This window comes from Bacillus tianshenii (assembly GCA_020524525.2).
Taxonomy (GTDB): domain Bacteria; phylum Bacillota; class Bacilli; order Bacillales; family Bacillaceae_N; genus Bacillus_AV.
Genome location: CP129018.1, coordinates 57,672 through 173,014 on the forward strand (window position 1 = coordinate 57,672; position 115,343 = coordinate 173,014).

At 38.0% G+C, this 115,343-nt stretch carries 111 protein-coding genes, 2 pseudogenes and 1 riboswitch (2 of these 114 cut by a window edge); of the genes and pseudogenes, 71 read left to right on the forward strand and 42 right to left on the reverse strand.

The features are described from left to right. Positions 1 to 611 carry the 5' portion of a dicarboxylate/amino acid:cation symporter gene (locus LC040_00250; protein WLR51370.1) on the reverse strand. 583 nt of this gene lie to the left of the window's left edge, so the window shows 611 of its 1,194 coding nt (coding positions 1-611); its start codon is at positions 609 to 611; its stop codon lies beyond the left edge, outside the window. A 270-nt stretch (positions 612 to 881) separates the two neighbouring features. Between LC040_00250 and LC040_00255 the strand changes: the two genes are divergently transcribed. The 4 genes from LC040_00255 to ptsP all read left to right on the forward strand — a co-directional run bounded on the left by LC040_00255 (position 882) and on the right by ptsP (position 5,966). Then, the gene (locus LC040_00255; protein ID WLR51371.1) at positions 882 to 1,721 is read left to right on the forward strand and encodes a PRD domain-containing protein; all 840 of its coding nucleotides are present in this window, start codon (positions 882 to 884) and stop codon (positions 1,719 to 1,721) included. 181 nt (positions 1,722 to 1,902) lie between these two features. Continuing rightward, positions 1,903 to 3,954, forward strand: a complete 2,052-nt coding sequence (gene ptsG, locus LC040_00260) for a glucose-specific PTS transporter subunit IIBC (GenBank protein WLR51372.1) — start codon at positions 1,903 to 1,905, stop codon at positions 3,952 to 3,954. A gap of 27 nt (positions 3,955 to 3,981) precedes the next feature. After that, positions 3,982 to 4,248: a phosphocarrier protein HPr gene (locus LC040_00265; protein ID WLR51373.1), complete on the forward strand. Its 267-nt coding sequence runs from the start codon at positions 3,982 to 3,984 to the stop codon at positions 4,246 to 4,248. Then, complete coding sequence (gene ptsP / locus LC040_00270) at positions 4,248 to 5,966, forward strand: phosphoenolpyruvate--protein phosphotransferase (GenBank protein WLR51374.1); 1,719 nt, start codon at positions 4,248 to 4,250, stop codon at positions 5,964 to 5,966. The genes LC040_00265 and ptsP overlap by 1 nt, the downstream gene beginning before the upstream one ends. Before the next feature lie 21 nt (positions 5,967 to 5,987). Here the strand turns inward: ptsP and LC040_00275 are convergent, their stop codons facing one another. Together LC040_00275 and LC040_00280 are read right to left on the reverse strand one after the other, a co-directional pair. Continuing rightward, on the reverse strand, positions 5,988 to 6,488 hold the full coding sequence (locus LC040_00275; GenBank protein ID WLR51375.1) for an RNA polymerase sigma factor: 501 nt from the start codon (positions 6,486 to 6,488) through the stop codon (positions 5,988 to 5,990). After that, complete coding sequence (locus LC040_00280; protein WLR51376.1) at positions 6,472 to 7,128, reverse strand: TetR family transcriptional regulator; 657 nt, start codon at positions 7,126 to 7,128, stop codon at positions 6,472 to 6,474. The genes LC040_00275 and LC040_00280 overlap by 17 nt, the downstream gene beginning before the upstream one ends. 171 nt (positions 7,129 to 7,299) lie before the next feature. On the opposite strand from LC040_00280, the gene LC040_00285 reads away from it, so the two are divergent. Then, entirely contained in the window at positions 7,300 to 8,001 is a 702-nt protein-coding gene (locus tag LC040_00285; protein WLR51377.1) for a response regulator transcription factor, read from the forward strand. A 51-nt stretch (positions 8,002 to 8,052) separates the two neighbouring features. On the opposite strand, the gene LC040_00290 is transcribed toward LC040_00285, so the two are convergent. From LC040_00290 to LC040_00305, 4 genes are all read right to left on the reverse strand, one after another. Further along, entirely contained in the window at positions 8,053 to 8,517 is a 465-nt protein-coding gene (locus tag LC040_00290) for an S-ribosylhomocysteine lyase (protein WLR51378.1), read from the reverse strand. Positions 8,518 to 8,551: 34 nt separating this feature from the next. Next, positions 8,552 to 9,190: a class I SAM-dependent methyltransferase gene (locus tag LC040_00295; protein WLR51379.1), complete on the reverse strand. Its 639-nt coding sequence runs from the start codon at positions 9,188 to 9,190 to the stop codon at positions 8,552 to 8,554. 118 nt (positions 9,191 to 9,308) lie between these two features. Further along, positions 9,309 to 10,235, reverse strand: coding sequence for a DMT family transporter (locus LC040_00300; GenBank protein WLR51380.1), 927 nt, complete (start codon positions 10,233 to 10,235; stop codon positions 9,309 to 9,311). Between the two features lie 6 nt (positions 10,236 to 10,241). Beyond that, positions 10,242 to 10,847: a TetR/AcrR family transcriptional regulator gene (locus LC040_00305; protein ID WLR51381.1), complete on the reverse strand. Its 606-nt coding sequence runs from the start codon at positions 10,845 to 10,847 to the stop codon at positions 10,242 to 10,244. Between the two features lie 189 nt (positions 10,848 to 11,036). Between LC040_00305 and LC040_00310 the strand changes: the two genes are divergently transcribed. Genes LC040_00310 through LC040_00320 form a run of 3 tightly spaced genes read left to right on the forward strand, consistent with a single transcriptional unit; the run spans position 11,037 to position 13,320 of the window. Continuing rightward, positions 11,037 to 11,891 (forward strand): ABC transporter ATP-binding protein, encoded by an 855-nt coding sequence (locus LC040_00310; GenBank protein ID WLR51382.1) that lies wholly within the window; start codon positions 11,037 to 11,039, stop codon positions 11,889 to 11,891. Continuing rightward, positions 11,888 to 12,580 (forward strand): hypothetical protein, encoded by a 693-nt coding sequence (locus LC040_00315; protein WLR51383.1) that lies wholly within the window; start codon positions 11,888 to 11,890, stop codon positions 12,578 to 12,580. Before LC040_00310 ends, LC040_00315 begins: the two co-directional genes overlap by 4 nt. An 11-nt stretch (positions 12,581 to 12,591) precedes the next feature. Then, on the forward strand, positions 12,592 to 13,320 hold the full coding sequence (locus LC040_00320; GenBank protein WLR51384.1) for a hypothetical protein: 729 nt from the start codon (positions 12,592 to 12,594) through the stop codon (positions 13,318 to 13,320). 40 nt (positions 13,321 to 13,360) lie between these two features. Here the strand turns inward: LC040_00320 and LC040_00325 are convergent, their stop codons facing one another. The 4 genes from LC040_00325 to LC040_00340 are packed head-to-tail and all read right to left on the reverse strand — an operon-like array spanning position 13,361 to position 16,099. Further along, positions 13,361 to 13,519, reverse strand: a complete 159-nt coding sequence (locus LC040_00325) for a hypothetical protein (protein ID WLR51385.1) — start codon at positions 13,517 to 13,519, stop codon at positions 13,361 to 13,363. 12 nt (positions 13,520 to 13,531) lie between these two features. Continuing rightward, complete coding sequence (locus tag LC040_00330) at positions 13,532 to 15,097, reverse strand: GMC family oxidoreductase (GenBank protein ID WLR51386.1); 1,566 nt, start codon at positions 15,095 to 15,097, stop codon at positions 13,532 to 13,534. Then, positions 15,075 to 15,686 (reverse strand): gluconate 2-dehydrogenase subunit 3 family protein, encoded by a 612-nt coding sequence (locus LC040_00335; protein WLR51387.1) that lies wholly within the window; start codon positions 15,684 to 15,686, stop codon positions 15,075 to 15,077. The genes LC040_00330 and LC040_00335 overlap by 23 nt, the downstream gene beginning before the upstream one ends. Positions 15,687 to 15,700: 14 nt before the next feature. Then, complete coding sequence (locus LC040_00340; protein WLR51388.1) at positions 15,701 to 16,099, reverse strand: hypothetical protein; 399 nt, start codon at positions 16,097 to 16,099, stop codon at positions 15,701 to 15,703. A 146-nt stretch (positions 16,100 to 16,245) separates the two neighbouring features. Between LC040_00340 and LC040_00345 the strand changes: the two genes are divergently transcribed. The 7 genes from LC040_00345 (at position 16,246) to LC040_00375 (ending at position 25,422) form a co-directional block, all read left to right on the forward strand. Continuing rightward, on the forward strand, positions 16,246 to 16,677 hold the full coding sequence (locus tag LC040_00345) for a CBS domain-containing protein (protein WLR51389.1): 432 nt from the start codon (positions 16,246 to 16,248) through the stop codon (positions 16,675 to 16,677). Positions 16,678 to 16,847: 170 nt separating this feature from the next. Then, a complete protein-coding gene (locus tag LC040_00350) occupies positions 16,848 to 18,389 on the forward strand; it encodes a GNAT family N-acetyltransferase (protein ID WLR51390.1) in 1,542 nt (513 codons plus the stop codon). 61 nt (positions 18,390 to 18,450) lie between these two features. After that, on the forward strand, positions 18,451 to 18,993 hold the full coding sequence (locus tag LC040_00355; protein WLR51391.1) for a glycerol-3-phosphate responsive antiterminator: 543 nt from the start codon (positions 18,451 to 18,453) through the stop codon (positions 18,991 to 18,993). A 223-nt stretch (positions 18,994 to 19,216) separates the two neighbouring features. Continuing rightward, complete coding sequence (locus tag LC040_00360) at positions 19,217 to 20,059, forward strand: MIP/aquaporin family protein (GenBank protein WLR51392.1); 843 nt, start codon at positions 19,217 to 19,219, stop codon at positions 20,057 to 20,059. Positions 20,060 to 20,109: 50 nt separating this feature from the next. Continuing rightward, complete coding sequence (gene glpK / locus LC040_00365; GenBank protein ID WLR51393.1) at positions 20,110 to 21,603, forward strand: glycerol kinase GlpK; 1,494 nt, start codon at positions 20,110 to 20,112, stop codon at positions 21,601 to 21,603. A 185-nt stretch (positions 21,604 to 21,788) separates the two neighbouring features. Next, positions 21,789 to 23,477, forward strand: a complete 1,689-nt coding sequence (locus LC040_00370; GenBank protein WLR51394.1) for a glycerol-3-phosphate dehydrogenase/oxidase — start codon at positions 21,789 to 21,791, stop codon at positions 23,475 to 23,477. 205 nt (positions 23,478 to 23,682) lie between these two features. Further along, positions 23,683 to 25,422, forward strand: coding sequence for a phospho-sugar mutase (locus tag LC040_00375; protein ID WLR51395.1), 1,740 nt, complete (start codon positions 23,683 to 23,685; stop codon positions 25,420 to 25,422). Positions 25,423 to 25,600: 178 nt separating this feature from the next. Here the strand turns inward: LC040_00375 and LC040_00380 are convergent, their stop codons facing one another. After that, complete coding sequence (locus LC040_00380) at positions 25,601 to 25,846, reverse strand: YhdB family protein (protein WLR51396.1); 246 nt, start codon at positions 25,844 to 25,846, stop codon at positions 25,601 to 25,603. A 140-nt stretch (positions 25,847 to 25,986) separates the two neighbouring features. On the opposite strand from LC040_00380, the gene LC040_00385 reads away from it, so the two are divergent. Further along, positions 25,987 to 26,178 (forward strand): DUF5370 family protein, encoded by a 192-nt coding sequence (locus LC040_00385; GenBank protein ID WLR51397.1) that lies wholly within the window; start codon positions 25,987 to 25,989, stop codon positions 26,176 to 26,178. Between the two features lie 71 nt (positions 26,179 to 26,249). Then, positions 26,250 to 26,780 (forward strand): type 1 glutamine amidotransferase domain-containing protein, encoded by a 531-nt coding sequence (locus LC040_00390; GenBank protein ID WLR51398.1) that lies wholly within the window; start codon positions 26,250 to 26,252, stop codon positions 26,778 to 26,780. 39 nt (positions 26,781 to 26,819) lie between these two features. Here LC040_00390 and LC040_00395 read toward each other — a convergent pair whose 3' ends face one another. Together LC040_00395 and LC040_00400 are read right to left on the reverse strand one after the other, a co-directional pair. Next, complete coding sequence (locus LC040_00395; GenBank protein ID WLR51399.1) at positions 26,820 to 27,560, reverse strand: YkgJ family cysteine cluster protein; 741 nt, start codon at positions 27,558 to 27,560, stop codon at positions 26,820 to 26,822. 171 nt (positions 27,561 to 27,731) lie between these two features. Then, positions 27,732 to 28,889 (reverse strand): HAMP domain-containing sensor histidine kinase, encoded by a 1,158-nt coding sequence (locus LC040_00400; protein ID WLR51400.1) that lies wholly within the window; start codon positions 28,887 to 28,889, stop codon positions 27,732 to 27,734. A gap of 196 nt (positions 28,890 to 29,085) precedes the next feature. Here LC040_00400 and LC040_00405 point away from each other — a divergent pair, with 196 nt between their 5' ends. The 3 genes from LC040_00405 to LC040_00415 all read left to right on the forward strand — a co-directional run bounded on the left by LC040_00405 (position 29,086) and on the right by LC040_00415 (position 31,415). Then, positions 29,086 to 29,220: a hypothetical protein gene (locus LC040_00405; GenBank protein WLR51401.1), complete on the forward strand. Its 135-nt coding sequence runs from the start codon at positions 29,086 to 29,088 to the stop codon at positions 29,218 to 29,220. A gap of 111 nt (positions 29,221 to 29,331) precedes the next feature. Then, positions 29,332 to 30,009, forward strand: coding sequence for a response regulator transcription factor (locus LC040_00410; protein ID WLR51402.1), 678 nt, complete (start codon positions 29,332 to 29,334; stop codon positions 30,007 to 30,009). Continuing rightward, complete coding sequence (locus tag LC040_00415; GenBank protein ID WLR51403.1) at positions 30,009 to 31,415, forward strand: HAMP domain-containing histidine kinase; 1,407 nt, start codon at positions 30,009 to 30,011, stop codon at positions 31,413 to 31,415. The genes LC040_00410 and LC040_00415 overlap by 1 nt, the downstream gene beginning before the upstream one ends. A gap of 750 nt (positions 31,416 to 32,165) precedes the next feature. Here the strand turns inward: LC040_00415 and LC040_00420 are convergent. Continuing rightward, positions 32,166 to 33,674 carry a nitrilase-related carbon-nitrogen hydrolase gene (locus LC040_00420; protein ID WLR51404.1) on the reverse strand — a complete coding sequence of 503 codons (1,509 nt, stop codon included), beginning with the start codon at positions 33,672 to 33,674 and terminating at the stop codon, positions 32,166 to 32,168. A 160-nt stretch (positions 33,675 to 33,834) separates the two neighbouring features. Between LC040_00420 and LC040_00425 the strand changes: the two genes are divergently transcribed. From LC040_00425 to LC040_00435, 3 genes and pseudogenes are all read left to right on the forward strand, one after another. After that, positions 33,835 to 35,244, forward strand: coding sequence for a SpoVR family protein (locus LC040_00425; GenBank protein ID WLR51405.1), 1,410 nt, complete (start codon positions 33,835 to 33,837; stop codon positions 35,242 to 35,244). A gap of 492 nt (positions 35,245 to 35,736) precedes the next feature. Then, positions 35,737 to 37,650, forward strand: coding sequence for a hypothetical protein (locus LC040_00430; protein WLR51406.1), 1,914 nt, complete (start codon positions 35,737 to 35,739; stop codon positions 37,648 to 37,650). 60 nt (positions 37,651 to 37,710) lie between these two features. Further along, a pseudogene (locus LC040_00435) lies at positions 37,711 to 38,346 on the forward strand (SpoVR family protein). A gap of 108 nt (positions 38,347 to 38,454) precedes the next feature. Here the strand turns inward: LC040_00435 and ugpC are convergent. After that, positions 38,455 to 39,552 (reverse strand): sn-glycerol-3-phosphate ABC transporter ATP-binding protein UgpC, encoded by a 1,098-nt coding sequence (gene ugpC / locus LC040_00440; protein WLR51407.1) that lies wholly within the window; start codon positions 39,550 to 39,552, stop codon positions 38,455 to 38,457. 130 nt (positions 39,553 to 39,682) lie between these two features. After that, a complete protein-coding gene (locus LC040_00445) occupies positions 39,683 to 40,570 on the reverse strand; it encodes a helix-turn-helix domain-containing protein (protein ID WLR51408.1) in 888 nt (295 codons plus the stop codon). Positions 40,571 to 40,814: 244 nt separating this feature from the next. On the opposite strand from LC040_00445, the gene LC040_00450 reads away from it, so the two are divergent. The 8 genes from LC040_00450 to LC040_00485 all read left to right on the forward strand — a co-directional run bounded on the left by LC040_00450 (position 40,815) and on the right by LC040_00485 (position 52,172). Then, positions 40,815 to 41,825, forward strand: coding sequence for a LacI family DNA-binding transcriptional regulator (locus tag LC040_00450; protein ID WLR51409.1), 1,011 nt, complete (start codon positions 40,815 to 40,817; stop codon positions 41,823 to 41,825). Positions 41,826 to 42,011: 186 nt separating this feature from the next. Further along, complete coding sequence (locus tag LC040_00455) at positions 42,012 to 43,346, forward strand: ABC transporter substrate-binding protein (GenBank protein WLR51410.1); 1,335 nt, start codon at positions 42,012 to 42,014, stop codon at positions 43,344 to 43,346. Between the two features lie 82 nt (positions 43,347 to 43,428). After that, the gene (locus LC040_00460; GenBank protein ID WLR51411.1) at positions 43,429 to 44,337 is read left to right on the forward strand and encodes a sugar ABC transporter permease; all 909 of its coding nucleotides are present in this window, start codon (positions 43,429 to 43,431) and stop codon (positions 44,335 to 44,337) included. After that, positions 44,334 to 45,164: a carbohydrate ABC transporter permease gene (locus LC040_00465; GenBank protein ID WLR51412.1), complete on the forward strand. Its 831-nt coding sequence runs from the start codon at positions 44,334 to 44,336 to the stop codon at positions 45,162 to 45,164. Before LC040_00460 ends, LC040_00465 begins: the two co-directional genes overlap by 4 nt. Positions 45,165 to 45,182: 18 nt before the next feature. Further along, entirely contained in the window at positions 45,183 to 46,517 is a 1,335-nt protein-coding gene (locus LC040_00470) for a GH1 family beta-glucosidase (protein ID WLR53355.1), read from the forward strand. 44 nt (positions 46,518 to 46,561) lie between these two features. Further along, positions 46,562 to 47,554, forward strand: a complete 993-nt coding sequence (gene mgrA, locus LC040_00475) for an L-glyceraldehyde 3-phosphate reductase (GenBank protein WLR51413.1) — start codon at positions 46,562 to 46,564, stop codon at positions 47,552 to 47,554. Positions 47,555 to 47,583: 29 nt separating this feature from the next. Beyond that, positions 47,584 to 48,921, forward strand: coding sequence for a glycoside hydrolase family 30 protein (locus LC040_00480; protein ID WLR51414.1), 1,338 nt, complete (start codon positions 47,584 to 47,586; stop codon positions 48,919 to 48,921). A gap of 35 nt (positions 48,922 to 48,956) precedes the next feature. After that, positions 48,957 to 52,172 (forward strand): cellobiose phosphorylase, encoded by a 3,216-nt coding sequence (locus tag LC040_00485; GenBank protein WLR51415.1) that lies wholly within the window; start codon positions 48,957 to 48,959, stop codon positions 52,170 to 52,172. A gap of 96 nt (positions 52,173 to 52,268) precedes the next feature. On the opposite strand, the gene LC040_00490 is transcribed toward LC040_00485, so the two are convergent. From LC040_00490 to LC040_00515, 6 genes are all read right to left on the reverse strand, one after another. After that, positions 52,269 to 53,297, reverse strand: coding sequence for a ThiF family adenylyltransferase (locus LC040_00490; protein ID WLR51416.1), 1,029 nt, complete (start codon positions 53,295 to 53,297; stop codon positions 52,269 to 52,271). Next, a complete protein-coding gene (locus tag LC040_00495) occupies positions 53,287 to 54,060 on the reverse strand; it encodes a thiazole synthase (GenBank protein WLR51417.1) in 774 nt (257 codons plus the stop codon). The genes LC040_00490 and LC040_00495 overlap by 11 nt, the downstream gene beginning before the upstream one ends. A 1-nt stretch (position 54,061) precedes the next feature. Then, positions 54,062 to 54,265: a sulfur carrier protein ThiS gene (gene thiS, locus LC040_00500; GenBank protein ID WLR51418.1), complete on the reverse strand. Its 204-nt coding sequence runs from the start codon at positions 54,263 to 54,265 to the stop codon at positions 54,062 to 54,064. A 5-nt stretch (positions 54,266 to 54,270) separates the two neighbouring features. Then, positions 54,271 to 55,389, reverse strand: coding sequence for a glycine oxidase ThiO (gene thiO / locus LC040_00505; protein WLR51419.1), 1,119 nt, complete (start codon positions 55,387 to 55,389; stop codon positions 54,271 to 54,273). Beyond that, entirely contained in the window at positions 55,390 to 55,986 is a 597-nt protein-coding gene (locus LC040_00510; protein WLR51420.1) for a thiamine phosphate synthase, read from the reverse strand. A 70-nt stretch (positions 55,987 to 56,056) separates the two neighbouring features. Next, positions 56,057 to 56,155, reverse strand: a riboswitch (TPP riboswitch). Positions 56,156 to 56,231: 76 nt separating this feature from the next. Next, positions 56,232 to 56,552 carry a hypothetical protein gene (locus LC040_00515; protein ID WLR51421.1) on the reverse strand — a complete coding sequence of 107 codons (321 nt, stop codon included), beginning with the start codon at positions 56,550 to 56,552 and terminating at the stop codon, positions 56,232 to 56,234. A 313-nt stretch (positions 56,553 to 56,865) separates the two neighbouring features. Between LC040_00515 and LC040_00520 the strand changes: the two genes are divergently transcribed. From LC040_00520 to LC040_00580, 13 genes are all read left to right on the forward strand, one after another. Next, positions 56,866 to 58,137, forward strand: a complete 1,272-nt coding sequence (locus LC040_00520; protein ID WLR51422.1) for a purine/pyrimidine permease — start codon at positions 56,866 to 56,868, stop codon at positions 58,135 to 58,137. Between the two features lie 140 nt (positions 58,138 to 58,277). Beyond that, on the forward strand, positions 58,278 to 60,458 hold the full coding sequence (locus LC040_00525; GenBank protein ID WLR51423.1) for an EAL domain-containing protein: 2,181 nt from the start codon (positions 58,278 to 58,280) through the stop codon (positions 60,456 to 60,458). 282 nt (positions 60,459 to 60,740) lie between these two features. Continuing rightward, entirely contained in the window at positions 60,741 to 62,330 is a 1,590-nt protein-coding gene (locus tag LC040_00530) for a methyl-accepting chemotaxis protein (GenBank protein ID WLR51424.1), read from the forward strand. Positions 62,331 to 62,402: 72 nt separating this feature from the next. Then, positions 62,403 to 62,840, forward strand: coding sequence for a chemotaxis protein CheW (locus LC040_00535; GenBank protein ID WLR51425.1), 438 nt, complete (start codon positions 62,403 to 62,405; stop codon positions 62,838 to 62,840). 18 nt (positions 62,841 to 62,858) lie between these two features. Then, positions 62,859 to 65,414 (forward strand): chemotaxis protein CheW, encoded by a 2,556-nt coding sequence (locus tag LC040_00540; GenBank protein WLR51426.1) that lies wholly within the window; start codon positions 62,859 to 62,861, stop codon positions 65,412 to 65,414. A 16-nt stretch (positions 65,415 to 65,430) separates the two neighbouring features. Beyond that, positions 65,431 to 65,850 (forward strand): ATP-binding protein, encoded by a 420-nt coding sequence (locus LC040_00545; protein WLR51427.1) that lies wholly within the window; start codon positions 65,431 to 65,433, stop codon positions 65,848 to 65,850. Then, the gene (locus tag LC040_00550) at positions 65,840 to 66,178 is read left to right on the forward strand and encodes an STAS domain-containing protein (GenBank protein WLR51428.1); all 339 of its coding nucleotides are present in this window, start codon (positions 65,840 to 65,842) and stop codon (positions 66,176 to 66,178) included. Before LC040_00545 ends, LC040_00550 begins: the two co-directional genes overlap by 11 nt. After that, a complete protein-coding gene (locus LC040_00555; GenBank protein ID WLR51429.1) occupies positions 66,175 to 67,287 on the forward strand; it encodes a SpoIIE family protein phosphatase in 1,113 nt (370 codons plus the stop codon). Before LC040_00550 ends, LC040_00555 begins: the two co-directional genes overlap by 4 nt. A gap of 30 nt (positions 67,288 to 67,317) precedes the next feature. Then, positions 67,318 to 67,704, forward strand: coding sequence for a response regulator (locus LC040_00560; GenBank protein ID WLR51430.1), 387 nt, complete (start codon positions 67,318 to 67,320; stop codon positions 67,702 to 67,704). A gap of 15 nt (positions 67,705 to 67,719) precedes the next feature. Continuing rightward, positions 67,720 to 68,808, forward strand: coding sequence for a response regulator (locus LC040_00565; GenBank protein WLR51431.1), 1,089 nt, complete (start codon positions 67,720 to 67,722; stop codon positions 68,806 to 68,808). A gap of 6 nt (positions 68,809 to 68,814) precedes the next feature. Continuing rightward, complete coding sequence (locus tag LC040_00570) at positions 68,815 to 69,207, forward strand: response regulator (protein ID WLR51432.1); 393 nt, start codon at positions 68,815 to 68,817, stop codon at positions 69,205 to 69,207. 33 nt (positions 69,208 to 69,240) lie between these two features. After that, positions 69,241 to 72,171, forward strand: a complete 2,931-nt coding sequence (locus tag LC040_00575) for an ATP-binding protein (GenBank protein WLR51433.1) — start codon at positions 69,241 to 69,243, stop codon at positions 72,169 to 72,171. 142 nt (positions 72,172 to 72,313) lie between these two features. After that, on the forward strand, positions 72,314 to 73,045 hold the full coding sequence (locus LC040_00580) for a LytTR family DNA-binding domain-containing protein (GenBank protein ID WLR51434.1): 732 nt from the start codon (positions 72,314 to 72,316) through the stop codon (positions 73,043 to 73,045). Between the two features lie 40 nt (positions 73,046 to 73,085). On the opposite strand, the gene LC040_00585 is transcribed toward LC040_00580, so the two are convergent. Both LC040_00585 and LC040_00590 read right to left on the reverse strand, forming a co-directional pair. Further along, the gene (locus LC040_00585; protein WLR51435.1) at positions 73,086 to 75,113 is read right to left on the reverse strand and encodes a sensor histidine kinase; all 2,028 of its coding nucleotides are present in this window, start codon (positions 75,111 to 75,113) and stop codon (positions 73,086 to 73,088) included. Between the two features lie 115 nt (positions 75,114 to 75,228). After that, positions 75,229 to 76,413: a class I SAM-dependent rRNA methyltransferase gene (locus LC040_00590; GenBank protein ID WLR51436.1), complete on the reverse strand. Its 1,185-nt coding sequence runs from the start codon at positions 76,411 to 76,413 to the stop codon at positions 75,229 to 75,231. Positions 76,414 to 76,621: 208 nt separating this feature from the next. Between LC040_00590 and LC040_00595 the strand changes: the two genes are divergently transcribed. From LC040_00595 to LC040_00620, 6 genes are all read left to right on the forward strand, one after another. Continuing rightward, a complete protein-coding gene (locus LC040_00595; protein ID WLR51437.1) occupies positions 76,622 to 78,394 on the forward strand; it encodes a 5'-nucleotidase C-terminal domain-containing protein in 1,773 nt (590 codons plus the stop codon). A 195-nt stretch (positions 78,395 to 78,589) separates the two neighbouring features. Next, positions 78,590 to 79,087 carry a PTS glucose transporter subunit IIA gene (locus LC040_00600; protein ID WLR51438.1) on the forward strand — a complete coding sequence of 166 codons (498 nt, stop codon included), beginning with the start codon at positions 78,590 to 78,592 and terminating at the stop codon, positions 79,085 to 79,087. A gap of 70 nt (positions 79,088 to 79,157) precedes the next feature. Beyond that, on the forward strand, positions 79,158 to 79,985 hold the full coding sequence (locus LC040_00605; protein WLR51439.1) for a PRD domain-containing protein: 828 nt from the start codon (positions 79,158 to 79,160) through the stop codon (positions 79,983 to 79,985). A 227-nt stretch (positions 79,986 to 80,212) separates the two neighbouring features. Continuing rightward, the gene (locus tag LC040_00610; protein WLR51440.1) at positions 80,213 to 81,592 is read left to right on the forward strand and encodes a sucrose-specific PTS transporter subunit IIBC; all 1,380 of its coding nucleotides are present in this window, start codon (positions 80,213 to 80,215) and stop codon (positions 81,590 to 81,592) included. 35 nt (positions 81,593 to 81,627) lie between these two features. Then, on the forward strand, positions 81,628 to 82,593 hold the full coding sequence (locus LC040_00615) for an aminoimidazole riboside kinase (GenBank protein ID WLR51441.1): 966 nt from the start codon (positions 81,628 to 81,630) through the stop codon (positions 82,591 to 82,593). Position 82,594: 1 nt separating this feature from the next. After that, positions 82,595 to 83,593, forward strand: coding sequence for a hypothetical protein (locus tag LC040_00620; GenBank protein WLR51442.1), 999 nt, complete (start codon positions 82,595 to 82,597; stop codon positions 83,591 to 83,593). Positions 83,594 to 83,660: 67 nt separating this feature from the next. Here the strand turns inward: LC040_00620 and hmpA are convergent, their stop codons facing one another. Further along, a complete protein-coding gene (hmpA, locus tag LC040_00625) occupies positions 83,661 to 84,896 on the reverse strand; it encodes an NO-inducible flavohemoprotein (protein WLR51443.1) in 1,236 nt (411 codons plus the stop codon). Positions 84,897 to 85,087: 191 nt separating this feature from the next. Between hmpA and LC040_00630 the strand changes: the two genes are divergently transcribed. Genes LC040_00630 through LC040_00640 form a run of 3 tightly spaced genes read left to right on the forward strand, consistent with a single transcriptional unit; the run spans position 85,088 to position 88,147 of the window. Beyond that, positions 85,088 to 85,684 (forward strand): TetR/AcrR family transcriptional regulator, encoded by a 597-nt coding sequence (locus LC040_00630; protein WLR51444.1) that lies wholly within the window; start codon positions 85,088 to 85,090, stop codon positions 85,682 to 85,684. Next, on the forward strand, positions 85,681 to 86,964 hold the full coding sequence (locus tag LC040_00635; protein ID WLR51445.1) for an efflux RND transporter periplasmic adaptor subunit: 1,284 nt from the start codon (positions 85,681 to 85,683) through the stop codon (positions 86,962 to 86,964). The genes LC040_00630 and LC040_00635 overlap by 4 nt, the downstream gene beginning before the upstream one ends. After that, a complete protein-coding gene (locus LC040_00640; GenBank protein ID WLR51446.1) occupies positions 86,954 to 88,147 on the forward strand; it encodes an ABC transporter permease in 1,194 nt (397 codons plus the stop codon). The genes LC040_00635 and LC040_00640 overlap by 11 nt, the downstream gene beginning before the upstream one ends. 33 nt (positions 88,148 to 88,180) lie before the next feature. Here the strand turns inward: LC040_00640 and LC040_00645 are convergent, their stop codons facing one another. Beyond that, complete coding sequence (locus LC040_00645) at positions 88,181 to 88,801, reverse strand: NAD(P)H-binding protein (GenBank protein WLR51447.1); 621 nt, start codon at positions 88,799 to 88,801, stop codon at positions 88,181 to 88,183. 228 nt (positions 88,802 to 89,029) lie between these two features. Here LC040_00645 and LC040_00650 point away from each other — a divergent pair, with 228 nt between their 5' ends. Then, a complete protein-coding gene (locus tag LC040_00650; protein ID WLR51448.1) occupies positions 89,030 to 89,560 on the forward strand; it encodes a hypothetical protein in 531 nt (176 codons plus the stop codon). Between the two features lie 118 nt (positions 89,561 to 89,678). Continuing rightward, positions 89,679 to 91,067 (forward strand): class II fumarate hydratase, encoded by a 1,389-nt coding sequence (fumC, locus tag LC040_00655; GenBank protein WLR53158.1) that lies wholly within the window; start codon positions 89,679 to 89,681, stop codon positions 91,065 to 91,067. A gap of 58 nt (positions 91,068 to 91,125) precedes the next feature. Here fumC and LC040_00660 read toward each other — a convergent pair whose 3' ends face one another. Further along, positions 91,126 to 91,341 (reverse strand): alpha/beta-type small acid-soluble spore protein, encoded by a 216-nt coding sequence (locus LC040_00660; GenBank protein WLR51449.1) that lies wholly within the window; start codon positions 91,339 to 91,341, stop codon positions 91,126 to 91,128. A 246-nt stretch (positions 91,342 to 91,587) separates the two neighbouring features. Between LC040_00660 and LC040_00665 the strand changes: the two genes are divergently transcribed. Both LC040_00665 and LC040_00670 read left to right on the forward strand, forming a co-directional pair. Beyond that, positions 91,588 to 91,836 (forward strand): hypothetical protein, encoded by a 249-nt coding sequence (locus tag LC040_00665; protein WLR51450.1) that lies wholly within the window; start codon positions 91,588 to 91,590, stop codon positions 91,834 to 91,836. Positions 91,837 to 92,156: 320 nt separating this feature from the next. Further along, positions 92,157 to 92,417 carry a metal-sensitive transcriptional regulator gene (locus tag LC040_00670; GenBank protein ID WLR51451.1) on the forward strand — a complete coding sequence of 87 codons (261 nt, stop codon included), beginning with the start codon at positions 92,157 to 92,159 and terminating at the stop codon, positions 92,415 to 92,417. Between the two features lie 144 nt (positions 92,418 to 92,561). Here LC040_00670 and LC040_00675 read toward each other — a convergent pair. From LC040_00675 to LC040_00685, 3 genes and pseudogenes are all read right to left on the reverse strand, one after another. Next, positions 92,562 to 93,882: pseudogene (locus tag LC040_00675) on the reverse strand (IS1182 family transposase). A 161-nt stretch (positions 93,883 to 94,043) separates the two neighbouring features. Then, positions 94,044 to 94,214 (reverse strand): hypothetical protein, encoded by a 171-nt coding sequence (locus LC040_00680; GenBank protein ID WLR51452.1) that lies wholly within the window; start codon positions 94,212 to 94,214, stop codon positions 94,044 to 94,046. Between the two features lie 59 nt (positions 94,215 to 94,273). Beyond that, positions 94,274 to 94,477: a DUF5342 family protein gene (locus LC040_00685; protein ID WLR51453.1), complete on the reverse strand. Its 204-nt coding sequence runs from the start codon at positions 94,475 to 94,477 to the stop codon at positions 94,274 to 94,276. A 154-nt stretch (positions 94,478 to 94,631) separates the two neighbouring features. Between LC040_00685 and LC040_00690 the strand changes: the two genes are divergently transcribed. The 5 genes from LC040_00690 to LC040_00710 all read left to right on the forward strand — a co-directional run bounded on the left by LC040_00690 (position 94,632) and on the right by LC040_00710 (position 99,398). Further along, positions 94,632 to 95,768 (forward strand): DUF445 family protein, encoded by a 1,137-nt coding sequence (locus LC040_00690; GenBank protein ID WLR51454.1) that lies wholly within the window; start codon positions 94,632 to 94,634, stop codon positions 95,766 to 95,768. Between the two features lie 112 nt (positions 95,769 to 95,880). Further along, complete coding sequence (locus tag LC040_00695; GenBank protein ID WLR51455.1) at positions 95,881 to 96,240, forward strand: YlbF family regulator; 360 nt, start codon at positions 95,881 to 95,883, stop codon at positions 96,238 to 96,240. Between the two features lie 136 nt (positions 96,241 to 96,376). Then, a complete protein-coding gene (locus LC040_00700; protein ID WLR51456.1) occupies positions 96,377 to 97,240 on the forward strand; it encodes a Cof-type HAD-IIB family hydrolase in 864 nt (287 codons plus the stop codon). Positions 97,241 to 97,384: 144 nt separating this feature from the next. Next, positions 97,385 to 98,875 carry a coproporphyrinogen III oxidase gene (locus LC040_00705; protein WLR51457.1) on the forward strand — a complete coding sequence of 497 codons (1,491 nt, stop codon included), beginning with the start codon at positions 97,385 to 97,387 and terminating at the stop codon, positions 98,873 to 98,875. A 97-nt stretch (positions 98,876 to 98,972) separates the two neighbouring features. Continuing rightward, complete coding sequence (locus LC040_00710) at positions 98,973 to 99,398, forward strand: hypothetical protein (GenBank protein WLR51458.1); 426 nt, start codon at positions 98,973 to 98,975, stop codon at positions 99,396 to 99,398. On the opposite strand, the gene LC040_00715 is transcribed toward LC040_00710, so the two are convergent. The 3 genes from LC040_00715 to LC040_00725 all read right to left on the reverse strand — a co-directional run bounded on the left by LC040_00715 (position 99,395) and on the right by LC040_00725 (position 102,046). Then, positions 99,395 to 100,510 (reverse strand): hypothetical protein, encoded by a 1,116-nt coding sequence (locus LC040_00715; GenBank protein WLR51459.1) that lies wholly within the window; start codon positions 100,508 to 100,510, stop codon positions 99,395 to 99,397. The genes LC040_00710 and LC040_00715 overlap by 4 nt on opposite strands. Before the next feature lie 17 nt (positions 100,511 to 100,527). After that, entirely contained in the window at positions 100,528 to 101,547 is a 1,020-nt protein-coding gene (locus tag LC040_00720) for a Nif3-like dinuclear metal center hexameric protein (protein ID WLR51460.1), read from the reverse strand. Between the two features lie 124 nt (positions 101,548 to 101,671). After that, the gene (locus tag LC040_00725) at positions 101,672 to 102,046 is read right to left on the reverse strand and encodes a Na-translocating system protein MpsC family protein (protein WLR51461.1); all 375 of its coding nucleotides are present in this window, start codon (positions 102,044 to 102,046) and stop codon (positions 101,672 to 101,674) included. Positions 102,047 to 102,383: 337 nt separating this feature from the next. On the opposite strand from LC040_00725, the gene brnQ reads away from it, so the two are divergent. From brnQ to purU, 4 genes are all read left to right on the forward strand, one after another. Next, positions 102,384 to 103,721, forward strand: coding sequence for a branched-chain amino acid transport system II carrier protein (gene brnQ / locus LC040_00730; GenBank protein WLR51462.1), 1,338 nt, complete (start codon positions 102,384 to 102,386; stop codon positions 103,719 to 103,721). A 138-nt stretch (positions 103,722 to 103,859) separates the two neighbouring features. Next, a complete protein-coding gene (locus tag LC040_00735; protein WLR51463.1) occupies positions 103,860 to 104,963 on the forward strand; it encodes a CoA transferase in 1,104 nt (367 codons plus the stop codon). Beyond that, positions 104,930 to 105,754: an enoyl-CoA hydratase gene (locus tag LC040_00740; GenBank protein ID WLR51464.1), complete on the forward strand. Its 825-nt coding sequence runs from the start codon at positions 104,930 to 104,932 to the stop codon at positions 105,752 to 105,754. Before LC040_00735 ends, LC040_00740 begins: the two co-directional genes overlap by 34 nt. 159 nt (positions 105,755 to 105,913) lie before the next feature. Then, positions 105,914 to 106,819 carry a formyltetrahydrofolate deformylase gene (gene purU / locus LC040_00745; protein WLR51465.1) on the forward strand — a complete coding sequence of 302 codons (906 nt, stop codon included), beginning with the start codon at positions 105,914 to 105,916 and terminating at the stop codon, positions 106,817 to 106,819. Between the two features lie 30 nt (positions 106,820 to 106,849). Here purU and LC040_00750 read toward each other — a convergent pair whose 3' ends face one another. Both LC040_00750 and LC040_00755 read right to left on the reverse strand, forming a co-directional pair. Beyond that, positions 106,850 to 107,035 carry a YhzD family protein gene (locus LC040_00750; GenBank protein ID WLR51466.1) on the reverse strand — a complete coding sequence of 62 codons (186 nt, stop codon included), beginning with the start codon at positions 107,033 to 107,035 and terminating at the stop codon, positions 106,850 to 106,852. Between the two features lie 136 nt (positions 107,036 to 107,171). Further along, positions 107,172 to 107,315: a YuzL family protein gene (locus LC040_00755; GenBank protein WLR51467.1), complete on the reverse strand. Its 144-nt coding sequence runs from the start codon at positions 107,313 to 107,315 to the stop codon at positions 107,172 to 107,174. 247 nt (positions 107,316 to 107,562) lie between these two features. Between LC040_00755 and LC040_00760 the strand changes: the two genes are divergently transcribed. From LC040_00760 to LC040_00770, 3 genes are all read left to right on the forward strand, one after another. Continuing rightward, on the forward strand, positions 107,563 to 108,762 hold the full coding sequence (locus tag LC040_00760) for an MFS transporter (protein ID WLR51468.1): 1,200 nt from the start codon (positions 107,563 to 107,565) through the stop codon (positions 108,760 to 108,762). Between the two features lie 128 nt (positions 108,763 to 108,890). Further along, a complete protein-coding gene (yhaM, locus tag LC040_00765) occupies positions 108,891 to 109,835 on the forward strand; it encodes a 3'-5' exoribonuclease YhaM (protein WLR51469.1) in 945 nt (314 codons plus the stop codon). A gap of 130 nt (positions 109,836 to 109,965) precedes the next feature. Further along, positions 109,966 to 110,154 (forward strand): sporulation YhaL family protein, encoded by a 189-nt coding sequence (locus LC040_00770; GenBank protein WLR51470.1) that lies wholly within the window; start codon positions 109,966 to 109,968, stop codon positions 110,152 to 110,154. A gap of 45 nt (positions 110,155 to 110,199) precedes the next feature. Here LC040_00770 and LC040_00775 read toward each other — a convergent pair whose 3' ends face one another. Beyond that, positions 110,200 to 111,162: a peptidylprolyl isomerase gene (locus LC040_00775; GenBank protein WLR51471.1), complete on the reverse strand. Its 963-nt coding sequence runs from the start codon at positions 111,160 to 111,162 to the stop codon at positions 110,200 to 110,202. 252 nt (positions 111,163 to 111,414) lie between these two features. Between LC040_00775 and LC040_00780 the strand changes: the two genes are divergently transcribed. Then, positions 111,415 to 111,501 (forward strand): YjcZ family sporulation protein, encoded by an 87-nt coding sequence (locus tag LC040_00780; GenBank protein ID WLR53159.1) that lies wholly within the window; start codon positions 111,415 to 111,417, stop codon positions 111,499 to 111,501. A 192-nt stretch (positions 111,502 to 111,693) separates the two neighbouring features. On the opposite strand, the gene LC040_00785 is transcribed toward LC040_00780, so the two are convergent. Both LC040_00785 and LC040_00790 read right to left on the reverse strand, forming a co-directional pair. Beyond that, positions 111,694 to 111,873, reverse strand: a complete 180-nt coding sequence (locus LC040_00785; GenBank protein ID WLR51472.1) for a hypothetical protein — start codon at positions 111,871 to 111,873, stop codon at positions 111,694 to 111,696. Between the two features lie 188 nt (positions 111,874 to 112,061). After that, the gene (locus LC040_00790) at positions 112,062 to 112,607 is read right to left on the reverse strand and encodes a DUF3267 domain-containing protein (protein ID WLR51473.1); all 546 of its coding nucleotides are present in this window, start codon (positions 112,605 to 112,607) and stop codon (positions 112,062 to 112,064) included. A 331-nt stretch (positions 112,608 to 112,938) separates the two neighbouring features. Here LC040_00790 and LC040_00795 point away from each other — a divergent pair, with 331 nt between their 5' ends. Beyond that, positions 112,939 to 113,286 (forward strand): DUF1878 family protein, encoded by a 348-nt coding sequence (locus tag LC040_00795; protein WLR51474.1) that lies wholly within the window; start codon positions 112,939 to 112,941, stop codon positions 113,284 to 113,286. Here LC040_00795 and LC040_00800 read toward each other — a convergent pair. From LC040_00800 to LC040_00810, 3 genes are all read right to left on the reverse strand, one after another. Beyond that, complete coding sequence (locus tag LC040_00800; protein ID WLR51475.1) at positions 113,283 to 113,870, reverse strand: HTH-type transcriptional regulator Hpr; 588 nt, start codon at positions 113,868 to 113,870, stop codon at positions 113,283 to 113,285. The two genes, LC040_00795 and LC040_00800, sit on opposite strands and share 4 nt — an antisense overlap. A 510-nt stretch (positions 113,871 to 114,380) precedes the next feature. Continuing rightward, complete coding sequence (locus tag LC040_00805; protein ID WLR51476.1) at positions 114,381 to 114,767, reverse strand: YtxH domain-containing protein; 387 nt, start codon at positions 114,765 to 114,767, stop codon at positions 114,381 to 114,383. Between the two features lie 171 nt (positions 114,768 to 114,938). Continuing rightward, on the reverse strand, positions 114,939 to 115,343 hold the 3' portion of the coding sequence (locus tag LC040_00810; GenBank protein ID WLR51477.1) for a tryptophan transporter. It continues 111 nt past the right edge of the window; only the last 405 of its 516 coding nucleotides appear in the window; the start codon falls outside the window, past its right edge; its stop codon occupies positions 114,939 to 114,941.

Genomic DNA, 115,343 nt, shown 5'->3' on the forward strand with positions numbered 1-115,343 from the left:
AACACTTTCGCAAATGTTGACATAATAGCAGCAACTTGTCCGCCGTGTGTCATGTTTGCGAAGATACCGAAAATATGAAACGGCAATAGCGGAATAATAATTACTGAAATTAATTTCTCGATAATACTACGAAAGTCAATCATCACATTTTGAAGTGCGTCGCTCTTAAGGGCTGCAATACCTAGGCCAAGTGTGAATGATAAAAGCAATGCTGTCATCACATCCATAATTGGCTGCATTTCGACTTCAAAGAAAGGAGATAAAAGAACTTCTTCAGGGTTCTCTATATTTTCTAGAAACGCTCCTGTTTGAAGGAACTTTGGAAAAAGAAAAGAACCTGTACCAAATGCAAGTGTTCCTGCAATAACTGTTGAAAGATAAGCAATTCCAGCTGTTAATGATAGCAGTTTGCCGGCGCCTCGTCCCATTTGTCCAATTCCAGGCGCAATAAAACCAATAATAATAAGTGGAATCGCAAATCCAAGGAAATTTCCAAAAATACCGTTAAAGGTGGAAAATAATTGAATCGTCCATTCTGGAACGAAAGAACCGATTAAAATACCGAGGCCAATCGCCAAAATAATCCTGGGTAGTAATCCAAAGTTTCGCATCTCGTTGTCCTCCCTGAAAGTACAGTTGTCTTTATGGAGTGAATTATACAGACATCCACTTATTATGTGAATAGATATAGAATTATTTGTTATATTAAGAAAATTTAAATAAAAATATATTGCAAAAACTATTTAGGTTTACATAAATTACATAGTTCGAAATATTTGTCGAGAATTGACGAATAAGTGGTTTTTCTGTACTATGTAAACGTTCTATAAATGTGATGAAAGCGTTTCATTGTTGGAAAATGAAAGGAGGGAATGGGATCGATGAAGGACACATTATCTATAAAAAAAGTGCTGAATAACAATGTGTTAATTACCGACCATCCTTCTCATAATGAAGTGGTATTGATTGGAAAAGGGATCGGTTTTGGTAAAAAGTCTGGAGATACCATTACACCTGAATCGGCTGAAAAAATATATGTACTCGAAAATGAGCAAGAACAAGAGCAATATAAGCAGCTTCTTCCATTAATTGATGAACAATTAATTATTGTCATGAATGAAATTATTCATTATATAGAAGAACAAGTACAAGGAAGTTTGAATGAGCATATTCATGTTGCGTTAACCGACCACATATCATTTGCAATCAAACGTCATGAGCAGGGGTTGGATTTGCACAATCCATTCCTAATTGAGACGGAGACACTATATCCGAAAGAGTATCATATTGCTGAGCAAGTTATTAAGATTGTAAACGAACGAATTGGTGTTGATCTTCCTGAAGGTGAAATTGGATTCGTTGCTCTTCACATCTATAGTGCAAGGACAAATACTGATTTATCAGAGGTTAATCAATATTCTCAGTTAATAAGCAAGCTAATTAACATTATTGAAAGTAGCTTGAAAATTAAAATTGATAATGAGAGTGTAAGTTATCTACGGCTTGTACGTCATCTCCGTTCTACGATAGAAAGGGTGAAGAATGGAGAAAAAATTGAAGAGCCAGAAAAATTCACTTTATTATTGAAAGAAGAATACCCAATCTGTTATAATTTATCGTGGAAAGTGATAAAAGTGATGCAGCAATTTTTAAATGAAAAGGTTTACGAAGCTGAAGCCGTGTATTTAACAATGCACTTGCAAAGGCTTACGAAAAAATAATAAACGTTACGGCTTTCTTTACGTGTAACTGATTCGATCAGGCATGAGTGAAGAGAGACGCAGGTTAAAGTATGGGGATACGTATATCTTCATATCGACCTGTTGTCTTTTTTCATTCATGCCTTTTTTATTTGCTGCAAACACTTAATAAGTACCATCATGAATTAAGGAGGGAAGGCACATGTTTAAAAATGCTTTCGGTAGACTGCAAAAAATCGGGAAAGCGCTTATGCTTCCGGTTGCCCTCTTACCTGCAGCAGGTCTGTTGCTTGCTTTCGGTAGTGCGATGCAAACTGAGCAAACGATGCAACAGCTTCCATTTCTGCAACTAGAATGGGTACAATTAGTTGCTTCCATTATGGAAAATGCAGGTGGAATTGTCTTCGCTAACTTATCCTTACTATTTGCCGTAGGGGTTGCAGTAGGGTTAGCCGGAGGTGACGGTGTTGCAGGCTTAGCAGCAATTATCGGTTATCTTGTTATGAATGTAACGATGAGTGTCGTGTTAGAGATTACACCTGAAATGGTTGAAGGCAGTCAAGCTTATGCAAACGTTTTAGGGATTCCAACCCTTCAAACAGGCGTATTCGGCGGTATCATAGTTGGTATGCTAGGGGCTTATTGTTACAATAAATACTATACAATCGAACTTCCATCATACTTAGGATTCTTTGCTGGGAAACGATTTGTTCCAATTATTACATCTGTCTTTTCATTGTTTCTTGGTCTTATTATGATTTTCATTTGGCCTCCTGTGCAGGATGCGCTGAATGCCTTTTCACATAATATGATTGATGCAAACAAAACATTGGCAGCATTCGTTTTCGGTGTTATTGAGCGTTCCTTGATTCCATTTGGCTTGCATCATATTTTCTATGCACCATTTTGGTTTGAGTTTGGTCAATATGTTAATGATGCAGGTGAAATCGTTCGCGGTGATCAAAAGATTTTCTTTGCTCAAATGAAAGACGGTGTAGAACAATTTACAGCAGGTACATTTATGACTGGTAAATTCCCATTCATGATGTTTGGATTACCTGCAGCAGCACTTGCGATGTATCATGAAGCTCGTCCAGAAAAGAAAAAGCTTGCAGCAGGTATTCTTGGTTCAGCTGCATTAACTTCTTTCTTAACAGGTATTACTGAGCCGCTTGAATTTTCATTCTTATTCGTAGCTCCACTTCTATTCGCTATTCATGCAGTGTTTGCAGGTTTGTCTTTTATGCTTATGGAAATCTTAAATGTAAAGATTGGGATGTCCTTCTCTGGCGGTGCTATTGACTACTTAATCTTTGGTGTGTTGCAAAATCGGACAGACTGGTGGCTTGTTATTCCTGTAGGACTTGTACTTGCTGTCATTTATTATTTTGGCTTCCGATTTGCAATTCGAAAATTCGATTTGAAAACACCTGGTCGTGAAACAGATGATGATGCATCTGAAAGCGGCGGTAAAGTAGAAGAACTTCCGTATAATGTTCTTGAAGCACTTGGTGGTAAAGAGAACTTAACTCACTTAGATGCATGTATTACGCGTTTACGTGTTTCGGTTAAGGAAGTTGGCAAAGTTGATAAAAATCGCTTGAAAAGTCTTGGAGCGTCTGGCGTTCTTGAAGTGGGAGATAACATTCAAGCAATCTTCGGTCCTCGTTCTGACACCATTAAGAGTCAGATTCAAGATATTATCTCAGGTAAGACACCACCTCCAGCAGGTGAAATAGAAAAAGAAAAGAAAGACCCGATTGGTGAAGATTGTGAAATCCCACCAACAACTTCAACAGAAGAAGAAAGCTTTGCAAGCCCAATTCAAGGTGAAATTTTACCAATTAGTGAAGTGCCAGACCAAGTATTTTCTCAAAAAATGATGGGAGATGGATTTGCAATCCGTCCATCAGATGGCTTAGTTACCGCACCTGCTGACGGTAAAATCGTAAATGTCTTTCCGACAAAGCATGCCATTGGGTTTGAAACGACAAACGGACGTGAAGTCCTAATCCATTTTGGTATTGATACTGTTGAACTAAAAGGTGAAGGCTTTGAAATCTTTGTCGAGCAAGGTGACGAAGTGAAACAAGGCGATAAATTAATGAAAGTAGATTTAGAATATATTCGTGAACACGCAACTTCTACAATTACGCCAATTGTGTTTACAAACCTTAAAGATGGTGAATATATAAATGTTAACCAAAGTAACGTTTCACAGGGCGAAATTGAAGTTGCTTCAATAAAAAAATAACCAATTAAATAAAGGAGTTTGATTACGATGGCTGAAAAAACATTTACAGTAACGAGTGAAACAGGTATTCATGCACGTCCAGCAACTACTTTAGTTAATACAGCAGGTAAATATGAATCAGATATTAACCTTGAATATAATGGAAAGAAAGTAAACTTAAAATCAATCATGGGTGTAATGTCTCTTGGTATCGGTAAAGGGGCAGAAGTGAAAGTCGTCGCTACTGGAGACGACGAAAATGAAGCACTTAGTGCAATTGAAGATATTATGAAAAATGAAGGGCTTGGAGAGTAATGTCACAAAGCATTCAAGGTATTGCAGCATCAAGAGGCATTGCAATTGCAAAGGCATATCGTCTTGAAAACCCTGAGCTAACGATTGAAAAGAAAAACGTTGAAAATGTCGATGAAGAAATTGGTCGCCTTGATCAAGCGCTTCAAACTTCTCAAGGGGAGCTTGAAAAAATTAAAACACGGGCATTTGAAGAACTAGGAGCTGACAAAGCGGAAATCTTTTCCGCTCATCTCCTCGTTCTTAATGACCCTGAGTTAATTAATCCTGTAAAAGAGAAGATCCAAAACGAAAATGTTAATGCTGAATTTGCTTTAAATGAAACAGCAGATATGTTTATTAATATGTTTGAACAAATGGACAATGAATATATGAAAGAGCGTGCAGCGGATATTCGCGATGTAACAAAACGTGTTCTTTCTCATTTACTTGGTGTGAATTTTTCAAACCCAAGCATGATTTCTGAACAAGTGATTATTATCGCTGAAGATTTAACTCCATCAGATACAGCACAGTTAAACAAGAAATTTGTACAAGCGTTTACGACTGATATTGGTGGACGTACATCACACTCTGCAATTATGGCTCGTTCAATGGAAATCCCAGCTGTTGTCGGTACAAAGAGTGTCATGGCCGATATTAAAAATGATGATATCGTAATCGTGGATGGGCTAGACGGTCATGTAATCGTTAATCCATCTGAAGAAGAAATCGCTCAGTATGAGAAGAAGCGTGAAGAGCATGAAGCGAAAAAAGCTGAATGGGCTAAGCTTGTTAATGAACCGACAGTTACAAGTGATGATCATCATGTTGAACTAGCTGCTAATATTGGAACGCCAGAAGATGTAGAAGGTGTATTGAACAATGGTGGCGAAGGAATTGGGCTTTATCGTACAGAGTTTCTGTATATGGGCCGCGACAATCTTCCAACAGAGGAAGAACAGTTCACAGCATACAAAGCTGTACTCGAAAAAATGGGTGATAAGCCAGTCGTTGTTCGTACGCTTGACATTGGAGGAGACAAAGAGCTTCCATACCTTGACTTACCAAAAGAATTAAATCCATTCTTAGGCTTTCGGGCCATTCGCCTTTGCTTAGAGGAACAAGAAATCTTCCGAACGCAACTTCGTGCACTTCTTCGCGCAAGTGTACATGGTAATTTGAAAATTATGTTCCCGATGATTGCAACACTACAAGAGTTTCGTGATGCCAAAGCCATTCTAGAAGATGAAAGAGCGAAGCTACAGAAAGAGAATGTACAAGTTGCAGACCACATCGAAATCGGAATGATGGTGGAAATTCCATCAGTTGCAGTAATGGCTGTTCAATTTGCGAAGGAAGTTGATTTCTTTAGCATCGGTACAAATGATTTAATTCAATATACAATGGCTGCTGACCGTATGAATGAGAAGGTTTCATATTTGTATCAACCATACAACCCAGCGATTTTGCGCCTTGTGAAGAATGTTATTGATGCAGCGCATGAAGAAGGAAAGTGGGCAGGTATGTGTGGTGAAATGGCCGGCGATTCAATTGCTATTCCACTACTACTTGGTCTTGGCCTTGATGAGTTCAGTATGAGTGCTACATCAATTCTTCGAGCAAGAAGTCAAATGCTACATCTATCGAAAGCAGAGACAGAAGCAGCAATGGAGACCATTCTTTCAATGGGAACAACTGAAGAAGTTATGACATATGTTCAAGAAAAATTTAATGCATAATTTAACGAAAGCAGTGTGGAATTACCCACACTGCTTTAATTGTTTTCGGGCTCGATAGATTGTTGATTTAACTTTTGATAAATTCCAGTTAAGCTTCATGGCAATTTCCTTGTAGGATAAGTCCTCGTGCTCTTTCAAATAGAGTACTTCTCGATAGTTTTTGTTTAATTGTTTGAATTTTATTTGAATTTCTTCTTCATCGGTGAGGAGGTTGATGTAATCTTCTGGCGTAAGGAATGAGGACTGTGGCTCGTATATTAACAAATCTTCCTTCACGTTATTTTCAAAAAATTTATTCTCCTTCCGGTACCATGAAATAAAGGTATTATAGGCGATGCGATATAACCATGTTTTGAAAGAGGCTCGTTTTTCAAAAGTATCAATCGCCTTGTAGGCCTTCAAAAAAGTTTCTTGGCAAAGGTCTTCAGCTGATTCTTTCTGGTGTGTTCGTTTATATAAAAAGTGGTAAATGCTATGATAATAAAGGTTATACATTTCAGTAAAGTCAATGTTCTCCCTCATATTTTTTCCCCTCTGTATTAATTTGCAATAAATGTACAAGTGAGCGTTGAAGCGCTTCGTATTGCTCAAGAAGCCGTGTGTCTTCTTCGGAAAAGTGATGGTGTGTCAAAAGTAAGCCTTCGTTAAAGGAAAGCGTAAAATGTGCTAAGTCAGTGGCTGACATAAGTGGGTTTAGCTCTTTCTCGCGTATGATTCGTTCGAAAAATTGCTCAAAGAATTGTAATGCCCCTTCGTAACGTGACTTCATATACTGTCTTCGTTCATTGTTTCTCCAGCTGGTTGATAGGTATTCCAAAATAACAGGAGCAAAAGCCTTTATTTCATCATCTGTTGTTTGAATATCCTGTAATAGCATTTCAATAAATATTACGAGAATTTGTTCGGCACTTTTCTCATTTATTTCTTTCCAATGTTCATGAATGTTTGAGCGTTCCTTATCAAGTAATGCAAATACCCCTTTAAATAATTCTTCTGTACTTCCGAAATACATATAGACTCCGCCTCGACTCATACCTGATTCTTCTACGACATCTTTCATAGTTGTCGGTTCGAAGCCTTTTCTTTCGAATACACGCTTTGCAGCATATAGAATTTGTTTCTCTCGTTCTTTTCTTTGATGTTCTGAAATTTTGGGAGTCATATTACCATCCATTCTTTTGAAAATAAAAACGACATGTATGTCATTATAATAAACGACACACGTGTCGTTGTCAAAGTGCTCTTCTGAAAAATAAATCAATTTATTCTATATAAAGATTTTTTTGCTAAAATGTAAGTAGATAGACTTGGGTGAAACGGAGGTGTATGATGAGTGAAAGAAAAGATTATGATCGTAGAAGATGAAGCAGAGATTAGGGAGTTAATTGAGCTATACTTGCATAATCACGGGTACGAAACCGTAACAACAGATAATGGGTTGGAAGCTGTCGAAATGTTTTATACGGAATCACCAGACCTTGTCGTCCTAGATATTTTATTGCCGGGAGCGGACGGGATTACAGTATGTAAAAAGATTCGTGAAACGTCTCTCATACCGATTCTTTTCTTAAGCTGCAAGCGGGAGGCTGAAGATATTATTACTGGTCTTGAACTTGGGGCTGATGACTATATAACCAAACCATTTGACCCTAGTATTCTTGTAGCAAGGATTAAAGCGAATCTTCGCCGTCTTCCGTTTAGACAGCAGGATAGTGAAAATCTCTTAAAATACGGGAACCTTGAAATTGATTTAAATGCTTACTTGGTGAAAGTAAATGGGGAAGGGATTAATTTATTTGCAAAGGAACTACAGTTATTAATATTACTAGCAAGAAACCCTGATAAAGTGTTCAGTGTTGATCAACTTTATTCAAGCATTTGGGGAGTCGATAGTTTTGGCGACACACGTACTGTTATGGTGCATATAAGTAATCTTCGTAAAAAAATTGAAGTAGATCCTGCCAATCCAATCTTTATTCAAACAGTGAGGGGATTTGGGTATAAGTTTAGTACGAAACTTCCAAATTATGAATAAAAACAAGCCTGTGGGCAAAAGATGCCACAGGCTTGTTTCATGTTCTTCTATTTATGCGAAAACTTCTGTCCATTCATCTTTTTTAGCAAGCATTTTTTGTGCGATTTCTTGTGCTCCTTCAAGGCTGTGGCTTGCTGCCCAACCGCATTGAACTTCGTTGCACGCAGGTACTTCTGTGGCAAGAAGTACGTCATTTAATGTTTTATCAAGTGCATCTAAAATGTCTTCGTAGCTGTCATTATTGACAACTGCAAGGTAGAAGCCTGTTTGGCAACCCATTGGTCCTACATCAAGAACATTATCAAGGTGGTTACGAACAAACTCTGCCATCATATGTTCAAGGGAGTGAAGGGCAGGCATCTTCATATGATCCTTGTTTGGTTGGCAGATACGAATATCATATTTATAGATTTTATCGCCTTTCGTACCTTCTGTTACTCCTACAAGACGTACGTATGGTGCTTTTACTTTCGTGTGGTCAAGGTTAAAGCTTTCAACATTCATTTTTTCAGCCATTTTATTCAACTCCTTCGACAATTTGTGCGCGTTCTTACCGTTTAACAGCTGTCATTAAGAAGACAAAATCATTTATACGCTTGAAAGATACTGAAAAGTCATGCTTCTCAAATGTTTGCTCAAAAAATTCGATTGTCGTGTAATACTCTGTTCTTAAATCTTGAGCAAGGTTCAGGAAGCCTTGTTGCTCGGATTTTGAAATCATCGCTTGCTTTGCTTCTTCGTCTTGAAAAATTGTATCTGCAAATGCAATGACTCCACCTGTAGGAAGCATATGACTATAAGTTTGAATCGCTCGATCTTTCTCTTCATCTGTTAAATGATGAAAAGCATACGTACTGGTGATGCTGTCAACCGGTTCTTTCGGCGCGGGAAAATTCAGAAAATCTCCATCTACTATTGTAACATCATTTAGTTTCTTCGTTGCAATTGTCCGCATTTCTGCAGAAGGTTCAACCCCATAAACGCTTCGTCCTTTTGTTATTAGTTTTTCTGTTAAGTTTCCTGTTCCAAGGCCGAATTCAATTACATGGCCAAAAGTAGCTTCGGCCGTTTCTTCTAGGATTTTGTCATAATTGATAAATACATCTTTATACTCAAGGTCGTGTCCTACAACCGCTTCATCATAAGACTTAGCCCACTCATCAAATAAACCGATAAATTCACGGCCCATTTGCTTTTCATCTCCTTTTAGTTAAATTCATATAAATATGATATGAATAATAAGGATTGATGTTACTATAGCACGAAAAAAGGGCATTGACAACGCTTCGTCTGTCAATGCCCAGTGCTTAAGATAGGTAGCTTTCTTGTTTCATTGTTGATTTCGTTCGGAACTTAAGAACACCGGTTGTGATAAGAACACCGATGATGACGATGCTTCCGCCAGCAAGCTGTGACCATTGCAAGGATTCCCCAAGAAAAGTGACTGCAAAAAAGGAAGCAAACATAGGAATGAGATTGAGAAATGGAGATGCTTTGCCTGGTCCCACAAGCGCAACCGCACTATTCCATGATAGAAAAGCGGCTACCGAAGCGAAAACTCCAAGGTAGAGAATACCGAAAATAGAATTCATACCAAAAGTCATCGGCACCCCGCTAAGCCATTCATACGCTGAAAAAGGTGCAAGTATCATGGCCCCGACTGCCATTGTTACTAGGAATAAGCCTTTTGCTGGGTAGAGCGGCGCATATTTTTTCACTAATACTGAATAAATTGCCCAATCGATCACGGCTGCGACCATCCATAACTCCCCTTTGTTAATCGAGAAGTTAAGGAGCACCTCAAGAGAACCTCGGCTAATAATAAAAAGGACGCCAATGAGTGAAAAGATAAAGCCAACAATATGCTGCCACGCAAGCCGTTCTTTCAAAAATAAAAAAGATAAAAGCATAATGAAAACAGGAGCTGGCGCATTAATAAGTGCTGCGTTAATGGATGTTGTAAAGTGCACCGCAATGTAGACAAACGAATTGAAAATAACAATCCCTGTTAGTGATAACCAAAAAACTGGCTGCCAATGCCTCTTAAACAAGGGCATTGAAGTCTTCATATCATGCCAGCCAAAAGGTAGAAAAAATAAAAAAGCCGTACACCACCGTAAAAAGGCTAGGGTGAACGGCGGCATTGTTTCAGAAAAGCCCCGACCAATTACAAAGTTGCCTCCCCAAAACAATGCTGCCAAGACAGGAAGCAAATAGACATATTTTTTGTTCAAGCTTGTTTATTCCTCCTTATGAGTGCTGCCAATTAATCCGTAGAAAAATAAATGAAGCATCTCTTCTGTAAATTGTTTTAGTTCATTTTGTGTTTGAAAAGCCTGTGGATAGTTGCGCATTTCGTTGGCAAACATATTCATATAGAACATAATTGCTTGTTCTGAAATGGATGGATGGATATCACCAGATCCTTTGCCTTGTTGAATTAATTGAATGAACAAAGGCATTGTCTTTTCCTCTGTATACGTTTGCACCAAGGATTGAATATCAGGTCGTTCTGATATAAGCGTAAAAATAAAATCTGGATTGTAGGAGGAAGCAAATTCCACTTTATGTTTCATTAACCCTTGGATCTTCTCTCTAAAGGATTCATTTTCCTCCATAATTTGTTTGTAACACTTATATTCTTGTTCAAAAAGCGTTTGAACAACTTCGTAGACAAGACCATCCTTGCTTCCGAAATAGTTATAGATGGTTACTTGTGAGACATTTGCTTTCTCAGCAATCTGTTGAATATTTACTTTTTGTACGCCATCTTCTGCAAATAAGTCTAGGGCAGCTTGACGGATATCATTCTTTTTTTTTTCTCTTCGTTTTTCAAAGCCATTCATTGTATACACCTCTTCACTATCTTAACAAAGCATCATTTCATTTATCTATATTATAGCCTCGGATGAAAGTTTTGAAATAAAATTCATTATTCATTTCAAAATATATTGCTTTTTAAAAAGTTGAGCGTTAAAATATGAAATATAAACAACTTATTATTTCAAAATTTAAATTAAAAGTTGGTGATAGAAATGATTGATGTCCGCAATCTTGTATTTCGCTACCCAGGGAATGAACAACCGACTTTACAAGGATTAGATTTTCATATTGATAAAGGTGAGATCTTCGGTTTTCTTGGTCCGAGTGGTTCGGGAAAGAGTACTACGCAAAACTTACTAATCGGACTTCATAAGCAATACGAAGGAGAAGCGAAGGTCTTTGGAAAAGAAGTTAGAGATTTAAAAAATGATTATTATGAAAAAGTTGGTGTCAGCTTTGAACTGCCAAATCATTATCAAAAAATGACGGCGCTAGAAAACCTGAACTTCTTTCGCTCGCTTTATAAAGGGAAAACAAATGAACCAGAAAAGCTTCTAGAAATACTTGATTTATTAAAGGATAAAGATAAGCGTGTTTCAGACTTCTCAAAAGGGATGCAAATGCGCTTAAATATTGCTCGTTCACTCGTGAATGCACCAGATTTACTTTTCATGGATGAACCGACATCTGGTCTTGATCCGGTGAATGCTCGGCGGGTGAAGGATTTAATTATTGACTTGAAAGAGAAGGGTCATACGATTTTTTTAACGACTCATAACATGAATGTCGCTGAAGAATTATGTGACAGAGTTGCATTCATTGTTGATGGTCACATTAAGTTAATTGAGTCACCAAGAAAGCTGAAGATGCAATATGGAGAACGGTTAGTTTCTGTTACACACCGTGTAGAACAATCCTCTCAAATAGAAGATTTTCAGCTTGAAGGTCTTGGAGATAATGAGCGTTTCTTAGAATTACTACGTGGGAATGCGATTGAAACGATTCATACGAAAGAAGCAACATTAGAAGATATCTTTATCCAAGTGACAGGGCGTGAGTTAGTATGACAAGACTTACCTCTGCTTTAACAATGGACTTTCGTATGCAGTGGCGTTATAAATTTGTTCATGCAGCTGCTTTCATTTCAATTGTCTGGCTGGTTATCCTGACGCTCTTGCCGACTGAATATATGAACTTAGCAATTCCATTCGTTATTTTTGGAGATTTAGGGATTGTAGGCTTTTATTTGTTAGCAGGGATGATCCTTTTCGAAAAAGGTGAATCGACATTGCAGGCAATTGTTGTGTCACCGCTGTCGTTCTTTGAGTATTTAACAGCAAAGGTCATCGCCTTTACTGTAATGGCGGTTGTCATCTCTTTGGTCATTGTTTTTTCGTTTGCAGGCTTTGGGGTGAATTATTTTTATATCATTACAGGAACAGCTCTAACGTCTGTAGTATCACTTTTAATCGCGTTTATAGCTGTAGCGCCGTACAAATCAATTAGTTCTTTTTTGATGCCCTCTCAGCTATATATGCTTGTAATGAATTTGCCCCTGTTAGATTATTTCGGATGGCTTGAAGCGAAGTGGTTGTACGTGATTCCTTTGCAAGCCTCACTTCTTTTACTTGAAGGTGGGTTTCGTGAACTGTCTTCCTTTGAAGTGCTTTATGGGTTTCTGTATCAAGGGCTTTGGATTGTATTGTTGTATTTGTTAGCAAAACGTTCGTATGAAAAGTATCTAGTAAAGGAATAGGAGGGGGTATAATGCATATTTTAAGGGCGCTTGGCATAAATGATTTGCGGAGTATCCGGCGCGATTCATTATTGTTATATGTGTTGTTCATCCCTATTTTAATGGTCGTGCTCATTCGTATTTTCATGCCGCTTGCGGGTGATTATTTTAGTGCAAAATTTCAAATTGATATTATGGAACATGTTCCATTAATCTTAAGCTTCTTTTTTATCTTGCAAATTCCTGTTATTTTTGGTTTGGTATTTGGTTTTTTGATTCTAGATGAGCGGGATGAACGGACATTAACGGTTTTGAAAGTGACGCCAATGTCGATGAATACGTATGTTGGGTACAGGTTGATGTCTGTGTTCATTTGCACCGTCATCTATATTACGGTGCTTATTCCGACAACAGGAATTTTCGATATGCAATTTTTCATTGGAACGATCCTTATTTCACTTCTATCTGGTTTATTTTCGGTATTTGTCCTGCTTGTATTGCCTACATTTGCTAATAACAAGGTTGAAGGCTTGGCATTGATGAAAGGGCTAGGGATCTTGTTTCTTGGTCCGCTTGCAGCTTATTTCCTTTCCTCTAACTGGCAATATGTATTTGGGTTATTACCAACATTTTGGCCCGCAAAAGCTTTTTGGTTGTTATGGGAAGGAGAAGCCTTTCTTCTGCCATTGTTGATTGGGCTAGGTTATTTTCTAGTACTTAACGTCTGGATGTTTAAGAAGTTTATACAAAAAACGACATAAGAAAATGAGCTTCAGGAGGGTAATTCCTCCTGAAGCTCATTTATTTGTCAGGTCCTTTTTCACGTGTGTGATGCTCACGTTGCGGATGCATATCATATAAGGCTTTTTTTAGTTCTTTCTTTGCCTTTTGTGCATCTCTTTCGTCTTTCTTTGCTTGCTCTTCAATTCGCTCCACATCTTTTTTGGAATGATCTTTCATGGTGTTCTCCTTTCATCTAAAGTTTCCTTTTTTAAATCGTTCGATCATGTATTCCGCACTCCGTAGGGCGAGGGCATAAACTGTGAACGTAGGATTGGCACTTGGTGCTGTTACGAAGGTAGGGGTTCCGAGTATAAAAAGGTTCTTTACGTCGTGTGTTTGCCCGTAGCTATTTACAACTGAGTCTTCCGGATTTTCGCCCATACGGCAACCACCTATAAGATGTGCTGTCGATTGAAGATGATAAAGTGGTTTGCCTCCTGCTGCATGCCCAAGTTCGGTTAGTTTTTGTTTAGCAGCTCTGCGTATTGCAATATCGTTAGATGAGAGAGACATCGAGACGATTGGAATAGGTACGTCATATTCATCCTTTTCACTGCCTAGTGTAACGCTATTTGTTGCTTGTGGAAGCATTTCACCAAGCATTGCAAAGGCTGCGTAATGATTGTAATCGAGCATTCTTCGTCTTAATGTTTCTCCCCAAGCTTCTCTGTCGTTTTCCGAAAATAACTTTGCCAGCCTTATAGGTCGTGAACCATAGGAATTCATGATGAACCCTCTTGCGTAGTCACCGCTTCTTGCACCTTCTTCATATGTGTCTAACGTTAGTGCTTGGACGGGGTTTCCGCGATACATACGAATTTCCTCATCAAATCGAACGAGCAGTTGGTCATTCATATTGGTCATTAAGAATTTCCCAACCGTTCCAGATGAATTAGCTAATCCATTTGGGAACAGAGCACTTTTTGAATGAAGAAGAAGCCGCGGTGTTTCAATTGCATAGGCCGTTAAAAGGATAAGGCTTGCCGTTTGCAAATACTCTTTCCCGTTTGTAATGTATTTTACACCTTTTGCAGTTCCATCTTTGTTTAGAAGAATTTCAACTACCCTGGCATTTGCTTGAATGGAGACACCGTTTTTTATCGCTAATGGGATAAAGGAATTCAGTGGAGTTGTCTTGGCATTCGGCATACAGCCTTCCTCACAAAAGCCTCTATTTGTACATGGGTGTCTTTCACCATATGGTGCAGATAGTATGGCTAGCGGGGAAACAGAATGGCGCAGACCAAGTGCCTCACAGCCAGCTCGAAATTTTAATGTATTATTTGATAAATCATGATGCTGTGGGTAAGAAAACGTTCCTCCATATGGTTTCCATGGAAAAGAATTGGGTCCCGAGAAACGTAATAATTTTTGAATACGTTCATAATAGGGCTTAACCTCGTCGTAAGTAATCGGCCAGTCTTCGCCTACACCTTGTAATGTTTTCGTTTGAAAATCAGAATGATGAAAGCGAAGCATCTGGGCGGTGTAATGGACAGCACTTCCGCCAACACCTTTTCCAGAATTGTTGCGGGATAAATTAATTGGGTCATTTCCTGTGCTAATCCTAGGCTCATTCCAGAACAGCTTTTCCATTTCCAATTCATCACTTACAAAGTCACGGAGTGGTTCATGAAAAGGCCCTGCTTCAAGGCATGTTACAGATAAGCCGGCATTACTTAACACGTATGCAGCAGTACTTCCAGCTGCTCCAGTCCCGACTATGCATACATCAACGTGAGGAGGGTTTGTCATGCACTGGCGCCTCCCATTTGTCAAATTGCTTTGGACCGAACGCATAATACCCATGTGGATAAGCAGGTCCGCCATAGCCGATTGCTGACCAAACAGAAGGGTCAGAGTAAACAATTGAAATTAGTTCATCCATTAATGTTTGCATAAATGTATATGGAGCAACATTCTGCCAAATATTTTTTAATCCTTTGTTATTCATCCACTCTTCAATAAGGTGCTGTTGTTCCGCCTTTTTTAAGGATAGGAAAGGTTGGAAATATGCTTCAAGACTATGTGATTGGATACTTTTTAATCCAAGATGGATGATGGTAAGTTTTGTATGTCTGCAGCCTTTTCGATATCCCCGTAAGTACCCTTTTGCACAATGTTCATCAAATAGACTTACAACATCAATCGATTTTTCGCCTAAGTGAGAGGGAAACAAGTGATGTACAAGATCAGCCAACAATTCTCGCTCTTCTGCTGTAAAAAAAGTTGAATCCTTCGTTTGAGCCCTACTCTCAATGACACGACGTGTATGCTCGTCCCATTCATCTTTATGCTTCATCACGTGATAATTTGGATAATACGTTTTTTTAGGATGTTCCACCTCTTTCACTCCCTTTATAAAAGAATCGCCAACAAATTAAGTGTCCCGAATAATGAAATTAGGAGTGGCAACACAAATGGTGGGCCAGTCATGAAATTTTCAATGGTATAACCGCCTGTTCGTTTTCCAATTGATTTCAAATGAAAAGAAGTGCCGATAATGCCCAGCCATATAGCAGAAGTTGAAACAATGAGTTGAACCCAGCTGAACCAAGAGTCTTGAACAAATAGAGTAACAATGCCAATTAGAGCTGCAACAGGGAGTACAATAACAGGAGCCCACATTAGCTTTAAATGAAATTTACCGCGCTTATGCCAGAGGGTAACTTGGATCCATAATAAGAAATAACCAATACTTGAAAGCAGTGTTATTGTCCATGGGGCCGTCCAACTGCTCCAGTCATCGACGATCATTCTCACAACTCCTTCTTTAAAAAAGGTTGTCTTATTTCTATTGTGGGATATTATTCCTTAACTATGTATAAAATCATTAGCAGATTTTGTTTTTTATAATTCGGCAAGGATAAGCCAAACTAATTTTCGAAAGGGAGGTAATGATCATGAACCAATCAATTCGTAACCTTATGCAGTCTAATGTCATTTCTGTCGATTCGAATCAATCTGTGAAAGATGCTGCGGAATTAATGAGCAAGCATAATATCGGTGTGTTGCCTGTTACTGAAAGTGGGCAAGTTGTCGGTATGGTAACAGACCGAGACATTACACTTCGTAATACAGCTCAAGGACAACAGGGAGATGAGCCTGTTTCTCAAATTATGTCAAACAATGTTATTCAAGCAACACCTGAGATGGATGTTCAAGAAGCGGCGCAAATAATGTCTCAAAACCAAATTCGTCGCTTACCAGTCGTTGAAAACGGCCGCATTATTGGTATGCTTTCACTAGGTGACTTAGCGACGAATGAACAGTTTGACCACCAAGCTGAAGAAACGTTAACAAATATTTCAACTCCATCTAAGCCTCAGCTGTAAACATGAGAAAACACCTGCTTTCGTGGCAGGTGTTTTGATGTTTTGAAGGGAAATAGTTGTGGAATAATACATATGTTAGGTACTTCTTAATCATTTGACCAATTGCGCTTTTTTTGGCAATATAACAGCATCCACCCAACATTTATAATGAAATGGAAAGGACGAATTCCATGTCGAAGCTTGATTTATCCAGATTTGAGAAAAAAATGATTATTCGTAATATAAAGGAAAGCGATATAGATGCACTATTAAATTTGCAAAAGGTTTGCTTTCCAAACATGGAACCATGGGAACGAGCGCATTTACATAGCCACCTTAACCAATTTCCAGAAGGGCAGTTTTGTGCTGAATATGATGGGCAAATTATCGGTTCTTGTTCTAGCTTGATTGTAAACTTTGATGAGTATGATGATAAGCATACATGGGATGACATAACTGATGAAGGCTACATTACAAATCATGATCCAGAAGGGTATAATCTGTATGGAATTGAAGTGATGGTTCATCCTGAATTTCGCGGTATGAAAATCGGTCGGCGCTTATATGAAGCTCGAAAGGAATTAGCGCAACGTCTAAATTTGAAAAGTATTATCATCGGAGGCCGTATTCCGAATTATCATAAGCATGCACATGAAATGACACCGAGGGAATATGTAGAAGAAGTCTCACGCTCAAACATTTATGATCCTGTTTTGACATTCCAGTTGATGAATGGCTTCACGTTAATGCGTATTAACCCTGGTTATTTACCGGATGATCGCCAGTCTCAACGCTATGCTACATTAATGGAATGGAATAACATTGATTATCGTCCAACGACAAAGCGTCATTTCAAAACGGCTTTCCCAGTTCGTATTACAGCGATTCAATATATGATGAAGAAGATCAATTCATTCGATGAGTTTGCGCAACAAGTTGAATACTATACAGATGTGGCAGCGGATTTTGGGTCAGACTTTGCTGTTTTCCCAGAAATTTTTACAACGCAGCTTATGTCGTTCTTAGATGAAAAGTCACCGAGTCAGGCGATACGCAAATTGACCGAGTTCACAGAGGAATACATTGAGCTATTTAATGAACTTGCAATTAAATACAACATCAACATTGTCGGCGGTTCTCATTTTGTTGAAGAAAATGAGAAGATCTACAATATTGCTTATCTATTCCGCCGGGATGGAACGATTGAAAAGCAATACAAGCTTCACGTAACACCGAACGAAAATAAATGGTGGGGAATTGCCGGCGGTGACAAAGTGAAAGTGTTTGACACTGATTGCGGTAAAATTGCCATTGTGATTTGTTATGATATTGAGTTTCCTGAAGTAGCAAGGATCGCGACAGAACAAGGCGCAAAAATTATTTTCGTTCCATTCTGTACAGACGACCGTCAAGGCTACCTGCGTGTAAGATATTGCGCTCAAGCTCGCGCGATTGAAAATCAAGTATATACGGTCATCGCTGGTACAGTCGGAAACTTGTCTCAAGTGGAGAATATGGACGTGCAATATGCACAATCAGGTATCTTCACGCCATCTGATTTCGAGTTTGCTCGTGATGGTATTGCTGGAGAGTGCCACCCGAATATTGAAACAGTTGTTGTCGGAGATGTAGACTTGGAGATTCTACGACGCAAACGAAAAACAGGTTCTGTCACACAACTTAAGGATCGCCGCTTAGACATTTATGGTACAGTATATAAGCAAAAAGATTAATAAATAATAGCCGTGTATCCCGTTGGGTAGACGGCTTCTTCCATGACAAGGAGGAATGTCTATGTCGTTTAAGAATCAAACCATCCTACCTGCTGTCCGTCATATGAAAGATTTCGATAAGCTGCTAGGCAGTTCATATGAATACTTAGTTTTGTTAGACAGTCATATTAGTCAGGTGAAGAGTATTGTTCAAACAGCAAAACGACATGATAAGAAAATGTTTCTGCATGTCGATTTAATTCAAGGATTGAAAAACGATGAATTTGCTACAGAATACCTTTGCCAAGAGATCCGGCCTGCAGGGTTGATTTCTACAAGGGCGAATGTGATTGTCACAGCAAAGAAGAAAGGGATTTATGCCATTCAACGGCTATTTTTGCTCGATTCCCATGCTTTAGAAAAGAGCTACCGCCTGCTTGAAAAAACAGATCCTGATTTCATAGAAGTGTTGCCAGGCGTAATGCCAAATATGATTCATGAAGTGAAAGAACGGACCCAAATTCCAATTTTTGCAGGAGGGTTAATCCGAACTGCTGATGAGGTACAGGCTGCATTAGAAGCAGGGGCAAGCGCTATAACAACTTCAAGAAGTGGTTTGTGGTAAAAAATGTAATGTGAATGATTTATTAACAATTTTTCATCCATTGCATTGACAACGCTTTCAAAATCTATTAGACTAACAACCAAGTTAATAACTGTGACGGAGACGAGGAGATCCACAACAAACCCTGCACTTAGCTTCTAAGTGTTGGATGGTTTGTTGTGGATTTTTTTGTTTTTTGGGGAAATAACTTCATGTACATTACGTAAACAGGAGGTAAAAGAATATGACGCCTTTTATTGGTGAACTAGTTGGTACGATGATTTTAATTATTCTTGGTGGCGGTGTCGTCGGCGGGGTAGTATTGAAAGGCTCAAAGGCTGAAAATTCTGGATGGATTGTAATCACATTTGGATGGGGACTAGCAGTGGCTATGGCAGTCTATGCTGTTGGTGGTATAAGCGGGGCACACATTAACCCTGCAGTGACACTTGGACTTGCGGCTGTTGGAGATTTTGCTTGGTCAAAAGTTCCTTTGTACATTACAGCCCAAATGATTGGAGCGTTTCTCGGTGCAGTCGTTGTATTTTTTCATTACCTACCACACTGGAAAGTTACCGAAGATAAAGGGGCAAAGCTGGCTGTATTCTCAACTGACCCTGCGATTAGAAGCTTGCCTGCGAACTTAGTAAGTGAAGTGATTGGTACATTTGTGCTTGTGTTAGGAATTCTTGCAATTGGGGCAAATAAATTTACAGAAGGGTTAAACCCCTTAATTGTAGGCTTTCTAATTGTTTCAATTGGTATGTCTCTTGGCGGAACAACAGGGTATGCGATTAATCCAGCTCGTGATTTAGGTCCGCGCATTGCTCATTATTTACTACCTATAATCGGAAAAGGTAGTTCAGATTGGAGCTATGCATGGGTTCCTATTGTTGGTCCGATCATTGGTGGTATTTATGGCGGCTTGTTCTATCAAGCAGTTTTCAAAGGTGAAATTACGACAATGTTTTATGTCTTTTCAATTATTGTTGTAGCCCTATTTGCAGTTGCAATTTTAGGAGAAAAAAGTGATGCTAAAACGAAGAGGGTAGCGAAAGAAGAAGCGGCAGAAATTCATCAAAATTAGATTTCACCTATAAAATATAATCATGGACTAAAAGAAAGGGGAACGAAAACATGGAAAAGAAGTATATTCTTGCACTTGATCAAGGTACAACAAGCTCACGCGCCATTTTATTTAATAAAGATGGTGAGATTGTTCATAGCGCTCAGAAAGAGTTTCAGCAATATTTCCCACATCCAGGGTGGGTGGAGCATAATGCAAATGAAATCTGGAGTTCTATTCTTTCTGTTATCGCAAGTGTTCTATCAGAATCTGGAGCCTCAGCTACAGAAATCGCAGGTATCGGTATTACAAATCAGCGTGAAACGACAGTTGTATGGGACAAGAAAACAGGCAAACCAATTTATAACGCTATCGTATGGCAGTCTCGACAAACAGCTGACATTTGTGAAGAACTGAAAGCGAAAGAACATAATAAATTATTCCGTAATAAGACAGGGTTACTTATAGATGCGTACTTCTCTGGAACGAAAGTAAAGTGGATATTGGATAATGTAGAAGGTGCACGGGAAAAAGCTGAAAATGGCGAGCTTCTATTCGGTACCATTGATACTTGGCTTATTTGGAAGCTTTCTGGCGGTAAGGCGCATGTAACGGATTATTCAAATGCATCACGGACATTGATGTACAATATTTATGAACAGAAGTGGGACGATGAACTTCTTGACATCCTTGATGTTCCGAAATCAATGCTTCCAGAGGTACGTTCTTCTTCTGAGGTGTATGGAGAAACAATTGATTACCATTTTTTCGGTTATAACGTGCCGATTTCAGGGGCAGCTGGTGATCAACAGTCTGCACTTTTCGGACAAGCTTGCTTTGAAGAAGGAATGGCGAAGAATACGTACGGAACTGGATGCTTTATGCTGATGAATACAGGTGATAAGGCTGTAACCTCTGAAAATGGCCTGCTGACAACAATCGCCTGGGGACTTGACGGAAAAGTTGAATATGCCCTTGAAGGAAGTATTTTTGTAGCAGGCTCTGCTATTCAATGGCTTCGCGATGGTCTGCGTATGTTCAATGATGCAGCAGACAGTGAGAAGTACGCCACACGTGTAGAGTCAACAGACGGTGTCTATGTCGTACCAGCCTTCGTAGGACTCGGAACGCCTTATTGGGATAGTGATGTGCGTGGAGCGGTATTTGGAATTACACGCGGCACGGAAAAGGAGCACTTTGTCCGAGCAACACTTGAATCACTTGCATACCAAACGAAAGATGTGTTAGGTGCAATGGAAGCTGATTCAGGTATTTCATTGAAAACTTTACGAGTAGATGGCGGTGCAGTAAAAAACAATTTCTTAAGCCAATTCCAATCTGATATTTTAAATGTACCAGTGGAACGCCCTGTTATTAATGAAACAACTGCCTTAGGAGCGGCTTATTTAGCTGGGTTAGCAGTTGGTTTCTGGAAAGATAAGAGTGAAATTGCGTCACAATGGCATTTAGAGAAACAGTTTGAGCCGAAGATGCAAGAGCACCAACGAGAAGAGCTGTATAAGGGCTGGAAGAAAGCTGTTAAGGCAACAATGGCATTTAAATAAAAAAGCATTGTAGATTATTCAGGTAGCGTGTGCTACAATGGAATCAAGTTAATAGTCGGTTGGAGAAACGGAGAGACCACAACTTCCTTGGGGATTGTATGCCCTAAGGTCTAGTTGTGGTCTTTTTGTATAGCTTGGTATCGGGTAAACATATACTGACATCAGGAAACGAGGAGGCAATGAAAATGAAACGAACATTTTCTAGTATAGAGCGAAATAAAGTGAAAACTGAGTTAAAAGATAACGAATATGATGTACTTGTCATTGGAGGCGGGATTACTGGCGCAGGTATTGCCCTTGATGCAGCAAGTCGGGGAATGAAGACGGCACTAGTTGAAATGCAGGACTTTGCAGCCGGAACATCCAGCCGTTCAACAAAATTAGTTCACGGTGGTCTGCGCTACTTAAAACAATTTGAAGTGAAGATGGTTGCAGAAGTTGGGAAAGAGCGTGCAATTGTGTATGAAAATGGTCCACATGTAACAACACCAGAGTGGATGATGCTTCCGATTTATGAAGGTGGTACATTCGGGAAATTCAGTACATCTGTTGGCTTACGTGTGTATGATTATCTTGCAGGTGTTAAGCGAAGTGAGCGTCGTTCTATGTTGTCACGTGAAGAAACATTGCGTCGTGAACCGAACTTGAAGAAAAACGGTTTAAAAGGAAGCGGGTATTATGTTGAATATCGGACAGATGATGCTCGCTTAACGATAGAAGTAATGAAAAAAGCTGTTGAATATGGTGCTCTGCCTTTGAATTATGCAAAGGTTGAAGGCTTCGAATATGAAAACGGAAAAGTCGTCGGCGTTCATGTAGCCGATCAACTTCGCGAAGAACCATTTACAATTCGTGCAAAGAAGGTTATTAATGCAGCAGGTCCATGGGTAGATTTGCTTCGTGATAAGGATAACTCTAAGAAAGGAAAGACACTACATCATACAAAAGGCGTTCATCTTGTCTTTGATCATTCTGTATTTCCTCTACAGCAAGCTGTCTATTTTGATACACCAGATGGGCGCATGGTCTTTGCGATTCCGCGTGATGGAAAGACGTATGTGGGCACAACTGATACAGAATACAAAGGAGATCTCGCTCATCCACGTATGACTAAAGAAGACAGGGATTATATTTTAGATGCGATTCAATTTATGTTTCCAGATATCCATGTAACTGAGGATGATGTTGAATCAAGCTGGACAGGGCTTCGTCCACTTATCCATGAGGAAGGAAAAGATCCGTCTGAAATCTCTCGTAAGGATGAGATCTTCTTCTCAGATTCAGGCCTCATTACAATTGCAGGCGGAAAACTGACAGGTTATCGAAAAATGGCTGAGCATGTTGTCAATGTGGTTGCAAAGCAGTTTAAGGAAGAAGGTTATAAAGCATTTAATACGTGTCAGACGAAGAACATGCCAATTTCAGGCGGAGAAATCGGTGGTTCAGATAAGCTGGATGCATTTGTAGAAACGAAAGTAGCAGAAGGCATGAAGTTAGGGTTAGATCTTCAGGAGGCTGAATTACTTGCACGCCGTTACGGTTCAAATATTGATACTATTTACGACTATATGAAGTCTTTTGATACGGAGGCCTATCCAAAACTTAATTCATCAATCTTTGCACAGTTAAAATATGCGATAGAGCAAGAGGCGGCAGCAACGCTTGGGGACTTCTTTATCCGCCGTTCTGGTGCATTATTCTTCGACATTAATTGGGTCAAACAGTGGGAAGAAGCTGTATCCGATTATATGAAAGATAAGCTTGGCTGGACTGAAGAGGAGACGGAACGATATAAGGAAGAATTGCATACAGAGTTGAATGATGCACTTGTTTCTCCAGAAGAAGAAAACAATTCCACAAGAAAAGCGATATAATTGAGTAAGGGGCTAACCATCCCCTTGCTCTTTTTTTGAAAAAGGCAGAGCTCCACAATGAATGGTCCATTATTATCAATTGTATTTCTAGGTTTTAGGGTAAGGGCATAACTTTTCTCAATGTAAATGTTTTGCAAATAAGCAGGAATGAGGTACTCGCTATCGAACTAGAAATACTAAATTGTTTTTATTCAGGAGGTCTTTAATGAGCTGGAGAGAAAAATATGAACGCTGGCAGAATGCTTCGTTAGAAGAAGAATGGAAAGCTCTTTTAACAGAGTATGCGGGTGATGAAAAAAAACTTGAGGATTGCTTTTATAAGGAACTAGAGTTTGGAACAGGTGGTATGCGTGGGGAGATTGGTCCTGGGACGAACCGTATGAATACATATACGATTCGAAAAGCCTCAGAAGGGCTCGCGCGTTATATTGAGGAGCATGGTGAGGAAGCAAAAAAACGTGGTGTAGCAATTGCATATGATTCACGTCGTAAATCACCAGAATTTGCACTTGAAGCTGCCAAAACACTCGGCAAGCACGGTATTCAAACATATGTTTTTGACTCCTTGCGTCCGACTCCGGAGCTCTCATTTGCTGTCCGCTATTTAAATGCTTTTTCTGGTATTGTCATTACAGCTAGTCATAATCCGCCTGAATACAATGGATATAAAGTATATGGGGAAGATGGGGGACAGCTGCCACCTGAACCTGCCAACGCAGTAATTAGAAAAGTAAACGAAGTTGATAATGAATTAGAAGTTGAAGTTGCCGATGAAGAAGCTTTAAAAAATGAAGGGCTTTTAAAAATGATCGGTGCTCAAATTGATAAAGCATATACAGAACAATTAAAAACGATTTCACTTCAACCAGAACTATTTGCTAAGAACAAAGTTAAAACGGTGTTTACGCCGCTTCATGGTACGGCAAACCTTCCAGTTCGCGCTGGATTTGAAGCGCTTGGTTATACAAATTATACAGTGGTTGCTGAACAAGAGAAGCCTGATAGTGAATTTTCAACGGTTGCTTCTCCAAATCCTGAAGAGCATGCCGCATTTAAATTAGCCATCCGAGATGGGGAAGCAGAAGGAGCAGATCTTTTAATTGCTACTGATCCCGATGCTGATCGACTTGGAATTGCGGTAAAGGACCCAGATGGCGATTATATCGTGTTAACTGGAAATCAAACAGGTGGACTCCTTTTGGAATATTTATTATCCCAAAAACAAACGAAAGGTATTTTACCTGAAAATGGCGTCGTTATGAAAACAATTGTAACTTCTGAATTGGGTAGACATATTGCTCATCAATATCAATTAGAGGCAATTGATACACTGACTGGATTTAAATTTATTGGCGAGAAGATTAAAGAGTATGAGCAGTCTAAACAATACACATTCCAGTTTGGTTACGAAGAGAGTTACGGATATCTTATTGGTGACTTTGCACGTGACAAAGATGCTGTCCAAGCCGCGCTTCTTGCAGTTGAAGTATGTGCGCATTATAAAGAAAAGGGTATGACGCTTTATCAAGCATTGATGCAGCTTTTTGAAAAGTATGGTTATTTCAAGGAAGACCTCGTTTCCATGACATTGAAAGGAAAAGAAGGCGCTGAACAAATCGACCATATTCTTACTTCTTTCCGTAATGAACCACCAAAGGAAATAGCAGAACAGGCGATTCTTATTCAAGAAGATTACCGTTCCCAACAGCGCTTACTAATGAAAGAAAACGTAACAGAAACGCTCACCCTTCCAAAAGCTAATGTCTTAAAATACTTCCTTGAAGATGGTTCCTGGTTCTGCTTACGACCTTCAGGAACAGAACCGAAAGTGAAGTTTTACTTTGGAGTGAAAGGCGATTCACTTCAAGATAGCTATGACAAGCTTGATAAACTGAAAACAGCTGTGATGAGCAGAATCGATGAAATTTTAACAATAACGAAATAAACTTGTACCCGTGCGTTCATCGTACGGGTTTTTTTATGTAAAATGAAAAAAGATTTGCAAGGAAAACGAAGCATTTAGTAAGATGAAAATCCATCAATGATTTGCATACGGAAGGATTCAGGAATGTCCACGTATATAAACAAAGGAAGAAGTTCCTTCTCCTTCCTTTGTTCTTTTTTTAATAATCGGCAATTGTTGAAACATCAATTGGTGCAATATCTAACGCGTGATCAAGGTACTCAAATAGTGAATCTGTTGTATGTTGAAGTTCCTTTGCTTCATGTTCGAAGTGAAAGGCATGTAAGAAATGTTCAATCTTTTTTGAAAGAAAATCGTCTTTTGTACGGACCATTAACAACATTAAGTTATCCCATTCATTTCGATACATATAGTACAATGCACGGTCGTAATCGACTGAGTTCATTATTACATTTCCCCTTTTCTTGGAGGGTCAAGCTTAGTGTATGTTGATGATCGAGAAGCTAACGTTGTAAATGATGGACAGCTCACACGTACATACCATTTTTGTCTTTGCAAATAATAAGTTGCAAAGGAGTTGAGAAAATGGGGGCATACGAACGAGAAGGCTACCAGTTTGAGGTGGAATTCAGTCAGGTCCAACAAAAAGGTGCTATGCATGTATACAAAAACGGTGAGTATAAGCAGGAGCTACCATTTTATTTCCAAGGACACTTTCCAAATAATGACCAAATGGAAGAGCTAATCGAACAATACTTGTCATCAAATCGTCAATAAGTTTTTGTTTAGAGAGGCGTACAAGCGGTAATAGCATATATGTACACCTTCTAAAAGGAGCGGATACACTGATGAGTAAAGTAGCAAAAATCGCAGTTCTGATGACAAGCATGTTTGAAGATGTTGAATATACAGATCCAGTACAAGCATTAAAAGACGATGGTCACGAACTTAAAGTGATCAGTGATGAAAAAGGTAAAACAATAAAAGGTAAGCAAGGTGAAGAAGAAGTAACAGTTGATGAAGGCATTGATAACATTTCTCCAGAAGTATTTGATGCATTGTTGCTTCCTGGCGGCTTTTCACCTGATATTCTTCGCGGAGACGAACGGTTCGTAGAATTTGTCAAACATTTCATGTATGCAAATAAACCAGTGTTTGCGATTTGTCATGGCCCGCAGCTACTTATTACAGCAGGTACACTTTCAGGTCGAAGTGTAACAGGATTTAAATCCATTCATGTTGACTTAAAAAATGCTGGTGCCAATGTCTTTGACGAAGAAGTCGTCGTTTGCGGTAAATTAGTTACAAGTCGTGAACCGAAAGATATTCCGGCGTTCAATAAAACGATCGGTGAAGTGTTACGAAAAGAATACTCCTAAGGAAAAACCTCCTTGCCACAATGGCGAGGAGGTTTTTGGTTACAGATTTAATTCACGCTTTAAATGATTTGGTAAGTAGTCATATTCAAAAAGGTCATCTGGGTAATTCAATGTTTTCATTTCTTCTCCACCGTAAAGGAGGGCTTGAATTAATTCATTTAAAGCTTGGAAATAATATTCATGAAGAAATTCATAGCTGAAAGGCTCTTTCGGTACCAGGTTGTCTGCACATACTTTTGGGCTGGCATAGTTCAAATAGGTACGGCACGGTGTTGGCCGTGCTTCATATGCTACACAAGTGTTTGTTTTTGTATCTAACATTGGACAAGGTAATTGCTTAGCAATATATTGATGTTTGAAGTCAGGATTTTCTTGAAAATCTAGCTGACATGCTGATTCAATTTCAGGCTGTTGTTCCTCAAAATAGCGTTTTAAATGATTTAAAATCCCCTGTCTTTCATCCTCAGGCAAATGTTTGATATGCTGAAGAATAATTTTAGCTTCAAGCTTCGTAACAATAATTGGAAAGTAACAGCAATGGGCACAGCCGATAAAACAAGTCGGCTTAATATCAGCTTTTGCCTCAATCTTTTCAATTTCATTATCCAATGTTTTCAATAGCTGAAGATAAGCTTGAAGCACAAGCTCATCCGCAGAAGATTCTTCATCCTGCAAAAGCTCATCGATTTTATCATAAAATGACGAATCATCCGGCATATATTTTTCATTTATATCACGACATACTGTAAGAATTTCTTCGTATGTTAGAGGCTGCTTCATATGACTCACTCCTTAAAAAGCGTACAATACGAAAATACGCAACCTCTATCATACAGGAAAAACGAAAAAAACAATAGAGGTCTACTTTTTGCAAGCTGATACAGAACTTTGAGCGAGAAATAAAAAGTCCACCTAAGCCTACGGGGCTCCGTTTACTTAGATGGAAGATGATTAAGTGTGTAATACTTTTTTTGTTTCATTAGAGGGTTTGTAGGTTTGCTTTTCTAATTCAATCGAAAAGGTTGTGTAAGAAGGATTGGAATCTAAGCAAATACAGCCGCCGTGCTTTTCAATAATTTGCTTGCAAACAAACAGGCCAATTCCAGTACCGAGCTCTTTTGTTGTGAAAAAAGGTTCGAAAATGGTTTTTTTAGCGGTTCCTTCAATTTCCGGACCATTATTAGTAATGGAAATGATGAATCGTTCAATTGTTTCATTTAGCGATACAGTTATTATTTTATCATTCTCATTGTTATGAAGTGCATCAATCGCATTAAATAAAATATTAATGAGTACTTGTCTAATTTCATCCCGATAGCCAATAAAGGAAAAATTAGAATTGATTTCTGTCGTTAAGTTTATTCTGCTATTCAGTAGACTTGGGTATATAAAATCTAAGATCTCATGGATTAATTCTTCAACATTGAATTCTGTTTTTGTTGGGCCGATCGTTTCTTTTTTCGATAACATTAAGAATTGTGATACTCGGAAGTTTAGTTGTTCCAATTCAGCAGAAATAATATCTAAATACTTAAGGTCAGGATATTCATGCCTTAATAATTGGTTAAACCCTTTAATAGAAGTAAGAGGATTGCGAAATTCATGCACAAAGCTTGAAGTCATTTGACCGAGAATAGAGAGACGGTCTTTATGGGTAGCGTTAATAAAGTTTATTTTATCTTGAAGCATTTCATTTTTTAAGTCAGTATAATGGGAAACAGCATAATAAATAAATCGGTCAAAGCGCAAGTTCACTTCATTAATTAGCGGCTGAACGGAAGCAACATCTAAGTCAAGCTTATCTAGAAATTTAAACAGCTGACTCCTGCCAAGGTTTACATTGTATACAAATTCGCCAATGTTAATATTAGCTTCAAGTCTCTCTTCAGCGACTTTGTGAGCAAGCCTTCTTAAAGTATCTTCATTAATATCTTCTTCAAGGTTATCTAATATTAGATTAATCATGGCTAACCCATTATCAACGATTGTATTTTGATACGGATCTGTGCTTGAGACAATGAGTTCTTTCTTCCATTCGTGTATGATATTATCCATATTGCTTATAATGAAGTCTTTAAAAACATTAATAACCATTTCAGGATTATGCATAATTTCACCATCTTAATAAGATTTGTATATAATTATAATCGATTAAATAAAGGTAATGAAGTTAAAAAATCTAAAATTTTCTAACACTTTCAAGTTAAGACTGACTCTAATTGAATTCTAATAATCCTCTCATCTTATTTTCGTTTTTATTGTGTAAAATAATGGACATTATATAAAGAGAGGAGAAAAGTAGCCGTTGAATTTCAAAAGTTGGGTCATTATTATTGTCCTGCTGCTTTCTATTTTGGGTAGAGTATTCATCCCAATTATGCAAGCGGAGCAGCACCAAGTTGTTCACCCGTCACAAAATCACACATCAGTACAGCAATAAATATCTTTTTCCTATACATAGAACTTGGACAATAGGTAAAATAAAAAAAGAACGCAACCCGGACAAAATAAAATGGGTTGCGTTTTCAGTATTCAGGCGAGGATGATGGTTATGCACAAAATACTGGTAATTGAAGATGAAAAGAATATAGCACGATTTGTAGAGCTGGAGCTTAAGTATGAAGGCTTTGAAGTGGAATGTTCTTATGACGGACGTGAAGGGTTAAATAGTGCCCTGAATACAGAATATGATGTTATCTTATTAGATTTAATGCTTCCGAGCCTTCACGGAATTGAAGTATGCAGGCGAATTCGCAGTGTGAAAGATACTCCCATTATCATGCTCACTGCGCGGGATAGTGTAATGGACAAAGTAACCGGCCTGGACAGCGGGGCAGATGATTATATTGCCAAGCCATTTGCAATTGAAGAACTGCTTGCACGGATACGCGTGATTTTAAGGCGCGAGGAGAAAGGACAGCAGGCAGATATGCACGAAATTTTACGATTCAAGGATCTGGAAGTCGATAAAGATTCTCTTATTGTAAAAAGAGGTGAAGAAACGATTGATTTAACGAAACGCGAGTATGATTTATTAGTCATTTTAATGGAAAATGTAAACCGTGTCTTAACACGTGAAATCTTGCTTGAACGAGTTTGGGGTTATGGTTCATATGCAGAAACAAATGTTGTGGATGTGTATGTTCGATATTTGCGCAATAAGATTGATCGAAAAGGTGAAGTAAGCTATATCCAAACAGTTCGTGGCACAGGGTATGTGATGCGCTGATGGAACGACTCTACCGGCGATTTTCACGTCTTCCAATTAAATTAAAGTTAACCCTTTGGTCGTCTTTATTATTATCATTATTGTTTATCTTCTTTAATGGGATTGAATATAATATTTTGCGAAACTGGATGACAGATTTAGAAGAGCAGCAAGTGAAAGATAAAATGTCTGAAATTCAGGCGTACTTTTCTGGAAAAGAAAATCCAACTCTAACATTAGATGATATTCAAAAAAGCCGTTATTTTATTGAGCAAACGAACGAAAAGAATGAATTAATTCGTATTTTAGATAGAAAAGGAAACGTTCTTCTTTCTGTTTCCGACCAGATCCCAGAGAATTTCAGTTTACCAATGATAGATACGCAGAAGATTCAGCATATTGAAGTTGCTAATGAAAGCTATCTTGTTTTTCAGTCGCCGATTCAAATCAAAGGCTTTGAAGGAACAATCGAAATTATTCAAAGTCTAGAAAGGTTTGAGCAGCTGTTACGATTAGTGTTCATCATTATGGTAACGGCGACTGCTGGAGCTGTGTTGCTTAGTATCTTCGGTGGAATGTGGATAACACGACAAATGCTTTCACCAGTTAAGAATTTGTCGGAAACAATGAACAAAATAAAACGTGAAGGCATGCACGAGCGAGTGGAAACAAGGGATCATAGTCATGATGAACTAACAGAGCTGTCACAAATTTTTAATGAAATGATGGATGAATTGGAAAAGTCGTTCAAACAACAAAAGCAGTTTGTAGAAGATGCTTCTCATGAATTGAGAACCCCAATTTCCGTGCTGGAGGGTCACCTTTCGATGTTGAATCGTTGGGGAAAGAAAGACCCTGCCATATTAGAAGAATCGATTTCAGCTTCTATCCAAGAGACGCAGCGCTTGAAGCACCTTGTGATGGAGTTATTAGAATTGACACGTGTTGATTCGGAGCGGTTCTATCAGGACACAGAGGCTCTTGAACCAGAGCCAATTATTGCCCATCTGGTAAAGAATTTCAAAATTCTCTATCCGCAATTTCACTTTTTTCAAGATCTTTCATCGATCAAAGGCAAGAAAATTCGGATTAAGCCGCAGCATTTCGAGCAAGTGCTGACAATCCTGTTGGATAATGCAGTGAAATATTCAGGCGGAAACAACTATGTAAATATCCAAACAGAAGTTAAAAATGACCGAGTGCTTGTGACAATTGTGGATGAAGGGATTGGAATTCCGAAAGAGGATTTACAGCATATTTTTGAACGCTTTTACCGAGTTGATAAAGCAAGAAGCCGTGAATTAGGCGGAAATGGATTAGGGTTGGCGATTGCTAAACAATTAGTTGAGCGCTATCAAGGTATGATTCAAGTGGAAAGTACAGAAGGGGAGGGAACAAGTGTCACGCTCCAATTCCAAGCTGTATAAGTAAGAGTTTACGATTTCTCATCAAAATCTCATTTTCTTTTAAGATGGTTATCATCTCAATGTTGTTTAATAAGAATATGCAAGACCTAAGCAAGAAAAGTCCTATTCCATTGGAGGGGTTTATGATGTTGTTTGTTCGTTTAATAATGATTGGGTTCTTCTCATTTACCGCATTGTCTTTAATGGGTTTCCAATCGGTCGAGATTGTCCAGTCATTCTTTGACATGTTCAACCATAAGTAAAGAAGCCTAGTGACAAAGAGTGTACGGATGATGGCAAACATACACAAAACCTACAGGGCTATATAGGTTTTGCGCCGATCAACATGACCTCATAAAGCAGAAGCGATTATTTTCTCTCATACTCCTTCTTGAAATAAAATAGGGGCAACCCCAAGCTGCTAAAAGTAAATCGCACTGCTTTGGTCATCTCTTAAAAGTAGGGAAATGTTGATTGTATTTAATGCTGACACTTCCATGTCTTCTTCAGAACATTACGCAAGACAAAGAGTGAATAGGGTGTCATTGTTGTCTGTTATCGAATGGCTGAAGGGCATGAATGATGTTATGCATTACACAGAATTTATTTGTTCGTATCCTTGCTTAAATTCGACCCACATTTGCAAAATGAATTTAAGCTGCAACAAGCTTGACAGTCCATAATATTTACACCCCAAAACCAATAAAGTCCGAAAGCCCATAGCGATAATGCTGTGGGTTATTTTTCTACAACACAAATAAACAGATCCCACTAGGAGATCTGTTTATTTGTGTTGTGAGGCTTGGGTGCAGACATCGAACGCTTGGGGAAGCCAAGAATAAGTGAGATAACTGAAAGAGCAGTCACGAATATGCCAAACCAATCACCAAAAGGAGTATATAACGTGCTCTTCTTATTAATCATCACTTCGCCTACTGCAGCCTCTTGTTGATTAACTGTTGTCATTGCCGCGATTTTACCACTTGGCTGAATGACCATTGAGTTTCCTGATACGCTTGCAGAGCTTAGGGCTGTGCCGTTTTCAACTGCTCGAAAAATACTATCTGTGGAAGCATAGAGTGGAAAGCGCTCATTTCCTTCAAAGTCATTGTCATCAGGGATAAGCAGAAGATCGGCTCCATTGCGCACAAGCTTTCTTATGATATCGTTTCGGTGCTTATCCCAGCAAATTGCTAGACCGACATTTCCATACTTCGTTTCAAATATTTCGAAGGTTTCAGGACCAGCTGTGAATCCGTAATCTAATTCGCCGCTTGTCATTTGGAGCTTTGCTCGTCTGCCAACTTCCTCGCCGTCAGGGCCAATCAGCATTGCTGTATCGTGCATCCCTGTATCGCTATTCCATACGAAATCAACGACAAGGTAGATATTCAGTTCCTTTGCTAAGTCTTTTGCTTGTTGAAGCATCGCTGGGTGGTCGGAATTTGTGAACTCATTTTCGCTCCATACGACAAATTGTGGCTTGTGTTCTTTCACCACTTCTCGTGTTAATGTTTCATTTACCTCAAAGATTGCTTGCATCATTTCTTCTGAATCAGCTACATAACCATCACCAGCTTTTTCACTACTTGCAAGCTTTGTAATCTCTTCATTTTGCGAAATCATATCACTGATGGCAGCTACCTTTACGACTTCATTAGATGAGGCTTGATTGAAGAAACTGATTCCAATCATCACAATTGGCAGGAAAAGCCCAATTAAGTAAGGAGGTTGAAGCTTTCTTGTCTTCAAGTAATGGCTGACTAACAATGCAAAAGAGCTGTTAACAAGCAGGATTAAGAACGTTAATAAGGCAAAACCGCCAAGCGCAAGTGGCTGCAATGTAACAGGATTATTCCATTGAGACTTACTAACAAGCACAAACCACCAATCTTTTGTAATGGGTGCTACAAATCGTAACCATTCAAAAGCTGTCCAAATGATTGGAATCATAAAGATTTTATAGCGTAGTGGTACTCTGTCTTCCAAGCTCTTTCCTAAAGAAAGAATCTCCGCAAATAGAAAGGCAACTAACAGGATTAAAAATAATCCTAACCACATTCCCATATATACGGGGTACCAATTGTGTACACCGATGGACCAAATAAGCGTCGTAATGAGAGCCAACCATTTCCTTTCTTTATATTCCAACCCTTCAAAAGCGACAAACAGAGGAACAAGTGCAATCCATGCCAAATACCACTGATTATAATTCGGCATACTAAGGACGATTAGTAAGCCTGACAGAATAGATAAGCTGATTCGTACGGTTCGATTCATCCTAGCCTCCAAATAAAATTTTTAGGTAAATTATACCATATAAAATAGTGGGATAACTCTGGAAATTTGTCTATAGATAATAAAGTTGTCTTCCTTTTTCATGAATTCCTTATCTCTTTCATAAATTGGTGTAAAGGTACATGCAAAGGGGAGATAAAATATGGCGCGCTCGACTCATAAGGAGCTTGAATATGCGATTGATGAAATAACGGAAATTGCGAAAGGGTTTGGGTTAGATTATTTTGATATGCGTTATGAAATCTGTCCGGCAGAAATCATTTATACGTTTGGTTCTTACGGAATGCCGACGCGTTTTTCTCATTGGAGCTTTGGCAAGCAGTTTCATAAGATGAAGCTTCAATATGACCTTGGCTTAAGCAAGATTTATGAGTTAGTCATTAACTCAGATCCATGTTATGCGTTTCTACTTGATACGAACAGCTTGATTCAAAACAAGCTTATTGTAGCCCACGTATTGGCGCATTGTGATTTCTTTAAGAATAATATTCGCTTTGTAAATACAAAGCGGGATATGGTCGAAAGTATGGCTGCTACTGCACAACGTGTTTCGAATTATGAGCATGAATACGGGAAGGAAGAAGTAGAGAAGTTCTTAGATGCGGTTCTAGCAATCCAAGAACATATTGACCCTTCGATTCTTCGCCCGCAGCTGGCTTGGTCGATGGAGGATGAAGAAGAGGAAGTTGAAGAGGTTCAAAAAACGCCATATGATGACTTATGGAAAATGGACCAGCGCAACAAACAAACAGAACAACCGAAGAAGAAAAAGAAGTTCCCACCAAACCCGGAAAAGGATATCCTTCTTTTCATTGAGGAGTACAGCCGTGAATTAGAAGACTGGCAACGTGACATTCTCACAATGATGCGTCAAGAAATGCTCTACTTCTGGCCGCAGCTCGAAACGAAGATCATGAACGAAGGCTGGGCTTCGTACTGGCATGCGCGGATTCTGCGTGAAATGGACCTTACAAGCGATGAATCGATTGAATTTGCAAAGTTGAACGCAGGGGTTGTGCAGCCATCTCGAACTTCAATCAACCCATATTATCTCGGCTTAAAGATCTTTGAAGATATTGAGGAACGATACAACAATCCAACAGAGGAAATGAAAAAGCGCGGCGTCGAACCAGATTCTGGACGCGAGAAGATGTTTGAAGTGCGTGAAGTTGAATCAGATATCTCCTTTATCCGCAACTATTTAACGAAGGACCTTGTGCTACGCGAGGATATGTATTTATTCCAAAAGCAAGGTAAGGATTATAAGATTGTTGATAAAGAGTGGAAAGGTGTCCGTGACCAGCTTGTCAATATGCGCGTGAATGGCGGCTTTCCATACATCACAGTAAATGATGGAGATTATTTAAAGAACGGCGAGCTTTACTTGAAGCATTGGTATGAAGATATTGAGCTTGATTTGAAATATTTAGAGAAAGTGCTTCCGTACGTACACCAGCTGTGGGGAAGAGCTGTTCATATGGAGACAGTGGTAGAGAAGAAGAATGTGTTGTTTACGTATGATGGGAAGAATATGCATCGGAAGTATTTGTAGGTTAAACAAACGTTGGATTAAGGGAGAGCTGCTGAGTATTCAGTGGCTTTTTTATTTATTTTTTTAAAGGAATGTGAAAATATACAAACTGAATCTTTATTCGACAAATCTCGAGTGGTGCGAGGCACTTAAACCAATTTATTGAACAACAGATCGAAAACATGAAAAATAAAATTGATAACATTAAGGAAGTATTGTCTAAACAACAATATTGGCTTCCAGTTTTACAAACATTGAAAAAAAGGAGAGAGACTATCTCAAACACTGAATGGCGTTTACTAATCACTGAAATCGTTGATTCACTTCTTATTTCAAAGCAGTCAAAATCCAAAACCAAATGCAAAATAGAATTGAAATTAAATTACGACTTATCTTCAATAAAATTTACATATTATGAATATTAAAATTGTCATAATTCCATGAAAATAATTGGAGGAATATGTAATTATTTGTAGAAATTACTCTATTAAATAAATTATTGGGGTGTTCTAATTGGAAAAAGCGAGTGAAAAAATAATAATCAAAAGTATAGTTGGTCCACTTCAAGCTGATGAGTTTTTTTATGATTCAGAAATAATCACCAACTATATATCATTAAAAGGGGAATCTTTAGTTGAAAGAGACCCTCTGATTGCAGCAATTTTGGATGGAGAAAAGCTAATTCTTACAGGTGTAAGAGGAACCGGGAAGACAATGGCTTTAAAAACATCTGAAGCTTTATTAAAACAAAACATAAAGAATAGATTTACAGGAGAGATTGAAAACCTCCCTGTTTCAATTTCTTTTGCAGGCTTCAAGAAAGAAGTTTCATTACAAGAAGAAACTGACATGAATGATGAAGAGTTAAAAATAGCTAAAGAAGTTTTTAGAGGTTATTTCTTTATGACCTTATTAGATGCTGTCTTAGGAACAATTGAAGAGTTGGAATTAGATAATAATGTGGCTTTTAATCTGTTTGGCATTAGGACTAAGCTAGGTATAAAAAAGGAAATAAATAAAGCAGTACAAACCTTTAGAACAATAGGTTTTAAGGAGTTAATTAGGTCTAAAACAAGTGGTGCTAATGTTGAAGCGGGTATCAATATAAAAGCAATAGAACTCAAATTTACTCCAGAGATGATTAATGGGGAAACAACACAGGAAGTAACTTTAAATGATATGCAAAAAACAGCACTATTTAAGAAAACTATAGAATCAATTTGCTCTGTCTATAGTATACAGAGAATTCAGTTGTTATTTGATGAAGTTTATTATTTGAAATTTTTACAACCAGAGTTTTTTGATATATTATTCGGATTTAGGAATTACAAAAAGGTAACTTTTGCTATTAGTGCATATCCCACATATATGGACTTAGGGGAAGATTTTGATATTCCAGATGATGCTAAGGAAGTAAATGTATCTTCAATTCTTTATAAACCCACTAAAATAGAGTTTGAACGACCTTTAATTAGATTAGTTGAATCAAGATTAAGTAATTTTGGAAATATGGATATCAAAGAAGCAATTACACTTGATGCACTAGAATATTTAATCTTATTAACAAATGGAAATCCAAGAATGTTATTACAAGCAATAGATTATATTTGGCAAAAGAATGCAAAGAAAATTCGAATTTCGAATATTACAAATGATATTCTTATATATATGGTTAATTCCTGGTATATAGATTTTATGAAGAAGCAAGCCAAAAGATATAAAACAAATATAAATAAAGTCGAAGACTTTTTGAAGGTTGTTATAAAACGCTTAAAAGAAAGAAATGAAAGAAGTGAAGTGGCAAGTACGTTTTTCCTAATATCTGATGATATAAAGCGATACTTTAATGATACAATTGATGTTCTCCATTACTCAAGAATAATAGATACATACAAAATTGGAGATTTTGGTGGAGGAACTTTTAATAAAGGTCAAACTTATTTTTTAAACCCTATGGTAGCTATATCATTTGGTGTTTTTTCTAAAAATCAAATATCCAACTTAGTAAGTCATATAAAAAATAGTATAGAAAAAGATCGAAAAATTCAGTTTGAGAATCTTGAAAAATTCTTAGTTGAATTTGAAGCTGGAAGAACATTATCATGCCCTAGATTTTTGGATGGTAATTGTGTTGATGCAAAATGTAAAGGGACTTACAGTGAAGAGTGGACTATATGCCCTTTCCATCCGGGATTAAGTCTTGAAGTAAGTGAAGATGATACAGGGGATGAACTGGAATTATTCGACACTAGTGTTTTAAATATCTCTAGCTTAATTCTAGAAAGATTGAAAGAAGCCGGAGTTTCTAAGTTACAGCATATTTTAGATCTTGGTTATGATGGACTAGTACAAATTAGTTACATAGGTGATGTTAGGGCAAGGAACATCCTTTACTTAACTAACGAATTTATTAATGACAATATTTAGTAAGTTATAATAAATCACTAAGCAAAATAAATCCTATAGATTTTTAAAACACCTTAACAAAACGAAGGCTGGGCTTCCTACTGGCATGCGCGGATTCTGCGTGAAATGGATCTTACAAGCGATGAATCGATTGAATTTGCAAAGTTGAACGCTGGGGTTGTTCAGCCATCTCGAACTTCAATCAACCCATATTATCTCGGCTTAAAGATCTTTGAAGATATTGAAGAACGATACAACAATCCAACAGAGGAAATGAAAAAGCGCGGCGTCGAACCAGATTCTGGACGAGAGAAGATGTTCGAAGTGCGTGAAGTTGAATCAGATATCTCCTTTATCCGCAACTATTTAACGAAGGACCTTGTGCTGCGCGAGGATATGTATTTATTCCAAAAGCAAGGTAAGGATTATAAGATTGTTGATAAAGAATGGAAAGGTGTCCGTGACCAGCTTGTTAATATGCGTGTGAATGGTGGTTTTCCTTATATAACGGTTAATGATGGAGATTATTTAAAGAACGGCGAGCTATATTTAAAGCATTGGTATGAAGATATTGAGCTTGATTTGAAATATTTAGAGAAAGTGCTTCCGTATGTTCATCAGCTGTGGGGAAGAGCTGTTCATATGGAGACAGTGGTAGAGAAGAAGAATGTGTTGTTTACGTATGATGGGAAGAATATGCATCGGAAGTATTTGTAGCGATAAGTCAATTATCAATTGAAAAGTGTCTTTTCTTTGTTATGGTGAGAGCCCACTGAAAAACATAAGTTTTTCAGTGGGCTCAAATAGTTAGGCTTTCTTTTCTTCTTATCGAATGCGCTGTTCTGAATCAATATCGAAAAAGTGTGCTTTGTTCATATTTAATGCTAAATCAATGCTATCTCCATTTTGGATATTAGTACGGGCATCTATACGAGCAACAAAGCTTTGGTCATTCACCTTTGTATATAAAATAGTTTCTGCTCCCATTAATTCTGCTACATCAATTGTACTTACGATCTTTGTAGCAGGACTTGATTCAATGAATACAGGTTCATCATGGATATCTTCAGGTCGAATACCCATTACAATTTCCTTGTTCTCATAACCTTGTTCGCGTAAAGCTTTCATTTTTCCCTCAGGAATTTCTATCTTTACATTGTCCATAACAAAGTGATTGTCCTGTAATGAACCTTTGAAAAAGTTCATCGCAGGAGAGCCAATGAAACCGCCAACAAAAACGTTTTCAGGGTTATCATATATTTCTTTTGGAGCTCCAACTTGTTGAATGACTCCGTCTTTCATTACAACAATACGAGTGGCCATCGTCATAGCTTCTGTTTGGTCATGTGTTACGTAAATCGTAGTTGTATTTAAACGTTGGTGTAGATTTGAAATCTCAGTCCGCATTTGAACACGTAGCTTAGCATCTAAATTTGATAAAGGCTCGTCCATTAAGAAGACCTTGGCATCACGAACAATCGCACGACCTAATGCAACACGTTGGCGTTGTCCACCAGAAAGTGCCTTAGGTTTTCTGTCTAATAATTTATCCAGACCTAAAATACGAGCAGCTTCTTGAACACGCTTGTCAATCTCAGATTTACTAAATTTTCGCAATTTAAGACCAAATGCCATATTGTCATATACATTCATATGTGGGTAAAGTGCATAGTTTTGGAAGACCATTGCTATATCGCGGTCTTTTGGATCGACATCATTTACGCGGCGGTCATCAATATAAAAGTCACCTTTTGATATTTCTTCTAAACCAGCAATCATTCGAAGTGTTGTTGACTTACCACAACCAGATGGTCCAACAAATACGATAAATTCTTTGTCTTGAATATGAAGGTTAAAATCCTCCACTGCCGTTACTTTATTATCATATATTTTATAAATATGCTCGAGTTTTAACTCTGCCATGTCATTACCCCCTAAAATGTTATCGCTTTCTTGGTATTCAGTTTAAAGAAAAGCGATAACAATTATAATGTGTAGGGTGCATGAAAAAGAAAATTTACTTTTGTGCAGGTTTGACAAAAAAGCAGCTGCTTCAAGTTGTCATTTTGCCTAAAATCGCTAAATAAACAGCAAATGCTCCTTTCATTTGTTTCACATCAATACCAGTTTTGTTAATAAATTTATCTATACGATATTGTAAGCTGTTGCGGTGGATATAAAGCTTTTGTGCCGCTTTTGTATTGTTTAAATTGCACTCGATATACACTTTTATGGTTTCAATTAAATCAGGATCAATGTCTTCAAGAATGTTTTGTGAGATTTCATTTGTTAATTGATAAGAGTCATGAAAATAAAGAAAAGGTATGGCATCTTCCAAGTAAATGACATCATCTTTTTTTAAATAAGGATATGCAGCGTGGAAACAATTTTTTTCCCATACATAGGCGTCTTTAATGGTTACTAATGAATCTCTTCTCTTTCCAACAAAAAGTGTAATTCTGCTATAGAAGTCAGCCATCAATGTTTGAATCATTTGTTGAATTGCAAAGTTATCAAGTCTTTCTTCACTATTTTGAATAATAATAATTCCTTCATATGGTGAAGTCCATAGGATTGTTAGCTGAGACGGTATAAGTCCCGAAATCGCTTCCTTAAAGTCAGTAGGATCAATAGAGGGCTGTGTTATATGAAAATAAAGGAATTGCACATGTTTTACATCAGATAATATGGAGGAAGGAGGAGAAGCATTAAACAAAATGTCGTCCCATATCTGTTCTGAATGAGACAATCGTGATTGGACATACGTAATCGGTGTTAAAAAAAGTGCCAATAAACTTTTATCATGCTCTGACAACGCCGTTCTTTTAATCCCTACCATCGTGCCATTGTCAAATGAGTACCAGTAATATTCCTCAGGCACATCACTTTTTCCTATAATTAAATTATCTTTATAATAACGTTGAAGATTTTCGAGAACCAAATTTATCCTCACCTTAAATTTAATATAAAAATTTATTTTATTATAACAATGTTTATAAATATCCTAAATGAATGGGGAGGTATTTTTTTAATACATTCTAAGAATAGTCTTTAAACAAAGGAAGAAAACAAGAATTTCTAAATATAAAAGTTATTTCTAATAAAACCACTATTGACTTGGTGTTATATCAACTATATAATCAAGTTACGAAAGCGCTTTCGTAATAGAAAAGGTGTTGAAGTTTATGGTTACTATATACGATATTGCTAAGAAAACTGGAGTTTCTGTCACAACAGTTTCTAAAGTACTAAATGATTATGATGATGTTAGTCAAAAAACAAAAAAGAAAATCTTAGAGGCTGTAGAGGAACTGGGATATCTACCTAATTCTCATGCTAGAACCTTAACAACGAAAAAATCATGGACTATAGGTGTGGTTTTTGTTGAATCGTTAGGGATTGGAATGAAACATCCATTTTTTAGCGCAGTGATAGAGAGCTTTAGAAAGAATGTAGAGACAGAAGGATATGACTTATTATTTGCATCTAGGAATATTGGTAACAAGAAGAAAAGTTATCTGAAACATTTTCAATATCGAGGTGTAGATGGAGTTGTTATCGTTTGTTCTACCTATAATGATGAGCAGGTACAAGAATTAATTGATAATCCACTTCCAACAGTGGTTATTGATTTGCAAAGTGACAAATCTAGTGTTGTTTACTCCGACAATATTAGTGGAAGTCAGCTGGCGGTTGAATATTTATATTCATTAGGCCATCGGAAAATTGCTCATATTGCTGGACACCCTTCTACTTACGCAGGAGAACAAAGACAAATAGGTTTTATCCAAGCTATGAAAGATTTAAATTTGTCTGTTCCAGAAGAATACATTGTAGATGGTAAGTATTTTTCAAGAGATAGTGGTTATGAGGCGATGAAAAAACTCTTACAGTTAAATTCTCCGCCTACAGCTATTTTCGCAGCAGGCGATAATTTAGCAATTGGAGCGATAGAGTCAATTAGAGATAGTGGTTATGAGGTACCAAGAGATTTCTCGATAGTTGGATTTGATGATATCGAACTTTCACAATATGTGAACCCACCATTAACTACTATTAAACAAAATACCGATATAATTGGAAAAGAAGCAGCAAAACTCTTGATCAAACAAATTATCAATAATGGAAAAAATGTTGAAAGTATAAGTGTTCCAGTGCATTTAGTGACTAGGAAATCGTGTAGCGAAATAGGATGATTTTTTGAATTTTTCGAAACCGATTTCATTTTTTTAAATCGAAAACGAAAGCGGTTTCGAAAAATAAAAATAAAATTAAATAAGTGTAAAATCGTGTTAAATTATTTTTTCGAGAGTTTCGAAACCGGTTTAGTAATCTTTTGGTTTATTGTATTTTGATGGCTTTAATAAATGGAGGGACTAAGAATGAAGAAGTTATTAAGTGTTATTTTAACTCTTTCTTTAATGGTTGGTATTTTCGCTGGTTGTTCATCAGATAAGTCACCAAGTTCTAGTGAAGGCTCTGACAAATCAGATAAAGTATTGAAAGTTTGGTCTTTCACAGATGAATTGAAGAAGCCAATCACAACATTTGAAGAAAAGCATGGTGTGAAAGTTGAGTTAACAATAGTTCCGATTGCTGATTACCCAACGAAACTTAAGCCAGTGCTTGAAAGTGGTGTTGGTGCCCCAGATGTATTTACAGGAGAAATTGCATTCTTAAAACAATGGACAGACCGTAACTATTGGGAGAATTTATCTGAGGAGCCTTATAACGTAGATGAGTGGGAAGAGGAATACATTGATTATGTGTTTGACTTAGGAAAAGATTCTGAAGGTAATGTAAAAGCACTATCTTGGCAAACGACTCCAGGTGGTATTTATTACCGTCGAAGTATTGCAAATGAGGTTTTAGGTACAGAAGATCCTGATGAAGTAGGGAAGATGATGTCTTCTTGGGATGGGTTGTTTGAAGTAGGAGAAAAATTAAAAGAAAAAGGTTATCGTTTATTCCCTGATGAAGGAGCGATTCGTTGGTTTTCAAAAAGTGAAGACCCGCAGCCTTGGGTGAATGAAAACAATGAATTAGTGATGACACAAGCAAAATTAGATTATTTCGATCATGCAAAGAAATTGCGTGAGAAGGATTATACAGCATTTGCACCTGAATGGTCACCATCATGGTTTGCGGCTATGAATGGCCCAATTGCCTACAATGGTGGATGGGACGAGGTAGATGAAAGTGCTAGTGACAAAACAGAAGTTTTCTCTTATGCATTACCAACATGGGGATTACACAGTGTACTTAAGGTGAACGCGGAAGATACTGCTGGTGACTGGGCTGTCACAACAGGTCCTGCACCATATTTCTGGGGTGGTACTTGGTTAGGGATTTATAGTGGTTCTGAGAAGAAGGAATTAGCTTGGGAATTTGTGAAAATGATGACGCATGATAAAGAGTTCTTAAAAGAGTGGTCATTAGAAACTGGAGATGTTTTAGCATATCTTCCTGTAACGAATGAAATTAAAGATGATTTTAGCGAGCCTTTCTTAGGTGGGCAAAATAATTATACATTCTTCTTAGAACAAGCAAAAAAAATCGAATCAGGGATTGTAACAAAGTATGACCAGCAAATTGATACGTTACTTGGAGCAAAAGTTCTTGAATATGTAGATGGAAAAATGACGAAAAAAGAAGCAATTGAAGCCTTTTATAAAGAAGTAGAAAATGCATATCCAAATATAAAAACACCAAAGTAAGAAAGTTGAAAACAAAGAAAGGGATAGAAGGGTGGAGTGTCTATCCCTTTTTCTTGCATCATGAGGAAAGAAGGAGTGCTTTATGAAGAAACTAGACTATAAAGGTTATTATTTTGTAGCTCCATTTTTTATAATCTTTCTCGTGTTTAATGTCTATCCAATACTATTAACATTTTATTACACATTCACCCATTATGAAGGATATGGAAAACCTGAATTTATTGGGTTAGCAAACTATATCCGCATCTTTTCAGATAGTTATTTCTTAGAGGCATTCATCAATACGTGGAAAATTTGGGGCTTGAATTTTGCATTGCAATTAGGAATAGCTTTACTATTGGCTGCGTTATTTTCTGATCTTCGGTTTAAAATTAAGGGGCTTGGCTTTTTTAGAGCGATATTTTACTTGCCTAACTTAATTACGATAAGTTCGGTTGCCATTCTTTTTAACATTATGTTGGATTGGCATTATGGAACAATTAACCAATTTTTGATAAAGATCGGTCTTATATCTTCACCTATTAATTGGTTAAATCAACCGTTTACGGCTCAAGTTTCAGTTTCATTAATTTTAACTTGGATGTGGTTTGGCTACACCTTTATTGTCTTAATGGCTGGGGTATCAGGTATATCAAAAGAATACTATGAAGCAGCACTTATTGATGGTGCAAATAGGTGGCAAACGTTTATTTATATTACGTTACCTTTACTCAAACCAATTATGCTATATGTGATGATCACCTCTCTAATCGGTGGCCTTCAATTATTTGATTTACCAATGCTTCTAACAGATGGTCTAGGAAAACCAGATGGCGCTTTAAATACAATGGTTCTATACCTTTATAATCAAGCATTTAGGTACAATAACTATGGATACGCTGCAACAATCGCTTATATGTTATTTTTAATCACTGTTATTTTCTCAGCTATTACATTTAGATCTATGTATCGCGATGTAAAAGTTACAAAAAAGAGAGGTAAAATAAAATGAATGCAAAAAAAAGCTTCGTTAAGCTGATTATATATGTTCTCTTAACATTATTAGCGATTATTAGCTTTATTCCATTTTATATGATGATTATTAATGCTACTCGTGAAAATAAAGACATTTTAATGGGCTTTTCTTTTTTACCAGGTAGTAATTTGGTTGAAAACTACAAAACAATGATAGATTATGTAAATATTTGGGCTGGTTTTAAGAATAGTTTAATTGTATCTGTATCAGTAACTGTTTTAAGTGGTTATTTTTCCGCTCTAACCGCTTTTGGTTTTACTGTATATAATTTTAAGGGTAAAAATCTATTATTCACCTTGACGCTAGTAATGATGATGGTACCTGGGCAATTGGGGTTAATCGGATTTTATGAATTGAATAAAACAATTGGAACACTTGATACGTTTATTCCATTAATTGTTCCTGCAATTGCAAGTCCATTTGTCGTGTTCTTTCTAAGACAATACCTTGCTTCTACTTTGCACCCTTCATTAATTGAAGCAGCTCGCATGGATGGAGCTAGTGAATTAAAAATCTTTCATTCCATTGCGCTTCCAATGATGATGCCAGGTGTAGCAACGATGTCGATTTTTACATTCATCGGTTCATGGAACAACTATATTTTACCATTAGTCGTAATTTTTTCACCGGAAAAATACACGTTACCAGTATTAATGGGATTCTTAAAAGGTTCTCAAGTAGCCCAAAATCTAGGTTCCTTGTATCTTGGAATTGCTATTTCTGTCGTTCCAATTATGATCGCGTTCCTATTCTTATCAAAATACATTATTAGCAGTATTTCAGCAGGATCAGTTAAAGGATAAACATAGTGGGGGGAAACAATAGTGAATTTTTCAAAAGATTTTATTTTTGGTACGGCAACTTCTTCATATCAAATTGAAGGGGCAGTTAGAGACGGCGGAAGAACTCCTTCTATCTGGGATACGTTCTCTGAAATTCCTGGGAAAGTATTGAATGGAGATACTGGAGAAATCGCTTGTGACCATTATCACCGACTTGAAGAAGATGTTGAGCTTATAAAAAGCTTAGGAGTAGACTCTTATCGCTTTTCCATTGCTTGGCCAAGAATTTTTCCGAAAGAGGGTGAATATAACCCTGAAGGAATGGAGTTTTATCGGGAATTATCTATTAAATTGCGAGAAGCAGGTATTAAGCCTTTCGTTACAATATACCATTGGGACATGCCACAGTGGGCTTATGAGCAAGGTGGATGGGTGAGCAGAAACTCTGTTCAGTGGTTCAAAGAGTTTGCCGAAAAATGCTTTATAGAATTAAATGATTATGTCGAAATGTGGATTACGCATAATGAACCTTGGTGTGCAGCATTATTAGGATATCACCAAGGCGTGCATGCACCTGGTCATAAAAATATGGATGAAGCTGTAAGAGCGGCTCATCATATTATGTTATCACACGGTGAAGTGGTGAAACTGTATAAAGAAGAGTTAAAGCTTCATAAGGCAATTGGAATCACGCTAAATCTTTCACCAGTGTATGCGGCAAGTGAAAGTCAAAACGACCAATTAGCTGCTAATAATTTTGATGGGTATCTTAATCGCTGGTTTTTAGACCCGATTTTCAAAGGGAAATACCCAACAGATATGATGAATTTATTTTCAAAATATGTCCATTCATATGACTTTATCCAACCAGGAGATATGGAATTAATATCTTATCCCTGTGATTTCTTAGGTATTAATTTTTATAATCGACAATTAATAGAGTTTAGCTCGGCTGCTGATTTCTTATTCACACCAGCTTATTCTGATTATCCTAAATCAGGTATGGGGTGGGATATTTCACCGAAAGAGTTTAAAGAATTAATTTATAGGTTGCGAAAAGAATATACAGAACTTCCGATTTTCATTACAGAAAACGGTGCAGCTTTTGATGATGTGTTAGAAGAGGATGGTAGTGTGCATGACCACGAACGTGTAGGCTACATGGAACAACACATTAAAGCGGTTGGCGAACTAAACCAAGAAGGGTTCAATATTGCTGGTTATTATTTATGGTCATTATTGGATAATTTTGAATGGGCTTTTGGATATGAAAAGCGTTTTGGTATTACGTTCGTTGATTTTAAAACGCAAAAAAGGTACTTAAAAGATAGTGCAAAACGTTATGCTGAAATTGTGAAGAATAGAAAAGTTTAAATTTTTTTGAAGAGAAACGAAACCGGTTTCAGGAGTTGATATAAATGGGTTATACCCCGAAAAAAGATCGTTATGAAAAGATGAAATATAACTATTGTGGTAAAAATGGGTTGAAACTGCCTGCTATATCATTAGGTTTATGGCACAACTTCGGAGCGCATGATGATTTTGAAAATGCTAGAGAGATGATCCATACTGCCTTTGATTTAGGAATTACACATTTTGATCTTGCAAATAATTATGGGCCTCCTGCTGGAAGTGCTGAAAAAACGTTTGGTCAAATTTTAAATAATGACTTAAAAGGGTATAGGGATGAGTTGTTAATATCTACTAAAGCTGGTTATGGCATGTGGGAAGGTCCTTACGGAGACTGGGGCTCGAGAAAGTACCTTATATCTAGCCTTGATCAAAGTTTGAATCGATTAGGGTTAGACTATGTAGATATTTACTATTCTCATCGACTTGACCCAAACACTCCCCTTGAAGAAACAATGGCAGCACTTGATCATGTAGTGAGGCAAGGGAAGGCACTGTATGTTGGAATATCAAACTACCCTGCTGAAGAGACGAAGCGTGCTTCTAAAATTCTAAAGGAACTAAAGACACCTTTTATTATTCATCAGCCTGCCTATTCAATGTTCAACCGCTGGGTAGAAAATGGATTAACAAATGTTCTAGAAGAAGAAGGCCTTGGAGCGATTGCCTTTCAGCCACTAGCACAAGGGCTTTTAACAAATAAGTATCTACAAGAGGTACCCAAAGACTCAAGAGCTGCGAGTGACAGTGTTTTTCTAAACAGAAATGATTTATCTGAAGACAAGTTGTTAAAGGTTAGAAAGTTAAATGACCTTGCACATAAAAGAGGGCAAAGTCTTGCACAAATGGCAATCGCTTGGGTGTTAAATAAAAAGTCGATTGCTTCAGCCTTAATTGGAGCAAGTCGAGCAAGCCAAATTGTTGAGAATGTGGAGGCTTTAAATCATCTAGAATTTAGCAAAGAGGAATTAGAGCAAATCGATGCGCTCACAAATAGTTAATTGTTTTAAAGCTTAGGAGTGTTGAACTTATGACAGAGGTACGTGTGATACTAACGACTAAAGATTCAGATAATCGTTTGACAGAACAACAAAGTCTACAGCTTAAATCAAATCCATCAGGGCATGTTGATATCAATATTGATCGTTTAGAAACCTATCAAACGATTTTAGGTTTCGGTGGGGCATTTACAGAAGCAAGTGCCTATACATTATCGCAAATGTCTAGTGATAAGAGACAAGAAGTATTAGATAGCTATTTTGATCAAAAGAATGGTTTAGGATATACGATTGGACGCGTACACATTCATAGCTGTGATTTTGCACTAGAAAATTATACGTATGTGGAAGACAATGATATCGAGCTTAAAACGTTTAATATAGAAAGAGATCATAAGTGGGTGCTTCCTATGATTAAGGATGCGATGAAAGTAAAGGGAAGTAGGATTCCATTACTTGCGTCGCCTTGGAGTCCGCCAGCTTGGATGAAAACAAACCAGGAAATGAATAATGGTGGGAAGCTTTTACCAGAGTATATGAATACTTGGGCATTATACTATACAAAATTTATTGAAGCATATCGAAATGAAGGTATGGATATTTGGGGAATTACTGTACAAAATGAGCCTGCTGCAACGCAAGTATGGGACTCATGTATTTATACAGCTGAGGAAGAGCGTGACTTTGTGAAAAATCACCTTGGTCCAATCATGCATGAAAATGGGTATGATGATGTGAACATTATCATCTGGGACCACAATCGAGATATTATTGTCGAACGTGCTTCAACAGTATTAGAAGACCCTGAAGCGGCAAAGTATGTATGGGGCACGGGGTTACATTGGTATGTGAGTGAAGAATTCCATAAAGTTGGCGAAGTTCATGAAAGATTCCCTGACAAACATTTATTATTTACAGAAGGCTGCCAAGAAGGTGGCGTAAAGCTTGGGGAATGGTTTACTGGTGAGAGGTATGGTCGCAATATGATTGGCGATTTAAATAACTGGGTCGAAGGATACTTAGACTGGAACATGGTGTTAAATGAAGAAGGCGGTCCAAATCATGTCCAAAACCTTTGTGATGCGCCGATTATTGCAGATACAAAAACAAACGAGCTGCACTATAATAGTTCGTTTTACTATATTGGCCATTTTAGTAAATACATTCGACCTGGAGCTGTAAGAATAAAAGTCAATAATGAAAATCTTCATCTACAAACAACTGCCTTCTTAAATGAAGATGGCACCATAGCAATGGTGGTTATGAATGAAACGGATGAACATAGAAGCTTCTCGGTTGGCTATAACAAAGATAGCTTTCAAACGAATCTACCTCCACATTCTATAGCAACCTATCTATTTGAAAAATAATGTGGTTATGATCCTGAAAAGAGGGGGAACAACTTGTGGCAAACAATAGATATTCATTCGATCTACAGAAAAGATTTGTAATCGAGGACTATGATAAAGCCAAAACGTTTTCGAGCTTTTTACCAGGCATAGCAGGTGTTAAAGGTATACCGATGTGGACATTTTATGTAAACCGAGGACAAGGGATCTGTAGTTTTGGTGTGAAGGATAAACATTCACCAATTATGGAATTTTCACCTGCAAATATTGCGTATAAAAATGTGGCAGCTAGTGGATTTCGAACTTTCATTAAATTAAAAAATGAAAACAGAGTCATTGAGCCTTTTTCACCAGCGCCAAACAATCCGAAGATTAAAAGAACAATGTATGTTCAAGCGAATCAGTTAACGATTGAAGAAGTAAATGAAATAGAGGCTCTTAAAGTAACGGTTCACTATTTTCACATACCTGAAGCGAATTTTGCCGGATTAGTTCGTAAAGTGGAAGTAACAAACCTTAAGGGTGAAGAAATTCAGGTAGAAATACTCGATGGTATGCCAGAACTTCTGCCTTATGGTGTGGAGAATGCAGCGTACAAAGAAGTTGGTAACCTCTTAAGAAGTTGGATGGAAGTGTATAACCTTGAAAATCAAATTCCATACTTTCGTGTTCGAGCAAGTATAGGAGATGAGGCTGAGGTTAGTGAAGTAACGAGCGGGCATTTCTACTTAACGTTTACTGATGAAGAAAAGCTCATAACACCGATTGTAGATGCAGAGATTATTTTTGGAGAGGACCAATCTCTTCAAAATGCAGAGTATTTCATGAGTCATTCTTTAGAAGAAATAACTTCCTCCCCTCAAGTGACAGCGAATAAAGTACCGTGTGGCTTCACACCGGTTAGTCGTACGATAGGATCTAATGAAATGATTACAGTTTGTAGTATCATTGGTCATGTTTCGGATATAGAAATGATCCATAGTCAAGTCGATGAGATTATAAAAATGACATACATTAATGAAAAGCAACAGCGAGCAAATGAGCTAATTCGAACATTAACAGATTCAATAAAAGCATCTACTTCATCGGATATATTTGATGAATATACGCGGCAAAGCTACCTTGATAATGTGCTGCGTGGTGGTTATCCATTCCTTTTGGAGAATGGAAAAGACGGTTTTGTATATCACCTGTTTTCAAGGAAGCATGGTGATTTAGAACGTGACTATAACTTCTTCTCGATTGCTCCTGAATATTATTCACAAGGTAACGGTAATTTTCGTGATGCCAATCAAAATAGAAGAAATGATATTTACTTCAACCCTAAAGTAGGAAGCTTTAATGTCAAAATGTTCATGAGCTTAATTCAAGCTGACGGTTATAATCCATTATCTGTTGAAGGTTGTTCTTTTACAATTAAGAAGGAGTATGAAACTCACCTATCTGGTTTATTCGCGCGATATGTGCACAGCCATAAGGCAGAACTTGCAAAACTATTAGCGAAGAATTTTACACCTGGAAAGGTTGTCAACTTTTTATATAACGAAAAGGTTCAATTAGCCGTATGTGAAGAAGACTTTCTCACCGAAGTATTAAAACTCTCAGAGCAGCATATCGAAGCAAGCTTCGGAGAAGGGTTTTGGATAGACCATTGGACGTATAACTTAGATTTAGTTGAAAGCTATTTGGATATTTACCCTGACCAGCTTGAAGATTTTATGTTTAATGATAACAGTTATACGTTTTTTGATAGTCCTGCTTATGTTCTTCCAAGAAATGAGAAGTATGTCTTATCGAAAGGTAAGGTAAGGCAATATGGAGCTATTCTTGAAGATGAACAAAAGATGGAGAAGCTGGGTATATCACTAAACGATACGAATTGGTTGCGCACGAATAATGGGTTAGGTGACATATATGAAACTAACTTATTTGTGAAATTGCTTTCCTTAGCCTTAAATAAATTTGCTACATTAGATCCTTATGGAATGGGTATTGAAATGGAAGCAAACAAACCGGGTTGGAATGACGCAATGAATGGCCTCCCTGGAATATTTGGCTCAGGGATGAGTGAGACGTTTGAATTGAAGCGAGTTGTTCAATTTATTGCTTCAACCATTGAACAAGTGGAGGATCGTGCTGTTAACATCCCTATGGAAATCAATACGTTTATGAATGATGTGTACAAAAATCTAGTTGAATCCCGTGTACGTAAGATGAGCGATTTCGAATATTGGGACGCTATTTCAAAAGCAAGAGAAACTTATCGTAAGTCGATTCGATTTGGTATTGATGGGCAAGAAGAACAAGTTACGCTTCATGAAATAAAAACAATTTGTGAAACGTTTCTATGGAAGTTGAACGTAGGAATAGAGAAGGCGAAAGAGCTTGGAAAGGGACTTTATCCAACTTATTTTTCTTTTGAAGCTGTTGATTATGAAGTAATGGAAGGTGAAGTTAGTCATTACGGATTACCGAAAGTAACAGTAAAGGAATTCAAAGTATCGGTACTTCCATCTTTTCTAGAGGGGCCGGCACGTTCATTTAAAACCCTCCAAAATATCGACAGTGCGAAAGAGCAATATGAAAAAATCAAAGCGTCGGACTTATATGATAAGCATATTAAGATGTATAAGACATCAGTGAGCTTAGACAGCCAATCACATGAAATAGGCAGGATTAAGGCGTTCACCCCTGGATGGTTAGAACGGGAATCAGTTTTCTTACACATGTCTTATAAATATTTGCTCAGCTTATTAAAGACAGGGCTGTACGAAGAGTTCTTTAATGAAATGAAAACATCACTCATTCCATTTATTGACCCAGCGATGTACGGAAGAAGTATACTTGAGAATTCATCCTTTATTGCCACCTCTGTCAACCCTGATCCATCCGTTCATGGGAGAGGGTTTGTCGCACGACTAAGTGGCTCAACAGCTGAATTCTTAAGCATGTGGACGTACATGATGATTGGAAAGCAGCCTTTCAAAGTCGAAGAAGATACTCTCACCTTATCTTTCTCACCGGCTTTACCAGGATGGCTCTTTAAAGAGGATGGTGTTTTATCTTTCAGATTCCTTGGACAAACAGAGGTAGTCTATCATAATGAAAGAAGAATGAACACATACGGCGCGAATAAGCCACAAATCAAATCATTCATTTTACATGATAAAAATGGAAATAAGAAAGAAGTGGATAATTTCTGTATTCGTGGTGAAGACGCTTTTGCGATTAGAGAAGGAATGTATGAAAAGATCGAAGTATTTATGGGGTAAGTCAAAACACTTACATTAAAAATTGAACGAAATATAACAAACAACAGTCTTCCTATACAAGAAATAAGGAAGGCTGTTGTTTATTTTACAAGGTTTTTAAATGTGTACAAGTTGCTCGTACAATTTCTCAGCTTCTGCTACATCCTTTGTACCATGCAGAAGAATTCTCCCATCGGAAAAAACAACGATGCGCTTACTTTCTGACAGCTTTGCATGAATGATATGTTCATTTGCTTTAATATGTGTAGTCATTGAAGCAAGGTTCTTTTCAATGAGTGAGCGGTTTAGCTGTTGACTTTGGCTTGGGCGAATTTGGATCGTATCTCGACCGCAAAGGATAGCTAAGTCTGTTTGTTTTTGTGTATTTAAAAATGGATAGGTGGGCTGACTACCACACGAAGAACAGTCAGCTTTTTTTAGACCTTCCATCTGAAGTGATGATGTATGGTTTTTCCACAAGTCTGTATACAATAAGGTTTTGCGGATTTTGTCTTCATTTCCAGTTAATAGTTTCATTGCCTCGTTTACTTGATGAGCAGTTACCCATTGAATAGTTGGTGAAATAATGCCGACATTATCACATGTTTCAGCTTGATTAGGCAGGGTTTCAGCCATGCAAGAAAGGCATGGAGTGACTTTGGGAATAATCGTGTAGGTTAACCCTGTACTTCCTGTGGCTCCGCCATAAATCCATGGAATTTGTTGTTTTTGCGATATGTCGTTAATAAGAAAACGTGTTTCAAAGTTATCTGTAGCATCCATGATAAGATCGACAGTTGTTATGGAAGAGGACTTCACATAGTCAAAAAAGTCCGTAACAATTGGCACGATCTCAACTTCACGATTAATCTCTTGCAGACGGTGCGATGCGGCGATTGCTTTTGGGGCCCCTGCCGCTGCATCAGCTTCGGTGTATAGTTGCTGGCGTTGGAGGTTGCTCCATTCAACATAATCGCGGTCGATGATTGTTAGCTTGCCAACACCAGAACGTGTTAGCATTTCAGCAATACTCGTACCAAGTGCACCTGCACCAACCATCAGTACATGACTGCTTGCAAGCTTTGTCTGTCCAGTTTCACCAATTTGTTTGAAAAGAATTTGTCTTGAATACCGGTTATGATCCAATCGTGCTCATTCCTTCTTGTGGACTGCTTGCGACAGCATATTCTTTCATTGGAATTCTTCCAGATTCATAGCCAAGGCGGCCTGCTTCAACAGCAAGCTTCATTGCTTTTGCCATGCCGATTGGGTCTTTCGCTCCTGATACAGCTGTGTTCAGCAGGACACCATCAGCGCCAAGCTCCATCGCTTGGGCGGCATCAGATGGAGTGCCGATACCGGCATCGATAATAACAGGGACATCAACCGATTCAATAATATATTTCAAGTACGTATCATTTACAATTCCTTTTCCTGTTCCGATTGGCGAAGCACCAGGCATAACTGCATGAACGCCTAATTGAGCAAGCCGTTTTGCAAGAACGAGATCGTCTGAAATATAAGGAAGAACGATAAAGCCCTCATCTAACAGTGTTTCACATGCTTTGTAGGTTTCGAGCGGGTCAGGAAGAAGTGTGCGGTCATCACCAATTACTTCCACTTTGACCATGTCGCATAACCCTGAAGCCTTCGCCAGCTTAGCAATTCTGACGGCTTCTTCAGCGGTTGCGGCGCCTGCTGTGTTTGGTAGAAGTGCAAAGCGGTGTAAGTCAAGTTGTTCTAAGAAGTTTGGCTGGTCTGGTTGTGAAATATTTAACCGCCTTACTGCGAATGTGAGAAGCTCTGTTCCTGAAGCATCAATTGCTTGCTTTTGCGTTTCTAAATCTGGGAATTTACCTGTTCCTAATAACAAACGTGAATTTAACTCATATGAACCGATTTTTAACATCTCATCCACCTCCGACAAAATTAACGATTTCAATTGAATCGTTTTCCTTTATAACTTGTTTGGTATAACTTTCTTTTTCAATAATTTGTTTGTTGTGTTCGACGACAATGATTTTCTGACCGAGCTTATAATGCTGAACTAGGTCATCAATTGTTTGGACAGTAGCGGGTACTTCCACATTTTCTCCATTTACGATGATTGTCACGTTGTTCACCTCCTAACGAGTGCTTGAGACGGGGAGAAGGCAGATAAGTCAATGTCTACATCCCTCCCATTAATGAGAGCGGCAATCACTGACCCTGTCGCAGCACTTAATAAAATGCCATTGCGGTGGTGGCCGAATGCATACCATAACCCCTCTACATGTGCGGACTGGCCGATGTATGGTAAATGTGTTGGCGTCGTTGGGCGAAGTCCAGCCCAAACTCGTTCAAGCTGTGCTTCTCCTAAAGCCGGAAGTAGCGAACGTGCTGCACCAAGTAGTTGATAGATTCCATTAACAGTAGGAGTCGTATCGTAGGAATATGGTCTTTCAGTTGCACCGACAAAAATGGTATCCGCTGTCTTCGGTGTTAAATAACATGCCTCTGAGAAAAGGGTTGTCGACAGAATAGGCTGAGAAACCTTTAATGACAATGCTTCACCTTTAAGCGGGTATAGTTCAACGTCATCTCGAATAAGTGAAGGGTTTTTACTCCAAACGCCGCTTGCAATGACAACATGGTCTGCTGTGTATGTCCCTTTAAGTGTTTTTACCCCTTGAGCTTGGTGATCTGTTTCGACTAACTCAAGCACCTCTTGAAATTCTTCAATCGTAGCGCCGTATTTTGTTGCTCCTGCTGCTAGCGCTCTTACTAGTTGAGTTGCTGTTACTTGTGACTCGTTAGGGAAATACAGTCCTCCTAAGATAGAATCTGAAAGACACGGTTCTAACTCTAAAAGTTGCTCATTTGTTAATAGTTCAGCATGCTCGCCTTGCGAAGTTTGCCACGCTTTGATTTTGGAATATTGCGTCAACTCATCTTCTGAAAATGCTGGTTTTATGGCCCCGGTTCTTCGATAACCGACATCAATTCCTGTAAGTTCTTTTAATTCAGAAACAAGTTCTGGGAACAGCTGCATGCTTTGCTTTGCTAAGGGATAGAGTGGATTGAACTCGGTCAATTCAGCTTGAATGCCTAACATTCCCGCTGCTGCTGAAGAAGATTTAAGCCCAACTTGGTCTTTTTCCAATAACAAAACTTTATGACCTTCCTTTGCTAAGTAAAAGGCAGTGACACAGCCAATCACACCGCCGCCGACAATTATGACATCGAATTTTTTTAACATTTAACTCCAACCTTTTATCATAGTATGTATTTGCTTAGCTATTTTTTGTGGTTCTGGGTGTTCCATTATTCCGTTCATCATTGCAAAGCCAGATGCTCCAGAAGCTTTTACTTGATGTAGGTTTTTAATGCTGATTCCACCTATCGCAATAATTGGTTTTGTAGTCGCAGAACAGAGTTGATGAAGGGCTTGGACACCTCTAGGCGTCATATTTTCTTTACTAGCCGTTTCAAAGATATGACCAAACATGAAGTAATCTGCTTGTTGCTTCGCTCTAGCACTTGAGAGTGAATGAATGGAAGCACCGACTGTTAGTTTTGGAAAGTGCTTTTTAATCGCTGAAAGATTCTCGATTCTTTCAGGGAGATGGACACCACCAAGTGAATAAGTTGCTGCTATTTCAGCATGCGTATTGAGAATGACTTTTGATAAAGGGAAATTCACCTGTTTTAGGTGTTCAATCCAAGTTTCGATTGTATGCTGGTCTAGGTGTTTTTCACGAATGTGAATATAATCAATGAAGGGTTCAATTTGTTGCAGGATACATCTTGCTTTGGAAAATGGTTGCTTTCCATTTGTAATGACATGAAACTCCATTAATGTCCTCCTTGTACGCAAAAAAGCCGCTTTCCAAAGGGAAGCGGCTGTCATATACGCAAATTAAGCATACAAAATCGTTCAACTTCCCTCCGCTGGTCTAAACCAGATCAGGTTCAAAGAGTTCGGAATCATCCGTCTCAGCCCGAAGGCACCCCTAGTGAAATACTATTATTTAATTTTGATATTATAATAGCATTAAACGTTTTCAAGTACAACCCTTTTTGTCTTAACAGCTGTAAAGTCTAGGTGTTTTTCAGGGGAGTTTGTTTACATAACTGTTCAATTAACGTTTTGATATAAGGGTGCTCAAATTCAGCTGAGTGCTCTAAGCGATAGAGTTGACTCCATAGAGAATTGTAGGTGCTTTTGAATTTATGATCGATTTTGTTGTTAAAATATCGCTCTACTGCCGAAAGACGCCATTTAGCAAACTTTCGGTATTCTTCTTTGTTTGGCAATTCTCCCATATCGACCTTTAAAATAATTTCGTTGACTTCGTGTAGCCATGTTTCTACATCTGTTTCTGTAGGGTTCGCTACATTTTGATGGATATTAACCAACATAGTAACTCCTTTCCTTCAGTAATCCAGTTCTTTTTTATTAATAATATGTTAATTATATATATTACAGTAAAAAACATTTAAATTTTACTATTTTTATAATATTTCTGTTTTTTTCTTAATGAAATACGCTATATTTTATGAATGTACAAAAACGAAGCTATTTTTGATAAGATAAATAAGGAAAAGAATTGTTTCATAAACTCCATCTGCGGATGGAGAAGCGGAATTTTTGAGGGATTTTATTCTCTTTTTCGTTCGCTCCTTGTTTCTTAGACAAGGGGCTTTTTCTGTTTATAGAAAGGTGTGAAGAGGTTTGCAGAAGTATCTATTACCTTCATTGCAATGGTTTTTATTTATTATTTCTGGAAATATCGTCGCTCCAATTGCGATTGCATCAAGTTACGGGATGTCGCCAGAGCTAACCATTGAATTTATATCGAGGACGTTTATTGTGTTAGCAGTATCAGGGCTCTTGCAAGTAATGTTTGGCCATCGTTTACCAATTAATGAAGGACCTGCTGGGCTATGGTGGGGGATTTTCACCTTATACTCCAACCTAGGGTTAGTGTTATTCGGCTCAACTGAACAGACATTGCAAGTTTTAGAGTTCTCTTTACTAATTAGCGGCGTTATCTCGATCGGGCTCAGTATGTTTGGGTTGATTGATAAGCTTTCAAACTATTTTTCTCCTGCTGTAACAGGGACTTATTTGTTATTACTAGTCGCTCAGTTAAGTGGTTCATTTTTGAATGGAGTGTTAGGAGTTGAAGGGAAAGAAGGGCAAATATCGCCAACCTTCGCAGTTGTTTCTCTCGTATTGGTTGCGGTTGCATTTGTCTTTTCTACACACCATAAACTAAAGAAAATAGGTATTATCGGAAGTCTATCAGTTGGATGGCTTATGTTTATCGTATTTGGGTTAGCGGAGAAGGTGAAATTACCTGATTCGATTGTTAGTATTCCGAAAGTATTTGCATTTGGCATACCTCACGTAGATTGGAGTGTGGTGCCTACTGTTGCTGTCATCACGCTTTTGTTAATCACAAACATGCTTGCAAGTGTCAAAATTGTAGAAAGCGTGTTGAAGATGGAAAAAGTGAAAGTAGAAGATGTTTCTCTTAAGAAGACCGGCGTTTTCATGGGTGTTGGGCAAATACTTGCTGGGTTGTTTTCTGCAATTGGACCTGTTCCGATCTCTGGGTCTGGAGGATTTATTGCTTCAAGCAGAATAACAAGTAAAATCCCATTTATAATTGCATCTGCCCTGATCATTGTTGGAAGCTTGTTTACTCCTTTTATTGCCTTTATTTCAGCGCTTCCACCAGCAGTTGGATACGCAGCTATCTTTCCGGTATTTGCAGGTATGACATCGTTAGGGATTAAAGAATTGCTTCAAGCTGCCGATGTAGAGAGTACGATAAAGAAAGTTGGCTTCCCACTCTTTGTAGGGATCGGGGTTATGTTTGTCCCGTCTGAAGCTTTTTCTTCATTACCAGCTATCATTGGTTCCGTCCTTAGCAATGGATTGGTCCTTGGTACGTTAATAGCCTTAATAATTGAAGTAGTAAGTTCAAATGATAATTAATAGATAGGCTGCTAGGTAAACTAGCAGCTTTTTCATATATTTGTCGAATGATGTAAATAGTTGAAAATTGTTTGTACAATTTTCCTGGTTAAAAAGTTATAATAGTAATAACTATGAATTTGAGAGATTGGAGTTACAACATGGGTGGACTAATACAGAACCAAAGTGCAAATGCTTTAGGGAAAATGGATAGCAAAGATTTGACATCTTGGTTAGAGATTCTACGTACATTTCAAAACGTTGCTAATATTCCTGAATCTTCCTTCAATGATATTAAAGCTGAACTAACGCATTTATTCTATTTGAAGCATGCATTTGATGAATCGATTATTATTGGTATGACTGACATAAAAGGACGTATCATGTACGTAAACGATCTTTTCATGAAAATTTCTGGATATAGTAAAGAAGAATTGATCGGCCAAAACCATAGTATTTTAAATTCAGGCTATCATTCAAAAGGTTTCTTCAGAGAGATGTGGAGAACGATTTCTTCCGGACAGAAATGGGAAGGCGAAATAAAAAACCGAGCAAAAGATGGGTCATTTTATTGGGTTAAAACATCAATTATCCCCGTTGTTGATGATAGTGGAAAGCCGACCTGTTATATTTCTGCACGAACTGATATTACAGAAGGAAAAATAGCACAGGAAAGCTTATATGTAGCGTTACAAGAAGAATATCGAAAAGTCGTTCAAGCACTGGAAAATATGGTATTCAAAATTAAAAAAGATGACGCTGGGAAAATGCAATTTAGTCTATTTGCTGGAAAGCTTGCGAAGCGATTGGGTTTATCAAATGAAAGCTTTTTAAATAAAACACCTGAAGAAATTTTCACCGAAGAACAAGCGAAAATTTTTAATAAACAGTTCACCAAAGCATTTGAAGGTGAATCGCTTTTTTATAAACAAAGGTTAGGGACTGAATTTACATTATTTATCTCGCTATCTCCACTTATAGAAGACGGTGAGGTTGTGGAGCTTGTAGGGACATGCTCCGACATCTCTGATTTAGAAAAAGCTAACGAAAAAATTAACTTTCTTGCCTATCATGATCCGGTCACAAGGCTTCCAAACAAGAAACGATTTGATGATGATTTATCTCTAGCACTTAATGTAGCAAAGACTACAAATCAGAAGCTTGCCGTTCTATGTGTGAGAGTCAATGGTATCAATAAGGTGAATGAACTTTTCGGCCCGTCTATGAGTGAAGTATTGTTAAAAAAAGTAGTCGGTCTTCTTAATGAACATGCAAACGATGCCGGAAGGATTTACAGGATAGAAGGAAATCGCTTTTTAATTATTGTTTCGGGATATCTCAAAGAGCAGGAACTAGAACAGATTGCATATGCAATTTGCCAAGCAATTGAAAAAGTTCATCGGATACATGAACATGAGTTTCGGCTTACCTGTCATATTGGAGCAAGTACATTTCCAGAATATGAGGAAGTAGACGAGCTTCTAAATTCAACATTTAAAGCTCTTCATTATTGCCGTTTAAAGAAAAATAATGTTTATCAAATGTATACAAAGGAAGTTCATGATTATTTCTTAGAATCTCTTTCTTTAGAACGAGCATTAAAACAAGCCATTCAAAATGATGAATTGACTCTTTATTATCAGCCAAAGATTGATATTCAAACAAATAAGCTAGTTGGAATGGAAGTGCTTCTAAGGTGGTTTTCAAAGGAATTAGGCTTTATCAGTCCTGCGACATTTATTCCATTAGCAGAAGAGACTGGATTGATTTTCTCCTTAGGCGATTGGGTACTCTCGCGTGCATGTGCGCAACAAAAAAAATGGATGGATAAAGGTTTTCCAAATTATAAAGTAGCGGTTAACTTATCACCATTAGAATTGCAACACTCTCAATTTACTTCTCGCCTTCAAGGGATTCTAGAAAGAACAGGCTTGCCTCCTGAGAACTTAGAAATTGAAATCACAGAAAATAGTATTATGGAAGACACCGATGCAAGTGTGACCTTAATTCAAGAATTGAGAGAAATGGGCCTTTCGATTGCAATTGATGATTTCGGCACTGGCTATTCTTCACTAGGGTATTTAAAGAAATTCCCAGTCAATACATTGAAAATTGACCAAAGCTTTGTAAAAGATATTTTATGCAGTACAAGTGATGCGCAATTGGTGAAAGCGATGCTTGGGATTGCTCGTGCTTTCCACTTAACCGTTGTAGCAGAAGGAGTAGAAACAGAAGAAGTAGCTAATTTCCTTAAGGAGATTGGCTGTGAGCAAGTACAAGGTTATTATTTCAGCAGGCCGCTTCCTGCAGAGGAATTTGAACAATTGTATTTAAATGAATAGAACGTATGAAGAGCTGCCGTATGGCGGCTCTTTTTTGATCGCAGGAAGGGGAAGCTGTCTAAATGGTTAGCTTTATGTTTGAAATGAACGAAAAAAATAACTGAAAAAGTTGTAATCTGCTTTAAAAAGTACCTTTTCTTGTATGTAAGAGGGAGGTGGGTGTCTGAAAAGGTGTTTATTAGGTTCAAAATACCTATAATTCGTTTGCTTGAAAGGGTACTTAATTGGTAAAAAAGATTTATAGGAAATATAAAAGGAACAATCATGTTGGAGGTAATGACAATGAAGTGGTTTCAAAATTTAAAGATTTTTAACAAACTACTTGCACTTATTTTGATTAATGTTGTTTTTTTCACTGGGTTAGGATTATCAAGCTATTATTTTATGCAAGGTATGATTTCGAATTCTGATGATATGTACGAAAATAAACTTTTGCCAATTCAATGGCTGAATGAGGCACGTGCACATAACCGTGCTGGTGAAGCGTTAATGCTAAAGCTACTGCATGAAAAAGACCCAGCAGTACAACAGCAATTGATTGACCAAATCGATCAGAGAGCTGGAAAAGTTGATGAGTTGTTAACGAAGTATGAGCAAACAAAATTGTTAGATATTGAAAAGCAAAAACTAGCTTTGCTTAAAGATACACTAACGAACTTTCGAGCAGATAAATCCCAAGCAATCCAGCTTGCAACAAGTGCTCAATTTGAAAAAGGTTTAAAGCTTTATAACGCCTCAGCTGAAAAGCTGTTAAACGAAAGTAATCAAATTTTAGATGAATTAGCGAATTTAAATTCAGATAATGCATCTAAGCTTCAGAAGCAAACAAGCTCAGCTGCAGTAAAAGCTGTTACGACAATGATTGCGATTGTCTTTGGAGCTATCGCCTTATCTATTGTGATTGGCATCTATATTTCTCGTTTGTTAAATCGCCCAATACTTAACTTATTAGATAATATGCAGAAAGCGGCTGATGGAGATTTAACCGTCCATTCTACGTATACTTCTAAAGACGAGTTAGGGAGCTTGACTCATTCATTTAATGAAATGATCAGTAGTTTAAAAGAGTTAATTACACAAATCAATCACAATGCTGTAGATTTGGCTGCGAATTCAGAACAAATCTCTGCTAGTTCTGAAGAGATTGCCGCAGGTAGTCAGGAACAAGCTGCCTCAGCAAACAGTGTTTCTGAAATGATGAACGAGGTTTCCAATGCCGTTAATGAAGTCGCAAGCAATGCAACAGGCGTGACAGAGGAATCAGATAAAGCAGTTCAGGTCGCTGAGCAAGGTGAAACAGTTATAAATGTAACATTAGCGGGGATGTCAGAAATTAGTCATAAGATCAGCAGTTTATCAAAACAGTCGGATACAATCGGTGAAATTATTGTGATGATTGATGATATCGCTGAACAAACGAACTTGCTTGCTGTTAATGCAGCAATTGAAGCGGCCCGAGCTGGAGATGCTGGCAAAGGATTTGCGGTAGTAGCAGATGAGGTTCGCAAGCTGGCTGAAAGAAGCAGTGTAGCAACAAAAGAAATATCTGAGCTGATTCGTGATATTCAAGTGAATGTGAAAGAAACGGTTGAGGCTGTTGCAGTAGGTAATGAGAATACAAATAGTGCTGGTGAGCAATTTCAAGAGATTAAAGTGCTCATTAAGAATGCAGCAGTCGGAATTAATGAAATTGCTGCGGCAAGTGAACAGTTGGCAAGTCAATCAACTGAAGTGCTTACGGCTGTTGAGAATATTGCTTCGGTAACAGAAGAAACATCTTCTGGTATTCAGCAAACGGCTGATTCGGCAACAAACCTATCCCGTATGGCTGAAGAATTAAATCAACTTGCTGCGAAATTCACACTTAATTAAACAGTGTTTTTCAAAAGGATAACAGTCTATTATTTGTCGGTTATCCTTTTTTAAAGAACGGGGGCTTTACCAATGGACTTGACCCAAAATAAATTTGTTTTATTCCATTTAGGAGACTTAACGTTAGCGCTCAATGTTAGTGAGATTCGAGAGATCATTAATATACAGCCAATTGATGAAGTGCCGAATGTCAATTCGATGATAGCTGGTGTTATTAATTTACGAGGAAGAATTATTCCTGTTGTGAAATTAAGGGACCGCTTTGGGCTTGAACAGAAAGCGTTTGATAAGTATACACGGATAATTATTGTTCGGGAAAATGATGAAACGATCGGAATAGTGATTGATCAACTGTTAAAAGTCATTCAAATTCATGACAAGCATTTTGAGAAGTCACCAAACATGGTCGTTTCATTTGACCAAAATTGTCTAGAAGGATTTGTGCGAGTAGAAAGTCAGTTAATCGGTATATTGAAGCTTAACACTGTGCTCTACCCAGAAGGTGTGTGATAAGGAGGTTTTTTTAAAATGGCAAGTTATGATGTAAGTGCCTTTTTAGGCGTGTTCTTAGATGAGGCAACAGAACAATTGCAAATATTAGATGAAAAAATACTTGAACTTGAACAAGACAGCTCGAATCCAGAAACAATTGAGGTGATATTTCGGGCTGCCCACACACTGAAGGGCTCGTCAGGCGCAATGGAGTTTCGAAAGATGAATCGTTTAACACATGTAGTAGAGAATGTATTTGATCTAATTCGTTCCAATCACATGACTGTTGATACAAACGTAATTAACTTGATTTTTGAAGCGATTGATCAGTTGAAAATTATTGTGAATGTGATTACAGAAAGCCATCATGATGATGTTGATTGTGAGGAAATCATCCAAAAGCTCGATTCGTTAGTTGCTTCCTACAGCGGGGGGGACAGAGGAAACAGCTCACAGCCTGTTCACAAACATAATGCCGATGAATTTGTATTGGTATATGAAGAGTATCAAAAGAATGTCATTCTACAGTCATTGCATGGGGACACGAAAGTATTTGCAGTTTTCGTTGAGCTTGTAGATGACTCACAGATGAAGTCAATTCGAGCGTTGTTAATTTATAACAACTTAGAGGAGGTTGGAGATGTTATTGCATCTACTCCTTCAACGGAACAACTTGAAAATGATGATAAGCTTGCTAGTCGTTTTGTTTATACAGTAGCGACTAGCTATTCAGAGCAAGATATTTTTCAAGTGATTAACAGTTTGGCAGAAATCAAGACAATCAGTATTACTGAAATTACGACAGACAATCTGCCTCACTATACAAATGGTGAAGGGGTGCAAACTGCTAAAGCTCCTCGGAAAGCAGTTGATGTTGTTAAGAATACAAGTATACCACGTGTAAACTCGCAAACTATTCGTGTTGATGTTGGCAAGCTCGAACAGCTTATGAACCTTGTCGGTGAGTTAATTATTGACCGTTCCCGTTTGAACGAGGCACATCTTCATTTAGCTAATCAATTTAAGTCTAATCATTATGTTGAAATGCTAGGAAGTGTCAATGATCATCTTCATCGTGTCGTCAGTGAACTACAAGACGGAATGATGAAGGTTAGAATGCTTCCGATTGAGCAATTGTTTAGTCGATTCCCACGCATGGTTCGTGATCTTTCACAAAAAGCAGGAAAAGAAATCAATCTCGTCATGGAAGGAAAAGAAACTGAGCTTGACCGTACCGTTATTGAAGAAATTGGCGATCCAATCATTCATTTGCTTCGTAATGCTTTAGATCATGGAATTGAAAGTGCTGAAGATAGAAAGTCTGCGAATAAGCCTGAAACAGGAACAATTACACTCCGAGCTTCTCAAAAAGACGGGCATATTCAAATCGAACTGATAGATGATGGGGCAGGAATCAATGCTGAAAAATTAGCTCTTAAAGCAATTGAAAAAGGCATTTTAACGAAAGAGGAAGCCGATTCACTATCAGAAAAAGAAAAATGCCAATTAATTTTTCATTCTGGCTTTTCTACAGCGAAAGCAGTGACAGATATTTCGGGTCGGGGAGTTGGCATGGATATTGTCCGCAATTCTGTTGAAAAGTTAAACGGTGTGATTGATTTACAAACTAGGCTTGGTGAAGGAACAGTCTTTACAATTAAGCTCCCTTTAACATTAGCAATCCTTCCAGCACTGCTTGTTCAAATTGGAGCAAAACCGTTTGCTTTACCATTAGTAAATGTTGTAGAAATCATTCGTATGGAGAGTGACACGGTAAGAACAATTAATGGTCAAATGATCGGCTTAATTCGAGGAGAAATGATACCGTTGCTGAAGTTACATGCCAAATTAAATGTAAAAGAAGATGTCAGCAAGAAAAAGGTTCAAGTCGTAGTTGTAGGCTTAGCAGAAAAACGTGTTGGTATTATGATTGACCAAGTAATAGGCAATCAAGAGATTGTTATGAAGTCACTTGGAGGCTATCTAGGAAAGCCAGAATATATAACAGGTGCTACGATTCTCGGCAACGGCCGTGTTGCAATGATTCTTGATATAGCAACCATTGTTCAAGAAGAAGGTACAGACATAGCACAGTTGGATGCTCACGCTGCCCAATTTGAAAAACAAAAGGCTGAAGCGAAAAAATGGCTAACTTTCCAAGTAGGTAATGAAACGTTCGGATTAGAAGCACAGGAAATTCATGAAGTATTAAACATCACCACTATTTCTCCTGTATTAAATGCACCAGATACAGTCGAAGGACTAATTCATTTGAGAGATAGGATGCTGCCAGTCATTAATTTACAAAAACGATTGAATATGAGTGTTGAAAACAATAAACAAAAACGGTCAAAGGTTATTATCTTTGAGACAGGTGAAACGTTGTTTGGAATGCTTGTAGGTCAAATTAAGTCAGTATTAGCGATTAATGAAGAGGAAATGGAAGAAGTTCCGAAAAATATCAATCCATCGTATAAACGATTTATGAAAGGTATTTATCGTGACGGGACCTCTTTTATCACTTTGTTAGACGCTCAAAGTATTTTAAAAGAAGAGGAAGCTCCACTTCTTGATAACTTGGTAGATGTGTAAAACTGGGGGTGCTGTTTTGTGTAATTTATATGAACGAGAACTAGTTGTGAAGAATGAGGATGATATTTATAAGGCCATTGTAATGACCCAAGACCTCTTGCGACACACATCATTCAATGAAGAGGACCAAACTCTAATTCAGCTTGCTGCAGAAGAAGCATCAACAAATGCTTTTAAATATTGTTCCCAAGATAAAATTATTGTTAAGTGGAAAATCTCCTTAGAATATTTAATTGTTGAAGTTTGGCAAAAAGGTCAAATATTTTCTATTAGCGCCTCACAAAACGTGAATACTACGTCTTCTGGAAGGGGCCTTCCGTTAATTATTGGGATAATGGATGAAGTTCATTTAGCTCAGAGAGAGGGTTGGGTGGGGCTTGTATTGACAAAGAATATGGATGCTACGAAGAAAGAGGTTGTTGAGTATGTCAATTAAGATTGAGACGTTTGCTCCAGAAATTAATATCACAATTAAAGAAGTGACGGAGTTCAAGAAAGATATGGAGGAATTTGTAAGTAGACGATCGGATTATTATATCCTTCACTTAAAAGATGTCACCTATATGAACAGCGCTGCCTTAGGGATTATTGCAAACTCTGTATTGCAAGTTAAAAATAATCATGGGAAATTAGTTATTTCTGGATTGCAGCCGCCGATTAAGAAAATCTTTAATTTAGTTCATTTTGAAAGCTTTATTGATTTGTTTGATGAATATGAAGAAGCATTAGCCTACCTTAACGGAGTTTCTGAGACGAGCAAATGAATACGTTTAACAAGTCTTCTTCGCTGATTGAACATGCCATTGATTCTACAAATGTAGGAATGATAATATTTGATGAAAATTTTGTGATTCATTATGTCAATAAAGCTTTTTGTAATATTACAGGCTATAACAAAGATGAAGTGATCAATCAATCTATCAATTTCTTTAAATCTGAGCAACATCCAGAAATTTTCTATGAAAAGCTATGGTCAAGTGTCCAAAGAATTGGCAAATGGGAAGGCGAAATGTGGAATTCAAAGAAAAACGGTGAAATGTATGCAGAATGGTTGAATATTTCCAAGATTGAGAGCTTTAGCGAGGGAAATGTACCTCATTATATTGCAACGGTCATTGACTTAACTGAGCAAAAGTTAAATGAACAGCTATTATTTGAAGATTTTCAACTATCACAACAACTTCATCAGATAATTACTCCGCAGCCGATATCGAATGAACGTATTGAGATGAGCGGGGTATATGTACCAGCGACGCTGTTTGGTGGCGATATGTATGCGTGGTTTCAGATTGATGAACATCGCTATAGCGCCATCATCATAGACGTAATGGGAAAAGGAGTAGCAGCCTCATTTATTTGCATGTCGATTCGTTCTGTCCTGGAAGAATTAGTGAAAAGGCTAGTAGACCCTGAAAAAGTGCTAGCGGAGTTAAATGCACATATGTGGAAGCTTTTTCGTCAGAAAGAAGATGGAATGCCGTACTTTTTCACCTCGATCTACTTTGTAATTGACACGAAAAAGAGACAGATTGAATATGTGAATGCTGGACATCCTCCTGGGTTATTTTATCAAGACAAGGAAACAGTCATTCATCTAAATAAAGGGGGCGTAGCAGTCGGTATGCTTCCAGAAGTGCAATATAAGAAAAGTGTCCTCCCCTATCAAAAAACATCGAATCTACTTTTGTTTACAGATGGATTCATAGAGTCTGCAAATATGGAAATGGAAGATCACATCCTATCGTTAGAAACAATTATGAAGGAGCAACAAGACACCGCAGCAGGACAACTGAGTGAACTGGTTTTAACAAATCATTTAAATCAATATCGAGTAGAAGATGATTTGTGCTTAATTTCCATTTCAATTCATTGATAAAAATATAAAAATAGGAGTCTTGTAGATATGAGAAAGATTTTGGTTGTAGATGATTCAATGGTTATGCGAAATATGATTCGAAAAGTGATTGAGAACAATCAGCTTGCAGAGGTGATGGAAGCGAAAGATGCAGATGACGCGTTAATGAAGTATCAAACCTTTCAGCCTGATGTCGTAACAATGGATATCACGATGCCTGGAAAAAGCGGAATTGAAGCTGTAAAACAAATTAAATCTGTTGATAAAAACGCAAACATTATCATGATTACAGCAATGGGGCAAAAGGCAATGGTAGTTGAGGCATTAAATGAAGGTGCACGTGACTTTATTGTAAAGCCTTTCGAGGAAGAGAAATTAGTAAGTGCGATAAATAAAATATTTAAAATAATCAATGTGTTAGAAAATCGCTATTAGAAAAAGGTGATGAAGTTGGAAACTTGTCAATTTCCAGAAGCAAAACTATTAATTGTTGATGATAATCGTGCGAATGTTTTATTGCTCGAAAAGATGTTAAAGGTTACAGGATTTTCAAATTTTCAATCAACGACTGATTCACGTGAAGTGATTGCACTGTATGATGATTTTCAACCTGATATATTATTGCTTGATTTGCGGATGCCTCACATAAATGGTTTCCAGATTATGAAAGAATTGAAGGAGTTACATAAAGAAAAATGTGCTCCAATTATTGTTATTACCGCACAAGATGATAAAGAGCATCGTCAGCTTGCCTTAAAGCTGGGCGCACGTGATTTTATCGCCAAGCCTTTTGATCGTGAAGAGCTGATTATCCGGATTAACAATGCGCTCGAAATGCAGAAGCTTCATAATGAATTGCTTCATCATAATAAACAATTAGAGGCGCAAGTCGAAGTGAGAACAAAAGAGTTACAAGAATCTCAGCTTGAATTATTAAGGCGCTTAGGACGAGCTGCAGAATATCGCGATAATGAAACAGGTCTTCACATTTTTCGCATGAGCTTATATAGTGCTGAATTGGCGAAGGAAGTAGGCTTTTCGGAAAGTGAAAGTAAAATGTTGATGCATGCAAGTGCATTACATGATATCGGAAAAATATCTGTCCCTGATGATATTCTATTGAAGCCGAGCCGCTTAACAGAAGAAGAATGGTCAATTATGCGACGCCATACAACGGTTGGAGCCGAAATCTTAGCAGGTAGCGCGTCACCGTTACTGCAGATGGCAGAGGAAATCGCCTTCACACATCATGAAAAGTGGGATGGGGGCGGATATCCACGAGGGATAAAGGGAGAAGAAATTCCTTTAGTCGGAAGGATTACTGCAATTTGTGATGTGTTTGATGCTTTAACTTCTGAACGACCTTATAAACGAGCATGGAGTGTAGATGAAGCTGTTTCAGAAATTATGAATAGTAGCGGTACCCACTTTGATCCGAATTTAGTGGAAAAATTTATTGGTATTTTACCGAAAATTAAAGCAATTCAAAGCTCATACCATAACGAAGCCGAAAGACAAACAGAAAATTTAAAAGGGTGAAGCAGCATGAGCATACTGATTGTTGATGATGTCAAACCAAATGTGATGGTAATTGAAAGAGCGCTCAAACTCATCGGGTATCAGGATGTGCTTAAAGCTTATTCAGCAGAAGAAGCGTTTCAACTATTAGGTATTGGAAGCGGTAGAACAAATAGCCATACATTTGAGCTGATCTTCTTAGATATTTTAATGCCAGGTTTGAATGGCATCGAGGCATGTACTTATATAAGGGAAGACGAACGATATCGAGAAACCCCTATTTTTATTGTTACAGCTTTCAATGATTCGACAAATATTCAAAAAGCTAAAGCAGCAGGTGCAAATGATTATTTAACTAAGCCGATAAATATGGTGGAGTTGAAACAAAAAGTTTTAAATGTATTTGATAGTAGACAATAGGTTTTTAATGGTCTATGTAAATGAGGGGTAAATATGAAGGAAAAGGTTTCATTATTAAAGTGGATTTGGCGGTCATTTCTTAAGACAGCCCTTGTCCCACTTGTCGTTGTTGAATTAGCTTTCATAGGCATTTATTTTGTAACGAACAATTGGTCAAAGTTTGAAATGATTAACTTGTTAAAAAGTGAAGTGAAGGAAGACATCCTTCATATAGCTGACCGAGAAGCTGACATTATTGAAAACCAATTAGCTAGTGTAAACCATTCAGTTGATATGTATGGAAAGCAAGTGCAGAGAGTATTGAAGAGCGATGTCGTTCCAGAAGCAGTAGATGAACAACGGTTAACATATTCTCCAGAAGGGGCTTATTACACTACGCAAGACAGTGCGGAAGGTGGGGCTGCTGTATATTACTCAGGCATTATTCCTGTTAAAGAAGATGGTATTAAGAAAGTGCATCAGCTTTTAACCATCCAAGACTTAATGAAAGACATGCATGTAACAGAACCGCTGGCTGCAGCAATCTATTTCAATTCTTACGATTCATTAAATGTTATATACCCTTACTTTGAGGTGCTAGAGCAGTATACGCCGCTAATGGATATTCCAACCTACAACTTCTATTATGAAGCAGATGCTAAGCATAATCCAGAACGAGAAGTAAGATGGACAGATGCTTATCTTGATCCAGCAGGAAATGGATGGATGTCTTCTGCAATTGCTCCAGTCTACAACGGAGATTTCTTAGAAGGTGTTGTGGGGATTGATATAACGATTGAAACAATAACGAAACAAGTATTAGACTTATCGATTCCTTGGAAAGGTTATGGTGTACTTGTTGGAAAAGACGGTACGATCTTAGCTCTACCGAAACAAGGTGAAGAGGTATGGGGGTTAACAGAACTCACTGATCATGATTATGAATCAGCCATTCAGGAGGATACGTTTAAGCCTGAGGATTTTAATATTTATAAACGAAAAGAATTGAAGGACTTTTCAAATAATATTTATAAAGAAGAAAACGGGCTCAATACAGCAGAACTGCAAGACGTAAATCATATTGTGTCATGGTCGACGATTAATGAAACAGGTTGGAAATTACTTGTTATTGTTCCGGAAGAAAACGTCTATGCGAAAATAAATGAAGTAAGTAGACAGCTCATTAAAATTGGTGCATTTATGATTGCAGGATTAATTCTCTTCTATTTAATGTTCTTCTTCTTCCTATATCGACAGTCTAAAAAAATGAGTACTTATATCTCAAGTCCGTTAATTGAGATGAGTGAGACCGTTCAAAAAATTGGAGCAGGTGACTACTACCAAGACAAACAAGATTATAATGTAGAAGAACTGCATGAAGCGTTTCGTCATTTGATTGAGATGGGGCGTAGCCTTGGGGATACAAACCAAGAGTTAACACGTGCTCAAAATGAAGTGAGAGCGCGAGAGGCAGATTTGAAAGCACTTGTTAATTCGATGGATGATGTCATTATTGAATTTGACGAACATGGTGTGTACAAAAACATTTGGACCAATGATGAACGAAACTTAGCGATGCCGAAGAAACAATTAATTGGAAAGCGGCTTGATGAAGTACTTGGGACAGAGTTTGCAGAAAAATATCTTCCACGAATACAACAAGTTTTCTTAACAAAGCAGCCAGATACATTTGAATATAAGCTAAAGACAATGTCAGGAGAAAAGTGGTATCAAGGTCGTCTATCGCCAATTATTGGAGAGAATGGTACGTATGAAAAGCTTTCGTTTGCAGCACGTGATATAACAGAACGGAAAGCAATGGAGAAACATTTAATTCAAGCAAAAGAAGAAGCAGAACGAGCAAGTCAAGCGAAATCTGAGTTTTTATCCAATATGAGTCATGAATTGAGAACACCTATGAATGCAATACTAGGTTTTGCTCAATTACTTGAAATGGATGATTTTGAACCATTAACAGAATCTCAGCAAGAGAGCGTAGAAGAAATTCTAAAAGCTGCAAATCATTTGTTAATGCTTATAAACGATATGCTCGACCTTGCAAAGATTGAATCAGGAAAAATATCGTTATCAATTGAGCCGGTGGAAGTTCGTACGATTATTCGTGAAATCTTATCCCTAACCAATCCGCTTGCTGAGAAACGCAAACTAACGATTATTGATGAGACAAATATTTGCCATGATTTGTATGTGAACGCTGACCGAACACGCTTAAAGCAAGTGTTACTTAACTTAATGTCTAATGCTGTAAAATATAATCAAGATAATGGAAAGATTATTTTCTCTTGTAGACAAGTAGATAATATGTTGCATTTCGAGATTAAGGATACAGGGATTGGCATTAAAGAATCAGAGCTTGAAAAAATATTTGAGCCATTCCATCGTTCAGACAATAATAGCATTGTAGAAGGAACAGGGATTGGCTTGACTGTTTCAAAACAATTAATTGACTTGATGAATGGAACTATTCATGTTGAAAGCATGGAGGGTATCGGGAGCAGCTTTGCGATTGAGCTTCCAATCACAATAGAAAACCATTTTGTTAATGTTGAAGCTTATTCTGTTCCTGAAGAAACCATTTCTTCTAATAATGAAGAGCAGCATACCATTCTCTATGTGGAGGACAACCCTGCTAACTTACAGCTTGTAGAGAGAATTCTTTCAAAATATGAAGATATTAGGCTCTTTTCAGCCGCAAATGGTGAGTTAGGCATTGATTTAGCGGATGCCCATCAACCTGATTTAATATTACTTGACATTAACTTACCAGGTATTGATGGCTTTGAAGTATTGCGCAGGCTGAAAGAAAACAAAGATACAAGTGAGATCCCAGTAATCGCAGTAAGTGCAAATGCAATGCCAAGAGATATTGAAAAGGGCTTAGTTGCAGGATTTAGTAATTATTTAACAAAACCAATCGATATTGAAAAGTTTTTGAAAGCTATTCGTGAAGTGTTGAGAAAATAAGAAGTAGAAAGGGACTAACCTTCGGGAGAGTCCCTTTTTTGTTTGAAGTCAGATATAAAACTTGAAAAAGATGTTTAAAAAGAATAGATAGTTTGGTAATATATATGAGATTTGCTAACTAATATTTGGAGGGGTTGGAAGGATGGATGAAAAAATCAAAGTGATTATTGCAGAAGACCACCCCGCTGCTAGAAAACTTTTAACAAAGTTTATTAAAATTCTTCAGCCTTCATTTGAAATTATAGATGAAGCAGAAAATGGACATGAATTAATTGAGAAAGTGTTGATTCATCGACCTAATCTTGTACTTGTAGACATTGAGATGCCTCATTTAAAAGGAATTGATGCAATTCGTGAATGTTTGAAGTTTTCGCCAAACCTTAAATATATTTTCACGACAGCATATGATGCATTTGCAATTGATGCCTTTGATTTGAAAGCAGTTGATTATGTCGTTAAACCAATTCAGAAAGAAAGATTATTTATTGCACTCGAAAGAGCTAAGCAAGAGTTATCAGTGCACAAAGTAAGTGGGCCAGAAAAGAAAAAACGTATTCCAGTTCATTCAAATCGTTCCCTTTATTTTGTGCCGACAGAAGATATTCTTTTTATAGAGAAGAGCAATCGTAAATCGATTATTCATACATTAGAAGAACAGTATCCAACTAGTGAGACATTAGAGGTCTTAAAAGAGTATTTGGATGACCAATTTTTTCAGTCTCATCGCTCTTTTCTCGTAAATTTAGAACATATTTCGCAGATTAAAGCGTCAGGAAAAAGTTATCTCGTTTATTTTTACCACTATGAAACACCTGCTCAAATTTCTAAGCAGAAAATTAAAGCACTTCAAGAAAAAATGGAGAACTATATGTAGAAAAAATCTGGCCAGCTGAAAAGGCCAGATTTTTTTCATATTAATGATGTTTTGTGAGTGGCAGCAATATGAAGAAAGAAGAGCCTCCATTTTGATTATTCTGAACCCAAATCCTACCATTATGCTGTTCGACAATTTCCTTGGAAATTGCTAAACCTAATCCGCTTCCTTGTCGAGTTTTATCTTTCGTATAGAATCGTTCAAACACAAATGGTAAATCGTTCTTTTCGATCCCAATTCCACTGTCTTCAATCGAAAATACAATATGTTGGTCGTGAAAAGTCAGCGTATAAATAATCTCGGCGGGTGGAGAGGAAAACTTAATTGCATTAGCTGTTACATTAGCGAACACTTGAATCATACGTCTCGAATCAAGGTAAATATAAGCTGGTTCTTCTTGAGAAGAAGTGTTGATATAGTAACGAAGTTCCATCTTGTGTTGCTCAATATCATGCTTGAACATTTGGATCATTTCTTTGAAAAAATTTTCAGGGTGATAATGCACATATTCAAACGGTATTTTCCGTGCTTCTAACTTTGACAGCTCGAACAGTTCCTCAATTAATGCCTGCAAGTGAAGGAGCTTTGACATGGATGCTTGTAAATATGCTTGCTGTTTCTCTTTCGTATGAATAACGCCATCAATCATTCCTTGAAGCGTTATGCGCAGCGTCGTTAAAGGTGTTAATAAATCATGAGAAATATTAGATAAAAGGTGCCGTCGTGACTTTTCTAGCCTGATAACCTCTTTTGTTTTTTGCTCTAGTTCATGGGTGCGCTCTAAAATCTTATCTTCAAGGTGCTGGTTTAGATATTGAAGTTGACGTGCTAAAGATTCTGTTTCTTGGACAGAGTCAGCATATTGTATTGCTAGAATACATGCGTAGCAAAGAATAAAAATAAACCATCCGAAAGCCGATTGTGTTGTCGTTCTTATTATTTCATTAAAGAAAAGAATATCATGAATAAATGTATACCCAAAGAACCCAAACCCTAATAGGGCAAGCAATGCACCCTGTTGTTTTCGAAGTACTGCCATAACTAAAAGATAAAGAGCGTAAAAAGAAGCAAGAATAATAAAAGCGTGAAAGGTTGGAATAGTGTTTGAAAGAACCTCTGTAGGTGCAAGCAATGAGAAAGAAGTTAGTACAATACCAATAACTGTTGCCCATTTACTTGGTAATGGTCCTGGGAAAAGGTGAACGACAAATTTTATACAAACAGCGACTGCCACATATGTTAAAACATACTCAATCTTCAGAAGCACTGTCCCGTCCACATAAGGAAAAAGTTCAGCAATCATAATTGAATCTAGAAACGCTTTCCGTACACCAAGCAAAGTAGAAAAAACCCCAAGGTAGAGAAAGCCATACTCTCTTCGGTAAAAGATAACATGAGCTAAATGATAGAGACCTGTAGCGAGTAAAGCCCCGGATATAATCATGTCCCAGGCAATGCTCAAGTAACGTTGCTGATTAATTTGTTTATCCAATCCCAGATAGAGTGATTTCTTTATGCCGCCTGTTCGTTGAATATAATTTGCAACTTGAATGGTTAGTGTAAATTTCCCATTCTCAGGCTTGAAATACACCGTTTCCACTCCATAACGCGGAAGTGTACGCTGTTTGTTTTGTCCGACCATTCCGTGTACAACTTTTAATTCGTCATTAATCCAAAGCTTATAGGAGGTTGAAATATAAGGAATCAGAATACCGAGAGTCTCTGATGAGTTTGTGTAAACAGTCAGATAATAGGTCGCATAGCCATAGGGTGAATCGATATTTTGGCTCGTTATTTTTGCCCAGCTTTGTGGTGTATCTACATACTGGTTGTTTGTTTTAAAAGAAGCTTCATAAGGTGTGTATAGCTCTTTCCAATAAAATGCCCATTCTCCATCTAGAGGAACAATTCCGTGCTCTTCAAATTGATAGGATGTTAAGTGTAATTCGGCATTTTGGGAAAGAGGATAGGTAGCTTTTGGATATGGAAAAACGACGAAATAAATGAAAACGAGTGTGATAATTAGAATAGTAGATAAAAAAATTAAAGTTGTTTTAGAGAATTTCATAAAATTAATCTCCTGAAAAATCTAATCTCTATCTATTATACTATTTTGAAAGGTTTTATAAGGAGTTTTTAACAAAAAATAAGGAACAGCGGCTCATTTCGCTGTTCCTGTCATATTAACGAGAATGTACTTCATAAATACCGAATTTCAAGTAATCACCTTCACCTGCAGCTACCAACTTTGGATGGTCATAGCCTGCGCCGCTCCAATGGACCTCACGTAAGATTTTCTTTGCATCGAATGCCGCCTCTTCTACCATGCGCTTGAACATATCCTCTCGCACGTGAGATGAGCAGCTTGCTGTAATAAAGAATCCGCCATCTTTAACAAGTTTTAATCCATTTAGATTGACATCCTTGTATCCACGCAGTGCTCGGTTGACGGTTTTGTTTGATTTTGCAAAGGCAGGAGGATCGATAATGACAACGTCCCACTGTTTTCCTTCTTGAACCTTTTCACGTAAGTAATCAAATGCGTTTGCAGTTACGAAATCAACTCGGTCGCTAAAACCGTTTAGCTCAGCATTTTGTTTGGCTGTATCAATCGCGTGCTCTGAAATATCAACAGCTGTTACATGCTTCGCACCATATTTGCATGCATTAAGCATGAACGAACCTGTATGTGTAAAGCAGTCCAATACCGTGCTTTCAGCGTCAATCAACGGTTCAATTGCTGCCCGGTTTTGGCGTTGATCGAAGAAAAAGCCGGTTTTTTGACCATTCTCAATATCAACTGTATACTTTACACCATTTTCTTCAATTTCAATGTTTGTATCAGTTTCTCCGTACCAGAAACCCTTTTCTTGTTCCAGCCCTTCCAGTTCCCGTACGTATACGTCATTTCGCATGTAAATCGCTTTTGGGTTAAATACTTTTAATAAGGCTTTTAGAATCCATTCTTTACGGACTTCCATCCCAAGAGCAAGGATTTGCACGACAAGAACATCTTCGTATTTATCGACAATCAAGCCTGGAAGAAAGTCAGCTTCCCCGTATACAGCACGACAGGAATGAGTATTTGGAATAAGGCGCCCGCGATAGTTCCAAGCCCTCTGAACTCGTTCGATGAACAATTCTTCAGTGATTTCTTCTTGTTCATTTTGTGTAAGAATGCGAACAATCATTTGAGAGTTCGGGTTAATGAAGCCACGCCCAAGAAAGTATTTCTTATGGTTATATACATCAACAATATCCCCTGGTTGAAAGTCGCCTTCAATTTTGTCAACTTCGCTTTGGAATACCCATGGGTGTCCTTGCTCAAGACGTTTTCTTCGTTTGCGTTGTAAAATTACATTTGCCACGTTCTCATCTCCAATATGGTGAATTTCTTCATTCATCATAAGGAAGTTTATGCATAGATACAAGTGCAACTTGATCAAGTCACCATTAGATAAAATTTTTTGAATTTTGATAAAATATTTACATTTTACAAACATTATTTTTATAATGGGTTTAAGACGTTATTTTACACTATATAGGTAACGTTTAAGCTAAAAAGGAGGGGACGGTTTGAAGAAAAATTGGTTGGTGCTGTTATTTTCGTTTGTTTTACTGTTAGCTATTGTTCTGCCTAGTTCAGCAAATGCCGCAAGTGCGGGTGAAAAGAAGATTACCATTCTACATACGAATGATACACATGCCCGTGTTGATGAAGGAAAATATGATGGTATGGGCTTTGCGAAGCTAGCGACATTAGTTGAACAAAAACGAAAAGAAAATGAGAATGTCTTACTGTTAGATGCGGGTGATACGTTCCACGGTACAACATTCGCCACACTTGTTGATGGTGAAAGTATTACAGAAGTAATGAATCATGTTGGCTATGATGCGATGACAGCTGGAAACCATGATTTTAACTATGGGTATGAGCGTTTGTTAGAATTAGAAAAATTAGTAGACTTTCCTCTTATTTCAGCGAACGTCGTGAAAGACGATGGTTCAAGCCTTTTGAACCCTTACACGATTAAAGATGTTGATGGAGTGAAGATTGGAATCTTCGGATTGGCTACACCTGAAACACACTATAAAACACACCCGAAAAATGTTGAAGGTTTAACATTTACTGATCCAGTGGAAGCAGCACAAAAAATGGTGAAAGCCTTAAATAACCAAAACGTTGATCTTATCGTTGCCCTTACACATTTAGGTATTGATGAATCCAGTACAGATACAAGCATTAAAGTTGCAAAAGGTGCACCTGGCATTGATTTAATTGTCGATGGTCACAGTCATTCGACACTTGTAGAAGGTTTGAAAGGTGACAATGATACATTAATTGTAAGTGCAGGTGAATATACGAAAAACTTAGGTGTCGTTGATTTAACTTTCAATAATCAAGATGAGCTGGTTAGCAAGAGTGCTAGCTTAATTACGAAAGAGGAAGCAACAGACATTCAACCGAATGAAAAAGTAGCAAATGTAATTGATAACTTAAAGCTAGAGCAGGAAAAAGTTCTTGCTGAAGTAGTCGGTGAGACACAAGTTATGCTAGATGGAGAGCGTGAAAATGTACGTACAGGTGAAACAAACCTTGGTAATTTGATTACTGATGCCATGATTGATGTAACGAATGCAGATGTGGCAATTACAAACGGCGGCGGTATTCGTGCTTCAATTGATAAGGGAGAAGTAACGAAAGGTGAAATCATCACGGTGCTTCCGTTCGGTAACTATATCGTGACAAAAGAAATGAGTGGAAGCACCATTAAAGAAGCTTTAGAAAGCGGTACAAGCGCCTATCCTGAAGCAAAAGGGGCTTTTCCACATGTCGGTGGTATGAAGTTTGCGATTGATCCGAGTCAACCACAAGGAAATCGCGTTCATTCTGTTACCGTGAATGGTCAGCCGCTTGTAATGGATAAGACGTACGTCGTGGCAACAAATGATTTCATGGCAGCTGGTGGAGATGAATATACAATGTTTGCTGACCTGCCGATTAAAAACGAATTCCCGGCCTTAGATGAAGCCGTGATTACGTACATGAAAAAGCTAGGAAATATAGCGCCAGAAGTAGAGGGTAGAATCATTGAAAGCCCTCTTGCTGAAGAGAAGAAGGCTGAGAAACCAGTAGAAAAACCACAAAAGCCAGAGAAGCCGGAGACACCAGTCAAGGTAGGTAAGCCTGTAGGTGACTTCACTGTTTATGTTGTTAAGAAAGGTGATACACTTTACCGTATTGGGGTTGAACACGGTACAACATGGCAAAAGTTGCACCAAATGAATAAACTTAAGAATCCAAGCTTAATCTACCCTGGTCAAAAAATTAAAATCCCAGCAAATTAACTAAAAAAGCATGAAGTCCTCTAATTGAGGTGATACTTCATGCTTTTTCCGTTTATTTTAGAAGGGGAATGGGAAAATTTAAAACAGCAGAAACGGAAAGCTTGTATATACAAATCATTGACAAGCATTAAAACTTTCAATACTCTTATTTCGTACAAGCCTTTTGAAAACGTTATAAAAAGAAAGGTGATTAATATGCTAAAAAATCTATTTGGAAAAAAGAAACCGACAGAAGAAACGTTTGTATCACCTGTAACCGGTGATGTCGTTCCAATTGAAGAAGTACCAGACCCAACTTTCTCAGAAAAAATGATGGGTGATGGCATTGCGATTAAGCCAACAGAAGGAGAAGTTGTTTCTCCTGTTGATGGCGAAGTTATTCAGCTCTTCCACACGAAGCATGCAGTAGGGATTCGTTCAAAAGGTGATGTGGAAATCCTCATTCATATTGGACTTGAAACAGTTACAATGAATGGTGCAGGATTTGAGGCACATGTAAGTGAAGGGCAAAAGGTAAAAGCTGGTGACCGCCTCATTTCATTTGATTTGGACCTTGTTGAGAAGAAAGCTGAATCAACAATTACACCGATGGTCATTACAAATGGCGATGTCCTTGAAAATATGAAAAAATTCCATGAAAGTAATGCAATAAAAGGTGAAACACCTGTCGCAGAAGTGAAAATTAAAGAATAAGCATCTTAGGGAAGCTCATTAGAATGGGCTTCCCCTTATTTAAGGAGCACCGCTAAGAAAGGGGGAAGTCATGCGCATTTATAAAATTCTTAACAATAACGCTGTTGTTGTAAAAGAGAATGGTGAAGAAAAAATTGTGATGGGTTCAGGTATTGCCTTTCAGAAACGAAAAAATGATATCATTCCAAAGTCAAAGATCGAAAAAGTGTTCACGGTGAAAGAAGAAAATGAACGCTTTCAAGAATTGTTGCGAACATTGCCAGAAGAGCATATTGCAACGGCAGAAGGAATTATTACATATGCTGAGCAGAAGCTTGGGGTTACCTTCAGTCCTCATATTCATATTGCCCTTAGTGACCATTTGTCGTTCGCATTGGAAAGATTGCAAAAAGGTCTGCAAATTCAAAATAAGCTATTGAATGAAATAAAGGTTCTGTATAAAGAAGAATATAAAATTGCTCAATGGGCGCAGGAATATATTAAAGAACAGCTGGACGTTGACATACCGGATGATGAAGCCGGCCACATTGCTCTTCATATTCATACTGCCAAAATGGATGATCAAAGCATGAACAAGACGCTAACGCAAACGACGATGATTAACGATGGAATTGAGACATTACAGGCTTGCTTGGAAATGCCAATTGACAAAGAGAGTATTGCTTATCAACGGTTGATTACACATTTACGCTTTGCTTTAACACGTGTTGAGCATGAAGAAGAATTTCATGCGATGGATATTGATATGTTTAATATGATCCGTTCGAAATACCACGAAGCTTTTCATTGTTCAGCAGTTATGGCGAAAATTCTTTCTAAAGAGTATGGAGTTTATTTTCCCGAATCTGAAATAGCTTATCTAGCCCTTCATGTCCAAAGAATAAAAAATAAAGTGTAAAAGTGATTGACTAACTATTTCGTTAAGACTATAATGTAAGCGTAAACATAATATTGTAGGATTGTTACTGAAACTTTTTTCAGGCAAGACCTAAAGTGTACAAGAAGCACGCGTGAAGTGTGCCTCGAACCCTTGTGCATTTTAGGTCTTTTTTGTTTTTCAGCCGGCTGTTCTTACCCTTTACGCGCGTATGTGAAAACAAACTTTAAAAGAAGAGAGGGTTTACGATGCAACCAAAAGAAGTTGTAAAACAATTAGTTCCTTTACTTGGTGGAAAAGACAATATTCAAAGTGCAACCCATTGTGCAACACGTCTCCGTCTTGTATTAAAAGACGATGACCTCGCAGACAAAAATGCCATTGAAGAACTTGATGATGTGAAAGGTGCTTTCTTAAGTTCCGGGCAATTTCAAATTATTTTTGGTACAGGAGCAGTAAACAAAGTACATGCGGCATTTATTGAGGAAATCGGAATGGACACAGAAGCGAGTCAAAATCACGCAGATGCTGCAAAGAAGAAAATGAATCCGATTGCACGCTTAGCAAGAGTGCTTTCTAATATCTTTGTACCGATTATCCCAGCAATTGTGGCAAGCGGTGTTCTAATGGGCCTACTTGGAATGCTTCGTGCTTTTGAGCTAGTCGAGACCGACAGTGCATGGTATATGATGCTTGATATGTTCTCAAGTGCAGCGTTTATCATTTTACCGATTTTGATTGGTTTTAGTGCAGCGAAAGAATTTGGTGGTAATACCTACTTAGGTGCTGTTATCGGTGGAATTATGACGCATCCAGCGCTATTAAACCCGTGGGTGCTTGGCGATGCAAACCCAGAGTATATGAATGTATTCGGGTTAGATGTTGCGTTAATTGGATATCAAGGTACAGTACTTCCAATTCTCTTAACTGTTTATGTGATGAGCAAGCTTGAGCGTTGGCTTCATAAAGTTGTCCCACAAGCAGTTGATTTACTTGTTACGCCATTTGTCACAGTTATGATGACAGGATTTGTTGCCTTGCTCGCGGTTGGTCCGCTTGGAAATATGCTAGGCGATGGAATTAGTACCGCTCTTGATACGCTTTATAACACAGCAGGGGCGTTAGCAGGTCTGATTTTCGGTGGGCTTTATTCAATCATTGTTATTACAGGTGTTCACCATAGCTTCCATGCGATTGAGGCAGGGTTGTTAGCGAAGTTCGGTGAAAACTTCTTGCTTCCAATTTGGTCGATGGCAAATGTAGCTCAAGGTGGAGCCGGCCTTGCTGTATTCTTTAAAACACGCAATAAGAAGATGAAAGAAATAGCGATTCCATCTGCATTTTCTGCATTCTTAGGTATTACAGAGCCTGTAATCTTCGGGATTAACTTAAGGCTACGTACCCCATTTATCGGGGCAGCAATCGGCGGTGCCCTTGGTGGTGCATATGTGGTTATGATGGATGTTGTAGCAAATGCATATGGGTTAACAGGTATTCCAATGATTGCAATTGTATGGCCACTTGGAACGATGAACCTTGTCCATTATTTGATTGGTTTTGCAATTGCTGTTGTGACAGCATTTGTTGCAACATGGATTTTAGGCATTAAAGAAGACGTGAAAAAGTAGCCTGAACCATTGTGTGTCTAAAGGAGGTTGATGGGATGGAAAAACAACCAAAAGGAATTATTACGTTGGGTGAAGCATTGATTGATTTTATCCCATTGGATGTTGAAAATATTAACTATCAAAAAAGCCCTGGCGGTGCCCCAGCAAATGTTGCTGTGGGTGCTGCACGGCTTGGTTCGAAGACGACTTTCGTTGGGAAAGTCGGCGATGATGTGTTAGGCGAATTTTTACATGATACACTCAAAAAATATGGAGTTCAAACGGAGGAAATGAGCTTTTCTAAGGAAGTTCGCACAGGTGTCGTCTTTGTGACATTGCAAGAGGATGGTGAGCGTAGCTTTGAATTTTACATTAATCCTGGTGCCGACCAATTTCTACGAAGCGACGAATTGAACACACAATTATTCCGTGAAAATCGTATTCTCCATATTGGTTCTATTTCAATGATAAGAGAGCCAGTTAAGGGTGCAACTGACTATGCGGTTACGCTTGCGAAAGAAAACGGGATGATCGTTTCATTTGATCCAAATATTCGACTGTCATTATGGACGAATGAGCAAGAAGCGAGAGAAACGATTCTAGATATGCTGCCACGTGCAGATATCGTTAAAGTTTCTGAAGAAGAAGTGGCATTTTTAACAGGTGAGGAAGAGTTAGAGGCAGGGATTGAGAAGTTAGCTGCTTATCGCATTCCACTGTTAGTTGTTACATGCGGAAAGGACGGAAGCCGGATCGTTTTTGGAAAAGATAAAGCTCATGTCGAGTCGCTAAATGTTGAAGCTATTGATACAACAGGTGCTGGGGATGCTTTCATGTCAGCATTTCTCTACAAATTAAATGAAATGGAACATCATCTAAGTGAATTCACACTTTCAGATGTAGTTTCTATTGCTCGTTTTGCAAGTATAAGCGGCGGGCTAGCTGTTTCGAAAAAAGGTGCGATGACTGCACTTCCGACAATGCAGGAAGTTGAAGAAATTCTTCGGAAAGGAGCAAATTAGGATGGAGTATGTGTATAAGCCTAAGGGGAAATTCTTATGGGATTTCTGGGTGTATGAAGAGGATGGGGAATACCATTTGTTTTACTTGCAGGCTCCTCTAGACCCAGACCCGCATTCACGCCATCGCAATGCAAGTATTGGGCATGCTGTCTCTACTGATCTATTTGAGTGGAAGGAAATCGGCACAGCGTTAACAGCTGATAACGATGAAGCGGCATGGGACAGTGTCTCAACATGGACAGGCTGTACGTTGAAAAAAGGTGATACGTATTATATGTTCTATACTGCTCGCTCGAAGAAAGATGTAGCAGATGATGGCTATGTCGGACATACGCAACGAATCGGGGTGGCGCTTTCAAAGGACCTTTATCATTGGGAGAAGTATGAAGGGAATCCCGTTATAACAGCAGATGAACGTTATTATGAAAAACAACTTCAAGCTTATAATAAGCATGAGGGTTGGCGCGACCCAGATATTGTTTTTGATGAGAAAACAGGCTATTACTATATGTTTGTGACAGCTCGTGATAAGACAGGTGACCCGAGAGAGAGGGGTTGTATTGGTCGAGCTCGTTCGAAAGATTTGTTGAATTGGGAGGCACTTCCTCCTGCAGCTTCTCCGCATCTCTTTACTGATATGGAGGTGCCTTCTCTACATTATCGTAATGGGAAATGGTACATGCTGTTTGCTGTGAAGGAAGAGTGGTATAGTGAGGAGTATAAGCAACAGATTGCACCAAAAAAGCCACAAACGGGTGAAATCTATTTTGTTTCTGATTCATTAGATGGTGAATTTGTACCCCTTGATGATAATGTACTTATTGGGACAGCGGAACGCCAATATACAGGACGGGTTGTACAAGGTCCTGATAGAGAAGATTACTTTCTAACTTGGAATGCAGGTGAGGATGAAGGTTATTCAGATGTAAAGCATCCTTATACACTTGCACCACCGCGTAAAATTAAATATGATGCAGGCGGAAAAATGCATTTAGAATAAAAGAAAGTCGTGCAGCTCCTATAAAGTGGAGGTTGCACGACTTTTTGAATTTAAGGGTTTTCCTTGATTAAACTGTTGTTTCTTGTGGAGCTTCTAGTGAACCGGCAGGGCCAAAGAATTCGAAGTGAATGTTTTCTTCTTTCATGCCTAATTCTTTAAGTGCGCTGTTTACAGCTCGCATAAATGGGACAGGTCCACAGAAATAAACTTCTGCATCTTTAGATGGAATAAGCTTTTCTAACCATTCACGGTCCACATACCCTTCTTTTTGGAAGGTGCAAGCTTCTTTATCAGCTTCTGTAGGCTGCTCGTAACATACATAAGAGTGAACATTTTCATTTTTACTTGCAAGCTCTGCTACTTCATCTTTAAGTGCATGCATGTTGCCATTAATCGCCGCATGGATGAATGTTACGTTGCGCTCAGGCTGAAGTGCTGTCACAGATTTTAACATGCTTACAAGTGGTGTTTGACCAACACCGCCGCTGATGAAGACAACAGGAGTATCTTTGTTTGTATCAAGTGTAAATTCGCCAGCAGGTGCTGTAATTTCAATGACACTACCTTCATTCAGTTCATTGTGAAGGAAATTCGATACAATTCCATCAGGTGCTTCATTATTTGTTTCACGCTTCACACTAATACGGTAGTAGGAGCCATTTACAGCATCTGATAGGCTGTATTGACGCATATGAGTATATTCTTCACCAGGAATTGTGATTTTTACGCTTATATATTGTCCTGCTTCAAATGGTGCGATTGCTTGTCCATCTTCAGGCTTAAGATAGAACGATGTAATGACATCACTTTCTTTTACCTTTTTATCAACGATAAAGTTACGGAAACCGTTCCAACCACCTTCAACATTCTTCACTTCTTCATACATTCCAGCTTCAACTGAGATGAATGCATCTGCAATCACGCCGTATGCTTCTCCCCATGCTTCAATAATATCGTCAGTGGCAGCATCTTGAAGCACTTCCTTAATCGCTAGTAAAAGGTATTTTCCTACAATTGGATAGTGTTCTGGTTTGATTTCTAAGCTACGGTGTTTGTGAGCAATTTGCTTCACAACAGGAAGAATTGCTTCAAGGTTGTCGATGTGTTGTGCAGCTGCATAGACAGAAGCCGCTAATGCACGAGGTTGTTTCCCTTGTTTTTGATTTGTTTGGTTAAAAATATTTAGAAGTTCAGGATGGTCCTTGAACATCATTTGATAGAAACAAGAAGTAATATCTTCACCATGCTTTTCAAGCACAGGTACAGTTGACTTTACGATATCGATTGTTTTTTGGCTTAGCATTTGCAGCGCCCCTTTTGTTTAGTAGTATAAATGTTTTTTCTCATGTTTCTTATTCTAGTTGTTTGTATAAGAGCGTGAAGTGATCCAGATCACTTAAGAAAAATTTATTGAAAAAAATTCTCTGTTATGATAAAGTCAATTTTAGAAATTGACCAAAAAACGAAATTGGTCAATTTGAAGGTGGTGCAAGAGTGTCAAAAGATAAGCGAGAGAAAGTAATTGAAGCGGCTAAGAAATCATTTTCGATGTTTGGATATAAAGCGACAACGATTGAACAGATCGCAAAGATTGCAGGAGTAGGTAAAGGCACAATTTACACGTACTTTTCTAATAAGGAAGAACTCTTGCAAGAGATACTTGATAATTTAATGGAAGAAATGCGGGAATCAGCAAGTAAAGCAATTGACCCTGAACGAGATTTTGGGAAGAACCTACATCATGCGATTTACAGCATTTTAATCTATCGGAAAGAACATGGCTTATTATTAAAGCTTGCGGAAGAAGTGAAAGAGATTGGCACACAGGCCGCAGTAGATGCATTGCAGGCAATTGAAGATAGCATTATTACATTTATTAAATCGCAGCTCAATCAAGCTATTGAAAAAGGAAAAATTAGAGATTGTAATTCAGAATTAACGGCTTTTGCGATGATCAAAATGTATGTTGCTCTTGTATTAGATTGGGAGAAAAAACATGAGCCACTTTCTAATGAGCAGGTTCTTGATTTTTTTGAACGTTATTTAATGATGGGATTAGAGAATGAACATAGCGGAGGGAATGACAAGTGAAATATTTAAGGTGGATTGTATTTACAGCGATGGCTGTATTGATTGGAGTCGGCACGACATTTTTGACAAGCAATCGTGTCCAAAGCAGCAATGGAGCAGCTCATTCAAAGCCAACAGCCTATTTAGAAGCTGATTCGGTGGATGCTAGCTTTAAGATTGGTGGAAGAATTACTGGAATTTTAGTAGAGGAAGGACAGCATGTTAAGAAGGGTGAAGTGATTGCCCGCCTTGAGAGTAAGGAGCTTGAGAGTAAGGTAGCTCAAGCACAAGCAGCTGTAGCCTTAGCTGGGGGCAAAGTTTCTGAAGCACAAGCAGCGAAACAAGCAGCTCAAGCACAGCAAGCAAAAGGAAAAAGTGCAGTTCATGTGACTGCTTCTACAACTGACAAACAAGTTCAACAGGCGGAAGCAGCCCTTAAGGCAGCAAAAGCAAAAGTTCAAGCACTGAAAAATGGTGCTCGTCCTGAAGAAAAGAACCAATTAACAAGTAAACAACAAGCAACAGAAGAAGCTTTTAAAGTGGCGGAGAAGAACTATCAACGGATGCAAGAATTGTATGAGGAAGGCGCAATTGCTGAGGTGAAAGTTGACGAAGCAAAAGTGCAGTATGAGAAAGCCAAAGCTGAATACGAAGCAGCAACTGAGCAGCAAACGATGGCACAAAGCGGTCGAAAAGAAGAAATTGCCGCAGCCGAGGCACAGGTCGAACAGGCACAAGCAGCCCTAGCTCTTGCAAAGGCAGGTAAAGGTCAGGTTGATATTCAGCAAAAAGATGTTCAAGCAGCAGGAGCACAGGTTCAGCAAGCATCAGGTGCAATTGAATCAGCTCAAGCTAATAAACAAAAAGCCCAAGCAGCATTAGAAGAAGCACAAACATACTTATCTTACACAGAGTTAAAAGCACCAGCCGATGGTGTCATCGTCTCGCAGTCAGCAGAGCTTGGTGAATTAGTCAATACAGGTTATCCTGTATTTACGGTTGAAACAACTGAAACACGTTGGGCAAAATTTTATTTCCCTGAAAACGAAGTAGCTGATTTAAGTGTCGGGGACAAAGTGAAAGTTCGTATTCCAGCATTAAATGAAGAGGCAGTGGGAACAATTAAGGTCATTTCACCTGCAGCAGATTTTGCTGTAAAGAAAGCTTCTCAAAGTGCTGGGGAACTTGATGTTCGTTCATTTGCCGTAAAGGTTAAATTCGGAAAACTTCCAGATAAAACAGCAACAGGCATGACAGTTGAGTTTGCTAGTGTTCAAAGTGGTGAAACGAATGGAGATTAAGGTAGGAAACATTATTACAGAAGAATGGCAAAATATATTAAAGGATCGGCGTTTGTTCGCCGTTCTTTTAATTGTACCAATTATTTATACAGCAATGTTTGGATATCTGTATTCCAGCAATCGTGTCCAAGATTTATCGACACTTATCGTTGATCATGATAAAAGTCAAATGAGTCGCGAGATTATTCAAGCTTTTGATGAAACAAGTACATTACAAGTTACTGGACACTATGACTCAGAAGCAGATGTGAAGAAAATGTTAGCAACTAGTCAAGCACGAGTGGCCATTATTATTCCTAATCATTTTTCAGAAAGGATCAAAGACGGGGATACAGAACCTATTCTTACATTAATAGATGGAAGTAATATGTTAATTTCTAATGCGGCTACACGGGCAGCCAATGAAGTGGTAGCGACTGTTAGTGCAGGCATCGGAACAGAGAAAATACAAAAGCAAGGCTCACGGCTTGAGGAAGCAATGGGAACCTTTCAGTCCGTTCCATTTCGTTCACGAATTCTTTACAATCCGACCTTTAACTATAGTGAGTTCTTAGTGTATGGATTAATTGGTGCAGTATTGCAGCAGGTTTTATTGCTGGGGATTGCATTAACAGTAACCCGTGATAAGGAAAGTGGAATGTGGCAACGGTTTGCTGCATGGCGGGAAGTACCTTGGAGAATTGCCTATGCGAAGACCGCGCCATATTTCTTAATTGGCTTATTTAACACACTATCCACGTTGTTAGTAGCTGTGTATGGTTTTCACCTTCCATTAAATAGTGTGCTTTGGCCAGTATTCCTTATCTCTATTTCCTTTACGTTTGCCTTACTTGGTATTGGATATTTTGCAAGCTTGCTTTCTGCCAACCAGGTTGGGGCTACGCAAGTTACGATGCTTATTGCCGTTCCATCGTTCTTGCTTTCAGGCTTCACATGGCCTTTCGAAGCGATGCCGCAAGCATTAAATGTGTTAGGTCACCTCCTGCCGTTAACATATTTTCTAGATGGTGTACGGCATTTATTTGTAAAAGGAAATGACCTGTCTGTTGTTTTAAATGATGTGATTGTTCTTGGTTTAATGGGATTGGTTACATTTTTCATTGCATTTCTTATTTCAAGTACACAGCGTTTTTGGCATGGCAAAAAGGATGTTCAAACACAAGACAATCAACTATCGGTATAAAGAAACGCACCGCTTTATTTGAGTGGTGCGTTTTTAATATGCAATGCCGACACGAGAATTGAGGTAGTCTTTGTTAAATAATTCATAGTAAGAAAACTCAGCAACATCAGGAACATGAATCTTCTTTCCATCAAGTGGAAGGAGGTTTTTTTCTGCTCTACATGAGCCAATTCTTTTACCATCTGGAAGGTAAGTAGGGCAGACGATTGTCCAGTCTAAGTCTGATTCCTTTAGGAGTTCATATCCTTTGCGGTGATCTTCCGCTGCTCGAGTACTTTTACGTTTCGATTCCTTCGTTTCGTAGCGATACTTTCCTTCTTCAAAGCGGCTATTCAAAATTCCGGCGGTACCGATTGTAACAACTCGCTTTATCCCTTCTTTTTTCATTGCTTCAATAATCAAAGGCATGCTTGCTGAAATCGTATGGTCACCGTCTGTATTGAGTGCGCTGACTACTGCTTCACATCCTGTTATTGCCTGCTGGAGATCTTCCGCATTCAATACGTTCCCTTCAACAATCTTCATTTGTTTATGTGTCTCGGTTATTTTTTCAGGAGACCTAACGAGAGTGTGGACACTGTGGTTATTTTTGAGAAATAAGTCAAGAATAACCGAGCCTGTTCTTCCAGTTGCACCTAACAATAGTACTTTCATTCACATCTCTCCTTTCTGCATCATATTATAAATACTATTTATCCTTTTAGCTAGTTAGGAGAAACGATAAGTATGTAGCAGGGGTAAAATAGAAACAATGTGCCTAAAGTTATGTTTTTCTATTTCCCTTTGTATTCGGAGATTAGTAGTTTTATAATGTAATTAAGTAAAAATGTATTAATGATGTAAAAAAATAACTGTAGAAAGTGTTTTGGAGGAGGGTATGGTGTGTTTCAAAATACCAATTCGATGGCAATGTTTTTGACAATGCTTAGTTTCATCTTTGGGGGAATTGGCTTTATTCTAGGTGTTGTCTTTATGATGAATCGTTTTGACATTGGAATTATGATGATTCTGTTTACATTAGTTCAAAGTGTCATTCTTTATTCTCTTGGTCGCCTTACATTAATGATTGGTCAGCTTAAAGTATTATCTCGACCAGAGCCTACATACAAGAAGGAAGAAGCGATAGAAGAAGAGGGAAAAGAACAAGAGGAAGAGCCAAAAGAAGAACATGTAACGAAGGAATGGGTACTTACTGAAGAAGAACGACAAAATATCATTGCATTCTATAATGAAAATGATCAACGAATTGAAGAGATTATGGTCACGCCATTTTTTAAATATTGCGTCGTAAAGGCTGAAGATTTCATCGATGTGATTGAACTTGTCAATGGTCAGCCTGTTACTTTAACAAAAACCCAAGTTGAAGAAATGCATGGCCTGCGAAAATGGATAGAAGAGAATATTTTTAATTAGGAAAAGGAACCGTTCAACAGTGGAAAAGCTGTTTGTACGGTTCTTTTTTAATGTTTATTTTTTGGGTGTTTCGGAAAAGACATATGTAGGAGTATGTGCGAATGAAGGAGGATGGATGATGGATTATCGGGTTGAGAAAGATACGATTGGTGAAATTAAAGTTCCTGCAGATAAATTATGGGGAGCGCAGACACAAAGAAGTAGTGAAAACTTTAACATCGGGCAAGAGACAATGCCATTAGAAGTTATTCGAGCAATGGCAGTGTTAAAGAAAAGTGCTGCGCTTGCTAATGAGCAGCTTGATAAGATTGAAAAAGAAAAAGCAGACGCTATTGTGGCTGCAGCTGATGAGGTTATTGAAGGGAAATGGGATGACCATTTTCCACTTCGTGTGTGGCAAACAGGTAGCGGGACACAAACAAATATGAACGTGAATGAAGTGATTGCCCGCAGAGGGAATCAAATTCTTGAGGAAAAAGGAAGTAAAACACGTCTACATCCGAATGATGATATCAATCGTTCGCAAAGTTCAAACGATACCTTTCCTACAGCAATGCATATTGCTGGCGTAATGGCTGTAGAGAATCATCTGTTGCCTACTATTACGAAGCTACGCCAGACTATTGACAAGAAAAGCGATGAATATAGCGATATCATTAAGACTGGCCGTACACACCTTCAAGATGCAACACCACTTACACTTGGACAAGAAATGAGTGGTTGGTCGCGTATGCTTGAAAAAAGTGAAACAATGATTAAAAACAGCTTGGAAATGATGCGTGAACTTGCAATTGGAGGAACTGCAGTTGGCACTGGATTGAATGCTCATCCTCAATTTGGAGCAATTACTGCGCGTGAAATTAGTAAGTTTACGAAAACAAATTTTATTTCTGCACCAAATAAATTTCATGCATTGACAAGTCATGATGAAATTGTTCATGTTCATGGTGCACTTAAGGCGCTGGCAGCAGACTTTATGAAAATTGCTAATGATGTTCGCTGGCTTGCAAGTGGACCGAGGTGTGGGATTGGAGAAATCAACATTCCAGCTAATGAGCCAGGGAGCTCAATTATGCCAGGGAAGGTGAATCCTACACAAAGTGAAGCTGCTACGATGGTAGCAACCCAAGTAATGGGGAATGATGCTGCAATCGGTATTGGAGCAAGTCAAGGGAATTTTGAATTAAACGTCTTTAAACCAGTAATTATTTACAACTTCCTGCAATCTGTGCGTCTCTTAACCGATTCAATTGTTTCTTTCCATGACCGTTGTGTAATTGGAATTGAGCCAAATCAAGAAAAGATTGACCAATACTTACGGGATTCTTTAATGCTTGTCACTGCACTGAACCCACATATTGGCTATGAAAAAGCAGCGGAGATTGCAAAGCTTGCACACAAAGAAAATTTAACCTTAAAAGAAGCAACATTGAAAACGGGTTATTTAACAGAAGAGCAGTTTGAAGAAATAGTTGACCCATCAAAAATGGTTGGACCAAAAGAATAATAAAAGCTTTTGAAAACCCCAAGCAGAATGCTTGGGGTTTTGTATCCATGATATTTAATTATTGTTGTTGGTAACCGTTCATTTGTTGCTCAGCCATTTGAACAAGGCGCTTTGTAATTTCTCCTCCAACTGAACCGTTAGCACGAGAAGTTGCATCAGGACCAAGTTGTACGCCAAATTCTTGAGCGATTTCATATTTCATTTGGTCAATCGCTTGTTGTACACCAGGTACTACTAATTCGTTAGTGTTGTTGCGGTTTGATTGATTTTGCATATCTTTCCACTCCTTTGTTGAAGGTTTTTTAATTTGGTTGGGTCAACTGGAATTGCACCAGTGAAGCGGAAGCTCCGCTTGCCTTCTTGGCTTTGCCCCAATGGAATGTTGCTGTGTCATTAACTATCATGCCTCTATTTTATAAAGTTATGTTGTTAATTTATGGGTATAATGATTGGTGTTTGTATAGCTTAAGATTGGTTACGGAAAAATGAAAAGAAGACAACATAAAAGGAGTGTAAAACAGTGTCTTTATGCCCGATCTGTAACCAACTTCGAGAAATGCACTTTCATTGTTCGTCCTGTAAGCAAGAAATGCAGGATCGTGGAAGAGTCATGGATTTATTTGATGATTATAGTGCCTATTTGCCAATTGATATGATGAAAATGGTTGATGGTATTCCTAATGATCTTAGTGAAGAAAAATGCCCTCACCTTTTTTATTGTGAGCCGTGCAACAATCAAAAGGTGATGCTTATTAGAGAAGAAAAATAATTGACGTTCTTATAATTACATGCTAATATCCATAATACCAAGTAAAATAGTAAGAAAAGATGGATTTATAACCCTGAGTTATTTTTGAAAGCCCTCAGGAGGAAAGAATGAAGCAATTTTCAGGGAAGTTTATTACTATAAACGGATTGTACAAAAAAACATAGGAATTTTGTTTTAAATATTTGTTGAAATGCGTTATAATGAAAGTACGTACACGGGTATATGGAATGCCCGTTGTATGGGATGTGTCGATATCCAAGCTTTCACATAGATGAAATATAGGTTACGCTTAATAAAAGAGTTAGAAAGGGTGTATCGAAATGGAATATCCTCAAGATATGAAGAATCGTCTTAAGCGAATAGAAGGACAAGTTCGTGGTGTGCTGCGAATGATGGAAGAAGATAAAGATTGTAAAGACGTTATTACTCAACTTTCAGCAGCGCGGTCAGCGATTGACAGGGCAATTGGTTACATTGTGGCGAAAAACCTTGAATCCTGTATCCGCACTCAAGCTGATAAAGGTGAAAGCGCTGAAGATGTAATTAATGAAGCAGTACAAATGATTGTAAAGAGTCGCTAAATGAAATGGCTTCGCTATAGAGCGAAGCCATCAGCTTGTAGAGAAACCCTGTGTTTTTCTACAAGCTTTTTTCATGACTTTTTAAAATAGGATGATTTTTACTCTATAGAAGTGAGGATTTGAAAGAAAAATACTCCCCTTCACCTATCCATTCTGTCTGGATAGGTGAAGGGCAATCTTTTTCATGTTCTGGCAGGCAGCTGTAAGTAATGCCTGCTCTTTTACATTTTCCAATCCCCTCAACCTGCAATAGCGAAGCCCATGCAGTTCTTTTGAATCTGCGAAGCTTCGCTCAACGGTTTCTCTTCTTTTTTGTGTAATCACTTTTCCTTCTTTGGATAAGCGATTTCGTCGGATTTGTTCTTTTCGGTCCTCCCACATGTGTCGGGTGAGAACCTTTTGATGATTTTTAGACCGTGTACAGCTTTCAAGTAATGAACACTCTTCACACTTTTTGGATCGGATTTGTATTCGCGGTACCCTTCTCTTGTAGTGGTGCGATAGGTTAACGTTTCTCCTGTGGACATACATAAACATTTCGTTCTTCATCAAATTTAAATTTCCACTTTGGCATAAGTCCTTTCGTCGAACTGTACCGACGATGAGCAATGACTCCAAAAATGTTACGGTCAGTTAACCCCTTACAAATCGGCATTGTTAAGTAACCAGCGTCCAGTCCCACACCTTCTAAATCAAAGCCAAACTTTTCAACCTGTAGGTCTAACCGATTCAAATAAGGAACAGAATCGTGAAGGTTGCCTGGAGTGACATGAACATCGGTAATCACATTATATTTCAGGTCAGTCGTTCTATGATCTAAATAAAAGAACCCTTCTGGCTTATTCTCACGGTATAGGTAACCACTCTCAGGATCCGTCTTACTAACGCGGATCGTTTTTGTTTCTTTCACCTCCTCTTTCGGTTTAAGGGGCTTTTTTCCATTCTGGATCCGATCCTCTTCCACAGCTTTGTTAAGTTCATCAATATAATCCCGTGTTTCTTCTTCTACTTCTTCCCGTGTAAATTGGTGTCGGTTGGCATTTGCCTTCAAATGAGTCGAATCCGTAAACAGCACTCGACCACCGACCATACGATGACTCATCGCTTGATGAACGATTTCATCAAAAATGTCTTGAAAAACCGTTGTGCCTTTGAATCGTGTACGCCGATTCCAACTAATCGTTGAATGGTGAGGAACCTTATCATTTAGATGAAGCCCTAAAAACCATCGGTAAGCGACATTTGTCTGAATTTCACGTTCAAGCTGACGTTCGGAACGAATACCATAAAAATAGCCGATAAACATCATTTTGAAAAGAACGAGAGGATCGAGAGAGGGACGCCCATTATCTTCGCAATAATAAGGACGAACTTTTTCAAGGATAAAGGAGAAATCAATATATTTATCAATTTTTCGTAAGAGATGGTCTTCTGGGACTAGCTCTTCAATATGTACAAACTCCATTTCGTATTGTCGGTCTTTATTTGTATGAAACAACCTTATCACCGCCTGTATCTTCATTTACATCTATTATAACAAATTAACGCGGTAATAAGGTAAAAAAACAGGCTGTCGAGACTTTCTCGACAGCCTGATGGCTTCGCTATAGAGCGAAGCCATTTTTCTTATTTATGCGGAGGTTCTTCTTCTGTTAGATCAACTGCTTCTTCGATTTGGGCGTATGGATAGCGGTCTACGACAGTACCGCCTGCAAGGCCTTCATTTAGCATACGGTCAACATCTAAATATGCTTCACGTCGTCCTTCATAGTCTAAATCTTTACGTCCCTTTTCCATCGTCATCCCTCCTTGTTATTAGGATGACTTTTTTTTATTGAAATTATAGGTTGAAAAAATTACTCGTAGACGTGAAAGAGCATTAATTCATGTAATTGCGAGCGGAGTTTTTCGATATCTTTTTCACCTGGAGCAGGCTGATGCCATTCGATTCTACCATCACGATGATAAATGCCACTGTAGCGTGTGCCCTGGTAAAAGAAAGAAAAGCTCCAGCCAGCAAGACCTTTGCTGCGTTCTTTATATTGAAAATGTGAGATCAAGTTTATATCCTCCTCATGTATTGGTAAGTCATATTCTTCTTATAATTTAACATAAACGCTATTTTTTATCTTTTATCAAAGTGGCAAATGATGACGTTCACTAAAAATATTGATATGATAAGTAAGAATATATTGCAATGGAAGGTAGATGGAAATGGAGCTTTTTGTACTAATTGCTATTATGGCGATTATTGGGGCGGCAATAGGGGGATTAACAAATTCACTTGCTATTAAAATGTTGTTCCGACCATACCGTCCAATCTATATAGGGAAGAAACGACTTCCTTTCACACCTGGACTAATTCCGAAGCGGAGAGAAGAACTTGCTGTTCAACTCGGAAAAATGGTTGTCGAACATTTACTAACACCTGAAAGTATCCGACGGAAATTTCATGATAATGCATTCCGTAAAGACATGGTTGGCTGGGCGCAAAATGAAGTAATGCGCTTGTTAAGAAGTGAAAAAACAGTGGTCGAATGGGCTGAACGATTTGGTGCTGACAGCCTGTCAGAAAAAGCAGAACAAAAAATTGAGCTCTTTATTGACTCGCGTTATGAAAAAGCGATGAAGCAGCTGCGTGAACAAACGTTGCAAGAGGTGTTACCCGCTGATATTATCCAAAGAGCACAAGGGAAAATTCCGATTGTTTCAGATTATATTTTAAATAAAGCAATTACTTATTTTGAAAGTGATGAAGGGTACGATAAATTACGGGAAATGATTGAAGCATTTCTTGAAAATCAAGGTAAGCTCGGGAATATGCTCGCAATGTTTGTCGATAATGATACATTGACGAGAAAAGCACAGCCAGAGGTTGTGAAATTTCTTAAGCATGAAGGTACGAAAGATACGTTGGTTGCATTGCTTTCATCAGAATGGGAAAAAGTACAGGAGTGGCATGTTGCAAAAATAGAAACATGGATTGGTCCTGAGCGAGCAAAACGATTTCTTAAAGAACAAGCAAGAAAACACCTTCCTGTTCGCGATTGGTTCAATCGTCCATTGAATGAATATACCGCACCTTATGAGCAGCGGATTCTTGAAGACGTGGTGCCAAGGGCGATTGAAATGGGCGGAGAGTTTATTGCAGAACGGATTGAATTGATGATGGAACGTCTGCATATTGCTCAAATCGTTCAACACCAAGTTGAGACATTTTCCGTTGACCGCCTTGAAGAAATGGTTCTTTCCATTTCTAGGCGTGAATTTAAGATGATCACATATTTAGGAGCACTTCTTGGAGGGTTAATTGGGGTTGTTCAAGGGATAATTGTCCTTCTTATTCGATGAAATGTGCGTTTATACTGAAAGTTTTTGCTGGATTTGTTATAGTGGGGAAGGAATGAATCTTTCATCGGTTAAAAGTATGGTGAGAGAAATAGATTTAGAAGGGTGATAAGGCATGGCAAATTTATACGATGTGGCATACGATTTGGAAAAAGCCATCCGAGAAAGCGAAGATTTCAAACAGTTAAAGCAAGTTTATGAAGAGGTGAACAACGACGAGTCATCTCGCAAAATGTTTGAAAACTTCCGTGACCTACAATTAGAGCTTCAACGTAAGCAAATGCAAGGTGAGCAAATTACAGAAGAAGAGGTACAGAAAGCACAGCAATCTGTACAGCTCGTTCAACAACACGAGAAAATTTCTAAATTAATGGAAATGGAACAACGCATGAGCATGGTTGTGAATGATTTAAATAAAATCATCATGAAGCCGCTTGAAGAAATGTACGGCACACCTGATGAAAACCAACAATAATTGAATTGAAAAACTCCTCGTTCTTTAGAATGGGGAGTTTTCTTTGTATAAATCTTGAAGCTTGGTTCTATTTACTTTTATCTCCTCATATTTTGAAATTAAAGGCTGCAAAGTTTGTCTATGAGGAGGATACAACATGGTATATCGCTTGCTTGCCGTTAATATTGATGGAACACTTCTAAAGTCAAATGGTCGATTATCTCGCGTTGCAAAAGATGCGATTGAATATGTGAAGGCAAAAGGTGTATATGTAACACTTGTAACAAATCGAAATTTTCCATCTGCAAAAAAGGTTGCAAAAGCATTAAAGCTTGATAATGTGCTTATCACTCACAGTGGTGCAATTATTGGTTCATCACTTGAGCAGCTTTCGTATGAACAGCGTTTAACAGAAGAACAGACATTTGATTTAGTGCAAGTGCTTGAGAATTTCTCCTGTCATATTCGTCTTCTTCACGAACGTTATTCAGTAGGAAACCGTATTAAACAAAAGAATAACTTAATTGCGAAGGCAGTGCTCGGTTCAGGTGATCCGTTATTTTATCCATTACAATTTGTTGAATCACTCGGTGATCATTTACGTGATAATCCAGTTGCAGCTCCAAAAATTGAGCTTCATTTTACAGAGACAGAAGATATGGAAGAAGTTGAGCACATTTTGCATGAGACGTTTCCAGAAGTAAGAATAACGAAGGTTAATCATTCTAAAATGGAGCTTACGAATCCAAAAGCAACGAAACTGAATGGTCTTCAATTACTTGGGGAGCAATTAGGAATTGGACTGAATGAAATGGTTGTTATTGGTGATGGGCTTGATGACATTCCAATGATTACAGCAGCTGGCCTCGGGGTTGCAATGGGAAATGCGCCTGAGGAAGTAAAGTATGCTGCTGATTGGATTACACGCAACAATGATCAAAATGGCTTATCTTATATGGTAAGAGAAAACTTCCGAAAGCAAATGAACGTAAAAGTGGTAAAGAAAAATTTAAAACGATAAAAAAGGACGAAATCTCCTTATTGAAGGCTGTGGCGAGAAAGTATGTGCCGCGGCTTTTTTGTGCTTTAAACAATATTGACGTCTTGTTTTCTTTTCCGTTAAACTGTAGAAGCAATTTGACAGAAAAAAGCAGGTGAAAAGAAAATGAAAATCATGATAACTGGCTTAGAAGAACAAATATATACTCATACAATCGAAACAATTTCTAATTTATTTTATGAAAAGCCGGAAATTATGTTTGGAGTAATGGAGAAGCCTGATTTAACAATTGCTTTTACTTCGGAAGGGAAGGACCAAGCAAAGGTTTCAGGCATATTAACAGACCAAAAAAATGATGTCGTTTATACGAGTGAATACCCTAAACTTGTAAATGATGATATAGATGATTTAGAAAATCGAAAAGTTTTAAAACACGTGGTTAACCATATTACCTTAACGTTGCTGCAAAAGCTCACAGGTGTTAAACAGCCGTGGGGTACCTTGACAGGTATTCGTCCCACAAAGCTCTATCATCGTTATTTGCAGAAAATGCCTAGAGAAGAAACACAGGAACAACTAAAGGAACGTTTTCTTATTAGTGATGAAAAAATTTCATTAATGGAGAAAATTGTTGACCGTCAGTTGACCGTAATGCCTGACTTATATGAAGTTGCCAATGAGGTGAGCATTTATATCGGTATTCCATTCTGTCCGACGAAATGCGCTTATTGTACGTTTCCGGCGTATGCGATAAATGGTCGTCAAGGCTCTGTCGATGGTTTCCTTGGTGGATTACATTATGAAATAGAGGAAACAGGTCGCTGGCTGAAAGAAAATAATGTGAACATTACAACTGTATATTTTGGCGGCGGTACTCCGACAAGTATTACAGCAGAAGAGATGGACCGTTTGTATGACACGATGTATCGCTCATTTCCAAGCATGGACCGAGTTAGGGAAGTGACAGTTGAAGCAGGCCGTCCTGATACGATCACACCTGAAAAATTACAGGTGTTGAATAAGTGGAACATTGATCGAATCAGCATTAACCCACAAAGCTATATTCAAGAAACACTTAAAGCAATCGGACGCCATCATACGGTTGAGGAAACAATTGAAAAGTTCCACCTTGCTCGTGAAATGGGGATGAATAATATTAACATGGACTTAATTATTGGTCTTCCAGGTGAAGGTGTGAAGGAACTAGAACATACTCTAATTGAAACAGAAAAGCTTATGCCGGAATCTTTAACTGTTCATACCCTTTCTTTTAAACGAGCTTCTGAAATGACAAGAAATAAAGAGAAGTATAAGGTGGCAGACAGTGATGAAATTCAAGAAATGATGAAGCTGGCATCAGAATGGACAGTTGACAAAGGCTACGATCCATATTACTTGTATCGGCAGAAGAACATCCTTGGAAATTTAGAAAATGTCGGCTATGCACTTCCAGGCCAAGAGAGCCTTTATAACATTCTTATTATGGAAGAACAGCAAACGATTCTAGGACTAGGGTGTGGCGCAGCCAGCAAATTCGTCCATCCAGATACACGTAAAATTACCCGCTTTGCAAATCCAAAAGAACCAAAAGTTTATAATGAAAAATTTATTGAGTATACAAATAAAAAACTGGAAAAATTAAATGAACTTTATTAATACAAAAAGCTGCCCCGCTTACTTTTAGGAGGCAGCTTTTGTACGCGTATTGTCGTTTTGTAGTTTGCATATTTTTTATAGAGGGAGGAAGGTTTAGTTGAATAAACTTGGCTTCGAATTAATGTGCAAGCAAACTGTGTCAGTGACACTTGGAGATTGTTTTAAGATGGTTATGGTGATTAATGGAAAAGAAATACGCAGTTCATGTGGAAAAGACATTTATCATGCTTCAGAAATGATTTTGCCAAATCGCATTGTTGCAGCTACAGGAAGAATAAGCTACTCAAACAACAAAACATTTTCTTCCCTGATGCAAAGCTGTTCACCTTGTGTAAGCACTTCTGTATCTAACCACCAAATCAATACATTAGGGATAAAAGTGACTTTTCCGAGCATACATTTTATCGAGTTGCTGAATCACTTTGTTGTAATTGGTTACTGGAATAAAAAGAAATGGCAAACGTGGCTTGATTGTAAGTATGTTCAGTGGAATGATTCAAATCAAATATATGTGACAGTTTAAAGTAAAATAGGTGTAAGGAGATAAACAATGAGAAATGCAGTAACAATACGCATGCAAATGCCTAATACAGCAGCCCCCATTGCTTCTTTTTCATTTAAGTCAGAGTAATTTGCCCAAATAACTGGTATTTGACCGAACACAGAAGAAGCTGGTAGTCCTGATGAAGCTAGAACAAAGGAACCAACAACGAGACGAGGGTCGATTTCGGCAGCTGTTTCTGCAAGCGTTCCCATAGCAAGTGTAGGACTTGCAAGAATCGATAATATCCCTGTTTTCGGATCAATCCCTAGCGCAAAGAGAGCTGAAGAAAGTCCAGATTCGATATAACTCCATACTCCAGCAAATTCGAGTATTCCAATAATCGTAAAAATCGCTGCCACAGCGGGAATGATGAGAAGAAAGAGTAACTCGGCTCCTTCTCTCGCCGCATTAAATAATGTCGGCAATGGACGTGTACTTGGTGTAAAGGTTGGGAGTGCCTTGAAATCTACAGGCTTCACATCACGATAAATGGTTTTCGAAAGAATAAATGGTACAATGAAGAGGGGTGAAAATACGGCAATCATTACGACGATAAATGCATTCGCCCCAACGGTAGTAAGGGCAACAAGGCCGAGCATAAAGGTTGAAAAAGATTGTTGAGATTGAACCATGGTGGCAATAGCAATTTTCTGTTCAGCCTTTGTTGCTTTAGCTCGTACTAATATCGGGCCAGCTATTTTTCCTGCTGCATTAATATCTCCTAATATGTTATAGATGCTTGGAATTATGACGGTTGAGTTAATTTTCATCATTTTAGTGATGGGTACAAACACCCTTACTAATGCATCTGTAAAGCCAAGACGCTCCAAGCTTCGTCCGATGATGACACTTACAATGATGGCGATACCTACTTGTCCTGTAAGGAAGACATCTACAATTACCGGAAATACTTTATCAATGACTGAATTAAATAATCCAGACAATGTGGTTGGCGATATTAACAATGTTAGAATTGACGCAACAACTAACACCAGTCCAAATATTTCTATTTTGGTCCAAGGTTTTTTCTTATGTGGGATTTGGATATTTTCAATCTGCTCTGTTTTTACATTTGCTTTAGCTTCATTCAATGTAAATCGCTCCCTTCTTAAATGTTAACCATTTTTTTATTCAAAAGGTGATTTGAAGCCATATCGCGTGCATATTCTTGCATCGCTGATGTCCCCATCTCAGTAACAGGCATACTGGTTACACGTTCGCGAAATACAACAACCTCAACTTCAGGTAAAAGTGTATCCAGCGCATAAGCGAGAGGAAGCCCATTTTCAAATATTTCTAGAACATGACAGTTGCCAACGATGAAATTCAAACCTAGTTCTGCAGCTGTTTTCACTAATTCATGGTCCTTATATACACGGCTTATTGATGCGAGGACTGTATCAGCTTCAGGGTGTTCTTTAACTGCTTGACGTAAATGTTCCGGTGAGAAACCTGTATGGGGAAAGATATGCAATATATGTTCAACAGGACTGGTTTCTTTCCCAACAAAAATACGTCCTCTTGTTTCAATTGTAGTTTCTTTCAACGAAGCATTATTTCGAATTTCTTGTTCAACCTTCAAAAGCTCTTCATCTTGTGAAGCTCCCATTAAAGTGTTAATTCGATTTAGCATGTCCCCAAGAGTATGAATGCCTTCAATTGTCTTTCCGGCAAATAAAATATTGCCATGTAAACCGCCATAAGCTATATCTACTTTATGAGGAAGGTGTCCATGTAGCAATGGAATACCTGGATGTAAACCGTGAAAAGCTTCGTGTAATTCAAAGACAGCGAGATTATATAAGTCTAAATAGTTTTTTAAAGGGACCCCTCCTGAATTTGCTGCTTCAGCAATAGGATGATGGGCAACAATTGCATCAACACCTGTTGCACCTGCGAGCTCGATAACATTTTCTGTAAGCGTCATTGTAACAGCAAGCTTGTTAACATCTTTCTTTGTATCTCCATAAATCAATCCAGGAATTTCAATGACTTCTTTTCCGATGATATTTGAAGATTTCATCATGACAAAAGGGTGTTTCCCCGACGTAATCTCATCTAATGATTTGACAACCCTCCCACCTGTAATTACATCTAATGCATGCAGAACATCAGAAATTTTTTGCATTTAAATCTCCTCCTTATAAAATAAAAACCGCCAGCACAAAAGATGCAGACTACGCTGCAAAGCTTGTACTGACGGTTGTTTAGCACTCTCATTCTGGAGTTCTTTCGACCAGTCAATCATGTATTTAATTGTCTACCCCAGATAAATATTGATCTGCTTGCTTGTCCAAAATAACGACCGTAATGGAATACTCCGTTTCCGGGTCATAATCTTTCAAAATAGCAAGCACTTTCATATGATAAGTTTCTTCCAGTGTTTCTTTCAGTTGCTTCTTGAATGCATCAATAATTGTAATATCAGTAAGACGGGTAATTAAGCGGTGTTCCTTGTCCAAATATTTGAGAGAAGGAATTCTCTTATGTTCAGCAAGGATCATCACTTTGTCCCCAACAATATCAACCTTTTGACGCTTAACTCCGATGCCAAACATCCTAAGGTTAATATGGTTATACTGTTTAATTAATTCTTGTTTGAAATGTCCAGCTGTTAGTAAACTCATTTGTTTCTCCTTTATTCTACAAAGATAGACAAGAGAAATCAAGTTAGAAAACTAAATTTTCTAATAATTCTGTTTCTAATAATCTAACACAACTTTTATTTAAAAGAAATATGTTTTTTAAATTTTATTACAAATTTGTGAACATAGATGTGTATATGATTGAGTAATTTGCTCAAAACATAATCTAATTGAACTTTTTTAATATATTTAATTTTAAGACTTATATAAATTCATAGACGCATAATTGCTATGTTGATATAATGCATTTTATTATCTATTATTTCCGTTAATGCGGTAAAGCTTCACTGTGAAAATTTAAAAAGATTGGAGAAGAGGAATGAAACAAGAACGTCTATCTTACAAAACACTTATTCTTGTAAGCTTAATGCTGTTTTCGATGTTTTTTGGGGCAGGGAATTTAATCTTTCCAGCTTATTTAGGGTATTCAGCAGGGGAGAATGTTTGGCTGTCTCTTGCGGGCTTTATTACATCTGCTGTAGGGTTTCCGATTTTAGGAGTAATGGCTGTTGCGAAGGCGAAGAGCTTTCATAATTTGGCAAGCCGTGTTCATCCAATGTTTGCACTTCTATTCCCATTAATTATTTATATTTCAATTGGACCGGCTTTGGCAATTCCTCGTGCAAGTACAATTGCGTACGAAATGGGCATGAAACCTTTTCTGTCTAATGGGAATCAAAGCTTCTATTTATTTCTGTACACACTAGTCTTCTTTGGAATTGTTCTTTGGTTTAGTTTAACACCTTCTAAGCTTGTAGACCGTTTTGGGAAAATGTTAACACCAGTTGTATTGTCACTTATCGCAATTGTCTTTTTCAAAAGCATGCTTGGCGCAAGCACTTCCTTTAACGCGCCTTCAGGTTCTTACATAACGAATCCATTGTTTCAAGGTGTATTGGACGGTTATTTAACTATGGATGCTTTGGCTGCACTTGTTTTTGGTATTGTAATTGCCAACGCGCTGCGTTCGAAAGGGTTGAATGATGAGAAGCAGCTTTCTACATATATGGTCGGGGCTGGTGTTGGTGCCGGGATTCTGTTAGCAGTTATCTATGGAATGTTAGCTTATTTAGGAGCGTCAAGAGGTATTGAAGTTCCAGTCGATAACGGAGCGCAAGTATTAACAATCCTAATGAATCAATTATTCGGACAAGCTGGTGTGATGATTCTCGGGTTATTATTTACGCTAGCTTGCTTATGTGTGTCGATTGGTCTTGTGATTTCCTGTAGTCAATATTTTGGGAAATTGGTTCCCTTTATTTCGTATAAAGGCTGGGCATTCATTATTAGTGGCCTAAGCGTGTTAACATCTAACCTAGGATTAAATCAAATTCTCTCTGTCTCTGTGCCGATATTAAGTACAATTTATCCGATGGCCATCGCGTTAATTATTTTAGGATTAATACACAACACAATTAAACGTTTTCCATTCACTTATATAACCACGGTATTAGCTGCCGGACTATTTAGTTTACTTGAAATGATCAATAAAACATTTTTAAGCAACAGTTGGGATAGCTTTCTTTCGGTGATGCCGTTATATCAAGAAGGGGCTGGGTGGGTCGTTCCAGCGCTCATTGGTTTTGTTGTCGGTGTGTTAATCAGTCTTGTGCTGCCTCACTCAAGAAACAAACTTCATAAAGAACAAGCCGCATAGAGACATGCCGTATCACAGGTAGTGGTACGGTATTTTTCATTTTTAAATAATGTGAATTTTCTAATATAAAGCAGGAATTTGTCGTTTTATCGGGAAGTTATGAAGGTGTGTGAAATGAAAAGGGAGTGTGGGAGAAGGATGCTGAAAGGAATTCGGGTATTAGACTTTTCACATTATATTCCTGGTCCTTACGCAACGATGAGACTTGCAGATTTAGGGGCAGAAGTGGTAAAGGTAGAGCCGCTTACAGGAGATTTGGCTCGAACAGTGGGCGGTGTGAAAGAAGAAGTTGGGGTTGTATTTGAAGCAAATAATCGCAGTAAGCAAAGTGTTTCAGTTAATTTAAAGTCAGATGAGGGTCTTGCACAAGTAAAATCATTGATTAAACAAGCTGATGTTTTAGTAGAAAGCTTCCGGCCAGGTGTGATGACAAGGCTTGGAATTGGCTATGAGCAAGTGAAGAATATAAATCCGAATCTCGTTTATTGTTCATTATCAGGCTATGGCCAAAGTGGTAAATTCGCTCATTTAGGTAGTCATGACTTAAATTATATGGCATTATCAGGGATGCTTTCCCAATTAAAAGATACAAGCGGGGCACCGGTGCATCCAACATTGACCTTTGCAGATTTCATAGGTGGACTTGCGGCAAGTGAAGCGATTTTAGCAGCACTTGTACAGAGAGAACGTACAAATGAAGGCGCTTTCCTCGATGCTGCGTTGGCTGATTCCGTCATTGGATTTATGAATACACATGAATTACAAGCAGAGCTCACAGGAAAAACAGCAGGGTTATCACTGTTAGATGGCAGTGTTGTTTGCTACGGTCTTTACAAAGCAAAAGACGACAGATATATCAGTCTTGCGGCATTGGAACCTAAGTTCTGGCAGAATTTCTGTGATGCAGCAGAACGAGAAGATTGGAAAGAACAACAGTTTTCAAAAGCAAATGATGAGAATCCAGCCTATCAAGAAATCAAGCAGTTCTTTCTCAGCAAAACAATGGATGAGTGGACGGAATTTGGCTTAGAGGTTGATTGCTGTATGGCTCCAGTATTAGAGCCTGGTGAGCTGACATCTTCTTTGTATTGCACTGAGCGAATGCTCATTCATCGGGTGAATCCTCAGTTGCTTTACATTGCGACAAGAGCGGGATTGAATTTAGCAGATGTTGAGGATCCTCCAAAATTGGGGGCTCACAATGAAAAATGGCTATCGAAAGAGAAATCATTCAATTCATAAGAAGGCAGGGGTTAGATATGAGTGAGAAGACGGTTTTGTATGTTGAAGAAGGACGAGTAGGCTTGTTAACGTTGAATCGCCCAAATGCATTGAATGCAATGGACACAACAATGTTGGCAGAATTAAAGGAAACATTACATCAAGTAAAAGATAGCAGTATTGATGTGCTGATTGTAACAGGAAGTGGCAAAGGCTTTAGTGCGGGTGGCGACTTAAAGTCTATGCTAAGTAATACAGATAACAGTGGCTTTGAAGACATTATGAGCAATATAAGTGAGATCATAACGACGCTTTATACATTACCGAAGCTTGTCATTAGTGCAGTAAATGGACCTGCTGCTGGGCTTGGTTTTAGCTTGGCTCTTGCGGCTGATGAAGTTATTGCATCCGAAAAAGCGGTTTTGGCGATGAATTTTATTGATATCAGCTTAATTCCAGATGGTGCAGGACACTTCTTTTTGAAACAGCGCTTAAATCCAGTTGAAGCAAAGCAGCTTATTTGGCAAGGTATTAAGATGTCTGCACAAGATGCGAAAGAAAAAGGATTAGTAGATGCTATAGGAGAAAATGCTCTAGATGCAGCCAAACAGCAGGCAGAAGTCTGGCTTGCAAAACCAACAAAAGCGATGATTCAAACAAAGCTTCTCTACGCGAGTCTGATGAAAGATGAGTTAACAGAGGTATTAGCGGCTGAAAAACAAGGTCAATTACAAATGCGACAGACGGCAGACCATCAAGAAGGTGTTCAGGCGTTTTTGGAAAAGCGTAAGCCAGTCTTTAAAGGAGAATAAGGAGAAAGCATCCCTCTTCGTTTTGAACGAACGGATGCTTTTTCTTTTTTACACGTTAAGTCACAAAAGAAATTTCGACGAAAAGTGCGAATAATTCGTCATTATGTGATATAATAGGCGATAAATTTTGCATACATATTTGAGGGTGGAGAGATTTCTATGAGTCAGTTTAGACAACGACGTATTGAGACATTTAAAGAAAAAAATAAAAACCGCGGACGCTTATTAATTGGATGTCCGGACCAACCGGGGATTATAGCGTCTGTATCTAATTTTCTATATGAAAAGGGCGCGAATATTGTTGAATCCAACCAATATACGACTGATCCTGTCGGAGGGTTGTTTTTCTTGCGTATCGAGTTTGAAATTGAAAACTTGGAGGAGCGAGAAGGTGAACTTGAGGAAGCATTTGCTCCTATTGCTGAAAAGTTTTCGATGAATTGGCGAATTAGCTACGCGTACCATATTAAGAAAATGGCAATCTTCGTCTCTAAAGAAGAACATTGCTTGCTTGAATTGCTGTGGGAATGGCAGGCTGGCGAACTAATGGCTGATATTTCATTAGTAATTAGTAACCATGAAATGATGCGTGATACAGTTGAGGCTATGCAAATTCCATATAAATATCTACCAGTTACGAAGGATACAAAAAAGGAAGTTGAACAGCAACAACTAACGATGATGGAAGAACAAGAGATTGAAGTTATTGTTCTTGCACGCTATATGCAAATTCTATCTCCAGATTTCGTTGAAGCACATCCAAACCGCATTATTAATATTCATCATTCATTCTTACCGGCATTCGTTGGAGCCAAGCCTTATGAGCGGGCATATGAACGTGGAGTAAAATTAATTGGTGCGACATCTCATTATGTAACAGATGACTTAGATGAAGGACCGATTATTGAGCAGGATGTTGAACGTGTGAATCATAAAGATCATGCTGAAGATTTGAAACGAATTGGACGCCATGTAGAGCGTTCTGTGCTTGCGCGAGCAGTGAAATGGCATTTGCAAGACCGTGTTATTGTGCATGGAAACAAAACGATTGTGTTTTCAAAGTAAACAAAAAGCAGCCAGGCAGGCTGCTTTTTGTTATGAATGGAAAAGAACAAGCTTTCCGTTAGGTGATACACAACGATGTGTATGTTCTGATAAATCCTTTTCACTTAACATTTGCTCGCCGGTTTGTTTTGCTTCTTCATCAGTTGCGGCTTCAAATGTTTCATCAAGTAATTTTTCTCCCTTTTTGTCGAATGCCGTTAAGAAATAAGTTGGCATATTACATTCCCCCTTTTGAAATACATGTACCTTTGTCGCTATTATACTAAATTTTTTAGAAAAGTTCAGAAGATTTGCCCGAAAAGAAAGAACAAGCAAGTCTTTAATGCTTGCTTGTCCATTTTTTTATTGCTAATTAGTCTTTTTTGTATTGTTGATTATTGGATGATTGGCGAAATGGTTCATTGCGCAGTTCTTTGTTTTGTCCTGGGTTTTTTGGTCCTTCAACACTTGCGGCACTTACACCTGTTTTAGATGGATTCTTCTTAATCCTTGCCATGCAAATCACCTCCGATAGATAGTTTTTCCTTTGAGAACAATGTTTATGAGTAAAGAGATATTAGATGACCTAATAAAATAATGCTATAATGAAAAGATGTTTCTTGGAGAGTTGGTATGATAAGGATGCAGATTGAATGTATCGTACAGCTCAAAAAATATTTATGAAAAGTCATTCACATTTCGACTCCAATTGAAGTAAAATCGTTAAGTCAGTTATTTTTTTATAGTTGGAAGGATGAAAGTTGATGAAACGTAATAAAGGTCCTTTGACGTTATTAATGATAAATTTATTTATTATCATGGTAGGTATTGGACTCGTTATTCCAATTCTCCCCTTCTATGTTGAGGAATTTGGAGCGAGTGCACGCGAGTTAGGGATGCTAATTGCAGTCTTTTCGTTTATGCAATTTCTGTTTGCGCCAATTTGGGGCCGGGTATCGGATCGAATCGGTCGTAAGCCATTAATTACGATCGGCTTGTTTGGGTTTGCCGTTGCAGAATTTATTTTTGCATTTGCAACAGACCTTTGGATGCTTTTCTTCTCACGTATGCTTGCTGGCACATTTGGTTCAGCCCTTATGCCGACAGCTATGGCTTATGTATCGGATGTTACAACACCTGAAAAGCGTGGCCAAGGGATGGGAATGATGGGCGCAGCAATGGGGTTTGGTATTGTAGTTGGTCCTGGAATTGGTGGTTGGCTAGCTGAGATTTCATTATCTTATCCATTCCTTTTTGCTGGCATTGCTGCAACGATTGCAGGGCTTGTATCAGTATTTGTTTTACCTGAATCTTATACGAAAGAGATGCGTGAACGAGACGCAGCTGAGAATACAGAAGAGAAAACAAATCAGTTTGTGCAAATGTACCAAGCTCTTAAAAGCCCAGTCGGATTCTTGCTTATTCTTGTCTTTATTATGAGCTTCGGACTTGCCAACTTCCAATCGATCTTTGGTTATTACACGATGGAGCGTTATCATTATGACACTTCTGAAGTAGGTACAATTATTCTATTAGTTGGTTTAGTAGGGACAATTGTTCAAGGTGGGGTTGTTGGCAGGCTGATTAAGAAGTTTGGTGAAGAACGTGTTGTTACAGGTTCACTTCTATTAAGTGCATTTGGGTTTGTGATCATGACGTTTGCAGTTAACTTTGCGACAGTGCTTCTGACAACAGCGGTCTTTTTCTTAGGGAATTCCATTTTACGTCCTTCTTTGAATTCATTTATCTCTAAGCTTGCAGGTAGACGTCAAGGGATGGTTATGGGATTAAACAATTCATTTCTTAGCTTAGGAAATGTTGCAGGACCACTTGTAGCTGGAGCACTATTTGAAGTAAATATGCACATCCCATATTTATTCGGAGCGTGTGTAATGATCGTTGGTCTTGTTGCTACAAAGGTTTGGTTAACGAAAAAGGGGAAGCGAGAAGTCGTTCAGCCATAAGCGAGAACGACTTCATAATATGCCTGTGTTTTAAGCTAAGTGTGTGTGCTATACTTAAAGTTACTTGTAAATAAAGTAAACATTAGAAAAGAGAAATAAAGCTTGTCCTTGAAAAAGGAGGAAGGCAAATGGTAAAGGGAATTACACACCTAGGAGTTGGGGAAACATTTGACGGTTATCTTCTCGTCAAATCGTCAACAAAAGGAACGGCTAGTAACGGAAAACCGTTTTTAACATTAATTTTTCAAGATAAGAGCGGAGATATTGAAGCTAAGTTATGGGACGCTTCTCCTGAAGATGAAGCTCAATATGCCGCTGAGTCAATTGTTCGTATTATCGGCGATATTCAGAATTACAGAGGTCGTATGCAATTAAAAATTCGAAATGTGCGACCAGCAAATGAGCAGGATAGCGTAAAAATTTCTGATTTTCTTGAACGTGCGCCTATGTCAATTGAAGAGATGGGTGAAGTTGTTAGCAGTTTTGTATTTGAAATGAAAAACCCAAAAATTCAACGTATTACAAGGCATCTTGTGAAGAAGCATCAGGAACAATTTTTTCAATATCCAGCTGCTTCAAAAAACCATCATGAATTCGTCTCAGGGCTTGCATATCATGTTGTTTCAATGCTCAATCTAGCAAAATCGATTACACAATTGTATCCCTCATTGGATAAAGATTTATTGTTTGCCGGTGTTATTCTTCACGACCTTGGTAAAGTAGTCGAATTGTCTGGACCTATTTCAACTACCTATACAGTAGAAGGGAACTTATTAGGTCATATTACAATCATGGTTAATGAAATTGCCGAGGCTGCAAAGGAGCTTGAAATAGAAGGAGAAGAGGTAACAATTCTTCAGCACATGGTGTTAAGTCATCACGGAAAAGAAGAGTGGGGGAGCCCGAAGAAACCGCTGATAAAAGAAGCGGAGATCCTTCACTTAATTGATAACGTTGATGCGAAGATGAATATGCTCGACCGGGCACTTGAGAAAGTAAAGCCGGGGGAATTTACAGAACGTATCTTTCCGCTTGATCAACGCAGTTTTTATAAACCACAGTTTCATAAGTAAACAAGAAAACTGTCTTCACAAAAAGAAGGCAGTTTTTTTGTGAAGCTTTACTCTTCTGCAGGTTAGTTCTAATTCAGTTTATAAGGGCATACAGTATTACAAAGGCTTGTCTAGAAAAGGAGTGAGCTGAATGGATACACTGCCTTGGTGGATTTATCTCGTTACAGCTGGGATCGCTTTTAGTGGATTTATGACAATTAAAACGAAAAAAGAAGACGAACATATTGATATGCAATTTATCGAGCAAGAAGGGGAAGTGTACATTCGCAGAATGGAGCAAGAAAAAGAACGTAGAGGAAAGAACCCGATAGCGAAATAAGCAAAAGCCCGAGAGAAGATGTTTCTTCGCTCGGGCTTTTGGCTATTATTCAGATTCCTTTTGTTCACTGTTTGTTTCAGGCTGTTCTTGGCTGTCACCTTGAGGCTGCTGTTGCTCGCCGCCCTCTGACTGACCACCTTGTTGCTGTTCTTGAGCTTTCTTATCGAAGATGCCTTTAAAGTCTTCATCTTTCACTTTAATGTTGGCTTTATCAAGCTCTTTCTGAACAGCTTCTTGAATTTTTTGATTGTCTAATTTTTGTTGGACAATTTCTTTCTTTACTTCATCTTTCATTTCTTCAAACGGCTTTAATTCTTTCTTGTCAGTTACTTTAATGATGTGCCAGCCGAACTGTGATTTAACAGGAGCGCTCACTTCATCGACCTTTAGTTTATAAGCTGCTTCTTCAAACTCAGGTACCATATCACCTTTGCTGAAGTAGCCTAGGTCGCCGCCTTTAGGGCCTGATGGGCCTGTTGAATATTCTTCAGCAAGCTTCGCAAAATCGCCGCCATTATCAAGCTTTTGCTTTACTTCTTTTGCTGTTTTTTCGTCTTTAACAAGAATATGACTAGCCTTAATCTCCGGCTTCATTTGTTCATATTGCTTTTTCAATTCTTCTTCTGAGACGTCTACAGATTCCATTGCTGCTTTTTCACGAAGCATGTTTGAGCGAACGACTTCTTTGAACTGCTCTTCATCTTTAAAACCACTTTGAGCAAGGAGCATTTGGAATTGCTGACCATAGTTTGCTTTGATTTCTTCGAGGCGCTTGTCTACTTCTTTGTCAGACACTTCATACTTTGCTGAAAGTACTTTATCAGTTACAAGCTCTTGAAGAGTTGCTTCACCAACGCGTTCTTTCATTTTATTATAAAATTCTTCTTGTGTAACATTTCCTTCACTTGTTTCTACAATTACTTCTGAATTGTCTCCTGAGGCATTACTGCATGCAGAGACAGCAAAAATGCTGGCTGCAGCCGTTACGGAAAGTAGTACTTTTTTCATAAAATGAACACTCCTAATTTGAAGTTTGTTTTTTAAATGTTTAAAAACAAAGGCTCCAGTTTGAACCAAGTTTTCTAATATATTGTCATAATCACTCAGCTTTTTCAAGTGCAGATGAGTCACAAAAATAACTATATCATATTTGTTCGAGGAAGCGAAATGATTTCGACGGTAGAAATAAGGTCATTTGTATAAACACAAATGACCTATGCTGCATAGTATGAAGTATTACAAAAACAAGGGGGTGTCAACATGAGCTATGGCTATCGTGGCGGCTTCGCGTTGATCGTTGTATTGTTCATCTTGCTTATCATCGTAGGTGCAGCTTGGTTGTACTAAAATAAAAAGAGGTGGGGCACTGAGTGCTCCACCTTTTTTGCTTTCGACGCACAGGACGTGCTAGCGACGATCTTGAAACAGAACGTTTCGTTCTTAACTAATGTTCCTCTTTTTCATGCCGAAAGCAAAAAACGGCTTTCTCTATGGAAAGCCTCCAGCAATCGGACAGCCTAAACGCCTTTCTCCGCTTTTCTAAGTAAATAATACTTCTACGTATGAGGAGATTAGTAGGATTGTAACTAGGACATTTATTGTTCGGAACACTTTTGGTTGTCGTTCTTCTGGGATCTCGCGCTGTAAACATAATGAGTTAGTCATTGAGTTAATGAAGAACAAGATCAATACTGCGAACGGAATAAAAAACAACGTCAATGTTTACCGCCTCCTTTGCCAAAGCGAACTAATTCATTATGGTAATGAAACATACGTACCGTATTTTACAACTGGGTTTGGTTTTAACAATATCAAAAAATATAACAAAAAGATAGGTTTTTGATTTAAAAAGGAATTGCCAACTTCTCCGTTTCAATATAAAAAAAGCACCCACATGGATGCTTCTTTCAATAATAGTTTTTAATGAGGATATCAAAGCCATCGTTATCATTCTCAATATAACAACGTCTTGGAGCTTTTAGGAATAAAAGCAAGTAAATAACATCTGTAACAGACAAGCCGATGTTAAAAGCTGACATCATCGCAAAATAATGCATGTAGTGAGGTAGAATGTAACTTCCTATCATGAACAGACTTGTCAGCAACACAAGCGGTGTGCCTAGACATAGAATGGATAACGGCTTTGACATCGATTGATAAAAACGTACAGACAGAACAGGTATGCCGTATTTCTTCTTTAACTTTAAAGTGGCTTTTTTGAACATTAGCCAAGCAGGTAAAACATGCAATAGTTGATGAGCAGCAGGGACAAGCAATATGCCAGATAAAAAGGCAAGTACGTGGTTATCCTTAAGCTCAACTGTTGTATAAACCATACTCATAGGCAAGTAGATACATATAAACGATCCGAGCATGACGAGCATGGATAGAATGGAGATCCGAGGTAGACCATAATCTTTCGACAGGTTAATGGATTTCCAGCAACTCATCATAATATCACCATCCCATAAATTCATGCTTCTTTGTATAGTAAAAAACGAATGAGTTTTTTATTGATTTGTTCATTTACTCGAATACTTTACAATGTTTTAAATATGAAATCAAGAGCTTTTATAAGTTTTTTAGATAAATTCAATGTAAAGTTAATATGAAGGGTGCTGAACGCATGGGGGAAGGGGATATAGTGACATTTGAGACCAGGTGGATTTAAATAGGTTTTTGTGCATCGGCATAGCGGTTAACAGAGTTTGATTATATTTTTCATGTGAGGGTAAAATTCTGATAAAATAGGAATTAAATGTGGGCATGAAAGTGGTGGAGGAAATGGTAGAGTCAGTGGAAGAGAGATTAGAACGTCTAGAGTTTTATCAACAGCTGCTGCTAGATGTCATGAAGGATAAGGACTACCCGTTTTATCAACTTGTCATTGAAAAAGGATTGTCAAAAGAGGAAGTAAGCGATGTGTGTAGATTATGTGGAAGGTTAACAAAAGCATATGAGGAGCAGAAAGAGTTAGGGTTCGTTAACTTCTATCCACTCCTCATTCATTTTGCTGGCATGTTAAACCCAAAGTTACATCCAGATGATACGATGAATGCCTTGTATCAACAAAAGATGTATATTTCCTTAATGGAGGTTTTACGTCGTATCAGAATGGGTATAAAACCTTAGGTGTTTATCGTTTCCATTTCAAGTACATAGTCTTCTTCATGTTTTTGAAGCTGACCATCTTCCTCAATAAATTCTTTGTCAATATTATCAAAAGATTTTTCGAAAATACGCATGAAATCTTCACCATAGATGTTGCGTACAATGCACATCATTTCCATCATCTCAGGAAACTTCCCATACAATTCGCGTAGAGGCATAGCACCGTTGTAAGCAGCGTTCCCGTTTGGATTATAAGCTTCCATTGTCTTAAGTAACAATTCTTCTCCCTCATCTGTTAGGAGTACATATGTGTTACGTTTATCGTTCTCTTTTTTTGAAAATGATAAATAGCCTTGCTCTTCTAACTTTTTCGAAAAATTAAAAGCTGTGGAGACATGCATTACCCCAAATTTAGCAATCTCCGAAATTGAAGCCCCTTTTAAATGATACGCAATCCAAAGAATATGATGTTCATTGATGTTTAGGTCAAATGGTTTGATCCATTGTTGCCAGTCTTTCTCGATTGACTTCCAAAGTGCTTTGCTTAACTGAGCAACCTTCTGGCTAAACATTAATGCTTCTTTCAATGAATATTCTTGATTCATACTTTCCCTCACCCTCTTCGCTTACTAAAATAGATTATTCTAGAAACCTAATATTATTATCCTCTATTATGCCAATAAATGAATAAATAATAAAGTCACTTTAGTGATTAAATTCAGAAAATTTTTAAATTAATTCGATATTCTTTTGAAAATGTCCTAAATTTGTTAAAAAAAGGAGTAGCGGAAGTTTTTACCTTGTGCAAATTTATTGATTGAGATGCATTTTATTTCTCCTTATAAAAGTTTAGGAAGTGATAATGTAAGCGCTTTAATTATAAAGTATGTATAAATATACATATACCTAAACAATTTATACGCTTTAGGGTATAGGTGGAAAATGGGTATCATAATACCAGAAAGATAGGGAAGTTTCAGTGTGAGACTTAATTTTCGGTTGCATACTTTTTTAAAGCATATTAATGTTTGCTTTCTTAATATAGTTCTTGTATAGGGAGAAAAGTGGGTAGGCATAAAAAAATAACGGTTCCGAATTCACGGAACCGTTATCCTTTATGATTGTGGTTGAGTTTCTTCATTTTGCATATCATTCATAATTTGTTCGAGCTGTTCAAATGCTTCTTCGATTTCTTGTAATTCTTTTTGGATGCGTTTTTGATGAGGCTGAATATCTTTTTTCCATTGTTGAATGGTAACTTGTAGGTCACCACTTACTTGCTTAATTGTTTCAGCACTTTCTTTTGAAGCCGTTTTCACTTGTTCAGTTAGAGCAACGACATCTCTTTTTACTGCCTGTAATGACTCTTTCGCTTTTTCGCTATTCGTTTTGATTGATTCGCGCATTTCTGGCCCTGATTTTGGGGTGCTAAATAAAACGGCTGTACCTCCTAAAAGGGCTCCTGTTAAAATTCCATAAATAAAAGATGAAGCTTTTGCCATAATTCTCACTCCTTTTTAACTAAGCCTGTTATCGTTAAGATTCTCTTTATATTCTATGATAAAACATAGTAGATGTAAAAAGCCGTCAAGCAAATAAAGCTTGACGGCTCAAGGTGATGATAAACAGGACATTCTGCCTTGCTTGCCATCTTTAATGAAAATTGTCTCCGCTTATTGAACAGCAACCGTCGTACGCTTGCGGATGCCTTGTACGACAGGGAAAATAACGACCATAACGATCGTATTTACAATTGCTGCTGGCAGCACAACAGCTACAAATAAACCAATAAATGTTTGCGGAAGACCGAAAAAGATAAGCGCCGTTGATAAGAAAACCGTACCACTAATAAGTGTTCCAACCGCTGTTAAAGCACTTGCCTTAACAAGAGTAGGCTGCTTTGCGCGAATTAATACCATAAGACCAAGAAATACAAATGCAGTAACAGGCTTATCGATCATGTTGGCAATTTGTCCGCCTGGAAAACTAGTCGTTAACGCAGATACAATTCCAGTAGCTAAGGCAACGACAAGCACATTTTTACGCTCAGGGAACAATAAGATACCTAAAAACATCAT

Bases quoted from the DNA above. Each gene is read 5' to 3' on its own strand.
- LC040_00255 (WLR51371.1), top strand. From the start codon at position 882: ATGAAGGACACATTATCTATAAAAAAAGTGCTGAATAACAATGTGTTA.
- ptsG (WLR51372.1), top strand. From the start codon at position 1,903: ATGTTTAAAAATGCTTTCGGTAGACTGCAAAAAATCGGGAAAGCGCTT.
- LC040_00265 (WLR51373.1), top strand. From the start codon at position 3,982: ATGGCTGAAAAAACATTTACAGTAACGAGTGAAACAGGTATTCATGCA.
- ptsP (WLR51374.1), top strand. From the start codon at position 4,248: ATGTCACAAAGCATTCAAGGTATTGCAGCATCAAGAGGCATTGCAATT.
- LC040_00275 (WLR51375.1), bottom strand. From the start codon at position 6,488: ATGAGGGAGAACATTGACTTTACTGAAATGTATAACCTTTATTATCAT.
- LC040_00280 (WLR51376.1), bottom strand. From the start codon at position 7,128: ATGACTCCCAAAATTTCAGAACATCAAAGAAAAGAACGAGAGAAACAA.
- LC040_00290 (WLR51378.1), bottom strand. From the start codon at position 8,517: ATGGCTGAAAAAATGAATGTTGAAAGCTTTAACCTTGACCACACGAAA.
- LC040_00295 (WLR51379.1), bottom strand. From the start codon at position 9,190: ATGGGCCGTGAATTTATCGGTTTATTTGATGAGTGGGCTAAGTCTTAT.
- LC040_00305 (WLR51381.1), bottom strand. From the start codon at position 10,847: ATGAATGGCTTTGAAAAACGAAGAGAAAAAAAAAAGAATGATATCCGT.
- LC040_00310 (WLR51382.1), top strand. From the start codon at position 11,037: ATGATTGATGTCCGCAATCTTGTATTTCGCTACCCAGGGAATGAACAA.
- LC040_00315 (WLR51383.1), top strand. From the start codon at position 11,888: ATGACAAGACTTACCTCTGCTTTAACAATGGACTTTCGTATGCAGTGG.
- LC040_00320 (WLR51384.1), top strand. From the start codon at position 12,592: ATGCATATTTTAAGGGCGCTTGGCATAAATGATTTGCGGAGTATCCGG.
- LC040_00325 (WLR51385.1), bottom strand. From the start codon at position 13,519: ATGAAAGATCATTCCAAAAAAGATGTGGAGCGAATTGAAGAGCAAGCA.
- LC040_00330 (WLR51386.1), bottom strand. From the start codon at position 15,097: ATGACAAACCCTCCTCACGTTGATGTATGCATAGTCGGGACTGGAGCA.
- LC040_00340 (WLR51388.1), bottom strand. From the start codon at position 16,099: ATGATCGTCGATGACTGGAGCAGTTGGACGGCCCCATGGACAATAACA.
- LC040_00345 (WLR51389.1), top strand. From the start codon at position 16,246: ATGAACCAATCAATTCGTAACCTTATGCAGTCTAATGTCATTTCTGTC.
- LC040_00350 (WLR51390.1), top strand. From the start codon at position 16,848: ATGTCGAAGCTTGATTTATCCAGATTTGAGAAAAAAATGATTATTCGT.
- LC040_00355 (WLR51391.1), top strand. From the start codon at position 18,451: ATGTCGTTTAAGAATCAAACCATCCTACCTGCTGTCCGTCATATGAAA.
- LC040_00360 (WLR51392.1), top strand. From the start codon at position 19,217: ATGACGCCTTTTATTGGTGAACTAGTTGGTACGATGATTTTAATTATT.
- glpK (WLR51393.1), top strand. From the start codon at position 20,110: ATGGAAAAGAAGTATATTCTTGCACTTGATCAAGGTACAACAAGCTCA.
- LC040_00370 (WLR51394.1), top strand. From the start codon at position 21,789: ATGAAACGAACATTTTCTAGTATAGAGCGAAATAAAGTGAAAACTGAG.
- LC040_00375 (WLR51395.1), top strand. From the start codon at position 23,683: ATGAGCTGGAGAGAAAAATATGAACGCTGGCAGAATGCTTCGTTAGAA.
- LC040_00380 (WLR51396.1), bottom strand. From the start codon at position 25,846: ATGAACTCAGTCGATTACGACCGTGCATTGTACTATATGTATCGAAAT.
- LC040_00385 (WLR51397.1), top strand. From the start codon at position 25,987: ATGGGGGCATACGAACGAGAAGGCTACCAGTTTGAGGTGGAATTCAGT.
- LC040_00390 (WLR51398.1), top strand. From the start codon at position 26,250: ATGAGTAAAGTAGCAAAAATCGCAGTTCTGATGACAAGCATGTTTGAA.
- LC040_00395 (WLR51399.1), bottom strand. From the start codon at position 27,560: ATGAAGCAGCCTCTAACATACGAAGAAATTCTTACAGTATGTCGTGAT.
- LC040_00400 (WLR51400.1), bottom strand. From the start codon at position 28,889: ATGCATAATCCTGAAATGGTTATTAATGTTTTTAAAGACTTCATTATA.
- LC040_00410 (WLR51402.1), top strand. From the start codon at position 29,332: ATGCACAAAATACTGGTAATTGAAGATGAAAAGAATATAGCACGATTT.
- LC040_00415 (WLR51403.1), top strand. From the start codon at position 30,009: ATGGAACGACTCTACCGGCGATTTTCACGTCTTCCAATTAAATTAAAG.
- LC040_00420 (WLR51404.1), bottom strand. From the start codon at position 33,674: ATGAATCGAACCGTACGAATCAGCTTATCTATTCTGTCAGGCTTACTA.
- LC040_00425 (WLR51405.1), top strand. From the start codon at position 33,835: ATGGCGCGCTCGACTCATAAGGAGCTTGAATATGCGATTGATGAAATA.
- ugpC (WLR51407.1), bottom strand. From the start codon at position 39,552: ATGGCAGAGTTAAAACTCGAGCATATTTATAAAATATATGATAATAAA.
- LC040_00450 (WLR51409.1), top strand. From the start codon at position 40,815: ATGGTTACTATATACGATATTGCTAAGAAAACTGGAGTTTCTGTCACA.
- LC040_00455 (WLR51410.1), top strand. From the start codon at position 42,012: ATGAAGAAGTTATTAAGTGTTATTTTAACTCTTTCTTTAATGGTTGGT.
- LC040_00460 (WLR51411.1), top strand. From the start codon at position 43,429: ATGAAGAAACTAGACTATAAAGGTTATTATTTTGTAGCTCCATTTTTT.
- LC040_00465 (WLR51412.1), top strand. From the start codon at position 44,334: ATGAATGCAAAAAAAAGCTTCGTTAAGCTGATTATATATGTTCTCTTA.
- mgrA (WLR51413.1), top strand. From the start codon at position 46,562: ATGGGTTATACCCCGAAAAAAGATCGTTATGAAAAGATGAAATATAAC.
- LC040_00480 (WLR51414.1), top strand. From the start codon at position 47,584: ATGACAGAGGTACGTGTGATACTAACGACTAAAGATTCAGATAATCGT.
- LC040_00495 (WLR51417.1), bottom strand. From the start codon at position 54,060: ATGTTAAAAATCGGTTCATATGAGTTAAATTCACGTTTGTTATTAGGA.
- thiO (WLR51419.1), bottom strand. From the start codon at position 55,389: ATGTTAAAAAAATTCGATGTCATAATTGTCGGCGGCGGTGTGATTGGC.
- LC040_00510 (WLR51420.1), bottom strand. From the start codon at position 55,986: ATGGAGTTTCATGTCATTACAAATGGAAAGCAACCATTTTCCAAAGCA.
- LC040_00515 (WLR51421.1), bottom strand. From the start codon at position 56,552: ATGTTGGTTAATATCCATCAAAATGTAGCGAACCCTACAGAAACAGAT.
- LC040_00525 (WLR51423.1), top strand. From the start codon at position 58,278: ATGGGTGGACTAATACAGAACCAAAGTGCAAATGCTTTAGGGAAAATG.
- LC040_00530 (WLR51424.1), top strand. From the start codon at position 60,741: ATGAAGTGGTTTCAAAATTTAAAGATTTTTAACAAACTACTTGCACTT.
- LC040_00535 (WLR51425.1), top strand. From the start codon at position 62,403: ATGGACTTGACCCAAAATAAATTTGTTTTATTCCATTTAGGAGACTTA.
- LC040_00540 (WLR51426.1), top strand. From the start codon at position 62,859: ATGGCAAGTTATGATGTAAGTGCCTTTTTAGGCGTGTTCTTAGATGAG.
- LC040_00550 (WLR51428.1), top strand. From the start codon at position 65,840: ATGTCAATTAAGATTGAGACGTTTGCTCCAGAAATTAATATCACAATT.
- LC040_00555 (WLR51429.1), top strand. From the start codon at position 66,175: ATGAATACGTTTAACAAGTCTTCTTCGCTGATTGAACATGCCATTGAT.
- LC040_00560 (WLR51430.1), top strand. From the start codon at position 67,318: ATGAGAAAGATTTTGGTTGTAGATGATTCAATGGTTATGCGAAATATG.
- LC040_00570 (WLR51432.1), top strand. From the start codon at position 68,815: ATGAGCATACTGATTGTTGATGATGTCAAACCAAATGTGATGGTAATT.
- LC040_00575 (WLR51433.1), top strand. From the start codon at position 69,241: ATGAAGGAAAAGGTTTCATTATTAAAGTGGATTTGGCGGTCATTTCTT.
- LC040_00580 (WLR51434.1), top strand. From the start codon at position 72,314: ATGGATGAAAAAATCAAAGTGATTATTGCAGAAGACCACCCCGCTGCT.
- LC040_00585 (WLR51435.1), bottom strand. From the start codon at position 75,113: ATGAAATTCTCTAAAACAACTTTAATTTTTTTATCTACTATTCTAATT.
- LC040_00600 (WLR51438.1), top strand. From the start codon at position 78,590: ATGCTAAAAAATCTATTTGGAAAAAAGAAACCGACAGAAGAAACGTTT.
- LC040_00605 (WLR51439.1), top strand. From the start codon at position 79,158: ATGCGCATTTATAAAATTCTTAACAATAACGCTGTTGTTGTAAAAGAG.
- LC040_00610 (WLR51440.1), top strand. From the start codon at position 80,213: ATGCAACCAAAAGAAGTTGTAAAACAATTAGTTCCTTTACTTGGTGGA.
- LC040_00615 (WLR51441.1), top strand. From the start codon at position 81,628: ATGGAAAAACAACCAAAAGGAATTATTACGTTGGGTGAAGCATTGATT.
- LC040_00620 (WLR51442.1), top strand. From the start codon at position 82,595: ATGGAGTATGTGTATAAGCCTAAGGGGAAATTCTTATGGGATTTCTGG.
- hmpA (WLR51443.1), bottom strand. From the start codon at position 84,896: ATGCTAAGCCAAAAAACAATCGATATCGTAAAGTCAACTGTACCTGTG.
- LC040_00640 (WLR51446.1), top strand. From the start codon at position 86,954: ATGGAGATTAAGGTAGGAAACATTATTACAGAAGAATGGCAAAATATA.
- LC040_00645 (WLR51447.1), bottom strand. From the start codon at position 88,801: ATGAAAGTACTATTGTTAGGTGCAACTGGAAGAACAGGCTCGGTTATT.
- fumC (WLR53158.1), top strand. From the start codon at position 89,679: ATGGATTATCGGGTTGAGAAAGATACGATTGGTGAAATTAAAGTTCCT.
- LC040_00660 (WLR51449.1), bottom strand. From the start codon at position 91,341: ATGCAAAATCAATCAAACCGCAACAACACTAACGAATTAGTAGTACCT.
- LC040_00670 (WLR51451.1), top strand. From the start codon at position 92,157: ATGGAATATCCTCAAGATATGAAGAATCGTCTTAAGCGAATAGAAGGA.
- LC040_00680 (WLR51452.1), bottom strand. From the start codon at position 94,214: ATGGAAAAGGGACGTAAAGATTTAGACTATGAAGGACGACGTGAAGCA.
- LC040_00690 (WLR51454.1), top strand. From the start codon at position 94,632: ATGGAGCTTTTTGTACTAATTGCTATTATGGCGATTATTGGGGCGGCA.
- LC040_00695 (WLR51455.1), top strand. From the start codon at position 95,881: ATGGCAAATTTATACGATGTGGCATACGATTTGGAAAAAGCCATCCGA.
- LC040_00700 (WLR51456.1), top strand. From the start codon at position 96,377: ATGGTATATCGCTTGCTTGCCGTTAATATTGATGGAACACTTCTAAAG.
- LC040_00705 (WLR51457.1), top strand. From the start codon at position 97,385: ATGAAAATCATGATAACTGGCTTAGAAGAACAAATATATACTCATACA.
- LC040_00720 (WLR51460.1), bottom strand. From the start codon at position 101,547: ATGCAAAAAATTTCTGATGTTCTGCATGCATTAGATGTAATTACAGGT.
- LC040_00725 (WLR51461.1), bottom strand. From the start codon at position 102,046: ATGAGTTTACTAACAGCTGGACATTTCAAACAAGAATTAATTAAACAG.
- brnQ (WLR51462.1), top strand. From the start codon at position 102,384: ATGAAACAAGAACGTCTATCTTACAAAACACTTATTCTTGTAAGCTTA.
- LC040_00735 (WLR51463.1), top strand. From the start codon at position 103,860: ATGCTGAAAGGAATTCGGGTATTAGACTTTTCACATTATATTCCTGGT.
- LC040_00740 (WLR51464.1), top strand. From the start codon at position 104,930: ATGGCTATCGAAAGAGAAATCATTCAATTCATAAGAAGGCAGGGGTTA.
- purU (WLR51465.1), top strand. From the start codon at position 105,914: ATGAGTCAGTTTAGACAACGACGTATTGAGACATTTAAAGAAAAAAAT.
- LC040_00750 (WLR51466.1), bottom strand. From the start codon at position 107,035: ATGCCAACTTATTTCTTAACGGCATTCGACAAAAAGGGAGAAAAATTA.
- LC040_00755 (WLR51467.1), bottom strand. From the start codon at position 107,315: ATGGCAAGGATTAAGAAGAATCCATCTAAAACAGGTGTAAGTGCCGCA.
- LC040_00760 (WLR51468.1), top strand. From the start codon at position 107,563: ATGAAACGTAATAAAGGTCCTTTGACGTTATTAATGATAAATTTATTT.
- yhaM (WLR51469.1), top strand. From the start codon at position 108,891: ATGGTAAAGGGAATTACACACCTAGGAGTTGGGGAAACATTTGACGGT.
- LC040_00770 (WLR51470.1), top strand. From the start codon at position 109,966: ATGGATACACTGCCTTGGTGGATTTATCTCGTTACAGCTGGGATCGCT.
- LC040_00775 (WLR51471.1), bottom strand. From the start codon at position 111,162: ATGAAAAAAGTACTACTTTCCGTAACGGCTGCAGCCAGCATTTTTGCT.
- LC040_00780 (WLR53159.1), top strand. From the start codon at position 111,415: ATGAGCTATGGCTATCGTGGCGGCTTCGCGTTGATCGTTGTATTGTTC.
- LC040_00790 (WLR51473.1), bottom strand. From the start codon at position 112,607: ATGATGAGTTGCTGGAAATCCATTAACCTGTCGAAAGATTATGGTCTA.
- LC040_00795 (WLR51474.1), top strand. From the start codon at position 112,939: ATGGTAGAGTCAGTGGAAGAGAGATTAGAACGTCTAGAGTTTTATCAA.
- LC040_00800 (WLR51475.1), bottom strand. From the start codon at position 113,870: ATGAATCAAGAATATTCATTGAAAGAAGCATTAATGTTTAGCCAGAAG.
- LC040_00805 (WLR51476.1), bottom strand. From the start codon at position 114,767: ATGGCAAAAGCTTCATCTTTTATTTATGGAATTTTAACAGGAGCCCTT.